The sequence below is a fragment of the Paenarthrobacter sp. DKR-5 genome (genome assembly GCF_018531425.1).
Lineage (GTDB): Bacteria > Actinomycetota > Actinomycetes > Actinomycetales > Micrococcaceae > DKR-5.
In genome coordinates this window covers 392,374-506,208 of sequence record NZ_JAHBOI010000002.1, presented here as the reverse complement: position 1 = coordinate 506,208, position 113,835 = coordinate 392,374, and the positions used below count along the sequence as shown (strand labels likewise).

Annotated in this window: 104 protein-coding genes, 5 tRNA genes, 1 pseudogene and 1 riboswitch (2 of these 111 cut by a window edge); of the genes and pseudogenes, 64 read left to right on the top strand and 46 right to left on the bottom strand. The window is 68.5% G+C overall.

Annotated elements, in window-relative coordinates; genetic code table 11:
- Together cydD and KIH31_RS05760 are read left to right on the top strand one after the other, a co-directional pair.
- A protein-coding gene (gene cydD / locus KIH31_RS05765) for a thiol reductant ABC exporter subunit CydD (RefSeq protein ID WP_214426110.1) crosses the window boundary here: on the top strand, positions 1-1,482 show its end. The gene continues 1,941 nt to the left of window position 1, outside the view; only the last 1,482 of its 3,423 coding nucleotides appear in the window; its start codon lies off the left edge, out of view; its stop codon occupies positions 1,480-1,482.
- Between the two features lie 9 nt (positions 1,483-1,491).
- Positions 1,492-2,484, top strand: coding sequence for a GNAT family N-acetyltransferase (locus KIH31_RS05760; RefSeq protein WP_214426109.1), 993 nt, complete (start codon positions 1,492-1,494; stop codon positions 2,482-2,484).
- 11 nt (positions 2,485-2,495) lie between these two features.
- Here KIH31_RS05760 and KIH31_RS05755 read toward each other — a convergent pair whose 3' ends face one another.
- On the bottom strand, positions 2,496-3,014 hold the full coding sequence (locus KIH31_RS05755; RefSeq protein ID WP_214426108.1) for a DinB family protein: 519 nt from the start codon (positions 3,012-3,014) through the stop codon (positions 2,496-2,498).
- A 20-nt stretch (positions 3,015-3,034) separates the two neighbouring features.
- Positions 3,035-5,503, bottom strand: a complete 2,469-nt coding sequence (locus KIH31_RS05750) for a DNA topoisomerase (ATP-hydrolyzing) subunit A (RefSeq protein WP_214426107.1) — start codon at positions 5,501-5,503, stop codon at positions 3,035-3,037.
- A 49-nt stretch (positions 5,504-5,552) separates the two neighbouring features.
- On the opposite strand from KIH31_RS05750, the gene KIH31_RS05745 reads away from it, so the two are divergent.
- From KIH31_RS05745 to KIH31_RS05730, 4 genes are all read left to right on the top strand, one after another.
- Entirely contained in the window at positions 5,553-8,285 is a 2,733-nt protein-coding gene (locus tag KIH31_RS05745) for a bifunctional GNAT family N-acetyltransferase/acetate--CoA ligase family protein (RefSeq protein ID WP_214426106.1), read from the top strand.
- Positions 8,286-8,339: 54 nt separating this feature from the next.
- Positions 8,340-9,050: a DUF5998 family protein gene (locus tag KIH31_RS05740; protein WP_250545496.1), complete on the top strand. Its 711-nt coding sequence runs from the start codon at positions 8,340-8,342 to the stop codon at positions 9,048-9,050.
- 75 nt (positions 9,051-9,125) lie between these two features.
- Entirely contained in the window at positions 9,126-10,256 is a 1,131-nt protein-coding gene (locus KIH31_RS05735) for an alkaline phosphatase family protein (protein WP_214426257.1), read from the top strand.
- Positions 10,249-10,962: a thymidine kinase gene (locus KIH31_RS05730; protein ID WP_214426105.1), complete on the top strand. Its 714-nt coding sequence runs from the start codon at positions 10,249-10,251 to the stop codon at positions 10,960-10,962. The genes KIH31_RS05735 and KIH31_RS05730 overlap by 8 nt, the downstream gene beginning before the upstream one ends.
- A 25-nt stretch (positions 10,963-10,987) precedes the next feature.
- Here KIH31_RS05730 and sepH read toward each other — a convergent pair whose 3' ends face one another.
- On the bottom strand, positions 10,988-12,172 hold the full coding sequence (sepH, locus tag KIH31_RS05725; protein WP_214426104.1) for a septation protein SepH: 1,185 nt from the start codon (positions 12,170-12,172) through the stop codon (positions 10,988-10,990).
- 276 nt (positions 12,173-12,448) lie between these two features.
- On the opposite strand from sepH, the gene KIH31_RS05720 reads away from it, so the two are divergent.
- Positions 12,449-12,748 carry a DUF4193 domain-containing protein gene (locus KIH31_RS05720; protein ID WP_214426256.1) on the top strand — a complete coding sequence of 100 codons (300 nt, stop codon included), beginning with the start codon at positions 12,449-12,451 and terminating at the stop codon, positions 12,746-12,748.
- 31 nt (positions 12,749-12,779) lie between these two features.
- Here KIH31_RS05720 and KIH31_RS05715 read toward each other — a convergent pair whose 3' ends face one another.
- Positions 12,780-13,256, bottom strand: a complete 477-nt coding sequence (locus KIH31_RS05715; protein WP_214426103.1) for a DUF3093 domain-containing protein — start codon at positions 13,254-13,256, stop codon at positions 12,780-12,782.
- Positions 13,257-13,321: 65 nt separating this feature from the next.
- On the opposite strand from KIH31_RS05715, the gene dut reads away from it, so the two are divergent.
- Genes dut through KIH31_RS05695 form a run of 4 tightly spaced genes read left to right on the top strand, consistent with a single transcriptional unit; the run spans position 13,322 to position 15,646 of the window.
- Positions 13,322-13,795 carry a dUTP diphosphatase gene (dut, locus tag KIH31_RS05710; protein WP_307857555.1) on the top strand — a complete coding sequence of 158 codons (474 nt, stop codon included), beginning with the start codon at positions 13,322-13,324 and terminating at the stop codon, positions 13,793-13,795.
- Positions 13,796-13,815: 20 nt separating this feature from the next.
- Positions 13,816-14,580: a DUF3710 domain-containing protein gene (locus KIH31_RS05705; RefSeq protein WP_214426102.1), complete on the top strand. Its 765-nt coding sequence runs from the start codon at positions 13,816-13,818 to the stop codon at positions 14,578-14,580.
- Positions 14,573-14,929, top strand: coding sequence for a hypothetical protein (locus KIH31_RS05700; RefSeq protein ID WP_250545495.1), 357 nt, complete (start codon positions 14,573-14,575; stop codon positions 14,927-14,929). Before KIH31_RS05705 ends, KIH31_RS05700 begins: the two co-directional genes overlap by 8 nt.
- Positions 14,930-15,646 (top strand): DUF3159 domain-containing protein, encoded by a 717-nt coding sequence (locus KIH31_RS05695; protein ID WP_214426101.1) that lies wholly within the window; start codon positions 14,930-14,932, stop codon positions 15,644-15,646. It abuts the gene before it with no gap.
- A 4-nt stretch (positions 15,647-15,650) separates the two neighbouring features.
- Here KIH31_RS05695 and KIH31_RS05690 read toward each other — a convergent pair whose 3' ends face one another.
- Both KIH31_RS05690 and KIH31_RS05685 read right to left on the bottom strand, forming a co-directional pair.
- Complete coding sequence (locus tag KIH31_RS05690) at positions 15,651-16,325, bottom strand: TrkA family potassium uptake protein (protein WP_214426100.1); 675 nt, start codon at positions 16,323-16,325, stop codon at positions 15,651-15,653.
- Positions 16,322-16,996 carry a TrkA family potassium uptake protein gene (locus KIH31_RS05685; protein ID WP_214426099.1) on the bottom strand — a complete coding sequence of 225 codons (675 nt, stop codon included), beginning with the start codon at positions 16,994-16,996 and terminating at the stop codon, positions 16,322-16,324. The genes KIH31_RS05690 and KIH31_RS05685 overlap by 4 nt, the downstream gene beginning before the upstream one ends.
- 115 nt (positions 16,997-17,111) lie before the next feature.
- Between KIH31_RS05685 and KIH31_RS05680 the strand changes: the two genes are divergently transcribed.
- The 10 genes from KIH31_RS05680 to KIH31_RS05635 all read left to right on the top strand — a co-directional run bounded on the left by KIH31_RS05680 (position 17,112) and on the right by KIH31_RS05635 (position 33,941).
- Complete coding sequence (locus KIH31_RS05680; protein WP_214426098.1) at positions 17,112-19,088, top strand: APC family permease; 1,977 nt, start codon at positions 17,112-17,114, stop codon at positions 19,086-19,088.
- Complete coding sequence (locus tag KIH31_RS05675; protein ID WP_214426097.1) at positions 19,085-20,428, top strand: class I SAM-dependent RNA methyltransferase; 1,344 nt, start codon at positions 19,085-19,087, stop codon at positions 20,426-20,428. The genes KIH31_RS05680 and KIH31_RS05675 overlap by 4 nt, the downstream gene beginning before the upstream one ends.
- 3 nt (positions 20,429-20,431) lie before the next feature.
- The gene (locus KIH31_RS05670; protein WP_307857554.1) at positions 20,432-23,020 is read left to right on the top strand and encodes a cation-translocating P-type ATPase; all 2,589 of its coding nucleotides are present in this window, start codon (positions 20,432-20,434) and stop codon (positions 23,018-23,020) included.
- A 104-nt stretch (positions 23,021-23,124) separates the two neighbouring features.
- Positions 23,125-25,938, top strand: coding sequence for an aconitate hydratase (locus tag KIH31_RS05665; RefSeq protein WP_214426096.1), 2,814 nt, complete (start codon positions 23,125-23,127; stop codon positions 25,936-25,938).
- Between the two features lie 190 nt (positions 25,939-26,128).
- A complete protein-coding gene (dxs, locus tag KIH31_RS05660; RefSeq protein ID WP_214426095.1) occupies positions 26,129-28,105 on the top strand; it encodes a 1-deoxy-D-xylulose-5-phosphate synthase in 1,977 nt (658 codons plus the stop codon).
- A gap of 55 nt (positions 28,106-28,160) precedes the next feature.
- Positions 28,161-29,138, top strand: a complete 978-nt coding sequence (locus KIH31_RS05655; RefSeq protein WP_214426094.1) for an aldo/keto reductase — start codon at positions 28,161-28,163, stop codon at positions 29,136-29,138.
- Positions 29,139-29,339: 201 nt separating this feature from the next.
- Positions 29,340-30,365 carry a nucleoside hydrolase gene (locus tag KIH31_RS05650; RefSeq protein ID WP_214426093.1) on the top strand — a complete coding sequence of 342 codons (1,026 nt, stop codon included), beginning with the start codon at positions 29,340-29,342 and terminating at the stop codon, positions 30,363-30,365.
- A gap of 131 nt (positions 30,366-30,496) precedes the next feature.
- Positions 30,497-31,339, top strand: a complete 843-nt coding sequence (locus tag KIH31_RS05645) for an ECF transporter S component (RefSeq protein WP_214426092.1) — start codon at positions 30,497-30,499, stop codon at positions 31,337-31,339.
- Positions 31,336-32,106 carry an energy-coupling factor transporter transmembrane component T gene (locus tag KIH31_RS05640; protein WP_214426091.1) on the top strand — a complete coding sequence of 257 codons (771 nt, stop codon included), beginning with the start codon at positions 31,336-31,338 and terminating at the stop codon, positions 32,104-32,106. The genes KIH31_RS05645 and KIH31_RS05640 overlap by 4 nt, the downstream gene beginning before the upstream one ends.
- Positions 32,103-33,941 (top strand): ABC transporter ATP-binding protein, encoded by a 1,839-nt coding sequence (locus KIH31_RS05635; protein ID WP_214426090.1) that lies wholly within the window; start codon positions 32,103-32,105, stop codon positions 33,939-33,941. Before KIH31_RS05640 ends, KIH31_RS05635 begins: the two co-directional genes overlap by 4 nt.
- A 175-nt stretch (positions 33,942-34,116) precedes the next feature.
- Here KIH31_RS05635 and KIH31_RS05630 read toward each other — a convergent pair whose 3' ends face one another.
- The 9 genes from KIH31_RS05630 to KIH31_RS05590 form a co-directional block, all read right to left on the bottom strand.
- Positions 34,117-36,240: a 3-hydroxyacyl-CoA dehydrogenase NAD-binding domain-containing protein gene (locus tag KIH31_RS05630; RefSeq protein WP_214426089.1), complete on the bottom strand. Its 2,124-nt coding sequence runs from the start codon at positions 36,238-36,240 to the stop codon at positions 34,117-34,119.
- The gene (locus KIH31_RS05625; RefSeq protein WP_214426088.1) at positions 36,237-37,484 is read right to left on the bottom strand and encodes an acetyl-CoA C-acyltransferase; all 1,248 of its coding nucleotides are present in this window, start codon (positions 37,482-37,484) and stop codon (positions 36,237-36,239) included. The genes KIH31_RS05630 and KIH31_RS05625 overlap by 4 nt, the downstream gene beginning before the upstream one ends.
- Before the next feature lie 109 nt (positions 37,485-37,593).
- A complete protein-coding gene (locus tag KIH31_RS05620; RefSeq protein WP_214426087.1) occupies positions 37,594-38,925 on the bottom strand; it encodes an HRDC domain-containing protein in 1,332 nt (443 codons plus the stop codon).
- 88 nt (positions 38,926-39,013) lie between these two features.
- Positions 39,014-39,637 carry a DUF3000 domain-containing protein gene (locus KIH31_RS05615; protein ID WP_214426086.1) on the bottom strand — a complete coding sequence of 208 codons (624 nt, stop codon included), beginning with the start codon at positions 39,635-39,637 and terminating at the stop codon, positions 39,014-39,016.
- 49 nt (positions 39,638-39,686) lie between these two features.
- A complete protein-coding gene (locus KIH31_RS05610) occupies positions 39,687-40,790 on the bottom strand; it encodes a low specificity L-threonine aldolase (RefSeq protein WP_214426085.1) in 1,104 nt (367 codons plus the stop codon).
- Between the two features lie 47 nt (positions 40,791-40,837).
- A complete protein-coding gene (locus KIH31_RS05605) occupies positions 40,838-41,545 on the bottom strand; it encodes an SDR family NAD(P)-dependent oxidoreductase (protein WP_214426084.1) in 708 nt (235 codons plus the stop codon).
- Positions 41,545-42,942, bottom strand: coding sequence for a DUF6421 family protein (locus KIH31_RS05600; protein ID WP_307857553.1), 1,398 nt, complete (start codon positions 42,940-42,942; stop codon positions 41,545-41,547). Before KIH31_RS05600 ends, KIH31_RS05605 begins: the two co-directional genes overlap by 1 nt.
- A 161-nt stretch (positions 42,943-43,103) precedes the next feature.
- Complete coding sequence (gene msrB, locus KIH31_RS05595) at positions 43,104-43,544, bottom strand: peptide-methionine (R)-S-oxide reductase MsrB (RefSeq protein ID WP_214426083.1); 441 nt, start codon at positions 43,542-43,544, stop codon at positions 43,104-43,106.
- 14 nt (positions 43,545-43,558) lie between these two features.
- A complete protein-coding gene (locus tag KIH31_RS05590; protein WP_214426082.1) occupies positions 43,559-44,050 on the bottom strand; it encodes a hypothetical protein in 492 nt (163 codons plus the stop codon).
- Positions 44,051-44,163: 113 nt separating this feature from the next.
- Between KIH31_RS05590 and KIH31_RS05585 the strand changes: the two genes are divergently transcribed.
- Positions 44,164-45,426, top strand: a complete 1,263-nt coding sequence (locus KIH31_RS05585; RefSeq protein ID WP_214426081.1) for a S9 family peptidase — start codon at positions 44,164-44,166, stop codon at positions 45,424-45,426.
- Here KIH31_RS05585 and ybaK read toward each other — a convergent pair.
- Genes ybaK through KIH31_RS05570 form a run of 3 tightly spaced genes read right to left on the bottom strand, consistent with a single transcriptional unit; the run spans position 45,423 to position 47,309 of the window.
- Positions 45,423-45,923 (bottom strand): Cys-tRNA(Pro) deacylase, encoded by a 501-nt coding sequence (gene ybaK, locus KIH31_RS05580; protein ID WP_214426080.1) that lies wholly within the window; start codon positions 45,921-45,923, stop codon positions 45,423-45,425. The two genes, KIH31_RS05585 and ybaK, sit on opposite strands and share 4 nt — an antisense overlap.
- A 7-nt stretch (positions 45,924-45,930) precedes the next feature.
- The gene (locus tag KIH31_RS05575; RefSeq protein WP_307857552.1) at positions 45,931-46,368 is read right to left on the bottom strand and encodes a SufE family protein; all 438 of its coding nucleotides are present in this window, start codon (positions 46,366-46,368) and stop codon (positions 45,931-45,933) included.
- Between the two features lie 23 nt (positions 46,369-46,391).
- The gene (locus KIH31_RS05570) at positions 46,392-47,309 is read right to left on the bottom strand and encodes a sulfurtransferase (RefSeq protein WP_214426078.1); all 918 of its coding nucleotides are present in this window, start codon (positions 47,307-47,309) and stop codon (positions 46,392-46,394) included.
- Between the two features lie 211 nt (positions 47,310-47,520).
- Here KIH31_RS05570 and zapE point away from each other — a divergent pair, with 211 nt between their 5' ends.
- Positions 47,521-48,558 carry a cell division protein ZapE gene (zapE, locus tag KIH31_RS05565; RefSeq protein WP_214426077.1) on the top strand — a complete coding sequence of 346 codons (1,038 nt, stop codon included), beginning with the start codon at positions 47,521-47,523 and terminating at the stop codon, positions 48,556-48,558.
- Between the two features lie 36 nt (positions 48,559-48,594).
- On the opposite strand, the gene KIH31_RS05560 is transcribed toward zapE, so the two are convergent.
- The 5 genes from KIH31_RS05560 to KIH31_RS05540 all read right to left on the bottom strand — a co-directional run bounded on the left by KIH31_RS05560 (position 48,595) and on the right by KIH31_RS05540 (position 49,805).
- A complete protein-coding gene (locus tag KIH31_RS05560; protein WP_214426076.1) occupies positions 48,595-48,894 on the bottom strand; it encodes a hypothetical protein in 300 nt (99 codons plus the stop codon).
- Between the two features lie 210 nt (positions 48,895-49,104).
- A complete protein-coding gene (locus KIH31_RS05555) occupies positions 49,105-49,368 on the bottom strand; it encodes an antitoxin (protein ID WP_374224849.1) in 264 nt (87 codons plus the stop codon).
- Positions 49,369-49,511: 143 nt separating this feature from the next.
- Positions 49,512-49,586, bottom strand: a tRNA-Val gene (locus tag KIH31_RS05550).
- A 32-nt stretch (positions 49,587-49,618) separates the two neighbouring features.
- Positions 49,619-49,689 (bottom strand) — tRNA-Cys (locus KIH31_RS05545).
- Between the two features lie 44 nt (positions 49,690-49,733).
- Positions 49,734-49,805 (bottom strand) — tRNA-Gly (locus KIH31_RS05540).
- Positions 49,806-50,080: 275 nt separating this feature from the next.
- Between KIH31_RS05540 and KIH31_RS05535 the strand changes: the two genes are divergently transcribed.
- From KIH31_RS05535 to KIH31_RS05460, 16 genes are all read left to right on the top strand, one after another.
- Positions 50,081-50,152: transfer RNA gene (locus KIH31_RS05535), tRNA-Val, on the top strand.
- Positions 50,153-50,236: 84 nt separating this feature from the next.
- Positions 50,237-51,142 (top strand): cytochrome, encoded by a 906-nt coding sequence (locus KIH31_RS05530; RefSeq protein WP_214426074.1) that lies wholly within the window; start codon positions 50,237-50,239, stop codon positions 51,140-51,142.
- Between the two features lie 63 nt (positions 51,143-51,205).
- Complete coding sequence (gene def / locus KIH31_RS05525) at positions 51,206-51,778, top strand: peptide deformylase (protein ID WP_214426073.1); 573 nt, start codon at positions 51,206-51,208, stop codon at positions 51,776-51,778.
- Positions 51,775-52,704: a methionyl-tRNA formyltransferase gene (gene fmt, locus KIH31_RS05520; protein ID WP_214426072.1), complete on the top strand. Its 930-nt coding sequence runs from the start codon at positions 51,775-51,777 to the stop codon at positions 52,702-52,704. Before def ends, fmt begins: the two co-directional genes overlap by 4 nt.
- Entirely contained in the window at positions 52,701-54,221 is a 1,521-nt protein-coding gene (locus tag KIH31_RS05515; protein ID WP_250545493.1) for an RsmB/NOP family class I SAM-dependent RNA methyltransferase, read from the top strand. The genes fmt and KIH31_RS05515 overlap by 4 nt, the downstream gene beginning before the upstream one ends.
- Positions 54,222-54,228: 7 nt before the next feature.
- A complete protein-coding gene (gene rpe, locus KIH31_RS05510; RefSeq protein ID WP_214426070.1) occupies positions 54,229-54,894 on the top strand; it encodes a ribulose-phosphate 3-epimerase in 666 nt (221 codons plus the stop codon).
- Positions 54,895-54,928: 34 nt separating this feature from the next.
- Positions 54,929-55,075, top strand: a riboswitch (FMN riboswitch).
- A gap of 129 nt (positions 55,076-55,204) precedes the next feature.
- Positions 55,205-56,257 (top strand): bifunctional diaminohydroxyphosphoribosylaminopyrimidine deaminase/5-amino-6-(5-phosphoribosylamino)uracil reductase RibD, encoded by a 1,053-nt coding sequence (ribD, locus tag KIH31_RS05505; protein ID WP_214426251.1) that lies wholly within the window; start codon positions 55,205-55,207, stop codon positions 56,255-56,257.
- On the top strand, positions 56,258-56,881 hold the full coding sequence (locus KIH31_RS05500; RefSeq protein ID WP_214426069.1) for a riboflavin synthase: 624 nt from the start codon (positions 56,258-56,260) through the stop codon (positions 56,879-56,881). It abuts the gene before it with no gap.
- Entirely contained in the window at positions 56,878-57,522 is a 645-nt protein-coding gene (ribB, locus tag KIH31_RS05495; protein WP_214426068.1) for a 3,4-dihydroxy-2-butanone-4-phosphate synthase, read from the top strand. The genes KIH31_RS05500 and ribB overlap by 4 nt, the downstream gene beginning before the upstream one ends.
- Positions 57,523-57,529: 7 nt before the next feature.
- Positions 57,530-58,204: a GTP cyclohydrolase II gene (locus KIH31_RS05490; protein WP_214426067.1), complete on the top strand. Its 675-nt coding sequence runs from the start codon at positions 57,530-57,532 to the stop codon at positions 58,202-58,204.
- A 36-nt stretch (positions 58,205-58,240) separates the two neighbouring features.
- Complete coding sequence (gene ribH, locus KIH31_RS05485) at positions 58,241-58,726, top strand: 6,7-dimethyl-8-ribityllumazine synthase (protein ID WP_214426066.1); 486 nt, start codon at positions 58,241-58,243, stop codon at positions 58,724-58,726.
- An 85-nt stretch (positions 58,727-58,811) separates the two neighbouring features.
- Entirely contained in the window at positions 58,812-59,075 is a 264-nt protein-coding gene (locus KIH31_RS05480; protein ID WP_214426065.1) for a phosphoribosyl-ATP diphosphatase, read from the top strand.
- A 91-nt stretch (positions 59,076-59,166) separates the two neighbouring features.
- Positions 59,167-60,012, top strand: coding sequence for an ATP phosphoribosyltransferase (gene hisG, locus KIH31_RS05475; RefSeq protein WP_214426064.1), 846 nt, complete (start codon positions 59,167-59,169; stop codon positions 60,010-60,012).
- 31 nt (positions 60,013-60,043) lie between these two features.
- Positions 60,044-60,814 carry an imidazole glycerol phosphate synthase subunit HisF gene (gene hisF / locus KIH31_RS05470; RefSeq protein ID WP_214426063.1) on the top strand — a complete coding sequence of 257 codons (771 nt, stop codon included), beginning with the start codon at positions 60,044-60,046 and terminating at the stop codon, positions 60,812-60,814.
- A gap of 66 nt (positions 60,815-60,880) precedes the next feature.
- Entirely contained in the window at positions 60,881-61,792 is a 912-nt protein-coding gene (locus tag KIH31_RS05465; protein ID WP_214426062.1) for an ABC transporter ATP-binding protein, read from the top strand.
- The gene (locus KIH31_RS05460; protein WP_214426061.1) at positions 61,785-63,377 is read left to right on the top strand and encodes an ABC transporter permease; all 1,593 of its coding nucleotides are present in this window, start codon (positions 61,785-61,787) and stop codon (positions 63,375-63,377) included. Before KIH31_RS05465 ends, KIH31_RS05460 begins: the two co-directional genes overlap by 8 nt.
- Positions 63,378-63,401: 24 nt before the next feature.
- Here KIH31_RS05460 and KIH31_RS05455 read toward each other — a convergent pair whose 3' ends face one another.
- From KIH31_RS05455 to KIH31_RS05445, 3 genes are all read right to left on the bottom strand, one after another.
- Positions 63,402-64,043 (bottom strand): NADPH-dependent F420 reductase, encoded by a 642-nt coding sequence (locus KIH31_RS05455; RefSeq protein ID WP_214426060.1) that lies wholly within the window; start codon positions 64,041-64,043, stop codon positions 63,402-63,404.
- Positions 64,044-64,204: 161 nt separating this feature from the next.
- Positions 64,205-65,638, bottom strand: coding sequence for an HNH endonuclease signature motif containing protein (locus KIH31_RS05450; protein WP_214426059.1), 1,434 nt, complete (start codon positions 65,636-65,638; stop codon positions 64,205-64,207).
- Between the two features lie 290 nt (positions 65,639-65,928).
- Positions 65,929-66,429, bottom strand: a complete 501-nt coding sequence (locus tag KIH31_RS05445) for a DinB family protein (protein ID WP_214426058.1) — start codon at positions 66,427-66,429, stop codon at positions 65,929-65,931.
- Positions 66,430-66,542: 113 nt separating this feature from the next.
- Here KIH31_RS05445 and KIH31_RS05440 point away from each other — a divergent pair, with 113 nt between their 5' ends.
- The 5 genes from KIH31_RS05440 to KIH31_RS05420 all read left to right on the top strand — a co-directional run bounded on the left by KIH31_RS05440 (position 66,543) and on the right by KIH31_RS05420 (position 72,369).
- Positions 66,543-67,454 (top strand): phosphotransferase, encoded by a 912-nt coding sequence (locus tag KIH31_RS05440; RefSeq protein WP_214426057.1) that lies wholly within the window; start codon positions 66,543-66,545, stop codon positions 67,452-67,454.
- Between the two features lie 147 nt (positions 67,455-67,601).
- The gene (locus KIH31_RS05435) at positions 67,602-68,858 is read left to right on the top strand and encodes an acyl-CoA dehydrogenase family protein (RefSeq protein WP_214426056.1); all 1,257 of its coding nucleotides are present in this window, start codon (positions 67,602-67,604) and stop codon (positions 68,856-68,858) included.
- Between the two features lie 70 nt (positions 68,859-68,928).
- Positions 68,929-70,131, top strand: a complete 1,203-nt coding sequence (locus KIH31_RS05430; protein WP_214426055.1) for an acetyl-CoA C-acyltransferase — start codon at positions 68,929-68,931, stop codon at positions 70,129-70,131.
- Entirely contained in the window at positions 70,128-71,687 is a 1,560-nt protein-coding gene (locus KIH31_RS05425; protein WP_214426054.1) for a long-chain fatty acid--CoA ligase, read from the top strand. Before KIH31_RS05430 ends, KIH31_RS05425 begins: the two co-directional genes overlap by 4 nt.
- Positions 71,677-72,369, top strand: coding sequence for a TetR/AcrR family transcriptional regulator (locus KIH31_RS05420; RefSeq protein WP_214426053.1), 693 nt, complete (start codon positions 71,677-71,679; stop codon positions 72,367-72,369). Before KIH31_RS05425 ends, KIH31_RS05420 begins: the two co-directional genes overlap by 11 nt.
- Here KIH31_RS05420 and KIH31_RS05415 read toward each other — a convergent pair.
- A complete protein-coding gene (locus KIH31_RS05415; RefSeq protein WP_214426052.1) occupies positions 72,344-72,988 on the bottom strand; it encodes a TIGR03085 family metal-binding protein in 645 nt (214 codons plus the stop codon). The genes KIH31_RS05420 and KIH31_RS05415 overlap by 26 nt on opposite strands.
- 100 nt (positions 72,989-73,088) lie before the next feature.
- Here KIH31_RS05415 and hisI point away from each other — a divergent pair, with 100 nt between their 5' ends.
- The 11 genes from hisI (at position 73,089) to pyk (ending at position 88,157) form a co-directional block, all read left to right on the top strand.
- Positions 73,089-73,547, top strand: a complete 459-nt coding sequence (hisI, locus tag KIH31_RS05410; protein WP_214426051.1) for a phosphoribosyl-AMP cyclohydrolase — start codon at positions 73,089-73,091, stop codon at positions 73,545-73,547.
- Positions 73,547-75,124, top strand: coding sequence for an anthranilate synthase component I (locus tag KIH31_RS05405; RefSeq protein WP_214426050.1), 1,578 nt, complete (start codon positions 73,547-73,549; stop codon positions 75,122-75,124). The genes hisI and KIH31_RS05405 overlap by 1 nt, the downstream gene beginning before the upstream one ends.
- Complete coding sequence (locus tag KIH31_RS05400; RefSeq protein ID WP_214426049.1) at positions 75,117-75,776, top strand: Trp biosynthesis-associated membrane protein; 660 nt, start codon at positions 75,117-75,119, stop codon at positions 75,774-75,776. Before KIH31_RS05405 ends, KIH31_RS05400 begins: the two co-directional genes overlap by 8 nt.
- Positions 75,777-75,817: 41 nt before the next feature.
- Positions 75,818-76,102 carry an HGxxPAAW family protein gene (locus KIH31_RS05395; protein ID WP_214426048.1) on the top strand — a complete coding sequence of 95 codons (285 nt, stop codon included), beginning with the start codon at positions 75,818-75,820 and terminating at the stop codon, positions 76,100-76,102.
- A 2-nt stretch (positions 76,103-76,104) separates the two neighbouring features.
- Positions 76,105-76,926 (top strand): indole-3-glycerol phosphate synthase TrpC, encoded by an 822-nt coding sequence (gene trpC, locus KIH31_RS05390; RefSeq protein ID WP_214426047.1) that lies wholly within the window; start codon positions 76,105-76,107, stop codon positions 76,924-76,926.
- A gap of 89 nt (positions 76,927-77,015) precedes the next feature.
- A complete protein-coding gene (gene trpB / locus KIH31_RS05385) occupies positions 77,016-78,350 on the top strand; it encodes a tryptophan synthase subunit beta (protein ID WP_214426046.1) in 1,335 nt (444 codons plus the stop codon).
- Complete coding sequence (gene trpA / locus KIH31_RS05380; RefSeq protein ID WP_307857551.1) at positions 78,347-79,171, top strand: tryptophan synthase subunit alpha; 825 nt, start codon at positions 78,347-78,349, stop codon at positions 79,169-79,171. The genes trpB and trpA overlap by 4 nt, the downstream gene beginning before the upstream one ends.
- Positions 79,168-80,205: a prolipoprotein diacylglyceryl transferase gene (gene lgt, locus KIH31_RS05375; RefSeq protein ID WP_214426044.1), complete on the top strand. Its 1,038-nt coding sequence runs from the start codon at positions 79,168-79,170 to the stop codon at positions 80,203-80,205. Before trpA ends, lgt begins: the two co-directional genes overlap by 4 nt.
- Positions 80,206-80,483: 278 nt before the next feature.
- Positions 80,484-85,079: a glutamate synthase large subunit gene (gltB, locus tag KIH31_RS05370; RefSeq protein ID WP_214426043.1), complete on the top strand. Its 4,596-nt coding sequence runs from the start codon at positions 80,484-80,486 to the stop codon at positions 85,077-85,079.
- Positions 85,072-86,529, top strand: a complete 1,458-nt coding sequence (locus tag KIH31_RS05365) for a glutamate synthase subunit beta (protein WP_214426042.1) — start codon at positions 85,072-85,074, stop codon at positions 86,527-86,529. The genes gltB and KIH31_RS05365 overlap by 8 nt, the downstream gene beginning before the upstream one ends.
- Positions 86,530-86,594: 65 nt before the next feature.
- The gene (pyk, locus tag KIH31_RS05360; protein ID WP_214426041.1) at positions 86,595-88,157 is read left to right on the top strand and encodes a pyruvate kinase; all 1,563 of its coding nucleotides are present in this window, start codon (positions 86,595-86,597) and stop codon (positions 88,155-88,157) included.
- Positions 88,158-88,244: 87 nt separating this feature from the next.
- On the opposite strand, the gene KIH31_RS05355 is transcribed toward pyk, so the two are convergent.
- Positions 88,245-88,850 (bottom strand): ANTAR domain-containing response regulator, encoded by a 606-nt coding sequence (locus tag KIH31_RS05355; RefSeq protein WP_214426040.1) that lies wholly within the window; start codon positions 88,848-88,850, stop codon positions 88,245-88,247.
- 164 nt (positions 88,851-89,014) lie between these two features.
- Here KIH31_RS05355 and KIH31_RS05350 point away from each other — a divergent pair.
- A tRNA-Leu gene (locus KIH31_RS05350) sits at positions 89,015-89,096 on the top strand.
- A gap of 87 nt (positions 89,097-89,183) precedes the next feature.
- Positions 89,184-89,978, top strand: a complete 795-nt coding sequence (locus KIH31_RS05345; protein ID WP_214426039.1) for a LysR substrate-binding domain-containing protein — start codon at positions 89,184-89,186, stop codon at positions 89,976-89,978.
- A 15-nt stretch (positions 89,979-89,993) separates the two neighbouring features.
- Here the strand turns inward: KIH31_RS05345 and KIH31_RS05340 are convergent, their stop codons facing one another.
- The 6 genes from KIH31_RS05340 to KIH31_RS05315 form a co-directional block, all read right to left on the bottom strand.
- Positions 89,994-90,821, bottom strand: a complete 828-nt coding sequence (locus KIH31_RS05340) for a hypothetical protein (RefSeq protein WP_214426038.1) — start codon at positions 90,819-90,821, stop codon at positions 89,994-89,996.
- Positions 90,822-91,453: 632 nt separating this feature from the next.
- Positions 91,454-92,329 (bottom strand): fumarylacetoacetate hydrolase family protein, encoded by an 876-nt coding sequence (locus KIH31_RS05335; RefSeq protein WP_214426037.1) that lies wholly within the window; start codon positions 92,327-92,329, stop codon positions 91,454-91,456.
- Between the two features lie 132 nt (positions 92,330-92,461).
- Complete coding sequence (locus tag KIH31_RS05330) at positions 92,462-93,529, bottom strand: Ldh family oxidoreductase (protein WP_214426036.1); 1,068 nt, start codon at positions 93,527-93,529, stop codon at positions 92,462-92,464.
- Positions 93,526-94,797 (bottom strand): MFS transporter, encoded by a 1,272-nt coding sequence (locus tag KIH31_RS05325; RefSeq protein WP_214426035.1) that lies wholly within the window; start codon positions 94,795-94,797, stop codon positions 93,526-93,528. The genes KIH31_RS05330 and KIH31_RS05325 overlap by 4 nt, the downstream gene beginning before the upstream one ends.
- Positions 94,798-95,013: 216 nt before the next feature.
- Positions 95,014-96,465: an NAD-dependent succinate-semialdehyde dehydrogenase gene (locus KIH31_RS05320; RefSeq protein ID WP_214426034.1), complete on the bottom strand. Its 1,452-nt coding sequence runs from the start codon at positions 96,463-96,465 to the stop codon at positions 95,014-95,016.
- Positions 96,466-96,519: 54 nt separating this feature from the next.
- Positions 96,520-97,770, bottom strand: a complete 1,251-nt coding sequence (locus tag KIH31_RS05315; RefSeq protein ID WP_214426033.1) for an iron-containing alcohol dehydrogenase — start codon at positions 97,768-97,770, stop codon at positions 96,520-96,522.
- 40 nt (positions 97,771-97,810) lie between these two features.
- Between KIH31_RS05315 and KIH31_RS05310 the strand changes: the two genes are divergently transcribed.
- Positions 97,811-98,695, top strand: a complete 885-nt coding sequence (locus tag KIH31_RS05310; RefSeq protein ID WP_307857550.1) for a GntR family transcriptional regulator — start codon at positions 97,811-97,813, stop codon at positions 98,693-98,695.
- Positions 98,692-99,627, top strand: coding sequence for a C-terminal binding protein (locus tag KIH31_RS05305; RefSeq protein ID WP_214426031.1), 936 nt, complete (start codon positions 98,692-98,694; stop codon positions 99,625-99,627). The genes KIH31_RS05310 and KIH31_RS05305 overlap by 4 nt, the downstream gene beginning before the upstream one ends.
- A gap of 89 nt (positions 99,628-99,716) precedes the next feature.
- Here KIH31_RS05305 and KIH31_RS05300 read toward each other — a convergent pair whose 3' ends face one another.
- From KIH31_RS05300 to KIH31_RS05285, 4 genes and pseudogenes are all read right to left on the bottom strand, one after another.
- Complete coding sequence (locus KIH31_RS05300; protein ID WP_214426030.1) at positions 99,717-99,956, bottom strand: hypothetical protein; 240 nt, start codon at positions 99,954-99,956, stop codon at positions 99,717-99,719.
- 224 nt (positions 99,957-100,180) lie between these two features.
- Positions 100,181-100,537, bottom strand: a complete 357-nt coding sequence (locus KIH31_RS18465) for a zinc ribbon domain-containing protein (protein WP_374224848.1) — start codon at positions 100,535-100,537, stop codon at positions 100,181-100,183.
- Positions 100,538-100,583: 46 nt separating this feature from the next.
- Positions 100,584-101,302, bottom strand: a pseudogene (locus KIH31_RS05290) (SDR family oxidoreductase).
- Between the two features lie 33 nt (positions 101,303-101,335).
- Positions 101,336-101,692 carry an SPW repeat protein gene (locus tag KIH31_RS05285; RefSeq protein ID WP_214426028.1) on the bottom strand — a complete coding sequence of 119 codons (357 nt, stop codon included), beginning with the start codon at positions 101,690-101,692 and terminating at the stop codon, positions 101,336-101,338.
- A gap of 339 nt (positions 101,693-102,031) precedes the next feature.
- Here KIH31_RS05285 and KIH31_RS05280 point away from each other — a divergent pair, with 339 nt between their 5' ends.
- Positions 102,032-102,649, top strand: coding sequence for a TetR/AcrR family transcriptional regulator (locus KIH31_RS05280; RefSeq protein WP_214426027.1), 618 nt, complete (start codon positions 102,032-102,034; stop codon positions 102,647-102,649).
- Positions 102,650-102,708: 59 nt separating this feature from the next.
- On the opposite strand, the gene KIH31_RS05275 is transcribed toward KIH31_RS05280, so the two are convergent.
- The 4 genes from KIH31_RS05275 to KIH31_RS05260 all read right to left on the bottom strand — a co-directional run bounded on the left by KIH31_RS05275 (position 102,709) and on the right by KIH31_RS05260 (position 104,717).
- The gene (locus KIH31_RS05275; RefSeq protein WP_214426026.1) at positions 102,709-103,002 is read right to left on the bottom strand and encodes a hypothetical protein; all 294 of its coding nucleotides are present in this window, start codon (positions 103,000-103,002) and stop codon (positions 102,709-102,711) included.
- Positions 103,003-103,119: 117 nt separating this feature from the next.
- A complete protein-coding gene (locus KIH31_RS05270) occupies positions 103,120-103,425 on the bottom strand; it encodes a DUF1508 domain-containing protein (protein ID WP_214426025.1) in 306 nt (101 codons plus the stop codon).
- A gap of 452 nt (positions 103,426-103,877) precedes the next feature.
- The gene (locus tag KIH31_RS05265) at positions 103,878-104,195 is read right to left on the bottom strand and encodes a hypothetical protein (RefSeq protein ID WP_214426024.1); all 318 of its coding nucleotides are present in this window, start codon (positions 104,193-104,195) and stop codon (positions 103,878-103,880) included.
- A gap of 54 nt (positions 104,196-104,249) precedes the next feature.
- The gene (locus KIH31_RS05260; protein WP_214426023.1) at positions 104,250-104,717 is read right to left on the bottom strand and encodes an Hsp20/alpha crystallin family protein; all 468 of its coding nucleotides are present in this window, start codon (positions 104,715-104,717) and stop codon (positions 104,250-104,252) included.
- A gap of 293 nt (positions 104,718-105,010) precedes the next feature.
- On the opposite strand from KIH31_RS05260, the gene KIH31_RS05255 reads away from it, so the two are divergent.
- Positions 105,011-105,880 (top strand): amidohydrolase family protein, encoded by an 870-nt coding sequence (locus KIH31_RS05255; RefSeq protein WP_214426022.1) that lies wholly within the window; start codon positions 105,011-105,013, stop codon positions 105,878-105,880.
- Between the two features lie 31 nt (positions 105,881-105,911).
- Entirely contained in the window at positions 105,912-106,673 is a 762-nt protein-coding gene (fabG, locus tag KIH31_RS05250; protein ID WP_214426021.1) for a 3-oxoacyl-ACP reductase FabG, read from the top strand.
- Between the two features lie 552 nt (positions 106,674-107,225).
- Here the strand turns inward: fabG and KIH31_RS05245 are convergent.
- Positions 107,226-108,872, bottom strand: a complete 1,647-nt coding sequence (locus KIH31_RS05245; protein ID WP_214426020.1) for a metallophosphoesterase family protein — start codon at positions 108,870-108,872, stop codon at positions 107,226-107,228.
- 132 nt (positions 108,873-109,004) lie between these two features.
- Positions 109,005-110,138, bottom strand: coding sequence for an alkaline phosphatase family protein (locus KIH31_RS05240; protein ID WP_214426019.1), 1,134 nt, complete (start codon positions 110,136-110,138; stop codon positions 109,005-109,007).
- A 261-nt stretch (positions 110,139-110,399) separates the two neighbouring features.
- Between KIH31_RS05240 and tatA the strand changes: the two genes are divergently transcribed.
- Complete coding sequence (gene tatA / locus KIH31_RS05235) at positions 110,400-110,669, top strand: Sec-independent protein translocase subunit TatA (protein WP_214426018.1); 270 nt, start codon at positions 110,400-110,402, stop codon at positions 110,667-110,669.
- 71 nt (positions 110,670-110,740) lie between these two features.
- Entirely contained in the window at positions 110,741-111,115 is a 375-nt protein-coding gene (locus KIH31_RS05230) for a twin-arginine translocase TatA/TatE family subunit (RefSeq protein WP_214426017.1), read from the top strand.
- A 202-nt stretch (positions 111,116-111,317) separates the two neighbouring features.
- On the opposite strand, the gene KIH31_RS05225 is transcribed toward KIH31_RS05230, so the two are convergent.
- Together KIH31_RS05225 and KIH31_RS05220 are read right to left on the bottom strand one after the other, a co-directional pair.
- A complete protein-coding gene (locus KIH31_RS05225) occupies positions 111,318-112,319 on the bottom strand; it encodes a putative zinc-binding metallopeptidase (protein WP_214426016.1) in 1,002 nt (333 codons plus the stop codon).
- 9 nt (positions 112,320-112,328) lie between these two features.
- Positions 112,329-113,835: the 3' portion of a bifunctional polysaccharide deacetylase/glycosyltransferase family 2 protein gene (locus KIH31_RS05220; protein WP_250545490.1), read on the bottom strand. The gene runs 545 nt beyond the window's last position; 1,507 of the gene's 2,052 nt are visible here — the last part of the coding sequence; its start codon lies off the right edge, out of view; its stop codon occupies positions 112,329-112,331.

Genomic DNA, 113,835 nt, shown 5'->3' with positions numbered 1-113,835 from the left:
AGGGCGGTGTTGCGCTACCTCGAACGGCTCTGGCTGCACGACGCGGTCTTCACGGCGATGGTGCAGCTGCGCGTGCGCGTCTGGGATTCCCTCGCCGCCAGGGGCCTCGCCGCCCGCCGGCTGCTACGCGGGGACAGGACGCTGGAACACCTGATCGGCGACGTCGACACTGTCCGCGACCTGGCGCCGAGGGTGCTGCTGCCCCCGCTCACGGCGGCGCTGACCGCGGCCGGGGCCCTGATCGCCACCGGACTGCTGCTGCCCGAGGCGCTCCCGGCCCAGCTGCTGCTGGCCGCCGTGGCCCTGGTGGCGGCTCCCGCGGCGGCGCTCGCCGCCGACCGGGCCGCCAGCCGCGCCGAGATCGAGCTGCGGTCCACCGTGCTGCGCTCCTTCGCCGGGGTGCTGGCTGCGCGGACTGACCTGCGGGCAAACGGCGTCGACGCGCCGGTGCGGCGCCGGATCGCCGCCACCGACCGGGCCGCCACCGGCGCGGTGCAGCGCGCGGCGGCGGCCCAGGGCCTCGCCCAGGCGCTGCTGCTGCTGGCCGGGGGCGCCGCAGCCCTGCTCACGCTGGCCGCGGCCGCCCCGCGGGTGGCTTCCGGCGGAGTCGGGGGCGAGGTGGCGGCCGCCTTGGTGCTGATGGACCTTGCGCTGACCGACGCGTTCGCCGCAGTGGTCCCGGCCGTCCAGCTATGGCCCTCGCTGCGCTCCGCCGCGGGACGCTTTGCCGGCGAGCTGGGCCCGGCCCCCGCCGCTCCCGGCGGAACGGCCGGACCCGCGCAGCCGCAAGCCGAGGAACGGGTGCCGGTGACCAGCCTGTCGCTGGAGTCGGTCGCCGCGCGGTGGCCGGACCAATCCGCACCGGTCTTCACCGGCGTCGACGCCGAAGTGGATGGCCCCGGCTGGCTGGCGCTCACCGGCCCGTCCGGTTCCGGCAAATCGACTTTGCTGGCCGTGCTCCTGGGCTTCCTGCCGGCGGAGGACGGCGTCTACCGGATCAACGGCATCCCGGTGGACGCCGAGGACGCTACGCGGCTGCGCGGCAGCATGGCCTGGTGCCCCCAGGAGGCGCACCTGTTCGACTCCTCCGTCCGCGCGAACCTGCTGCTGGCGCGGCCCGCCGGGTCCGCCCCGGAGGACGCCGAACTCGAAGAGGTCCTCGAGAAGGTCGGCCTCGGGCCGGTGCTGCGCTCGATGGAAGGCGGCCTGGACGGCCGCATCGGAGCCGGCGGAGCCTTCCTCTCCGGGGGCCAGCGCCAGCGGCTCGCCGTGGCCCGAACCCTTCTCGTGGGCGCCGACGTCGTGCTGCTCGACGAGCCGACCGCGCACCTGGACAGCGCCTCGGCGGCCTCGCTGATGGCGGACCTGCGCACCGCGCTGGCCGGGCGCATCGTGGTGCTCGTCAGCCACTCCGCGCCTGACATCGCGGCCGATGACGCCCGGGTCGAACTCGGCGTCCCGGCGGCCGTGCCCAGCGCTTAGTCTGGTGCCATGAAGCCCGATTCCTCCGCAGCCTTGCCCGACCCGGAAGCGACGGCCCTGCACTGGCGGCCGGCCGTGGCCGCCGACGTGGACGCCTGGACGGACCTGGTCCGGCGGATCGCCGCCGTAGAGCAGCCGGCCTGGCATGAGCAGCGCGCGGACATCGAACAGGTCTTCAGCTCCGCCAGGAACGATCCGCGGCTGAACACCGTGCTGGGCTTCGACGACGGCGGCACGCTGCGGGCCTTCGGCAGGGTGACGAAGAACCCCGACGGTCCGAAGGCGCTGGCATGGGGCGGCGTGGACCCGGCCTGGCAGCGCCGCGGGATCGGGTCCGCCGTGCTGGCCTGGCAGCAGCGCCGGGCCCGGGAGCGCTTTGCCGAGGACGCGACGCCTGAGCCGCTGCTGCGCGTCCACGGGGAGGAGCGCAACGCTGCCCAGCAGGCGCTGTTCGCCGCGGCGGGGTTCTCGGTCGTGCGGTACTTCAACGAAATGCGCCGGCCGCTGGACGGGCCGGTCCCCGACGTCCCGCTCGAGCCGGGCCTGGAGCTGGTGCCCTACTCACCCGAGCTCTCCGAGGCGGTCCGCGCGGCGCACAACGACGCCTTCCGGGACCACTGGGGGAGCGAACCGCGCGACGAAGAGGCGTGGGGGTTCATGGTCAACCACCCGCACGCCAAGCCCGAGTGGAGCGCCGTGGTGCTGGATGCCCGCAGCGGCGACGTGGCCGGCTACCAGCTGGCCAGTTATGACCCCGCGGCGGCCTCGCGGCACGGCCGCCGGGAGGGCTACACGGAACTGCTCGGCGTGCGCCGCGCCTGGCGCGGACGGCGGATCGCTCCGGCCCTGCTGGCGGACGCGATGCGCCGCTTCCTCGCTGACGGCATGGACTACGCGGCGCTGGACGTGGACACCGAAAACCCCTCCGGCGCCCTGGGCCTGTACCAGCGGCTCGGCTACGCCGCGGTGCACCGCAGCCTGGCCTGGGACAAGGCCCTCTAAGGCGCCGCCGGTTACCCGTCGACGTCGTGCAGGTGATGGACGACGTCGTGCAGGAAGTACTGCGAAAAGGTCTCCACGGTGAACACCGAGCCGTTGCTGCGCGTGCCGCGGCGCTGCCACTGCGCGGGGCGCACCGCCGCGAAGGACGCGGCGATTTCCGCGCCCGCGGCCGCCAGCTCCGCGCTGACCTTCTCGGGCTGCTGGTGGGCGTAGTCCTCCGCGAGGGCGGTGGCATCCTGGTCCCAGTCCGCGAACCCCGGGTCCTCCTGCTCCAGCATCAGGTGCAGCCGGTGATCGAACAGCGAGAACACATCGCGCACATGGGCGGCGTACTCCAGCGGGGACCAGGTGCTCTCGTCAGGGCGCTCCTCCGCATCCGGCCGGCGCAGCACGCTCTGCCAGCGAGGGACCAGCGTGGGCACGGTGGAGGCCACCGTGGCCGGGGTGACCCCCTGCGCGTCGAAACCGCATTCGGGGCAGGGACGGGTCAGGACCCAGGTCCAGTCCTTCCCGTCGGGGATGATCGCCATGACCGTAGTCTAGGGGTTCCTCAGCCCTGGCTGGGCCCGACGGCGTCCACGGCCTGGTTCAGCGGGATGCCGGAGCCGTCGCGCCGGCCGTGCTCGTTGGGCAGCGCCCGGGCCACGCCGGCTGCCGAGGCGGCCTTCGCGGGTCCATGCCCGGCCCAGGCGAGGGTCAGCAGGTCCTCACCCCGCAGGAAGCGGTGTGCGCGCACCCCTCCGGTCGCGCGTCCCTTTTGCGGGTACTCGGCGAACGGCGTCACCTTGGCGGTCCCCGCAGCGGTGCCCGGCAGCGCCTCCGAGGACCCGGCGATCGTGACGACCACGGCCTCCGGGTCCTGCGCGCCGACCGCGCCGAAGAAGATCACCGAGTCGTCCTCGGGAAGCTTGATTCCGGCCATCCCGCCCGCGGTGCGGCCCTGTGGCCTCACGGTCGACGCCGGGAAGCGCAGCAACTGGGCCTGCGCTGTGACGAAGACGAGGTCCGCGTCGTCGCCGGCCACTGAAATCCCGGCCACACTGTCCTTGTCCTTGAGGCTGATGATCTCCCAGTCCTCGCGGTTGAGCGGATAGTCGGGGCTCACGCGCTTGACCACGCCGCGCGCGGTGCCGACGGCGAGCACCGCATCCAGCGGTGCGAACCCGACGAGCGACTCACCCTTGGCAAGCGTGATGAACTCCTTCGCGGGAACGCCTCCGGCGAGGTTGGGCAGGCCCGAGGACGGCGGGAGCACCGGCATGTCCAGGACCTGGATCCGCAGCATCCGCCCGGCCGAGGTGACCGCGCCGATCTCCCCGCGCGCGGTCGTCGCGACGACGGACCGGAAGATGTCGTGCTTGATCCGCTGGCCGCCTTCGGCCAGCGGATCCCGGTTCGCGGTGCGCGCAATCTGGCCCGACGTGGTCAGCACCGCCCAGCACGGATCGTCCGGGATCTCCAGAGCCAGGGGAGCGGCCTTGGCCGCCTTGCCTGCCGGGGCGGCCACCGTGGGCGCGACCGCTTCGGATTCGAGCAGCACTGTCCGGCGCGGCGTGCCGTACTTCGTGGAAATCTCCTCCAGCTCGGCGGAGACCAGTTCGCGCAGCCGCTGGTCCGAGTTCAGGATCGCTTCGAGCTCGGCGATCTCGCGGCGCAGTTCCTCCTGCTCCTTCTCCAGCTCGATCCGCGAGTACTTGGTGAGCTGGCGCAGCCGGAGTTCGAGGATGTAGTTCGCCTGGATCTCGGTCAGGTCGTAAATGGCCATCAGCCGCTCGCGGGCCGCTGCTGCTTCGTCCGAGGACCGGATGATCTGGATGACCTCGTCGATGTCGACGATCGCGATGAGCAGGCCTTCCACCAGGTGCAGGCGGTCCTTCTTCCTGCCCAGCCGGAAGGCGGTGCGCCGGCGAACGACGGAGAGGCGGTGATCCACGTAGACGCGCAGCAGGTCGACCAGGCCCAGCGTCTGGGGCTGTCCGTCGACCAGGGTGACGTTGTTGATGCCGAAGGAGTCTTCCATTGGCGAGTGCTTGTAGAGCTGCTGCAGCACAGCCTTGGGGTTGAAACCGTTCTTGAGCTCGATCACCAGGCGCAGGCCGTGGTTGCGGTCGGTCAGATCGACGATGTCGCTGATGCCCTGGAGCTTCTTGGAGGTGACAGCGTCCTTGATCTTCTCGATCACCTTCTCCGGGCCGACCATGTACGGCAGCTCGGTGACGACCAGGCCGGTGCGCCGTGCCGAGAGCTGCTCGACTTCGACCTTGGCGCGCGTCTTGAAGGATCCCCGGCCGGTGGCGTAGGCGTCCCGGATGCCGGACAGGCCCACAATGCGGCCGCCGGTGGGCAGATCGGGGCCGGGCACGAACTTCATCAGCTCATCCAGCCCCGCGTCCGGGTTCGCGATCAGGTGCCGCGCCGCCGCGATCACCTCGACCAGGTTGTGGGGGGCCATGTTGGTCGCCATGCCGACGGCAATGCCGGTCGCCCCGTTGACCAGCAGGTTCGGGAACGCCGCCGGCAGCACCTCGGGCTGCTGGAGCTGGTTGTCATAGTTGGGCACGAAGTCCACGACGTCCTCGTCGAGGTGGTCCGTCAGGCTCAGCGCCGGGGCGGCCAGCCGCGCCTCCGTGTACCGCGGGGCCGCGGGACCGTCGTCGAGCGAGCCGAAGTTCCCGTGGCCGTCGATCAGCGGCAGGCGCAGCGCGAAGTCCTGCGCCATGCGGACCATAGCGTCGTAGATCGCCGCATCGCCGTGCGGGTGCAGCTTGCCCATCACCTCGCCGACCACGCGGGCGCTCTTCACGTGCCCGCGGTCCGGGCGCAGGCCCATGTCGCTCATCATGTACAGGATCCGGCGCTGCACCGGCTTCAGCCCGTCCCGGGCGTCGGGCAGGGCGCGCGAGTAGATCACCGAATACGCGTACTCCAGGAACGAGCCCTCCATCTCGGAGGTCACGTCGATGTCGACGATGTTTTCGGTGAAGTCCTCTGCGGGCGGGGTGTTCTGCCTCCGGGCCATGCGTCTACGGGGTCCTTACTTTTGTCATTCCTGTCGCTACGCTAAGCCTATGGTGGAACTGGCCCAACCAGCGGCATATCCCGACTATTGGGAGGCCGACGTCGTCCTGCGGGACGGCGCCACGGCCCACCTGCGCCCCATCACGCCGGCCGATGCGGACGCCTTGCAGGCCTTCCACATGGCGCAGTCGCAGAACTCCACCTACATGCGCTTCTTCACCTACAAGTCCAAGCTTTCCGGCAAGGAACTGCGGCGTTTCACCGAGGTGGACCACCGGGACCGGGCGGCGCTGGTGATGATCCTGGGCGGGGAGATCATCGGCGTCGGCCGTTACGACCGGCTCGCCGACCCGGCCGACGCCGAGGTGGCCTTCAACATCGCGGACAAGCACCAGGGCCGCGGCATCGGCTCGATCCTGCTCGAACACCTCGCCGCGGCGGCCCGTGAGAACGGGATCCGCCGGTTCGTGGCCGAGGTGCTGCCGGAGAACCGGAAGATGCTCACTGTCTTCTCGGAGGCCGGGTACGAGGTGCACCGGCATTTCGACGACGGCGTGGTCAGCCTGGAATTCAAGCTGGACCTGACCGACAAGTCCCGGCAGGTGATGGAAGCCCGCGAGCACCGGGCGGAGGCCCGCAGCCTCGCCGAGCTGCTCGCGCCGTCCTCGGTCGCGGTGATCGGCGCGAGCCGGCAGTGGGGGAGCATCGGCTACGACCTGCTGAACCACATCGTCGAAGGCGGCTACAAGGGACCGGTGCACGCGGTGAACCCCGAGGCGCTCGAGCTGGCCGGGATGCTCTCCTACGCGCGCATCGGCGACGTGCCCGGACCGGTGGACCTCGCCGTGGTGGCGGTGCCCTACGAGGAAGTGGACACGGTGGTGCGGGAGTGCGCCGCGGCCGGGGTGCGCGGGGTGCTGATCGCCAGCGCCGGCTACGCCGAGGCCGGAGCCGAAGGACTGGCGCGCCAGCGGGAGCTGGTCCGGCACGCCCGGGCGAACGGGATGCGCGTGATCGGCCCGGCGTCGCTGGGCGTGGTGAACACGGACCCGGAGGTATCGCTGAACGCTTCGCTGGCGCCTTCGCTGCCCGCCCGCGGGGTGCTCGGCCTGTTCTCACAATCCGCTGCCCTCGGCGCCGCCCTGTTCGCCGCTTGCACCCGGCGCCGGGTCGGAGTCTCCTCCTGCCTCTCGGCCGGCAACCGGGCGGACGTCTCCGGCAACGACGTGATGCAGTACTGGGAGGACGACCCGGCCACGGCCGCCGTCGGGCTCTACTTCGAGTCCATCGGCAACCCGCGCAAGTTCTCCCGGATCGCCCGCCGCCTCGCCCGCAGCAAGCCCGTGATCGTGGCCAAGTCCGACGTCATGGGACTGCAGCTGCCGCCCGGGCACGCCGTCCGCACCACCCAGGCGCCGGCCGGCGCGCTGGACGCCATGTTCCGCCAGGCGGGCGTGATCCGGGTGGAGACCAACGAACAGCTCATGGACATCGCGCAGATCGTGGTGAGCCAGCCGCTGCCGGCCGGCCCGCGGCTGGCAGTGTTCAGCAACTCGCTCGCGCTCGGCAAGGTCGTGGCCGACGGCGCCGCGGCCCACGGGCTCGAGGTCGCACAGATCGTCACCGACGTCGACCTCGACGCCGGGATGTCTGTCGCGCTGCCGTCCCTGAAGCGCCGGCTGCTCGGCGTGCTGGACCAGGAGGACGTGCACGCCGCGATGATCACCTACCTGCCGGCCCGCGGCCTCACCGTGGAACGGATTGCCGAGGTCCTGCAGGAGTGCGCGGAATTGTCCGGCAAGCCGGTCGTCGCCGCCTTCATCGGCATCCTGGACCCGGCGATCCACGTCGAGGGCCTGCTCAGCGCGGCGGCCCCGGCGCCCGCCGCCGCGCCCTGGCCCGAGGACGCCGGACCGCGCCAGCGCGGCGTGCCCTGCTACGCCAGCCCGGGCGCGGGCATTGCTGCCCTCGCCGCCGTCGTCGGCTACGCCCAGTGGAAGGCGCGCGACCACGGGCAGCCGGCCCTGCCGGAGGGGGTGGACGCCGACGCGGTCGCCGCCCGCGTGGAGGAGCTGCTCGCCGCGGTGCCGGGGGAGTCGCTGCACACGCTCGACGCCGCCGAGACTGCGTCCCTGCTGGGCCGGTACGGCATCACGGTGCTTCCGTCGGCCCGGTTCGGCACTCCCGACGAGGCGGTCAGCGCCGCGGACCGGCTCGGCTGGCCGGTGGCCCTGAAGACCGTGGACCCGGTGCTCCGGCACCGGCTCGACCTGGGCGGGGTGCGCCTGAACATCCGCGACGCCGAATCGCTGCGCCGCAACATCGTGCAGATGGCCGAGCTGCTGTCGCCTTACGGCTCCTTCGGAATGGAGGTGCAGTCGATGGCGCCGGTCGGCCAGGCCTGCACGCTGCGGGCGATCGAGGACCCGCTGCTGGGCCCGGTGGTGTCCTTCGGGCTGGCCGGGGACGCCGTGAACCTGCTCGACGACTGGGCGCACCGGGTCCCGCCGCTGACCAGCACCGACGTGGCCGAGTTCGTGCGCAGTCCGCGGGCCTCCCGCAAGCTCTTCGGCTACCAGGGCCTGCCGCCGGCCGACGTCGCCGGCCTGGAGGACCTGGTCGCCCGGCTCGCGCTGCTCAAGGACGAGCACCCTGAACTGGCGTACATCGAACTCAACCCGGTCGTCGTCGGCACCTCCGCGGTGACGATCCTCGCCGCGGACCTCAAGATCGGCAACCCGGCGCGGCGCACGGACAGCGCACGCCGGGCGATGCTCGGCTGAGGCCCGCCCTGGCCTGGTTCGCCATGCCGGGCCGGGATCTGAGAAAATGGCGCAATGACTTCTTTGCCTCCGTCCGCCCGCAACGACCGGCCCGCCGGGACCAGGAGCCCGGGGGACCGTCTGGGCGCGGCCCTGGAGCGCGCCGGTTTCTACCCGACCCTGGTGGCCGACGTCGTCGAGGATGCGCTGGACGGCCGCGAGGACCGCGCCCACCTGGTGCACCTGGAGACCCATTTCGACCGCGCCGAGGTCCGCCGCCATGTGACGGTGCTGGTCCTCACCGACGACATGCTGGTCGTCACGCACATCGACGACCAGCAGCTCGACGACGCGGGCGAGCAGATGGTGGCCCAGGTCTCCACCGAGTCCGTTCCGGTGAGCCAGATCGGCTCCGTCGTGCTCAGCTACGTGTACGCGCAGCCGCAGCACTACAAGGCGTCGGACCCGGTCCGCGAACTGACGCTGTCCATCGCCTGGTCCGGTGCGCAGCGGCTGGACATGGGCCCGGCCTCCTGCGGGGACCCCCAATGCGACGCCGACCACGGCTACACCGGCACCATCGCGCGGGAGGACATCGTGCTGCGGATCAGCGCCGAGGCGGACGGCCTGCAGGCGGTGCAGGATGCCAAGACCTTCGCCCGGACCCTCCGCGCGGCCAACACCAGCGGCTCGCTCAGCGCCGCGGACCGGCCGCTGCACGGCGAGGCCCGGCAGCGGCTGGCCACTCTCGGGGGCCGGCTCGCGCGCGGCCACCACCAGCGCTAGGCGGTGGCAGCGGCAGACCGGCTGGCGGGGCTTCCGCCGGCACCGGCGTACGGGCGCTCCACGCTGGCCGAGGTGATGACCAGCGCCGCCGGCGCGCTCGGCGCGCCCGGCTTTGGCAACGCCCTGGGCCTGCCGGAAGCGCCCCGCGTCTGCGTCGTGATGGTCGACGGCCTGGGCCGCAGCCTGCTGCGCCAGCGCAGCGGACACGCACCCTTCCTGCGGGCCGCCCTGGACGCCGGGCAGCCCTTCCCGTCCACCCTGGCCAGTGCCTTCCCGTCCACGACGGCGGCTTCGCTGGCCAGCCTGGGCACCGGCGTGGCTCCGGGTCAGCACGGCATGGTGGGCTACGACGTGCTGGATCCCGCGCAGGACAAGGTGGTGAACCTGCTGGGCAACTGGGACCAGCGCGTCGAACCGGAGCTCTGGCAGCCTTTCCCCACCGTGTTCGAACGCCTGCAGGACGAGCTGCCGGTTGCCACCGTGAGCCTGCCGAAATTCGAGGGCTCGCCGCTGACGGTGGCGGCGCTGCGCGGCGGCGGGTTCACCCCGGCGACGTCCCCGCACGCGCGCACGACGGCCGCCGCCGAGCTGATGGCACGGCATGAGCGGATGCTCATGTACTTCTACTGGGGTGAGCTCGACAAGGCCGGCCACCGGTTCGGGGCCGCCTCCCCGCGCTGGGAACACGAACTCGAAGAGCTCGACTCGGCGGTCAAGCGCCTCTCAGCGCAGCTGCCGGCGGGCACGCTGCTGCTGGTCACTGGCGACCACGGGATGGTGGACGTGCCCGAAAGCGCCCGGATCGATTTCTCCGCCGACCCGGCCCTGGTGGCCGGCGTGCGCCACACCGCGGGTGAACCCCGGATGCTGCACCTTTACTTCGAGCCCGACGCCGGCCCCGCCGCCCGGCAGGCGCTGGTGCAGGCGTGGCAGGACCGGCACGGGTCCCGCGCGTGGGTGCTCACGCGCGACGAGGCCGTCGGGGCCGGGCTCTTCGGACCCGTTCGGCCCGAGGTGCTGCCGCGCATCGGCGACGTCCTGGTGGCCGCCCGCGAACCCGTTGCCTTCTTCGACACCCGCCGGGTCCGCCCGGCCGCGCTCGGCGTCGTCGGCCAGCACGGTTCGCTCACCAAGGCCGAGCGGGAAGTGCCGCTGCTGCGCATCCCCGTGGCCGGTACCACCGGAAAGAAAGGCCGTCGTGGCTGAACTCGTGTTTTTCGCCGGCACCATGGACTGCGGCAAGTCCACCCTGGCGCTGCAGATGGACTACAACCACCGGGCGCGCGGGCGCGGCGGCATCCGGTTCAGCAGCAACGACCGGGCCGGGGATTCGATGATCTCCAGCCGGCTCGGCCTGAAGACGGAGGCCCACGAAGTGCTGCCCGACACCGACTTCTGGGACGAGGTGGTGCGCCGGCGCACCCGCGGCGAACGGCTGGATTACCTGATCTGCGACGAAGCGCAGTTCTACTCCGGGGCGCAGATCGAACAGCTGGCCCGTCTCGTGGACGAGATGGACGTCGATGTCTTCGCCTTCGGCATCACCGCCGACTTCAGGACCAGGCTCTTTCCGGGTTCCCAGCGGCTGATCGAGCTCGCGGACAAGGTCCAGGTGCTCCAGGTCGAGGCGCTGTGCTGGTGCGGCAGGCGTGCCACCCACAACGCCCGCACGGTCGACGGCGTCATGGTCATCGAAGGGGCGCAGGTGGTGCCGGGCGACGTCGACATGGGCCTGGACGAGGAGGGCGCCGACGGAAGCGGCACCCTGGGACCGGTCGTCGGTTACGAGACGCTCTGCCGCCGGCACTTCATGCGCCGGGTCACCGCGCACAGTGCCAGCTTGATGGCGGCCCAGGAACAGGTGCTGCCGTTCGAGCTCGACGCCTGCTCGGTGCCCGGCCACCGGCACTAGGCCGGGCTGCGGCCTGGCGGCGGAGTCAGTCGCTCTTGGTGCCGAAGACGATTTCGTCCCAGCTGGGGACGCTTGAGCGCTTGGGCCGGATCGAGCGGCGCTCCTGCGTGTCGTCCGACGGCTCCGCGGCGGGCTTCGGCTTGGCCGGTTCCGCCGGTCGCTGCGCCTCCGGGGGCCTGGACTGCGTCCGCGGGGCGGCGGAGATCGTGATTTCCCGGGTGTGGGTGCTGACGCCTTCGGGCAGCGACGCGACCGTGTCCTCGTTTTCCGGGGCGGGGGCAAGGCTGAGCGGGAAGGGCGACGACGGCGCATCGAAGGTTTCGATGCCTTCGGCGCGCGGGTGCGCGGCCGGGATTCCGTGCGTGAGCATGATCGCCAGGGCATCATCGGCGTCCTCGTCGAGGCCGAGCCGCTGCCCGCGGCGGGAACGCAGCATGTCGAGCAGCTCGTCGGACCCGTCCTGGCCCTGGCCGGCCGGCTCGCCGGCGGCGTCGTCCGTGCCGCCGTCAGCGGGGGCGTCGGCCTCGAAATCGAAAGGCCGGTCAGCTACCGCGGTGAGGCGCCGGGCCGGCAGCGGTCCGTCGAGGACCTCCAGTTCGCTTAGCTGCTGCGCCCAGCGGTTCGAGTTCTGGATGCTCTTCCGCGACGGGTTGTACACCCATTTCGCGGGCGGCTCCTCGCCGATGCTGACCGGGTGCTCGGCGTTGTTCTGGAAGCTCGCCACGACGGTCCAGGTGCCGTCCGGGCGGCGCCAGGCGTCCCATTCGACAGTGGAGGAGTCGATGCCCAGGGCGGTCAGCCGGTGGCCGACCATCTCGGCGAGGGTGGCAGGGTTGTCGCCGAAGGCGGAACGGTAGCCGTCGTGCGAGGACAGCGGTGCCGCTACTTCGACCTTGCGGGCCTGCTCGGCGATGTATTCGCGCTCGGCGAGCACCGGGCCTTCGTAGCGGCGGATGTGCTCGATGCCGAGCCCGGACGCTTCAGCGACCTCCTCGGCTGTCGCCCCGGCGCGGATCCGGGCCTGGATGTCGCGCGGGGACAGCTTCACGGCGGGGGAGGCAGGCTCGTTGCCGGCCGCCCGCTTCGGCGTCCTCGTCGAGGCCACGCGCAGCGCCTCGTCAATCCTCAGGCGGTAAATTTCGCCGCCGGTTCCACTGAGCAGCAGATGTGTGCCATCATCATGGACACCTACCAGCCGTAGATCCTGCATCAAAAACCCTCCACCTTTGCACTGACTACTGTCGAAACTCTGCCACCCCGCACCGGCGTTTTCCGCCAAGCGGGCAGGCGTGGCGCAACAATGGGCGCTAAAACAGTGCGATCTTTGCCCGGGCGGGCCGCCCCGTCAAGTTCCGGGCGTCCGGAGGTGGTATTTGCGGCGGTTATACGGAACAATCTCTGCGTCACGGGCACAAAAACGGAGCCGCTGACGTTGTACACCGGACGGCGACCCGAGGCCCGGTCCCAGAGGAGCGTGACTGACACGATGGCGACAGACTACGACGCACCGCGCAAAGCGGACGACGAACTCAGCGAAGACTCCATCGAGGAGTTGAAGACGCACCGTACCGACAAGCAGTCGGCGGTAGTGGACGAAGACGAGGCTGATGCCGCCGACGGCTTCGAACTGCCGGGCGCGGACCTGTCCGGCGAGGAACTGCTGGTGCGGGTGCTGCCCGCGCAGGCGGACGAATTCACCTGCGCCAGCTGCTTCCTCGTCCGGCACCGCTCGCAGATCGCCCGGGAAAAGAACGGGCTGCTGTACTGCAAGGACTGCGAGGGCTGACCCCGCCTTCCGGCTGACTCCGCCTTCCGGCTCAGGCAGCCGGGGTGAGGGCTGCGGTCAGCTGTTCCGGGCGCCTGCTCGACGCCAGCCAGTAGGGGGTGCGGTCCGCCGGGTCGGTGATCTCGATTTTCACCACGGGGCTGATCCAGCCCCGGATGCACAGGTATGCCAGGCCGTTCAGGCCCGTGCCGCGCTCCCGCACCGCGTCATCGCCGCGGAAGGCCTCGACGCGGCCCACGTACCGGCGCTCGATCCGTGCCCGGCCGACCCGGACCGCGTCCGCGGTCACCTCGATCCGCGGGGTGGACAGCATCAGCAACGTGGCCATGACGAGGAACATCACGACGGCGGCCAGGTAGCCGGCGGCCATGCTGATGGGGGCGAACATCAGGATTCCCGCGACGGATACGCCGACGACGACCAGCCAGATCCAGGGCGAGGGCCACAGCCGCTCGGAGTAGATCACGGAGGTCGAGGGCGCCGGCACCGGCGCGGGGGATTCAGACATGGCTTCAGCTTGTCATTTTTGCGGCGGCATTTCACGTTGGCCGAGGGACGCTAAAGTGTTCTCCTGTGACTGAGCAAACCACCGGCGCCGAAAAGTTCCAGCCGCTTGAGGTGCAGCTGAAGATGCTGGACGCCGAGCTGCCTCCGCCGTCGTACGCCCACCCCGGGGACGCGGGCGCCGACCTGCGCTCACGCATCGACGTGGAGCTGGCCCCGGGCGAGCGGGCGCTGGTGCCGACAGGTGTGGCCATCGCGCTGCCGGTCGGGTACGTCGCGCTGATCCATCCCCGCTCCGGGCTGGCCACCCGCCACGGGCTGAGCATCGTCAATGCCCCCGGCACCGTTGACGCCGGCTACCGCGGGGAGCTCGCGGTGACGCTCATCAACACCGACCGGGCCAAGCACATCAGCCTCAAACGCGGCGATAGAATTGCCCAAATGGTGATCCAGCGTGTCGAGCACGCCAACTTCGTGCCGGTGGCGGACCTGCCTGACTCGGTGCGCGGAGCCGGCGGTTTCGGATCCACCGGCGGTTTTTAGGACTAAGGAGAACGCCCACGATGGTTTTTGGACGCGCAAAGAAGGACGCCCGGCAGGACGACGCAGCCGTCGACGCTGCGGCTGAACCGGCCGCCGAGACTTCGGGCCACGCTGCCGCGCCCGCGGCCGCGGCGGACGGGGAGGCCTACGAGCGCTCCGTGCACGGCCCCCTCGACGTCGAGGAGATCGACTCCAAGGACGGCTACGTCGACCTCGGCTCGCTGCTGGTGACTCCGCACGAGGGGCTGCAGCTGCGCCTTGAGGTTGAGGAAGCCACCCAGCGGGTGGTGGCCGTCACCCTGGACCTGAACGGGTCGAGCCTTCAGCTGCAGGCTTTCGCCGCCCCGCGCTCCGAAGGGTTGTGGGACGAAATCCGCCAGCAGATCGGGCAGTCCGTGGCGTCCCAGGGCGGCACAGTCGAGGAAATCGACGGCACTTTCGGCCCCGAAGTGGTGGCCAAGCTTCCGGCGGAGGCAGCCGACGGCAGCCGCGGGTACCGGATTGCCCGGTTCCTGGGCGTGGACGGCCCGCGCTGGTTCCTGCGCGGCGTGCTCGGAGGCCCGGCCGCCCTGGAGCGGGACGCCGCCGAGGACCTGGAAACCCTCTTCCGCGCCGTCGTCGTCGTCCGCGGCGAGAGCCCCATGCCGCCGCGGGACCTGCTCCCGCTCACCCTGCCGCGGGACGCGGTCTCGGATGCCGCCGGCCATGTGGCGGCGGACCGCCCGGCCGAGAGGCGCCCCGGCGACAGCTTCCGGCGGGGACCGGAGATCACCCACCTTGGCTGACAGGCCGCTGACCTCCGGCACGGAAACGGGAGCCATCCGCGACCTGCCCTCCCGCGGCCGGGTGACCTGCAGGGGCTTCATCGAGTCGGTGACCATCGTTCCCGTCCAGGAGGCGCCGGCGTTCTCGGCCATTGTCACGGACGTCGACAAGTACGATCCGACGGCCGGCCCGGCGCCCGCCGGGGCCACGGGCCGGGACCGGGTGCGCCTGATCTGGCTCGGCCGCCGGAGGGTGCCCGGGATCGCCGCCGGCACGCAGCTGCGCTTCGAGGGCATGGTTGCCGAGCGGGACGGCATCGCGACCATCTTCAACCCGCGCTACGAGATCATCGCCCGACAGGAGCACTGAATGAGCCTGCCCGAGGACAACAGCGACAACACCAAGGCGCGGCCGACGCTGCCCGGGCTGGCCGGCGACATCGCCGCCCGTTCCGGCGTCGAGCGCAGGGCCGACGGCCAGATCGACGTGCTCAAGTCCGCCGGGGGAGTGCGCGGCCTCGCCGAGAGCCTGGTGCCCGGCCTGGTCTACCTGGTGGTGTTCACCGCCAGCGGCCAGAACCTGACCGTGGCGCTGGTCTCGGCGCTTGCCTCGGCCGCCCTGTTCACCGTGGCCCGGCTGGTCCAGCGCACCCCGCTCACGCAGGCGCTGGGCGGGTTCCTCGGCGTGGGCATCTCCGCGCTGTTCAGTTCCTTCACGGGCAAGGCCGAGGACTACTACCTGCCCGGGTTCTTCACGAACGCCGCCTACATCGCCGTGATGGTCATCTCCGTTGCCGTGCGCTGGCCGCTGGTGGGGCTGATCTTCGGCCTGGTGCGCAACGAGGGTATGCACTGGCGCCACGACGCGGCCCGGCTCAAGGCGTACAGCCTGGGCACCTGGGTGATGGTCGGTGTCCTGGCGCTGCGGCTGATCGTGCAGGTGCCCCTGTACCTGCTCGGCGGCCAGGCACTCGTGGCGCTGGGGGCCACCCGCCTGCTGATGGGCCTGCCGCTGTACGCGGCCGGGCTGTGGATCGCCTGGGTGATCACCCGCCCGGCCGCGCCGCCCGACTCCCGGTCTTCCTGACCGTCTAGGACTCCTCCGTCGCCGCAGGGGCGAGCAGTGCGCGCAGTTCGTCTTCGGCTGCGATCGTGGTGACGAAGAACAGCTCGTCGCCGCCTTCGAGCACGTCGTCCCGGCTCGGCGTGATGGGCGCTTCGTCCCGGAGGATGGCGACCAGGGTGGAATCCTGCGGCCAGTCCACCGCGCCCACGGTCCGGCCAATCATCGCCGAATCGGACGGGACGGTGAACTCCACCAGCGAGGAGACCCCTGTCTGAAGGGTCAGCAGGCGCACCAGGTCGCCGATTTCCACCGCTTCCTCCACGAGCGCGGTCATCAGCTGCGGCGTGTTCACTGCGACGTCAACGCCCCAGGAGTCGTCAAACATCCAGTCGTTCTTGGGGTTGTTCACGCGGCCGACGGTGCGGCCCACCCCGAACTCGGTCTTGGCCAGCAAGGACACCACCAGGTTGACCTTGTCATCCCCGGAGGCGGAGACGACGACGTCGGCCTCGTCGATCTTGGCTTCCTTCAGGGTGGAGATCTCGCAGGCATCGCCGATCAGCCAGCGCGCACCGCGCAGGCCGCTGCGGCCGATGACCTCCGGCTTGGGATCGATCATCAGGATCTGGTGCCCGTGCGAGAGCAGTTCGCGGGCAATGGAGGAGCCGACGCTGCCCGCTCCGACGATGACGACCTTCACTCGGACTCCTTCGCTGGGGGTTTGGCCAGGACGCTGTTCACATCGGTGCTGCCGGCCACCGGCAGCATCATGTGGACCGTGTCGCCCTGCTGGTAGCTGGTGTCGGCGGCAGGGAGCATGCCCTCGCCGAACCGCGTGAGGTAGGCGACCCGGGCACCGGTGGCCTTCTCGATCGCGGCGATGTTGTGCCCGATCCAGGCGTCATCCAGCGGCACCTCGGCGAGGATCAGCCGGCCGGACGCCTCGCGGTAGTCGCTGCTGATGCTCTGTTCCGGAAGGATCCGGCGCAGCACCTGGTCCGCGCTCCAGCGGACCGCCGCCACCGTGGGAATGCCGAGGCGCTGGTAGATTTCGGCCCGGCCGGGGTCGTAGATACGGGCCACCACATGCTGGACGTGGAAGGTTTCGCGGGCGACCCGCGTGGCCAGGATGTTCGAGTTGTCGCCGCTGGAGACGGCCGCGAAGGCGTACGCCTTCTCGATCTCGGCCCGCTTGAGCGTCTCGCGGTCGAAGCCGACGCCGGTGACCTTGCGCCCGGTGAAGCCGCTGCGCAGCCGGCGGAACGCGCGGTCGTCCTGATCGATGATTGCCACCGAGTGCCCGGAGTCCTCCAGCGTGTGCGCCAGGGTCACTCCCACGCGGCCACAACCCATGATCACAAAGTGTGCCACCGGCCCGTCCTTATCTTTGCCCGTTGTTTGATTCAGCAACAGACAATCTACCCGCACGGAGGCCCGCGATGGAGCCGCCATGACATTGCCGGGCTTTTCGGGCTAGCGTTTATCCGTGCTGACAATTCTCAACGCCATCAAGCGGGTCTTGGTGGGGCGGCCCTACCGCAACGACCGGCTGGCCCACACCTTGCTACCCAAGCGGATTGCGCTTCCGATCTTCGCCTCCGACGCGCTCTCGTCGGTCGCCTACGCACCGGACGAAATCCTGCTCACCCTGGCGTTGGCCGGCGTCTCGGCGGTGACAATCTCCCCGCTGGTCGGAATCGCCGTCATGCTCGTGCTGCTCACGGTGGTGGCCAGCTACCGCCAGAACGTGCACGCCTACCCCTCCGGCGGCGGCGACTACGAGATCGCCAACGTGAACCTGGGCAAGTACGCCGGGCTCACCGTGGCCTCGGCGCTGCTGGTGGACTACGTGCTCACCGTCGCGGTCTCCATGTCCTCGGCGGCCAACTACCTGGCCACCGCTGTGCCCGGACTGCACGGCAGCCAGGCGCTGATCGCCGTCGTCGGCGTGGTGGTCCTGGCCCTGGTGAACCTGCGCGGCATCAAGGAGGCGGGCAGCGTCTTCGCCGTCCCCACCTACATCTTCATGGCCTCCATCCTGGGCATGACGCTGGTGGGCATCTTCCAGGCCCTCACCGGAACGCTCGGGCGGGCGCCGTCGGCCGCTTTCGAAATCATCCCCGACTCCGGCTATGAGAACGGGCTTGTCGGCCTTGCCGGTGGCTTCCTGCTGCTGCGCGCGTTCTCCTCCGGTGCAGCGGCGCTGACCGGTGTCGAGGCGATCAGCAACGGCGTGCCGAACTTCAAGAAGCCCAAGAGCAAGAACGCGGCGACGACGCTGCTCCTGCTCGGCGGCGTCGCTGCTGCGATGCTGGCCGGCATCCTGTTCCTGGCCAGCGCAACGCACGTGCACATCGTCCAGGACCCGGCCACCGAGTTCCTGCTCAACGGCAAGCCCCTGCCGGCGGGGTACGTGCAGAACCCCACCATCAGCCAGCTCGCCTCGACCATCTTCGGCAGCGGTTCGATCCTGTTCTTCGTCGTGGTCGCGGCCACCGGCGTCATCCTGGTCTTCGCCAGCAACACCGCCTTCAACGGCTTCCCGGTGCTCGCCTCGATCCTGGCCCAGGACGGCTACCTGCCGCGCCAGCTGCGCACGCGCGGAGACCGGCTGGCGTACAGCAACGGCGTGATTGCCCTCGCCGCCGGCGCACTGATCCTCATCGTGGCGTTCGACGCCGATGTGACGAAGCTCATCCAGCTCTACATCGTCGGGGTGTTCGTTTCCTTCACGGCCAGCCAGCTGGGCATGATCCGGCACTGGGGCCGGGAGCTGAAACTGGTCAAGGACCGCGCGGTGCGCACCCGGATCCTGCGCTCGCGCACCATCAACACGATCGGTTTCTGCATGACGGGCCTGGTGCTCATGATCGTGCTGATCACGAAGTTCCAGCACGGGGCCTGGATCGCGCTGCTGGCGATGTTCATCCTGTTCCTGATCATGTGGAGCATCCGGGCGCACTACGACAACGTCGCCAAGGAACTCTCGGTCGACGAGGATGCCTCGCCGCGGGCCCTGCCGGCCCGCGTGCACGCCGTCCTGCTGGTGTCCCACGTGCGCAAGCCGGTGCTGCGCGCCCTCGCCTACGCGCGGGCCTCCAGGCCCTCCCGGCTGGACGCGATCACGGTGGACATCGACCCGGAGGAGACCGAGCGGACCGTCGAGGACTGGGAGAAGCTGGAAATCCCGGTGCCGCTGACGGTGCTCGCCAGCCCCTACCGCGAGACGCTGACGCCGATCCTGGACTACATCAAGCACATGCGCCGGGACTCCCCGCGGGACCTAATCGTCGTCTACATCCCCGAATATGTGGTCGGCAAGTGGTGGGAGCAGCTGGTGCACAACCAGACGGCACTGCGGATCAAGGCGCGCCTGCACTTCGAACCGGGCGTCATGGTCGCCAGCGTGCCCTGGCAGCTTAAGTCGTCCGAGGAAGCCAAGAAACTGCAGGAACTGCAGTGACGGCGGCTGCGGACGACGACGGCCTGCTCACCCTCCGGATCGGGCCCGTCGCCCACGGCGGCCACTGCGTCGCCCGGCACGAGGGCCGCGTGGTGTTCGTGCGCCACACGCTGCCCGGGGAACTGGTCAGGGGCCGGCTGACGCAGGCGGGCGCGACGGACAAGTTTTGGCGCGCGGACGCCGTCGAGGTCCTTGAGGCCTCGCCCGACCGCACCGCGCATTTCTGGCCCGAGGCCGACGCCGCGGCGGCCTACGCGCGCGGCAGCCTGCCGGTTGGCGGAGCCGAATTCGGGCACATCAGCCTGGCCGCACAGCGCCCGCTGAAGGCGGAAGTCATCGCCGAGCAGCTGCACCGGCTCGCGGGCGTGGACCGCGAGATCCTCGTCGAGGACGCGGAAGACACCGAGGACATCGGGGCCGACGCGGGCACACCGGGCCTTGGCTGGCGCACCCGTGTCGCGTTCGGCGTGACCGCGGACGGCCGCCTCGGGATGCACCCGCACCGCTCGGACCAGGTGCTGCCGGTCCGGCAGATGCCTCTCGCCGTCGCCGCCGTGAACGAGCTGCGGCTCTGGGAAGCGGACCTCTCCGGCGTCGAACGGGTCGACGTCGCAGCTCCGGCGAACGGCAGCCGGCCGCTGGTGCTGCTCGCCGCCGGGCAGGTCCCGGAGCGCCGGCTCGCGAAGATTGCAGCCGGTATCGACGAGGCAGCCTCGGTGGCCCGCCGGAACCCCGCCACGGGAGCGGTGGAACGGCTGCGGGGCCGCGCCTGGGTGTCGGAGACCGCCGCCGGCCGGGAGTACCGGGTGAGCGGCGAGGGCTTCTGGCAGATCCACCGCAACGCGCCGGCGGTGCTCACCGGCGCCGTGCTGGAGTACCTCTCCGGCCACCTGCACGAAGGCGCCCGGGTCGCGGACCTCTACGCCGGGGCAGGCCTTTTCACCGGCCCGCTCTCCGACGCTGTCGGGCCCTCCGGGTCGGTCCTGTCGGTGGAAGGCTCGCCGGGCACCAGCCGCGACGCGCGCAAGAACTTCCACACCAGCCGGCAGGTCGAGATTGTCCAGGGCCGGGTGGAACGGGTCCTGCACGGGCGGTCCAGCCGCTTCGACGCCGTGGTCCTGGACCCGCCCCGCGCCGGCGCCGGCAAGGCCGTGGTGCGGCAGCTGATTGAATCAGCGCCGCGCGCCATCGCCTACGTGTCGTGCGACCCTGCGTCCTTCGCCCGCGACGTCGGCTACTTCCAGGCGGGCGGGTGGAAGCTTGCCGGCCTGCGGGGGTTCGACCTGTACCCGCACACGCACCATGTCGAAACCGTGGCGCTGCTGACACCGGCCGGCTGAGCCGTGGACGACCAGCCCTCCGCCGCGCCCGCCGCGACGACCGAAGGCAGGCCTGCAGCGAAGCCTGGCTCGCCGCCGCGGGCGCTGGAACGGGCCCGTGTCCGCGCGGAACAGCGCAGCCGGGAACTCGCTGCTGCGCGCCGGGCGTTGCCGGCGCTGCCGGATGAGGAGCTCGCGGCCGCGGGCCTCAGCGCCGCCCAGGTCGCCGAACGCACCCGCAGCGGCCTGACGAACGAGGTCCGCCACGACACCAGCCGCAGCCTGGGCCAGATCCTGCGCGCCAACCTGTTCACCCTGTTCAACGGCGTCCTGGGCGCCTGCCTGGTGGTGGTGCTGCTGGTGGGTGATCCGCGCGATGCCCTGTTCGGCTTCATCGTCGCGGCCAACACCGCGATCGGCGTCGTGCAGGAATACCGGGCCAAGCGCACGCTGGACCGGCTGGCGGTGCTGAACGCGCCGCGCGCCCGGGTGCTGCGCGAAGGGCAGGTGCAGGAGATCGACGTCGCGGCCGTGGTGCATGATGACCTGCTGGTGCTGCGCACCGGGGACCAGGTGCCAGCCGACGCCCGGATCCTCGCCGTCGCAGGGCTGGAGGTGGACGAGGCCCTGCTCACCGGCGAATCGGACCCGGTCGACAAGCAGGCGGGTGACCCTGTGCTCTCCGGATCCTCCGTGGTGGCCGGCAGCGGGACCGCCCGCGTGAACAGGGTGGGGATCGAGTCCTTCGCGAGCCGGCTCACGGCCGAAGCCAAGCGCTTCTCGCTGGTGAACTCCGAGATCCGCAACGCCATCAACCGGATCATCCTCTGGATCACCTGGGCGCTCGTGCCGATCATCCTGCTCGTGGTCAACAGCCAGCTGCAGGCGCGCGGCGGCTGGTCCTCCGCGCTGGCATCCGGCGCCTGGAAGGAGGCGGTGGTCTCCGCCGTCGCCAGCATCGTGGCCATGATTCCGGAGGGTCTCGTCCTGCTGACCAGCATCTCCTTCGGACTGGCGGCAGTCACCCTGGCCCGGCGCAAGGTCCTCGTCCAAGAGCTCCCCGCGGTGGAGGGGCTGGCCCGGGTGGACATCGTCTGCCTGGACAAGACCGGCACCCTCACCGAGGGCGAGATCGTCTACCAGCAGGCCCGCTTGCTGCCGGACCATTCCGCACTGCCCAAGGGCTGGCAGCGGTCGCTGGCCTGGATGGGTGCGGACCCGAACGCCAATGCGACCGCCCGCTGCCTGCAGGAGGCTTTTGACGAACTCCCGCCGGACGCCGCCTCGGCAGCCGTGCAGTTCAGCTCCGCCCGCAAGTGGAGTGCCGTTGTGTTCGACGGCGGCGCAGCCCCCGGCACCTGGGTGCTCGGCGCTCCCGAGATGGTCCTGCGGGCCGGCGGCGGGCCCGGCGGCACGCACGAGGAGGCCCTCGCGCTCGCCGAAGAGCTGGCTGCTTCGGGTTTGCGGGCGCTGGTGCTCGCGCACTCCCGCGTGCCGCTGGATGCTGAAACGGCCCGGGCCGAACAGCTGCCCGCCGCGCTGCTGCCTGTCGCGGTGCTCACCTTCACCGAGAAGGTGCGTGCCGACGCCGCCCGGACCCTGGAGTACTTCCGCAGCCAGGGCGTGCAGCTGCGCATCCTCTCGGGGGACAACCCGCGGACGGTGGCTGCGGTTGCGCGGGAGGTCGGGTTCGACGCCGACGGGTTCGACGCCCGCCGGCTGCCCGAGGACCTGGACGGACTGGGGGAGGTGCTCGAGCGCGAGCACGTCTTCGGCCGGGTCACCCCGGAGCAGAAGAAATCGATCGTGCAGGCGCTGCAGGCGCGCGGACACGTGGTCGCCATGACCGGCGACGGGGTGAACGATGCTTTGGCCCTGAAGAACGCCGACATCGGCATCGCCATGGGCTCCGGCGCCCCGGCGACCAAGGCCGTGTCCCGACTGGTGCTGCTGGACGGCCAGTTCTCCCGGATGCCCGGCGTCGTCGCCGAGGGCCGCCGGGTGATCGCCAACGTCGAACGGGTCTCCAATCTCTTCCTGACCAAGACCAGTTACGCCGTGATCACTTCCCTGGTGATCGGAGTCCTCTTCTGGCCCTACCCGTTCCTGCCACGCCAGCTCTCGCTCGTCAGCTCGCTCACCATCGGCGTGCCGGCGTTCTTCCTGGCGCTGATGCCGAACAAGCGGCGTTACCAGCCGGGGTTCCTGCGGCGCTCACTGCTGTTCTCGGTGCCGGCCGGCCTGATTGTCAGTGCCTGCCTGCTGGCCGTCTACACCTTCTCCCGGCTGGCGCCGGACCCCTCCCAGCCCGGCGCGGACCAGGTCGCCGCCGGGCAGACGGCCACCACGATCACCGTGCTGCTGGTCGCGCTCTGGGTTCTCGGGGCGCTCTCACGGCCCTTCGACCGGCTGCGCGCGCTGCTCGTGGGCGCGATGGCCTCCATGCTGGCGCTCGTGCTGTTCCTTCCGTACGGGCAGGATTTCTTTGCCCTGCACCCGCCGACCGGCGCGCTTCTTGCCGTTACGATGGGGGTGATAGTCCTTGGTTGCGCGGCAGTTGAGGTGCTCTACCGGAGCCTGAAGAAGCGCGGGGCAGTGTCGGAACGCGAATGAAGCGGGCCGGCGTGGTTCCGGCGGCCTTTTTGAGTTAGGACAGCCTAACTAGCATGCGGCCTGTGGCGGAACAAAGATGAAAGTGTTGCGAGAGGAGTCCTGCGATGAGCACTGTGGACAGCTTCGGTTCCAAAGGCGTACTGAATGTAGCCGGGACCGACTATGAAATTTTCCGGCTGAACTCCGTTGAAGGCGCCGATAGCCTTCCGTTCAGCCTCAAGGTACTGATGGAGAACCTGCTCCGGACCGAGGACGGCGCCAACACCACGGCCGACCACATCCGCGCGCTGGCGCAGTGGAACCCGGAGGCCGAGCCGGACACCGAGATCCAGTTCACCCCGGCCCGCGTGATCATGCAGGACTTCACGGGTGTTCCCTGTGTCGTTGACCTGGCGACCATGCGCGAAGCAGTGAAGGAACTTGGCGGCGACCCGAAGCGGGTGAACCCGCTCGCCCCCGCCGAACTCGTCATCGACCACTCGGTCCAGATCGACGCCTTCGGCAACGCCGGTGCAATCGAGCGCAACATCGAGATCGAATACCAGCGCAACGGGGAGCGCTACCAGTTCCTGCGCTGGGGCCAGACCGCGTTCGACGACTTCAAGGTCGTCCCCCCGGGCACCGGCATCGTCCACCAGGTGAACATCGAATACCTCGCCCGCACCGTCATGACGCGTGAAGTCGACGGCACGCTGCGCGCCTACCCGGACACCTGCGTCGGCACCGACTCGCACACCACCATGGTCAACGGCCTCGGCGTGCTCGGCTGGGGCGTCGGCGGCATCGAGGCCGAGGCTGCCATGCTCGGCCAGCCCGTCTCCATGCTGATCCCGCGCGTCGTCGGCTTCAAGCTGACCGGCTCGATCCCGGCCGGCGCCACCGCGACCGACGTGGTCCTCACCATCACCGAAATGCTGCGCCAGCACGGCGTCGTCGGCAAGTTCGTCGAGTTCTACGGCGAGGGCGTGGCCGCTGTGCCGCTGGCCAACCGCGCCACCATCGGCAACATGAGCCCCGAATTCGGTTCCACCGCCGCAATGTTCCCGATCGACCAGGTCACCATCGACTACCTGCGCCTGACCGGCCGCTCCGACGACAGCGTCGCCCTCGTCGAGGCCTACGCCAAGGAACAGGGCCTCTGGCACGACCCGTCCAAGGAGATCAAGTTCTCCGAGTACGTCGAGCTGGACCTGTCCACGGTTGTGCCGTCGATTGCCGGCCCGAAGCGCCCGCAGGACCGCATCATCCTCTCCGAGTCCAAGGCCCAGTTCCGCCAGGACCTGCGCAACTACGTCAAGGTCGACCTGGCCGACGGCAGCCTTGACGAGGCCATCGACGAGAGCTTCCCGGCCTCGGACGCCCCGTCCTACACCTCCTCCGCGAGCCACCTGACCGAAGAGGCGCCGCACGCACACGGCCCCGCCTCCAACGGCCGGCCCTCGCGCAAGGTCGAGGTGGCCATGGCCGACGGACGCAAGTTCGAACTCGACCACGGCGCGGTGACCATCGCCTCGATCACCTCCTGCACCAACACCTCCAACCCGTCCGTGATGCTGGCCGCCGCCGTGCTGGCCCGCAACGCCGTCGAAAAGGGCCTGACCTCCAAGCCGTGGGTGAAGACCTCGGTCGCCCCGGGCTCGAAGGTCGTCACCGACTACTACGCCAAGTCCGGCCTGGAGCCGTACCTGGAGAAGCTCGGCTTTTACACGGTCGGCTACGGCTGCACCACCTGCATCGGTAACTCCGGCCCGCTCGAAGAAGAGATCTCCTCCGCGATCCAGGCCAACGACCTCTCCGTCTCAGCGGTGCTCTCGGGCAACCGCAACTTCGAAGGCCGCATCAACCCGGACGTGAAGATGAACTACCTGGCGTCCCCGCCGCTGGTCATCGCCTACGCCCTGGCCGGAAGCATGGACTTCGACTTCGACAACGACGCGCTCGGCCAGGACTCCGAGGGCAACGCCGTGTTCCTCAAGGACATCTGGCCCAACCCGACCGAGGTGCAGTCCGTGATGGACGCCTCGATCGACAAGGAGATGTTCACCGGTTCCTACGCCAGTGTCTTCGAGGGCGACGAGCGCTGGAAGTCGCTTCCGACGCCCGAAGGCGACACGTTCGTCTGGGCAGAGGACTCCACCTACGTGCGGAAGCCACCGTACTTCGAGGGCATGAAGGCGCAGCCGGACCCGGTTCAGGACATTTCCGGAGCCCGCGTGCTGCTGAAGCTGGGCGACTCGGTCACCACCGACCACATCTCCCCGGCCGGCTCCTTCAAGTCCGACACCCCCGCGGGCAAGTACCTGCTGGAGAACGGCGTGGAGCGCAAGGACTTCAACTCCTACGGCTCGCGCCGCGGCAACCACGAAGTGATGATCCGCGGCACCTTCGCGAACATCCGCATCAAGAACCAGCTGCTTGACGGCGTCGAGGGCGGTTTCACCCGCGACTTCACGCAGGACGGCGGCCCGCAGGCGGCTGTCTACGACGCGGCAATGAACTACCAGGCTGCCGGCACCCCGCTGGTCGTCCTGGCCGGCAAGGAGTACGGCTCCGGATCGTCCCGCGACTGGGCGGCGAAGGGCACGGCACTGCTGGGCGTGAAGGCCGTCATCGCGGAGAGCTACGAGCGCATCCACCGCTCCAACCTGATCGGCATGGGCGTTCTCCCGCTGCAGTTCCCGGCGGGCCAGAACGCGGCCAGCCTGGGCCTGACCGGCACCGAGACGTTCGCCGTCGAAGGCGTCACCGAGCTGAACAACGGCACCACGCCCAAGACGCTGAAGGTCACCGCGACCCCGGCCGACGGCGGCGAGCCGGTCAGCTTTGACGCCGTGCTGCGCATCGATACGCCAGGCGAAGCGGACTACTACCGCAACGGCGGCATCCTGCAGTACGTCCTGCGCCAGATCTCGGCGTAGATTCGCTGCAGCAGACGCTGCCAAAACGGACAAATGCCCCCGGATATCCGGGGGCATTTGCCCGTTCCAGGGGCCTTTCCGGTGCCGGCCGCAGGCACGGCGGAACCGGGCGCCCGCGGCGGAGCGTTAGAGTTAAGCGGTGCGAAGCACGGGCCGGACCGGCCGTGAAGTCAAGGATTAGGAGGAAGACGTGGGACTTTTGGAGACAATCCAGCATCCCCGGGACCTCAGCAAACTCAGCCCCCGGCAGTTGGAGGCTTTGGCGGCGGAGATCCGCCAGTTCCTCATCACGAACGTCGCGGCCACCGGCGGCCACCTCGGCCCCAACCTGGGCGTCGTCGAACTGACTCTTGGCATCCATAAGGTCTTCGATTCCCCGCGGGACAGCATCGTCTTCGACACCGGCCACCAGTCCTATGTGCACAAGCTCCTGACCGGCCGGCAGGATTTCTCGACCCTCCGGCAGCAGGGCGGCCTCTCCGGCTACCCCTCACGCGCCGAATCGGTGCACGACATCGTTGAAAGCTCGCACGCCTCATCCTCCCTCTCCTGGGCGGACGGGATCTCGCGGGCCCGGCAGCTCACCGGCGACGGCGACCGGTACGTCGTCGCCGTCGTGGGCGACGGCGCGCTCACCGGCGGGATGGCCTGGGAGGCGCTGAACAACATCGCTGCGGACAAGGACCGCCGCGTCGTCATCGTCGTGAACGACAACGGCCGCTCCTACGCGCCCACGGTCGGCGGCCTGGCGGACTACCTCGCCTCGCTGCGTCCCGCCATCGACAAGGTGCGCACGCACCGGGCCTACGAAGGCACGCTGACCTGGTGGAAGCACAAGCTGCAGAACGGCGGTCCCGCGGGCCAGTTCCTCTACAAGAGCCTGCATGCCATGAAGAAGGGCATCAAGGACTGGTGGGCGCCGCAGGGAATGTTCGAGGACCTGGGCCTGAAATACGTCGGCCCCGTCGACGGGCACGACCTGAAGGCGGTCGAGTCCGCGCTCGCCCGCGCGAAGGCGTACGGCGGCCCGGTGATCGTGCACGCCATGACCCAGAAGGGCCGCGGGTACGCGCCGGCGCGTGCCCACGACGCCGACCAGTTCCATGCCGTGGGGGTCATCGACCCGGAAACCGGCGAGGCGGTCGATCCCGGCGGAGTGCAGTCCTGGACCTCGGTCTTCGCCAGCGAAATCGCTGACATCGCCGACGAGCGTGAGGACATCGTCGGCATCACCGGCGCCATGCTGATCCCGGTGGGCCTGCACAAGTTTGCCGCCAAGCACCCGGACCGGGTGTTCGACGTCGGCATCGCCGAGCAGCACGCGCTCACCAGCGCCGCGGGCATGGCTTACGGCGGCCTGCACCCTGTGGTGGCCGTGTATGCGACCTTCCTGAACCGCGCCTTCGACCAGCTCCTGATGGATGTGGCGCTGCACAAGGCGGGCGTCACGGTGGTGCTGGACCGCGCCGGCGTAACCGGGCCCGACGGCGCCAGCCACCACGGCATGTGGGACCTGGCCCTGCTGCAGAGCGTGCCCGGCCTGCACCTGGCCGCCCCTCGCGATGCCACCCGGCTGCGCGAGGAACTGCGCGAAGCCGTGGCCGTCTCCGACGCGCCGACCGTCATCCGTTTCTCCAAGGGCAGCGTGGGAGCCGAAGTCGAGGCCCTGGAACGGCTCGCCGACGGCGTCGACGTGCTCGCCCGGCGCCCGAGCGGGTCCACCGCCAACGACGTGCTCATCGTGAGCGTCGGAGCCATGAGCGAACTGGCGCTGGATGTCTCCGACCGCCTGGGGGCCCAGGGCATCAGTTCCACGGTGGTTGACCCGCGCTGGGTGCTCCCGGTACCGAAATCGATCATCGACCTCGCCGCCGGCCACCGCATCGTCATCGTGATCGAGGACGGCGTCCGCGCAGGCGGCGTCGGCTCCCGCATCCGCCAGGAGATGCGCGCTGTGGGAGTGGACACCGCCCTGAACGAGGTCGGACTGCCGGTCGAATTCCTGGATCACGGCACCCGTTCGGAAGTGCTGGCCCGCGTGGGGCTGACCGCACGGCAGGTGGCGCAGGACGTGGTCGCCCAGGTCCTGGGGACGAAGGTGCCGCACGCGCGGCCGCTGAGCGGCGCAGAGGCCCCCACCCACACCGGGCAGCTGCCGGAACTCTGAGCGGCGCCGCCCGCCCCGGCCGCTGCGGCGTGCCGCGGTTGGATAGGGTGGGGCTATGACTGAATTTCGCCAACTCGGCACCTCCGGACTGACCGTTTCCGTCGTCGGCCTCGGGTGCAACAACCTAGGCCGCGCCGGGACGCCCACCGAATCGCTTGAGGGCAGCACCACGCTCGTGCAGGCTGCGCTCGACGCCGGGGTCACCCTGTTCGACGTTGCCGACACCTACGGCAAGACTCCGGGCCTGAGCGAGGAGTTCCTCGGCAAGGCCCTCGGCACGCGCCGCGACGACGTCGTGGTGGCCACCAAGTTCGGCATGGACATGAGCGGCGCCAACGGCGTCGACTGGGGAGCCCGCGGTTCCCGCCGCTACATCGTCAAGGCTGCCGAGGCCTCGCTGCGCCGGCTCGGCACCGATTGGATCGATCTCTACCAGTACCACACTCCGGACGGGATCACCCCCATCGAGGAGACCCTCGCCGCGCTGGACGACCTCGTCACCTCCGGCAAGGTCCGCTACATCGGGCACTCGAACCGGGCCGGCTGGCAGATCGCCGAGGCCGAATTCACCGCGCAGATGGGCGGCTACACGCCCTTCATCTCCGCGCAGAACCACTACAACCTGCTGGACCGCCGGGCCGAACTCGAGGTGGTCCCGGCGGTGGAGGCGTACGGTCTGGGTTTGCTCCCGTACTTCCCGCTCGCCAACGGGCTGCTGACCGGCAAGTACTCGGGCGGGAAAGCCCCGGAGGGCAGCCGCCTGACCCACTCCCGGCAGAACCTGCTGGAGAATGCGGACTGGGAGCAGCTGGGCAAGTTCGGGGACTTCGCCAAGGAGCGCGGCCTGACCGAACTGCAGGTCGCGTTCTCCTGGCTCGCCGCCCAGCCGTCGGTGGGCAGCGTGATCGCGGGCGCCACAAAGCCGGAACAGATCCGGGCGAACGTCGACGCCGTGTCCTGGCAGCCGGAGTACGAGGACCTGGCGGCCCTGGACGAGATCTTCCCGCGCACCCCGAAGGTCGCCCTCTTCTAACGAGCGCCCGGCAAACGCGGGCGGCCCGCCTCCCGGAAGGGGGGCGGGCCGCCGCATTGGTCGGCTTCTCGTAGAGTGTCTGGCCGGCGGCTCGACCGGCCGGCCCGAGCACCGCCCCAGCGCCGCGCTGGAGTAGGCCGGCGGCGGGTGCACGGGGCGCTACAGTGAAGGCTGACCCCTTGACCCTTTCCCGGAGGATCCGTGCCGAACATCCTGCTCGACGTCGACACAGGCATCGACGACGCGCTCGCGCTGGTGTACCTGCTGGCGAACCCCGAGGTGGAAATCGTCGGGATCACCTGCACTGCGGGCAACGTGGAAGCAGCCCAGGTGGCCCGCAACAACCTGGCGCTGCTCGAACTCTGCGGCAGGGCCGGCATCGAGGTGGCCGTCGGTGCCGAGGTGCCGCTGCAGATCCCGCTGCAGACCACCGAGGAGACGCACGGGCCGCAGGGGATCGGCTACGCCGAGCTGCCGCCCGCCCGGCAGCAGATCTCCGACCGCCACGGCGTCCGGGCGTGGGTGGAGGAGGTCCGCCGCCGGCCGGGGGAGATCACCGGCTTGATCACTGGCCCGCTGACGAACTTCGCGCTCGCCGTGAAGCTGGACCCTGAGCTGCCGCGGCTGCTCAAGGGCCTGGTCATCATGGGCGGGGCGTTCAACTATCCGGGCAACACGACGCCGACGGCGGAGTGGAACATCTCGGTGGACCCGCACGCCGCCAAGGTGGTCTTCGACGCATACCAGGGCCTGCCGGAGGACCTGCTGCCGGTGGTCTGCGCGCTGGAGACCACCGAGCGGATCGAGATGACCCCGGCCCACATCCGCCGGCTCGGTGAACTGGCCGGCGCCGGCCGTCCGGAGATCATCTCCCCGGAGGACCCGTCGGGTCTGCGCAGCACCTCGGACAACCCGCTGGTGGCCTGCCTGTCCGATGCAATCCGCTTCTACATGGAGTTCCACCGCGAGTACGACCAGGGTTTCCTCGCGCACATGCACGATCCGTTCGCCGCCACCGTGGCCGCGGGCGCGGCGTCGATCGGCACGCGGCTGGCCACGGTCGACGTCGAAACCTCCTCGCCGCTGACCATCGGCACCACCGTCGCCGACTTCACCGGCATGTGGAAGAAGCCCCCGAACGCGAAAATCGTCAGTGCCAACGACCCGTCCGCCTGCTTCGAGGAGATCCTCACCCGCGTCGGAAGCCTTGCCCGCTCTCTTCGGTAGAACGCCGTTGGCTTGGATAGAATAGGGCGTTGCCGGGCGAGTCCCGGCCAAGTGCCAAGGTGACATAGGCGCTTCCTGCAGACTGGTCCGGGCTGCCCGCCCGGAAGACGAACATTTTCCAAAGGATGGCCATGTCCCACCCCTTCGCCGCGACCGCCAAGACCGACCCCGCCGGCCGGCGCCGCTGGCTCAACTGGCTCGGTGCGGCGCTCATCGTCGGCACCTACGTGTACCTGATTGCCACCCAGCCGGCGGAGGTCGCCGGCGGGTTCGGCAACCCGGCCGGGCTGGTCACGCTGCTGGGGTTCCTTGGCGGCGCGGTGCTGCTGCTGGTGGCGACGCTGCCGGCCCTTCCGACCAGCACCGTCGTGCTGCTGCCGGTCGCACTGGCCCTGAACGTCGTCGTCGGCCAGATCGTGGGCACGGTGGGCCTGCCGCTCTACCTTGATTCCATCGGCACTGTCCTGGTCGCTGTCCTCGCCGGGCCCGCGGCGGGTGCTGCCACCGGGGCGCTGTCCAACATCGTCTGGGCCCTCTTCAACCCGACAGTGCTGCCGTTCGCCGCCGGCGCGGCCCTGATCGGATTCCTCGCCGGCTGGGCCGCGCGCCTCGGCGTCTTCCGCCGCTTCTATCTGGCCCCGATCGTCGGCGCAGTGGTCGGCGTGTTCTCCGGAACCATCGCCGCGCCGATTGCGACCTTTGTCTTCGGGGGAACCTCGGGCATCGGCACGGGTGCCATCGTGAGCGCCTTCCGCGCGATGGGCGACACCCTGCTCGCCGCCACCACCAAGCAGGGCCTGCTCTCCGACCCGCTGGACAAGGCGATCGTCTTCGCCATCGTCGTGTTCCTCGTCTACGCGCTGCCGCCGCGGATCCGCACCCGTTTCGACTTCGTGCGCCGTTACCGCGTCCTTGCCGGCCGCCGTTCGGAGGAAACCGCTCGCCCGGCGAAGACCGGGGCGACGCAGGGGTGATCGCCGGCGGCCGGGCGGACGCCGGCGGCCTCAACCCCCTCACCCTGCTGACCGGCGCCGTCGTTGTCGTCGCCCTGACCCTGCTCGTGGACGCCTGGCAGTTCTCGGCAGCCGTCCTGGCCGCGGTGTTGGTTCCCGCGCTGGTGCTGTCCGGCCGGCACCGGCGCATCCTCGCTGCGGCGGCCGCGATCCTGCTGCCCACGCTGCTGTCCATCGCGCTGATCAATGTGTTCTTCTACCCGGAGGGGCGCGAGGTCCTGCTGGCCGCCGGTCCGGTCCGGATCACCGCGGAGGGGACCTGGTTCGCCGTGGCGATGGCGTTCAGGCTGTGCGTCTTCGTGCTGGCGTTCCTGATCTTTTCCTTCACGGTCCGGGCCGAGCACCTGACGGCGGCACTGGTGGCGCGGCGGTGGAACCCGAAGGCGGTGTACGTGCTGTCGGCTGCGCTGCGGCTGGCGCCGGACATCGCGTCCAGGGCAGGGGACATCAGCGCGGCCCAGCAGGCGCGCGGGCTGGTGATCCGCGGCGGCGCGGTCTCCCGCGGCCGCGCCCTGCTCATGCTCCTGGTGCCGCTGGTGGTCGGGCTGCTCTCCGACGTCGACGAGCGTGCCCGGGCGCTCGAGGCCCGCGGACTCGGACTGCCGGGACCGCGCACCAGCCTCACCGAGGCGCCCGACTCCCCGGCACAGCGCCGGTTCCGCCGTTCCGCCTTGCTGCTGCTGCTCCTCTTCGCTGTGCTGTGGATCGGGTGGAGGTGGCTGCGGTGATTTCCCTCGACTGCGCCGGTTTCACCTATCACGGGGCCGTGCAACCGGCCCTTGGGCGGGTCCGGATCCAGGCGGCGGCCGGTTCGGCCACAGCCGTCGTTGGCGGCGCGGGGTCCGGTAAGACGACGGCGGCCCGGCTCCTGGCCGGCCATCTCACCGGTGCGGGCCGGCTTGTCGGCGCGCTCCGGCTCGACGGCGCGGAGCTGCGTTTCGACGGCGGCGCGGACGACCCCTCGCTGGACTTCGCCCGCTGGAGCGAGGTGGTCGGCTTCGTCGGCCAGCGCCCCCGCGCCCAGCTCTCCGGAGTCAAGGACACCGTCGCCGACGAGCTGGCCTACGCGCTGGAGAACCGCGGCGTGCCCCGGGAGCGGATGGTGGTGCAAGTCCGGCATACCGCGGAGCTGCTGGGCATCGCGGAGCTGCTGCCGAAGTCTCCGCTGCAGCTTTCCGGCGGCGAGCTGCAGAAGACCGTGATCGCCGCTAGCGTCATCGCCGGGCCCCGCGTCCTGGTGCTCGACGAGCCGATGTCCGGTCTCGATGCCGAGGCACGGAAGTCGCTGGCACAGTTGCTCGATGTACTGCTGGGCGAAGGGCTGGCGCTCGTCGTGGCGGAGCAGGGACTGCAGGGTTATGCGCCCCGTGCCGCGCAGGTGGCGGTGCTGGACGGCGGGAAGCTGGTGCTGGAAGGCAGCTGGCGGGAGGTGGCGGCTTCGGACCGGCTGGCGCGCCTGCCGGTGAACGGCAACCCGTACGCGGAGCTGGCGCGGCAGGCGGCCGGCCTGGGAGGTGTTGGCGCGGGAGGTGCCCGGGCAGCGGGGCCGGAGGCTGCGGCGCTGGAGGCTGCGGCGCTGCCGCTGACCGAGTCCGAAGCGCTCCGGTTCTTTGCCGGACTCCGCCCGGCAGCCGGCGTCCGGGTCCGCCCTGTCCGAGCGGCCGCCCCGGGGCTTGCCGGTTCCGTGCCCGCGCATGACGGTCCCGCCGCCACCCTGCGCGGGGTCACCTTCCGCTACCCGCCGCCCGCGTCGGCGTGGACCGGCCGGGTCCGGCGCCGGTCGGAGCCTGCCGCGGGCCGTCCCGCGCTGGACGGCGTCTGCCTCGACATCCCCCGCGGACGCCGGACGGCGGTGATCGGGGCCAACGGGGCGGGCAAGACGACGCTGCTGCGCCACCTCAACGGGCTCGCCGTGCCGCAGGAGGGTACTGTCGACGTCGGCGGCCTGCGCACGGCAGGGCACCCGGTTGGTGAGCTCGCGCGCTGCGTCGGCTACCTCTTCCAGGACGCGGACAGCCAGCTGTTCCAGCGCACCGTGCAGCGTGAGGTGGAATTCGGTCTGCGGAGCCAGGGCGCGTCCAAGGCCGAAGCAGCGGAGCGGGCCGCCGCGGCGCTGGAGCGCTGCGGGCTGGGCGCCGTGGCCGGTGAGCACCCCTTCGAACTGTCCTTTTCGGACCGGCGGCTCGTCGCGCTGGCCAGCATCCTCGCCGCCGGGCCCGACGTACTCGCCTTGGACGAGCCGACCGTTGCCCTGGACAAGGCGGGGCTCTCCCTGCTCGCCGGGCTGATGCGGGAGGAAGCGGCAGCGGGCCGGGCGGTAGTGATGGTCACGCATGACCTGGATTTTGCCGTAGCCCAGTGCGATGACCTGGTGCTGCTTCGCGACGGGCGGCTGGCGGACCGGGGACCGGTGCTGGACGTCGTTCAGCGGCTGTTCCCGGCCGGGGAGCAGCCGCCGGAGGGCCTGACGGCGCCGCTGCTCTGGAAGCTGGCGGAACAGCTGGACCTGCAGCCGGCAGCCCTCACCAGCGAAGCCTTCCTCGCCGCCCTGCGCAGCAGCTGACCCGGACGCGGAAGGGGATTGCGCTCGGGTCTCCGCCCGGGGAGGTGAGAATGCTGAAACAGCCCCCTTCGCGCCTGGAACGGCTGTTTTACCTCCGCCCGCGGAGAACGACGGCGGCGGACGACGGCGGCGGATTCCGCCGAAGCGACGCCGCCGCCGTCAACCAGCCTGTGGCTCAGAGCCCGTTCGGGTGGAACTTCCGTCCGAGGACCCGCTCGGAGGAGCCGGTGCGGTCCAGGTACGGAGTGATGCCGCCGAGGAACATGGGCCAGCCGGCGCCGGTGATCACGCACAGGTCGATGTCCTCCGGGGCGGCGACGACGCCCTCGTCGAGCATCCGGCCGATCTCGTCCGACAGCGCGTCCTGGGTCCGGCGCAGCACCTCCTCCGACGTCGACGGGCTGCTGCCGAAGCTCATCAGCGCCAAGGTGTCCTCGGTGACGACGTCGCGGCCCTCGGCGTCTTTCTCCCAGAGGCCCTTCCTGCCGGCGTCGATCAGCTTCTGCTGGTTGGCGGAGACGTGGAACCGGTCCCCGAACGCTGCGTGCAGGGACTCCTGCACGTGCTGGCCGACCGGCAGGCCGACGAGCGCGAGCAGCTTGAAGGGCGTCATCGGCAGTCCCATCGGCCGCAGCGCGTTGTCGGCGGTCGCCGCGTCCGTGCCCTCATCGAAGACGGCGGTGATCTCGCCGAACATGCGCCCGAGGATGCGGTTGACGACGAACGCCGCGGCGTCCTTGACCAGCACGGCCGTCTTGCGCAGGCCCTTGGCGAGGGCGAAGGCGGTCGCGAGGACGGCGTCGTCGGTCTTCGGCGCCCGCACGATCTCCAGCAGCGGCATGACCGCGACCGGGTTGAAGAAGTGGAAACCGACCAGGCGCTCCGGGTGCTGGAGGTCCTCCGCCATGGCGGTGACCGAGAGCGAGGACGTGTTGGTCGCCAGGATGCACTCCGGCGAAACGACGGCTTCGAGTTCGGCGAAGACCTGCTTCTTGACGGAGAGCTCCTCGAAGACCGCTTCGATGACGAAGTCGGCGTCCGCGAAGACCTCCTTGCTCACGGAACCGGTGACGAGGCTCTTGGTGCGGTTGGCCGCGTCGGGGGAGATGCGCTTCTTGGCCAGCAGCTTGTCCACCTCGGCGTGCACGTAGCCCACGCCCTTGTCCACGCGGGCCTGGTCGATGTCGGTCATCACCACGGGCACCTTGAGCTGGCGCGCGAAGAGCAGCGCCAGCTGGCTGGCCATCAGCCCCGCACCGACGACGCCGACCTTGGTTACCGGACGGGCGAGCGCGGCGTCGGGGGCTCCGGCGGGGCGCTTGGCGCGCTTCTGGACCAGATCCAGGAAGGCGTACACCGTGGAGTGGAACTCCGGCGTCTGCATCAGGTCCGCCAGCGCATCGCATTCGGCGTCGGCGGAGTCGGCCTGGGTCATCGTCTTACCGGCTTCGAGCAGGTCCAGGACCTTCGCCGGTGCAGGGGAGGCGTTGGCGGTCTTCGCTTCCACGAAGGCGCGCCCGGCGGCAACGGCGGCGTCCCATTCCTCCGACGCCTCGGCGGGGTCGACGGCGTGCGGGCGCTGCACAGTGGTCTCACCGGAGACGACGCGCGCGGCCCAAGCCAGCGACTGCTCAAGGAAATCGGCCGGTTCGAACACAGCGTCTGCGATGCCGAGCGCATACGCTTCCGCACCCTTGAGCGTGCGGTTGTTGCTTAGCGGGTTTTCGATCATGACCTTCACCGCGTTCGCGGGCCCGATCAGCCGGGGGAGCAGGTAGACGCCGCCCCAGCCCGGGACGAGCCCGAGGAAGGCCTCCGGCAGCCCGATGCCGGCGGCGCCGGAGGAGACCGTGCGGTAGGTGGACTGCAGGGCGATCTCCAGGCCGCCGCCGAGGGCGGTGCCATTGATGAACGCAAAGCTGGGCACCCCGAGGTTGGCGAGGGTGCCGTACACCTCGTGGCCCAGCTGGGCCATCCAGAGGCCGTGCTGGCGTTCCTTCAGGGTCTTGACCGCCGACAGGTCGGCGCCGGCCACGAGGTAGTAGGGCTTGCCGGTCACGCCGACGCCGACAATTTCGCCGGCTGCGGCGCGCTTCTTCAGTTCCTCGAGCCGCTGCCCGAGCTCGATCAGCGTGTTGGGGCCCAGCGTGGTGGGCTTGCGGGCGTCGAGGTCGTTGTCCAGCGTGATCAGGGCGAAGGTGCCGGCACCGCCGGGCAGCTCGATGTCCTGCACATAGGAGTGGGTGACCGTTTCGCCGGGGAACAGGTCGGCGAGAGGGGCGAAATCGTTGACACTCATGCTGCGTTTCCTTCGGTGTAGTGCGCGTTTTCCCAGATGACCGTGCCGCCCATGCCAAGGCCGATGCACATGGTGGTGATGCCGTAGCGGACCGACGGGTCCTGCTCGAACTGGCGGGCCAGCTGGGTCATCAGCCGGACGCCGGAGGACGCCAGCGGGTGGCCGACGGCGATTGCGCCGCCGTAGCGGTTGACGCGGGGGTCGTCGTCGGCGATGCCGAAGTGGTCCAGGAAGGAGAGCACCTGGACGGCGAAGGCCTCATTGATTTCGAACAAACCGATGTCCTCGATGCCGAGGCCGGCCAGCCGGAGGGCCTTCTCCGTGGAGGGGACGGGGCCGATGCCCATGACCTCGGGCTCGACGCCGGCGAAGGCGTAGGAGACCAGGCGCATCTTCACCGGCAGGCCGAGCTCGGCGGCGGCGTCGGCGGAAGCCAGCAGCGCCGCCGTCGCGCCGTCGTTCAGGCCCGCCGCGTTGCCCGCGGTGACCCGGCCGTGCGCGCGGAAGGGGGTGCGCAGTCCGGCGAGGTCCTCCAGCTGCGTGCCCGGCCGCGGCGGCTCATCGGTGGTATTCAGCGTCCAGCCCTGGCCGGGCTTCTTCGCAGCGACGGGCACCAGGTCAGGCTGGATGTGGCCGTCCTGGTAGGCCTGCTGCAGCTTCGCCTGGCTGGCGACGGCGTAGGCGTCGGCGCGCTCCTTGGTGATGGCCGGGAACCTGTCGTGCAGGTTTTCGGCCGTGTTGCCCATGTTCAGGGCCGCCGGGTCCACCAGCCGTTCGGTCTGGAAACGCGGATTCGGATCCACGCCCTGGCCCATCGGGTGGTTCCCCATGTGCTCGACGCCGCCGGCAATGACGACGTCGTAGGCGCCGAAGCCGATGCCGGACGCCGTGGTCGTCACGGCGGTCATCGCTCCGGCGCACATCCTGTCGATGGCGAATCCCGGAACGGTGCGGGGGAGGCCGGCCAGCAGGGCGGCGGTCCGGCCGATCGTCAGGCCCTGGTCCCCGGTCTGAGTGGTCGCGGCAATGGCGACGTCGTCCACGCGTTCGGCGGGCAGCGAGGGGTTGCGGCGCATCAGCTCCCGGATGCACTTGACCACCAGGTCGTCTGCGCGGGTCCCGGCATGGATGCCTTTTTCCCCGGCCTTGCCGAACGGGGTGCGGACGCCGTCCACGAACACCACGTCGCGCACGGCGGATCGGGCTGTCCTGGGTTGCTGTCCGGTATCGGTTGTCGCGTCCACCTGTTACTCCTCATCGAGATCGGCTTTCTCCGCGGGGGCTGCCCGCGGCACCGGATCACATGTTACTCGCGGGTAACTTAGTGGTGCAACACCCGTCCGGTCTGCGGGGTCACTCTGCGGAGGCCTGTTCCTTGCGCTCCTTGACCGGCAGCGGGTCAGGGTTCAGGAAGGCGTCCGTGAGCAGCGGGGCGCAGTGCTTGATCTGCCAGGGGCGCGCCCCAAGAGCGGCAAGCTCCCCGGCAACGGCTTCCTCGGTGATCCGGGCCGGCGGGCGCCAGCAGACCCGGCGCAGGAAGTCGGGGGTGAGCACGTTCTCCACCGGTATGCCGAGCGTCTCGGCGAGGGCGGCGATGCGGTTGCGGGCCGTGGCCAGCCGCGCGGCTGCCTCCGGGTCCCGGTCGGCCCAGACCCGCGGCGGCGGCGGGGCGTTGCTGGCCACGTGCAGCGGCGGCAGCTCCTCGAGCTGCCGCGCGCCGGCAATCGCCCGCACCCAGCGGGGCGCTTCGCGCTGTGCTGCACGGCCGTGGAAGCCCTTGGTGCTGAGCAGCTCGGGAACCGTCTGCGGCATGGACCTGGCCGCGGAGATGATGGCCGAGTCCGGGATGAGCCGGCCCGGCGCGACGTCGCGCTTCTGTGCCAGCTGGTCACGTTCGAGCCACAGCTCGCGCACCACTGCCAGTTGCCGGCGGTCGCGGAGCTGGTGCAGGCCGGAGGTGCGCCGCCAGGGGTCGGTGCGCGGCGGCTGCGGGCCGGCGGTGAGCAGTGCGGCGAACTCTTCGTGGGCGAATTCGAGCTTGTTCTGTTCCCGCAGCAGTTCCACCAGTTCCTCGCGCAGCTCCACCAGCACCTCGACGTCGAGGGCGGCATAGCGCAGCCACGGCTCCGGCAGCGGGCGCGTGGACCAGTCGGCGGCGGAGTGTTCTTTGGCGAGGCTGAAGCCGAGCAGCTGTTCGATCACGGCTGCCAGCCCGACCCGCGGGAGCCCGGCGAGGCGCGCGGCCAGTTCGGTGTCGAAGAGCTCGTCCGGCCACATGCCCAGCTCGGAGAGGCAGGGCAGGTCCTGGGTGGCGGCATGCAGGATCCACTCGACGCCGCTGAGGGCCTCGTTGATGATCTTCAGGTCGTTGAAAGGCTCCGGGTCGATCAGCCAGGTTCCGGCGCCCTCGCGGCGGATCTGCACCAGGAAGGCGCGCTGGCCGTAGCGGAACCCGGAGGCGCGCTCGGCGTCGACTGCGGCGGGACCGGTGCCGGCTGCCAGCGCGGCGGCGGCGCGGGCCAGGCCCTCGTCGGTGGCAATGACCGGAGGGATGCCTTCCCTGGGTTCGCTGAGCTCGACCACTGAGGGGATCTCGCCGTCGAAACCTTCAATCCCCAGTTCCTCGGCTGTCGGCGGGGCGGGGGCCTCGGCGGCCTGGGCATCGTGTGGGTTCTGCGTGGTCATGTCACTTTCAGTCTAATCGGGGCGCAGATTGTTTCCTAAGTCAACTGATGCGCCCGGCCAGCAGCGGCTCTGCCTGACATCTCCGGGCCTAACTTCTCCTGTGCGGCAGGGCGCGGACACCCTCGGGCAGCGGGGGGAGCCCGGCAAAGGTGCACACCATGTCCGACCACGCCTCCAGATGGGCCTGGACGTCGGCCTCGGCTGGTGTCCAGGACGCCCGCAGTTCGATGTCGATGGAATCCTGCCGTTCGGACAGGGTGCCGTAGCTCTCCGAGAGGATACGGGTCGCGGTCCCGCCGGCCGAGCGGTACGCGGCCCGGTGGCTGTCCAGGGCCTCGACGAGCCAGGTCCAGGCGACCGAACCGAGCATCGCATCGTTGCCCATGTCCGGCTCCAGCTGGGCCCGGATGTAGGTCACGATCCGGAAAGTGCCCTCCCAGACGTCGGAGCCTTCCGGGTCGTGGAGCAGGATGAAACGGCCGGTCGCCAGTTCCTGCGGGTCCGCCTGCGGCGCCGCCAGCATGGCCGGCCCGTGCACGGCACGGCGCGCGGGGTCCGGCCCGATGACCTCGGCCCCGAGGGCGACGGCGAACGGCGCGAGGCGGGAGGGCGCCGGGATTTCTTCCAGCCGCAGCTCACTCCGGCACCGGGCCCGCCGGAGGGCTCCCAGTGCGACCAGAAAGTCCGAAGGTACCTGTGCTAGCGCGGTCACGTACGAAGCGTAAGTCGTGCCTCAGACAGTGCGCGGCAGGCGCGCCGTCTCAGGCCCCGAGCTCGCGGGCGACGGCTGCGACGAACGCGTCGACGTCGTCCTCGGTGGTGTCGAACGAGCACATCCAGCGCACCTCACCGGTCGACGCGTCCCAGTCGTAGAACCGGAAGGCTTCGCGGATCCGGTCGGCGGTGCCCTGCGGCAGCACGGCGAAGACGGCGTTCGCTTCGGTGGGCTGCGTGGGCCGCACCCCGTCGATGGCTTCGACGCCGGCCCGGAGCCGGGCGGCCATCGCGTTCGAGTGCGAAGCGGAGCGCAGCCAGAGGTCATCCTCGAGCAGGGCGATGAACTGCGCGGAGATGAAGCGCATCTTGGAGGCCAGCTGCATGTTCATCTTGCGCAGGTACTTCAGACCGGAGTCCGCCTCGGGGTTCAGCACGACCACCGCTTCGCCGTAGAGCAGGCCGTTCTTGGTGCCGCCGAAGGAGAGCACGTCCACGCCCGCGTCCGTGGTGAACTCGCGCAGCGGGACGCCAAGGTAGGCGGCGGCGTTGGCCAGCCGGGCGCCGTCCATGTGCACCTTCATGCCCAGCGCGTGCGCATGCTCGGTGATGGCCCGGACCTCGGCCGGGGTGTAGGTGGTGCCCAGCTCGGTGGACTGGGCGATGGAGACGGCGAGCGGCTGGGCGCGGTGCTCGTCACCCCAGCCCCAGGCTTCCTTGTCGATGAGCTCGGGCGTGAGCTTGCCGTCGGCCGAGGCGACCTGGAGCAGCTTCATGCCGCCGATGCGCTCGGGCGCGCCGTTTTCGTCCATGTTGATGTGGGCGGTCTGCGTGCACACGACGGCGCCCCAGCGCGGCAGCAGGGACTGCAGGCCCAGCACGTTCGCCGCGGTTCCGTTGAAGACCGGGAAGGCCGTCGCGGCTGCGCCGAAGTGGCCGCGGATCACTTCCTGGAGCCGCTCGGTGTACACGTCCTCGCCGTAGGAAACCTGGTGGCCGTCGTTGGCCGCTGCGAGGGCGGCGAGGATCTCCGGGTGGACGCCCGAATAGTTGTCGGAGGCGAAGCCGCGCAGCTGCGGGTCGTGCAGGCGGACGGGGGAGGGCAGGGCAGTGCTGGTCACGTCGTGGGTCACTCTTCCAGTATGGTGCATCGCTTTAGTGGATATCGGGGATTGCGGGGAGCCCGGGGTACTGCGGGTCAGAGCACCCGGCGTGCGCCGTTGAGCCCGCCGGCGGGCTCCTCGAACAGGGCTGTGCACGCGTCGGCGACGGCGGTCACGTCGGTGAAGCCGGGGAAGCGGCGCTCCGGGTGGGCGCTGCGCATGGCGTCGTCGACGAGCGCCTTGACGGCGAACACGACGGCGGCGCTGTGCAGGTCGGTGCCCTGGGCGGCCGCGAAGCCGCTGGCCACAGCCCGCACCCACGTTTCCGCCGCGGCCTTGGCTGCGGCATAGTCCGCGCCGCCGGCGGTCGGGGACGTGACGGCGGTGGAGGAGACGATGGCCAGCCGGCCGGCGGCGGAGGCCAGCAGGTCGTCGTAGAACGCGCGGACCACGTTGCGCAGGGTGGTGACGATGTTGCGGGAAAGGAACTCCCAGTCGGCGTCGGTCTGGCCGGTGATGCCGTCCGCGCCGCGCCAGCCGCCGACCAGGTGCAGCACCCCGTCGACCTTCCCGAACCGCTCGTGCACGTCGGCGGCCAGCACCTGCACGGCGGGGGCGTCGGCGAGGTCGCACACCAGCGGTACGGCACCGCCGGCTGCGGCTGCGGCTTCCTCGATCCGCCCGCGGTCGCTGCCCACCATCAGCACCCGGGCGCCGGCGGCGCGCAGCGCACGGGCGGCGGCGATGCCGGCAGCACTGCTGCCGCCGGCGATCAGGACCGTCCGCGCCGAAAGGTCGGCCATCAGGCGGCGTCCGCGGCGGTTCCGGCGTCGGTTTCGCCGGTGATGCCGGCGGTCGACTCGATCACCGGGCGCATCTTCTTTTCGAGCGCCTCGTAGAACATCGACAGCGGGAATTCGTCGTCGAGCACCTGGTCGGTGAGGCCGCGCGGAGCTCCGCTGAGCGGCAGCGCCTCCGGGCCCTTTGCCCACACGGATGCCGGGTGCGGGGTGAGCGTGTCCGAGACGAGTTCGTAGGCGGCGAGCCAGTGGGCGATCTTGGGCCGGTCGATGGAGCGCCAGTAGAGGTCCTCGATCTTGCGGCCGAGGGCTATCACGACGTCGGGCACCGCGGCCCAGTCGATGCTGAGCTTGGTGTCGGTCCAGTGCAGCACGTGGTGCTGGTGGAGCCAGGCGAACAGCAACTGGCCGCCCAGGCCGTCGTAGTTGCGCACCCGGGATCCGGTCAGGGCGAAGCGGAAGATCCGGTCGAAGATCACCGCGTACTGCACGAGCCGCGCGTGCCGGCGGGCTTCGGGGGAGGCCTTCTCGTCCTTTTCGATCCGGACCGACTCGCGGAATGCGGTGAGGTCGCAGCGCAGTTCCTCGAGCGAGTACAGGAAGTACGGCATCCGCTGCTTGATCATGAACGGGTCGAAGGGAAGGTCGCCGCGCATGTGCGTCCGGTCGTGGATCAGGTCCCACATCACGAAGGTTTCCTCCGCGAGCTGCTGGTCCTCCAGCAGTTCCGCGGCGTCGGCCGGAAGCTCCAGCGACGTCACCTCGGCGGCCGCGCGGATCACGCGGCGGAAACGTGCAGCTTCGCGGTCCGCGAAGATCGCGCCCCAGGTGAACGTCGGGGTCTCGCGCACCGCAACGGTTTCCGGGAACAGGACCGCCGAATTCGTGTCGTAGCCCGGCGTGAAGTCGAGGAAGCGGATCGGCACGAAGAGCTTGTTCGAGTAATCCCCGGCTTCCAGGTCGGCCACGAAGTCCGGCCAGACCACCTCGACCAGTACCGCCTCGACGAGCCGGTTGCTGCTGCCGTTCTGGGTGTACATCGGGAACACCACGAGGTGCTGCAACCCGTCGGCCCGGTTCAACTGCGGCTGGAAGGCCTGCAGGGAGTCGAGGAAGTCCGGGACGCCGAATCCGCCTTCGGACCAGCTCCGGAAGTCAGTGACCAGGCGGGCCAGGTAGTCGGCGTCATGCGGGAAGGCGGGCGCCAGTTCCTCGACCGCGGAAATGATGGTCCGCACGCGCTCCGCAGCCGTCCCGTGCGCCGACGGGTCCGGAATGGACCCGTTCTGCTCCTGCAGCGGCTGCAGCGCGGCGGCAGCGGCCTTCAGTCGGAGCCACGCCGGATCCGCCGCGGTCACGCGGTGGTTGGCGGCCAGGAACACGGCGTTGGTTTCGAACACTGTCGGGCCTTTCTTCAGCGGAGCGCAAGGATCCCTTCCAGCGTAGCCAGACGCAAGGACACCTGTTCTATCAAGGGCCGAAGAATAAGAAAGACTTAGGCTCGGAACGCCAAGGAGCGCCTGCTCCGCGCGGAAGCAGGCGCCCCGGGTTGGCCTCGCGCTCAGCCTTCGACGGGACGCAGCCGCAGCGAGATCGAGTTGATGCAGTACCGCTGGTCCGTGGGAGTGTCGTATCCCTCGCCCTCGAAGACATGGCCCAGGTGCGAATCACAGCTGGCGCAGCGGACCTCGATGCGCTCCATGCCCAGGGTGCGGTCGTGCAGGTACTTGACCGTGCCCTCGGCCAGCGGGGCCCAGAAGGACGGCCAGCCGCAGTGCGAATCGAACTTCTCCTTGCTGGTGAACAGTTCTGCCCCGCAGGCGCGGCACGTGTAGACGCCGGCAGTGTGCGTGTCCCAGAACTCGCCGGTGTAGGGCCGCTCCGTACCCGCCTGCCGGAGCACCTGGTACTCCTCGGGGGTCAGTTCCTGGCGCCACTGCTCATCACTCTTCAGGGCAGCGTTCTTCACGGCAGGTGTCCGGGTCTCTCGTTCAATGCTCATGGTCCTCTTAACGCTCAGGAATCGCCGATGAATCCCGACCCCGAGTACAGGTGCAGTACCGGAAGGCCGAGTTTGTGCTGGGCCTTGTTGGCCCAGTCGGTGTGGAAGGTGTCCGAAATGGCGTGCGGCCGGGTGACGACGACGGCCTGGCTGGCCCCGGTCTGCCCGACCTTGGCCACGAGGGCGGCCACCGGGTCGCCCTCGACGACCTCGCCGGACACCGGTGCGCCGGCGGCGCGCAGTGCCGCCAGGGAGGCTTCCAGTGCGACACTGGCCTCAGCCCTCGCCTCGGTGGCATTCGGCCCCCGTTCGCCAAGTTCCCGGAAGGCCCGGGCGACGTCGAGCAGGGAAAGGTTCTCGAGGAAGTCCACGAGCAGGTTCCGCTCGGTGTCGGCGGGCACGAGGACGACGAGTCCGGCGTCGGTCCCCTCCCGCAGGCTGTTGATATTACGGACATCCGCGCCGGTCAGCGGCTCTTCGGTGAGAATCACGATGCTCTCGCTCATGCCCCTAGCGTAGCGCCGGGGGCCGGTGCTGTCAGACGGGGCGGCCGGACGGCACGCGACACCCTGCGGCCGGCCTGCTCGACCCGGCTCCGCACGCCGGTCAGAATGGAGCCATGGCAACCTCTGCGGCCCCTGCGACCGGTCCGACGCGCGTCCCCGCCCCGTCGTGGGTGAAATGGACCGGGGTCGGCATCGGCATCGGCGCGGCCGCCGGCTCGCTGGCCGCTGCCGTCACTTCCGGGGCGGCGACGTATTTCGCCCGCCGGGTGGTGACCCCGCTGCCGACGCGGGCGGAGGACCAGGAAATCCTCGCGGTGATCAGCGCGGGAGCCGAGCAGCAAGTCATCCTGCGGGCCAACGACGACACGGTGGTGCCGGGCCGGTACAGCCTGTTCTTTGACGGCGGCCGGGGCCACGCGGTGATCGGTGCCGTCCGTTCCTACGTGCCCCGCGAGGGAACCGTGCTGCGCGTGGTGGAGCGGGTTTACAGCGGGGACCTTTCCGCCGCCCGCCGCGGCTACTGGAGCGGTGCCGTCTACGCGGACCCGGCCGCCGTCGGCCTCGCGGAGGAAGAAGTCCAGCTCGCCCTGGAGAACGGATCCGCCCCGGCGTGGCTGGTGCGCGCCGAGAACGACGCGCAGAATGACGCGCAGACCTGGGCCATCATGGTGCACGGCCGCGGTGCTTCCCGGATGGAAGGGCTGCGGGCCGTGCGCCCGGCCCGCGACCTGGGTATGACCAGCCTGGTGATTTCCTACCGCAACGACGGCGAGGCACCGGCGGCCGAGGACGGCCGGTACGGACTGGGCATGACGGAGTGGCGCGACGTCGACGCGGCGATTGAGTACGCGCTGGCGAACGGGGCCGCCGACGTCGTCCTGTTCGGCTGGTCGATGGGCGGGGCGATCTGCCTGCAGACGGTCGACAGGTCCCGGCACCGTCAGCGCATCCGGGCGCTCGTGCTGGACGCCCCGGTGGTGGACTGGGTGGACGTGCTGGCGCACCAGGCGGAGCTGAACCGGATCCCGTCCGCGGCCGGCAGGCTGGGCCAGCTCCTGATCAGCCATCCGCTGGGCCGCCGGCTCACCGGGCTCGCCGCTCCGCTGGACCTGAAAAGCATGGACTGGGTGACCCGCGCGGAGGAACTGCGCACACCCACGCTGATCGTGCATAGCGTCGACGACGAGTTTGTGCCTTACGGTCCTTCGCAGGAGCTCGCGCTGCGGAACCCGCAGATCGTCACCTTCGTCCCGTTCCACGGCGCCCTGCACACCAAGGAGTGGAATGTTGATCCGCAGCGGTGGGAGACCGTGGTGACGTCCTGGCTCGCCCCGCGCCTGCGGGCCAGCCGTCCGGGCTCGCAGGCGACTGCCTAGCGCTGGCCCGGACTGCCGATCGGGGCGATGACGGCGCGGGTCAGGGTCTGCAGGTCCGCGGGCGAGAGCTCGATGTCGAGCCCGCGCCGGCCGCCGGAGACGAGGATCCGGTCGTGCTCGAGCGCGCTCGAGTCGATCACCGTGGGGGAGGGCTGCCGCTGGCCAAGCGGCGAAATGCCGCCCAGGACATAGCCGGTGCGGCGTTCGGCGTCCCGGGGGTCGGCCATGGCGGCTTTCTTCGCGCCGAAGGCCGCCGCGCACGCTTTCAGGTCCAGGTTCCCGCTGACCGGCACGACGGCGACCGCGAGCCTGCCCTCGACCTGGACCATCAGGGTCTTGAACACCCGGGCCGGGTCGACGCCGAGCGCTTCCGCCGCCTCCAGTCCGAACTGCGTCTGGGCCGGATCATGCTCGTACGCCCTGACCTCGAACGGCACGCCGGCCTTGGTGAGGGCCGCCGTCGCCGGGGTCCCTGCGGAGGCGTGCTTGTGGCTCATCGCAGCGTCAGCCGGCGGAGGCGGCGGCCAGCTGGCGCTTGATGCGGCCGAGCATCGCGGTCATGCCCCGCATCCGCAGGGGCGTGATGGCCCGGGTCAGGCCCAGCTGCTCCGGCATGTCGTCGGGCACCGCGAGGATCTCGGCGGGGCTCAGCCCGTCAAGGCCTTCGTGCAGCACGCCGGCGAAGCCCCGCGTCGTGGGGGCCTCCTGCGGCGCCTTGAAGTAGAGGCGGACGACGTCGCCGTCGACCTCCACGGTCAGGAACAGCGGCGACTGGCACTCCACGACCTGCTCGAGCAGTTCCGGGTGGTCGCTCAGGCGTTCGGGGAGCTCGGGCAGGGAGCGGGAGAACTCCAGCAGCAGCTGGAGCCGCTCCCGCTCCTCCAAGGCCTGGAAGTCATCGACAATTTCGGCCAGCGATGCCGGCAGTGCGGTGGTACTCACAGGCTCAAGTCTACGGCTGATGCCTAGCGGGCGGCCGGGACGGAGCCCCGCTCGCTGCCCTTCACGATCGGCACCCGTACGGCGTTGCCCCATTCGGTCCAGGATCCGTCGTAGTTGCGCACCGTGTCGAAACCGAGCAGGTACTTCAACGCGAACCAGGTGTGGCTGGAGCGTTCGCCGATCCGGCAGTAGGCGATGACGTCGTCGCCGGGCTTCAGCCCCGCCTCGCCCAGGTACAGGTTCTCGAGCTCCTGCCGGCTGCGGTAGGTGCTGTCCTCGGCCGCTGCCTTCGCCCACGGGATGGACGCCGCCGTCGGGATGTGGCCGCCGCGCAGTGCGCCCTCTTCGGGGTAGGCCGGCATGTGGGTGCGGGCGCCGGAGTATTCCTCGGGGGAGCGGACGTCGATCAGCGGCCGGCCCAGGTGGGCGAGCACATCTTCCTTGAAAGCCCGGATCGGGGCGTCGTTGCGCTCGACCACCGGGTAGTCCACGGCGGTGACGTCGGTTTCCTCGGTGGTCAGGCTCCGGCCCTCGGCGACCCACTTGTCGCGTCCGCCGTCGAGCAGGCGCACGTCCTCGTGGCCGAACAAGGTGAAGACCCACAGGGCATAGGCGGCCCACCAGTTGCTTTTGTCGCCGTAGATGACAACCGTGGTGTCCCGGCCGATGCCCTTCGAGCCCGCAAGCTTGGCGAAGGCTGCGCCGTCCACGTAGTCGCGGGTCACTTCGTCATTGAGGTCGGTGTGCCAGTCGATCTTCACCGCGCCCGGAATGTGTCCGGTTTCATACAGCAGGACGTCCTCGTCGGATTCGACGATCACGAGGGAACCGTCCTTGGTGGCGCCGGACTCGATGGCCTGAGCCAGCCAGCCGGTGGAGACCAGTCGTTCCGGGTGGGCGTAGGCGGCAAACTTTTCGTTCTGTTCTGCGGGGTAGGGCATGGAAGTACCTTTCGCGTTGTGCGTCGCTAGCCGTCCGGACGGTTGACGCACCGGCCGGCACCTCTCCTGCTCCACGATAGTCACTCCGGCAGGCACCATGCGCCGTGCGGTCACAAGCAGTCACACAGGAGCCGGTATTGTTGCATAGCGGCGGCCCCGAGGTGCCGCCTCAGCATTGCGCCCTGCGGCGCGGAGGAGGAACGGACCACCAGTGGTACACATCGAGCAGCTCGTCTCACGGACGCCCGCGGTATCCGTCGATGAACTCCTCCAGGGCTTCTACCCCTCGCCGCGCTTCGGCTCGGTGTCCTTCGGCAGCTACCGGCCGGACCCGTCCCAGCCGTCCCAGGCAGCAGCGGTGCGCGCCCTGGAGGACTTCGCCGGCTCTGTGAACGAGAAGGCGCCCAGCGGCCTGCGCAAGCTCTTCGGCGGCAAGAAGCCTGCCGGCCGGGCGGGCATCTATCTCGACGGCGGTTTCGGCGTCGGAAAGACGCACCTGCTCGCCTCGCTCTGGCACGCCGTCGAGGGCCCCAAAGCCTTCGGCACTTTCGTGGAGTACACCAACCTGGTCGGCGCGCTGTCCTTCCGCAAGACCGTCGAGGCGCTGAGCAGCTACAAGCTGGTCTGTATCGACGAGTTCGAGCTCGACGACCCGGGGGACACCGTGCTGATGTCCCGGCTGATGCGTGAGCTCGCCGACGCCGGCGTGAAGCTGGCCGCGACCTCGAACACGCTGCCCGGTTCGCTGGGGGAGGGCCGCTTCGCCGCGGTCGACTTCCAGCGCGAAATCCAGGTGCTGAGCGACCAGTTCGACGTCGTCCGGATCGACGGCGAGGACTACCGGCACCGCGGGCTTCCCGTGCCGCCGGAACCGGTGCCCGAAAAGCACCTGCGTGAGCGGATGCGGGCCGAATTCGACGGCCAGGTCGTCGCTGCGGACAACTTCGGGTCCCTGATCGGCCACCTCGCCGGCGTCCACCCAAGCCGGTACCGGCAGCTCATCGACGGCATTGACGCCGTCGTCTGGCACAACGTGCACACCATCACTGAACAGTCGGTGGCGCTGCGCTTCGTGGTGCTCGCCGACAGGCTGTACGACAAGGACGTGCCGATCCTGGCCAGCGGGGTTCCCTTTGACGAGCTGTTCACACCCGAAATGATGGGCGGCGGCTACATGAAGAAGTACTACCGGGCCGTTTCCAGGCTGACCGCCCTCGCCCGCGAAGGCCAGGAGCACGTCCCGGCCTGAGGGCCGCCGGTTCGGCGCGGTGTCCTGGTCCGCCGCTCAGGCCAGCAGCAGCAGTGTGGCGAGCGCGGGCAGGATCCAGATCAATGCCCGGCTGGCGGTGCCGTACCGGTTGTCGTACCGGCCGTGCCTGAACACCAGCGCCACCAGATAGGTCACGTTGAGCGCCACCGTGACGGCGCCCAACAGCAGAAGCCCGTAGGCCAGCAGCAGGCCGAGCCAGAATCTGCCCTCACCGTCCTGCGGAGGCGGCGACAGCCAGCCCCCCACGCGCAGCAGCAGCAGGCACAGCAACGCGACGGAATCCACCGTCAGCACAGCCGACCGCAGCGCCCTCATGACCACGCGTCCGTCTGCGCCCCCGGCTGTCGCTTTCCCGGCCGTCTTCGGCCCCAGGGGAAGAATACTGCCCGGACGTGGAAACGCGACGGGGAAGCTGTCAGGCGCGGCGCGGGCGGCGTCGGACGTACCTGCCCTTAAACGTCAAAGCGCTGGCACTGCCTCTCGGCAGGGCCAGCGCTCCTTTGACTGAATCCTGGGGACCGGACCTTATGGCCGGGGATCCTCCGGCGATGCGGGGGATGCCGGCCCCGGGGCCGGTTGAGCATCGGGAGCTGCGTCGTCGCGGCCGAGACCGCCTACGAGGTTCCCGGCACCGTTCTGGACGGCGTCGATTTGGTCGGCGTACTTGCCGCCGGTCTTCTCATCGACGAAATTTCCGGCCTTCTGGATGCCGTTCCTGATGGCGTCCTCGTTTCCGCTGATCAGATCCTGAGCTTTGCCCTTCAGATCGTCAAATACAGACACGGCCACCTCCCTTCTCTCCGCGGAGCCAGATCGCTCCGGCTGTTTCGATCGTAACGAGCGGCGCTGGGCGGTTCAAGGATTCCGCTGAGAGCGCACGCGGATTCGGGGACACGAAAAAGGCAGCCTCCGCAGAGACTGCCTTTTTGATGTGGTGGGCGATACTGGGATCGAACCAGTGACCTCTTCCGTGTCAGGGAAGCGCGCTACCGCTGCGCCAATCGCCCGGAGCAAATCCGGATTGAATCCAATGGATTCGAGGTGGGGACGGGATTCGAACCCGCGTATACGGCTTTGCAGGCCGCTGCCTCGCCTCTCGGCCACCCCACCGTGACCTAGCCTCAGGCTCCAGGCCTGCTAGTCATCGACTTGCGAGCGGACGACGGGATTCGAACCCGCGACCCTCACCTTGGCAAGGTGATGCTCTACCACTGAGCCACGTCCGCATTGCAGTTCACTCGGATTTTCTCTGGAAACGTGTGTTTCCTTCGAACTTTTCTTTCGTGTTCCTGCGAGTAAAAACTCTACAGAAGGTTTCCGTAAACACCAAATCGGGCCTTCCGAGCCCCCAAAATCCGCGGAATCTAGCGGTTTTTGGGAATCACACACTTGTCATTCAACCACGCGGGCAAGCCCCCGCCATGCGCAAAAGTGCGACGACGGCGCCGTCCGCCGCCCGATTCGCGAACCGGGTGATCGTCGGTTACGATTCATATGCAGCGGGCGATTGGCGCAGTGGTAGCGCGCTTCGTTCACACCGAAGAGGTCACTGGTTCGAACCCAGTATCGCCCACGAGCATGAAGGGTCCTTCTCCATCACGGAGAGGGGCCCTTTTCTTGTTCCGGGATCGTCGGTGGCAACTGGCAGACTTAAGACATGACTTCCCCCGCCCTCGCGCACGACACGGACCGCGGACGCATGTACTCGCGTTCCCTGAGCGAACAGCCGACAGTGCCCTCCATTACGACGGTGATTTCACAGGCGCCGTCCTCGCTCGACTGGTGGTTCAGCCAGATGGCTGCGAAAAGCATGGCGCGGGATCCCCGCCTCGCGGACGCCGTAAGCGATCCTTCCCGCATGGGGATCATCGTCAAGGAGGCTGCTCTCGCCGCTGAACGGCACCGCGACACCGCGGCGCAGCGCGGGGACCGGGTACACACCTACTGCGAGCAGGTCGCGCTGCGGGCGCTCGACCGGCCGAACACCCTCGGCCTGGCTAGGGAGGCACTCGCCGCGCACGGCGAGGAGGCTTTCGCCGCCCGGTTCGACGAGTGGTGGACCGCCTACGGCGTCCAGCCGATCGAGCCGGAGATCACCGTCTGGAACGCCGAAGTGGGCTACGCCGGCACGCTGGACCTTGTCGCGCGCATCGGCGGCAGGACCTGCCTGATCGACTACAAGACCAAGGGGACGGACCGCTACGGCGCCGTCAAGCCGCTGGACGCGAAGGTCGTCATGCAGCTGGTAGCCGGCATGAAGGCCCAGGAGAGCCTGGTCGACGCCGCGTCCGGCACCTGGGAGCCGTGGAAGCACGGGGAGGACCCGATCCTGCTCGGCGTGGCCGTCGGAGAGACGGAGGTGCGCCCGATGCGCGCCAACCCCGAGGTCCTCAAGCACCACTGGCACAAGTTCTACGCACTTCGCCGCGTCTGGGAGACCTCCGGAGTCTCCGCCGTAGCGGGTGCGGCTCTGCTGCCCATCGCACCGCCGCGGCCGGCAGCCGCTCCCGTCGCCCCGGCCCCCGAGCCCGTCGCGGTGTCCTCCGCCGGCCCGGACAAGTAGCCCGCGCGGACAACTAGACTGTTCGGAGTCCTTTGCACCGCCGACAGATAGGAAATCCCGTCCATGGCCATCCTGGGCATCAGGATCATCGGTGATCCCGTGCTGCGCACACGGTCCGAACCCGTCACGGAATTCGGGCCCGAGCTGGCCAAGCTGGTCGCCGACATGGAAGAGACGATGCTCGACGTCGACGGCGCCGGACTGGCGGCCCCGCAGGTCGGGGTGAACCTGCGCGTCTTCACCTTCTACGTCGACGGGAAGGTGGGCCACGTGGTCAACCCGGTGCTGGAAACCGGCGACGAGCCGCAGGAAGGCTCGGAAGGCTGCCTCTCCGTGCCCGGACTGGGGTTCCCGACGCCGCGAAGCAAATGGGCGAGAGTCAGCGGCCAGGACAAGGACGGCAACCCCGTCGTGATCGAAGGAGAAGGCCTGCTGGCCCGGGCGCTCCAGCACGAGACCGACCACCTCGACGGCACCCTCTACATCAACCGCCTCGTCGGCGACGAGCGCGCCGCCGCCATGAAGGCCATCCGCAACGCCAAATACGGCCAGGTGGCCGAGCGCACCACCAGCGAACGGGCCCGGACCGTCGGCTCGAGCTTCGGCACCGGTTCCAGCTTCGGCGGAACGGCATGAGGGTCCTCTTCGCGGGCACGCCGGCCGTGGCAGTGCCCTCACTGGACGCGCTCGTGGACGCCGGGTTCGACGTCGTCGGCGTACTCACCCGCCCGGACGCGCCCCTCGGACGGAAGAGAGTCCTCACGCCTTCCCCGGTCGCGGTGCGCGCGGGGGAGCTGGGGCTGCCCGTCATCCGGGCCGCGCGGATTGATGAGGACGCCGTCGCCGCCATCGCGGACCTGCGGCCGGACGTCGCGGCGATCGTAGCCTACGGCGGCCTCGTGCCGCCGCGCGCACTGACGATTCCCGCCGCGGGCTGGGTCAACCTGCACTTCTCGCTGCTGCCGGCCTGGCGCGGCGCGGCTCCGGTGCAGCACGCCGTCATCGCCGGTGACGACGTTACGGGCGCCTCCACCTTCCAGCTTGAGGCAGGCCTGGACACCGGCCCGGTCTTCGGCCGCATGACGGAAACCGTACGGCCGGAGGACACCAGCGGGGACCTGCTGGAACGGCTCTCCCGCTCCGGGGCGGTGCTGCTGGTCCAGACGCTGCGATCGATCGGGAGCGCAACCGCTGCCGCGGAGCCGCAGCGCGGTGACGTGACACTCGCCCCCAAGCTCAGCCTCGAGGACGGCCGGCTGGACTGGAAACAACCGGCCATCGCCATCAACCGGCGGGCCAGGGGCGTCACTCCGGAGCCGGGCGCATGGACCACACTGGACGGCCAGCGCGTGAAGCTGTCGCCGCCCGCGCTGCGTCCCGACCGGCGGGACCTGGCGGCCGGCCGTGTGGAAGTGTCCGGCAAAACTGTGCTGGTAGGCACCGGCTCCTACGCACTCGAGCTGCGGACGGTCCAGCCGGCCGGCAGGAAACCAATGCCGGCAGCGGACTGGGCGCGCGGACTCGCGCCAGCTGAATGGACGAAGGGCGTGGTGTTCGAATGAGTGAGCAGAACCAAGGCGGCAGCCGGCACCAGGGCCGCCCCGGTGCGCGGCGGAACGCCCAGGGCCGGGAACGCAACCGCGGCGGCGGCGACCGCCAGTTCAGCCGGCAGGCACCGGCGCAACGGACCCGCAGGGCGGATCCTGCCCGTCTCGTCGCCTTCGAAGTGCTGCGCGCGGTGTCCGCCGAGGACGCCTACGCGAACTTGGTCCTGCCCGCGCGCATCCGCCACCACCGTCTGGACAAGCGCGACGCCGGGTTCGCCACTGAGCTGGCCTACGGAGCGCTGCGCGGCCAAGGCACCTACGATGCCATCCTGGCCCGCTGCGTGGACCGGCCGCTGGAGAAGCTGGACCCTGCCGTGCTGGACGCCCTCCGCATCGGCGCGCATCAGCTGCTGGCCATGCGCGTGCCCGCGCACGCCGCCCTGGATGAGACCGTGGGCCTGGCGCGCGCGGTGATCGGGGCCGGGCCGGGGTCGCTCATCAACGCTGTCCTGCGCAAGGTCTCGTCGAAGGACCTGGACACCTGGCTCGCCGAGCTGACAGAAGGGGAGACTGACGCGACGCGCAAGGACGCGCTGCGCTACTCCCACCCCGAATGGATCGTCCGGGCGCTGCGCCAGTCGCTGGTCGGCCACGGGCGCTCCGCCGGCGAGATCGAGGACCTGCTGGAGGCGGACAACGCCGCACCGGTCGTCAACCTCGTCGCGCTGCCCGGCCTCGGCAGCCTCAATGAGGCACTGCAGGCGGGCGCGCGGCCCGGCCCGCTGGCCGAAGACTCTGCCCTGTTCAGCGGCGGCGACGTCGGCCGCCTCGAATCCGTGCGCAAGGGCACCACGCGGGTCCAGGATGTCGGGTCCCAGCTGGTTGCCCGCGCCGTCGCCGCTGCGCCCGTGGCCTCCGACCACCCGGCCGGGGAGCGGTGGCTTGATCTCTGCGCCGGCCCCGGCGGCAAGGCAGCGTTGCTCGGTGCCCTCGCCGCCGGCAGCGGCGCCACCCTGCTGGCCAACGAGCCGGCAGAGCACCGGGCCAAGCTGGTCCGCTCCGCGCTGGCCGCCGTGCCCGAGCAAACATGGCAGGTGCGCGTCGGCGACGGTCGCGACGTCGGCAAGGAGCAGCCGGAAAGCTTCGACCGGGTCCTCGTGGACGTGCCCTGCACCGGCCTCGGAGCCCTGCGCCGCCGGCCGGAGTCCCGCTGGCGCCGGCAGCCGGCAGACCTCGCGGCCCTCGGCCCGCTGCAGCGGGAGCTGCTCGCCTCGGCGCTTGACGCGGTCAAGCCCGGCGGCGTCGTCGGGTATGTGACGTGTTCCCCGCACCCGGCCGAAACCGACGCCGTCGTGCAGGACATCCTGCGCAAGCGGCCCGACGTCGAACTGCTGGACGCCGGCGCCGCGCTCGACGAGGTCAGCCTCTCCGGCGGACTCAATGCCGGCCACGAGCGAACCGCCCAGCTGTGGCCGCACGTGCACCAGACCGACGCCATGTTCCTTGCCCTGCTCCGCAAGAAAGAAAAGTGACGCCCCCGTGACACAGTGCTGCATCAACCCGAGCATCCTCTCCGCGGATTTCGTGAACCTTGAAGCCGAACTTGGCCGGATCGCCAACGCCGACGCCGTGCATGTGGACGTCATGGACAACCACTTTGTGCCGAACCTGACGATCGGCCTGCCCGTGGTGCAGCGGCTCCAGCAGGTCAGCCCGGTGCCGCTGGACGCGCATCTGATGATCGCGGAGCCGGACCGCTGGGCGCCCTCGTTTGCGGACGCCGGCCTGGCTTCCGTCACCTTCCACGTCGAGGCAGCGGCCGCGCCGATCAAGCTCGCCCGCGAGCTGAGGGCCCGCGGCTCCAAGGCCGGCATGGCCCTGCGTCCGGCCACGCCGGTCGAGCCGTACCTGGACATGCTCACGGAACTGGACATGCTCCTGATCATGACGGTGGAGCCGGGGTTCGGCGGCCAGTCCTTCCTGGACGTGACCCTGCCAAAGATCCGCCGCGCCCGCCGCGCCGTCGAGGACGCCGGGGTCAAGGTGGCAATCCAGGTGGACGGTGGCATCAGCGAGGACACGATTGCCCGCGCTGCCGAAGCCGGCGCAAATGTCTTCGTGGCGGGGTCAGCGGTCTACGGCGCTGAGGACCCGCAGGCGGCGATTGAGTCGCTGCGGGCCGCGGCGACGGCCGCCTTCGCCTGACGTGGCGTGCCGCCGTGGCATAATCGAAGTTGTACAACGTGCTCCGGGGTCGGTGTAAGTCCGAACCGGCGGTGACAGTCCGCGACCCGTCCGCAGGTACTCCGCAAGGGGTGGCTTCGGACGGTTGAGCCGGTGAAATTCCGGCACCGACAGTTAAAGTCTGGATGGGAGAAGCACGTACGGTCCGGCCCTGCGCCGCGCACCGCCTAAGGCGGCCGCGCGCAACGGACGGCCGTTGACGACCCCCGGAGCCGACAGGGCTCGAGGAGGGGTAGCAACAGTGGAATTCAGCGTCGCCGAGCAGGACGCGATGGCCGCCGCCCTGACGGCCGCCTACACCGGTGTCCGCGGGGCCAACCCGCTGGTCGGATCGGTCATCCTTGACGCCGCGGGATCTGTCCTGGCATCCGGCCACCACCGGGGAGCCGGCACCCCGCATGCCGAGGTCGACGCCATTGCGCGGGCCCTCGCCGCCGGAGCCGAGCTGGCCGGCACCACGATCATCGTCACCCTTGAGCCGTGCAACCACGTCGGACGGACAGGACCCTGCACGCAGGCCATCATTGACGCCGGCATTTCGCGGGTGGTGTACGCGGTGGACGACCCGCACGACCGCGCCTCCGGCGGCGCCGCCACGCTGCGCGCCGCGGGCATCGAGGTGCGTTCGGGCCTGATGGCGGAGGAAGCGCGGAAGCTGAACAACCGCTGGTTCGATGCCGTCAGCCGGCGCCGTCCCTTCGTTACCCTGCACCTGGCGCAGACCTTGGACAGCAGGATCGCGGCCGAGGATGGAACCAGTCAGTGGATTTCCTGCCCGGAGTCCCTCGCTGACAACCACGCGCTGCGCGGCCGCATCGACGCCATCCTGGTCGGCAGCCGCACGGTGGAGATCGACAACCCCCGGCTGACCGCGCGCAACCTGGACGGCACCGACGCCGCGCACCAGCCCCTGCGCGCGGTCATGGGCCTGAGTGATGTCCCGGCCGGAGCCGCCGTGCGCGGGGACGGGAACTTCATGCATCTGCGCACCCGCGAGCCGGGGGAAGCCCTCGCAACGCTTTTCGACGCCGGCGTGCGCCACCTCATGGTCGAGGGCGGTTCCAAGGTCGCCGGTGCTTTCCTGCAGCAGGGCCTCGTGGATGAACTGATCGTCTACCTTGCTCCCACCCTGCTCGGCTCGGGAACGCCGGCGCTGAGCGAACTGGGCGTCGGGACGCTCTCGGACGCGCAGCGCTGGGAGTGGGACGACGCCGGCGGCGGCGCCGCCATCCGCCTCGGCCGGGACCTCCGGCTCCATCTTGAACCCGCGGCCCTTGAACCCGCGACACTGCCCGCATCCGACTCGGCCACAGGAGGCCACTGAATGTTCACCGGAATCATTGCCGAACAAGGCGAAGTCGTCTCGATTGAGCGCGACGGCGCCGGCAGCGCCACGCTGGTCCTGACTGCCCCGGAGAGCAGCCGGGACCTCGGCCTGGGCGGTTCGCTTGCCGTCAACGGTGTCTGCCTGACCGCCACCAGCATCGAGGACGGCCGCGTCACGGTGGACGTGATGGGCGAGACCCTCGAGCGCACGACCATCGGCGAGCTGGGCCCGGGCGCGTCAGTGAACCTTGAACGCTGTGTGCCCGCCGGCGGCCGGCTGGACGGACACGTCGTCCAGGGCCATGTCGACGGCGTCGGCGCGCTGGCCGAGCGCGAGGACCAGGGAGCCTGGCACCGGCTTCGGTTCTCGGTGCCCCCGCGGCTGGCCCGCTACATTGCCGAGAAGGGATCGATCGCCGTTGACGGCGTCTCCCTGACCGTCACGGCGGTCAGCCCCGCGGCGGAAGCCGAGCCGTGGTTCGAGGTCGGGCTGATCCCCACTACGCTGGCCGACACCGGGCTCGGCACCAAGAACACGGGGGACCGGGTGAACCTCGAGGTGGATGTGCTCGCCAAATACACCGAGCGCCTGCTCGCCTTCGCACCGGAGGCCCGGGCATGAGCGACCTGGACCCGGTGGAGGACGCCGTTGCCGCGATCGCCCAGGGGCGGCCGGTCCTGGTGGTCGACAACGAGAACCGCGAAAACGAAGGCGACATCATCTTTGCCGCGGAGCATGCCACGGCGGCACTGATGGGCTGGACCATCCGGTACAGCTCAGGGGTGATCTGCGTGCCGCTGACCGGGGACCGGGCCGACCGTCTCGGCCTGCCGCCCATGGTCCTGGTGAACGAAGATGCCAAGGGCACCGCCTACACCGTTTCCTGCGACGCGGCGGCCGGCATCAGCACCGGCATCAGCGCGAGCGACCGGGCGCTGACCGCCCGGGTGCTGGCCGGTGCCGGCACCGCGCCGTCGGATCTGACCCGTCCGGGGCATATTTTCCCGCTGCGCGCGGTTGAAGGCGGTGTGCGGACCCGTCCTGGCCATACCGAAGCAGCAGTGGAGCTGTGCCGGCTGGCGGATTGCGCGCCGGTGGGTGTCATTGCCGAGGTCGTTCACGACGACGGTGAGATGATGCGACTGCCCGCGCTTCGCGCCTTCGCGGCCGAACACGGATGCCCCCTGATTTCCATCGAGGACCTGGCGGCCTATGTCGCCGCTGCCGACGCTGCCGCGGCTGCCTCTACACGTCTGGCTTAGGAGAAGAATGACTACGCACCAGAGACACTCCCTCGACGAGGTGCAGCCGCACCCGGTCAGCGCGGGACCCGTCGTGCAACTGCCGACCGCTTTCGGCGATTTCATCGGCCAGGCCTGGGTCGACGAGGAGACCGGCGTCGAGCACATGAGCGTCAGCTCGCCTGCCCCGCCGGCGCCCGGCGTCGCGCCGCTTGTCCGGCTGCACTCCGAATGCCTCACCGGGGATGTTTTCGGCTCCTACCGGTGCGACTGCGGCGAGCAACTGGCCTATGCCCTGAACTTGATCAAGCTGCACGGCGGCACGCTGCTGTACCTGCGCGGGCACGAGGGCCGTGGCATCGGCCTGGCCAACAAGCTTCGCGCCTATGCCTTGCAGGAAGCCGGCGCGGACACTGTCGAGGCGAACGAGCAGCTGGGCCTGCCCGTGGACAGCCGCTCCTACGACGCGGCGGCACAGATCCTGGTCGAAATGGGCCTGACCGAGATCCGCCTGCTGAGCAACAACCCCGACAAGCGGGACCGCCTGGGCCAGGGCGGTGTCCGGGTCGTGGAGATGGTTCCCACCGAGGTTCCCTCCCGCGAGCAGAACGTCCGCTACCTGCTGACCAAGCGGGACCGGATGAACCATCTGCTCACCCTCGACGGCATTGTCCCGCTCGACCCGGCCCCCACCCTTGACTGAGTCCACCCCCGCTTTTACAACCCGAAGGAGTACCAGATGAGTGGCCACGGCGCACCCGTCATTGACCTGAGCACCGACCAGGCGCAGGCCGGAAAGCTCAAGCTGGCGATCATTGCCGCCAGCTGGCACACCGAGATCATGGACGGTCTGCTCGGGGGCGCGCTGCGGGCGGCCGCCGAGGCTGGCATCGAAGACCCGACAGTGGTCCGCGTTCCCGGCAGCTTCGAACTGCCCGTCGCCGCCGCCCGCCTGGCGCCCGGCTTCGACGCCGTCGTCGCCCTCGGCGTCGTCATCCGCGGCGGAACCCCGCACTTCGACTACGTGTGCGAAGCCGCGACGATGGGCTTGACCGAGGTCAGCGTCCGTACCGGGGTCCCGGTGGGCTTCGGCGTGCTCACCTGCGACAACGAGCAACAGGGCCTCGACCGTGCGGGCCTCGAGGGATCGAAGGAAGACAAGGGCCACGAGGCCGTCACCGCGGCGCTGGCCACCGCCCTCGTGCTCAGCCGCTCTGCGGTCTGAACCGGCTGTGACTTTGCCCATGCCGCGTCCGGCTGCCGGAGGTCCAAATGAGGTCATCACCGTGAAACCCAGTACCCTTGAAGCTGTGAAGACCTTCGAGACCCTTTTCGACGAACTGAGCGAGAAAGCCGCCACCCGGCCGGCAGGCTCCCGCACCGTAGCCGAATTGGAGTCCGGGGTGCACGGCATCGGCAAGAAGGTTGTCGAAGAGGCCGCTGAGGTCTGGATGGCCGCGGAATATGAATCCGACGAAGCCGCCGCCGAAGAAATCTCCCAGCTTCTGTACCACCTGCAGGTGCTGATGCTCGCCAAAGGGCTGACGCTTCAGGACGTCTACAAGCATTTGTAGCCGCGCGCGCCGTCCCGCCACGGCAGGACGGGCGCCGCGTGGCGCGCAACCGGCTCCGAAGACCGACACACCCCAGAAGCGAAAGACCCTCATGCTGCGAGTAGCCGTCCCCAACAAGGGATCCCTGTCCGAAGCCGCCTCCTCCATGCTCTCGGAGGCCGGCTACCGCCAACGCCGCGACAGCCGCGAGCTGGTCATGGTGGACCCGGACAACGACATTGAATTCTTCTTCCTCCGCCCCCGCGACATCGCCGTGTACGTGGGCTCCGGCACGCTGGACGTGGGCATCACCGGCCGCGACCTGCTGCTCGACGCCGACGTGGACGCCGTCGAACTGCTGCCGCTGGGCTTTGCGGCCTCCACTTTCCGCTTCGCCGGACCGGTGGGAAACTTCGCCGACGAGCAGCAGCTCGAGGGCAAGCGGATCGCCACCAGCTATGACGGCCTGCTGCGCAACTACCTGGCCGGCCTGGGCATCAGCGCGAAGGTCGTCCGGCTCGACGGGGCCGTCGAGTCATCGGTCCGGCTCGGTGTCGCCGACGCGATTGCCGACGTCGTCGAGACCGGCAACACCCTCAAGGCCGCCGGCATGGAAATCTTCGGGCAGCCGATCCTGCGCTCGGAGGCTGTGCTGATCGGCCGCGCCAATGTCGAGGCGCCGGCAGGGCTTGAGGTGCTGATCCGGCGCCTGCAGGGCGTGCTGGTGGCGCGGCAGTACGTGATGATGGACTACGACGTGCGCAAGGACCTGGTCGAGCAGGCCAGCGCCCTGACGCCGGGGCTGGAATCTCCCACGATCTCCCCGCTGCGTGATTCCGGCTGGGTGGCTGTGCGCTCCATGGTGCCCAAGCGCGACACCAACCGGATCATGGACGAGCTCTACGACCTCGGGGCGCGCGCGATCCTGGTCAGCAGCATCCACGCCTGCCGGATCTGACCGGCGCCGGATTGTTGGGAGAGGACAAACCATGACAGTCGCGATCCGTGTCATTCCCTGCCTCGATGTCGACGCCGGCCGCGTCGTCAAGGGCGTCAACTTCGCCGACCTGCGGGACGCGGGGGATCCGGTGGAACTGGCTCACCGTTACGACAACGCCGGTGCGGATGAACTGACGTTCCTGGATGTCACGGCGTCCTCCAGCGACCGGGACACGATGTTCGACGTCGTGGCCCGCACCGCGGAGGAAGTGTTCATCCCGCTCACCGTCGGCGGCGGTGTCCGCAGTGTCGCCGACGTCGACAAGCTGCTGCGCTACGGCGCGGACAAGGCGTCCATCAACACCGCGGCTGTCGTCCGGCCCGAGGTGATCGACGAAATCACCTCGCACTTCGGCTCGCAGGTGCTGGTGCTCTCGGTGGATGCCCGCCGGGTGCAGGGCGGTCGAACGCCCTCCGGCTTCGAAGTCACGACGCACGGCGGCCGCACCGGCACCGGGATCGACGCCGTCGCCTGGGCGCGTGAAGCCGCGGACCGCGGCGTGGGGGAGATCCTGCTGAACTCCATCGACGCCGACGGCACCCGGGAGGGCTTCGACCTGGAGCTGATCCGTGCAGTCCGCGCCGCGGTGAAGATCCCCATCATTGCCTCCGGCGGTGCCGGCGAGCCGGCGCACTTCCCGCCCGCGGTGGCCGCCGGCGCGGACGCCGTCCTCGCCGCGTCGGTCTTCCACTTCGGACCCGTGGACGCCATCGCGGACGTCAAGAAGGCCATCCGGGAGGCGGGCTACCCCGTCCGCTAACCGAAGCGGCAAATTCGGGTACTAGTACCGCGTCCCGCCGGGCACGCCGGGCGTATCTTGATGCTCATGGCGGGCGTTGTGGAGATGCGCGGGGTCAGCAAAAGATTCGGGACCGTGACCGCGCTGGACGGACTCGACCTGACGGTGGAGCAGGGCGAGGTGCACGGCTTCCTCGGTCCGAACGGGGCCGGCAAGTCCACCACCCTGCGGCTGCTGCTGGGGCTGCTGCGTGCCGACGGCGGCTCCGCCCGGCTGCTCGGCATGGATCCGTGGCGCGACGTCGCCGCGGTGCACCGCCGGCTGGCGTATGTCCCCGGCGACGTGGCGTTGTGGCCCAACCTGACCGGCGGAGAAGTGATCGACCTGCTGGGCCGGCTGCAGGGCGGCCAGGACCCGGCGCGCCGGGCGCGCTATCTGGCTTTGTTCGACCTGGATCCCACGAAGAAGGCGCGCACCTACTCCAAGGGCAACCGGCAGAAGGTGGCGCTGGTCGCCGCGCTGGCCACCGACGCGGAACTGTTCCTGCTCGACGAGCCGACCAGCGGGCTGGACCCGCTGATGGAGGATGCCTTCCGCGGCTGCGTCAGGGAACTGCGTGACCAGGGCCGGACGGTGCTGTTGAGCAGCCATATTCTCAGCGAGGCCGAGGCGCTCTCCGACCGGGTGAGCATCATCCGCGCCGGCCGCGTGGTGGAAACCGGGAGGCTCGAGGACCTGCGGCACCTGACGCGTACGTCCGTCACGGCCGACGTCGGAACTGTGCCGACAGGCCTTGACCTGTTGCCGGGCGTGCACGACGTCGTCGTGGTGAACCACCGCGTCAGCGCGCAGGTGGAGTCCTCCGGGCTGGCGCCGTTCATGAAGGCACTCACCGCTGCCGGCCTGAGCTCCCTGACCAGCCAGCCCCCGACTCTGGAGGATCTGTTCCTGCGGCACTACGGTGCCGGGCGTCCCGGGCAGGAGCGCGCCAATGCGTGAGACCTTCGCCGGCGCCGGAACCTTGGTCCGGCTTGGCCTGCGGCGCGAACGCTGGCTGCTGCCGCTGTGGATCCTCGGTTTCGCGCTCACCACCTACACCACGGCCTCCGCCGGTGCGGATCTCTACCCGGACACGGCCAGCCGCGTCGAGGCCGCCAATGCAGTCAACGCCACCGCTTCGCTGGTGGCTCTCTTCGGGCGCATCTATGACCCGACGTCGCTCGGTGCCTTGTCGCTGATCAAGTACACGGCCTTCATGGCCGCCGTGCTGGCGGTCCTGATGGTGTTCGTCACGGTGCGACTCACCCGCTCCGAGGAGGAGAGCGGCCGGCTTGAGCTGCTGGCCGGCGGCAGGTTGGGCCGGCAGGCGCCTCTCGCTGCCGCACTCGCCATTAGCTTCAGTGCCAGCGTCACACTGGGCCTGGTCACGGCTGCCACGTTGGCGGCCGGGGGACTGCCCGCCGAGGGGTCACTCGCATTCGGGCTTGGCTGGGCTGCCACCGGAATGGCCTTCAGTGCCGTCGCCGGCGTTGCCGCCCAGCTGACCACCAGCGCCCGTGCCGCCATCGGCATGGCGTCCGCCGTCGTGGCCGTCACCTATGCTCTGCGCGCGGTCGGGGACCTGGCCGAACCCGGGCCCTCCGCGTTGTCCTGGCTGTCGCCGATCGGCTGGAACCAGCAAATCAGGGCGTTCGAAGGCGACCGCTGGTGGGTGCTGCTGCTGCCGCTGGCACTGTGCGTGGTCCTGGTACCGGCCGCCTTCCTGCTCAGGGCGCACCGGGACCTGGGCGCCGGCCTGCGCGCCGAACGGCCCGGGCCGGCGGTGGGCGCCCTCTCCGGCGTCCGGGACCTCGCCGTCCGGCTGCAGGACCGGACACTCGCGGCCTGGGCGGTGGCTTTCGTCATCTTCGGGGTGGTCATCGGATCCCTCGCCAGCAACGCCGCCGGGCTGCTCTCGTCCGCCAACGCCCAGGATCTCCTGCGCAAACTCGGCGGCGCCCAGGCGCTGAACGATGCGTTCCTCGCCGCCGAGATCGGCATCATGGGCGTCCTCGCCGCTGCCTACGGACTCGCAGCGGCAGGGCATCTGCGCAGCGAGGAAGCCTCCGGCCACACCGAACTCCTGCTGAGCACCGCGACGACCCGGACCAGGTGGGGCGGCAGCCACTTTGCCGCCGCCCTCGCCGGGGTCACGGTGCTGTTACTGCTCGCCGGGCTTTCCATCGGCATCGGCGCCGCCGCGACCCTGCACGATGCGGGCCAGATCTGGAGGGTGACGCTCGCCGCCGTGGCGCAGGCGCCGGCCGCATGGGTGGTCACCAGCCTCGTGCTCGCGGTGTTCGGCTGGGCGCCGCGCCTCGCGTCGTCGGTGTGGGGCTTGCTCGCGGTGTTCATTGCGCTCGGGGAATTCGGCGTGCTGTGGAACGCTCCGCAGTGGCTCATGGACCTCTCGCCGTTCCAGCATTCGCCCGCCCTCCCGGTGGACGCCGGCGGCGTCGGTCCGTTGCTCGGGCTCACCTTCGTCGCCGCTGTGCTCGCGGCTGTCGGCTTTGCGGGCTGGCGACGGCGGGACCTCGCGGCGTAGGTCGGGGGACTTACCTCACGGGACTTACTTTGTGACCAGGAGGCCTGTGTCCCAGTTGAAGTCGGAGAACTCCGGGTTGGCCTGCATCGTCATAAGCACGAACTGGAAGCCCTCCAGTTCGCGGGAACGCTTGAGCGGTCCGACGACCAGGGGCCGCATGCCGCCTGCGGCGACGAAGCTGGCAACCTCCGCCGCGGCGTCGGAGTCGTCACCCGCGATGAAGACATCCAGCGGCTGACCCGCGGACTGGCCGGCCACCAAGGTTCCGGCGAAGGTGGTGTTGAAGGCCTTGACGACGTTTGCGCCCTCGGGGGCAAGCTTGGCGAGTTCTTCGGCCGCCGAGTTGCCGGGCTCGACCACCAGCGAATCGAAGGTCTCGAAGTTCACCGGGTTGGTGATATCCACGAGGATCTTCCCGGCGAGGGCGTCACCGTAGGCGGTGATGACGGACTTCGCGGCATCGAAGGGCACCGCCAGGACAACAATCTTGCCCTTGGGCGCTTGGGCAGTGGTACCGGATGTGACACCTGCGCCCAGTTCGGCGGCGAGGGCCTGTGCCTTTGCGGCGTCCTGTCCCAGGATTTCGACGCCCAAGTTGCCGTCCAAGGCGCGGGTGGCGATGCCACGGGCCATGTTGCCGTTGCCAATGATGGTGATGTCAGTCATGCGGTTCTTCCTTCGGAAAATGCGGCTAAAGAAATTGTTCATTGGAGATCTGTTCTGCTGGAGTATCAATACTTGAAGCTACAACTGAAGTTAGACCCATTTAGTTGAAGCGTCAAGTTTTTGTCATGTCGCGTTCGATGCCCCGGTTTCAGATCCGGAAGTCAGATCCGGAAGTAGGTGTTGCGTCTGGGGGTTTGGGCGGGGTCGAGTTCCGGTGGTGGTGTCCACCAGGGGATGCCGTCGCGGAGGCTGATGTGCCAGCGTTCCTTGTGGAGCAGGTGGTGGTGGTAGGCGCAGGCCAGGGCCGCGTTGTGGATTCCGGTGGGGCCGCCGCGGGACCACCACTGGACGTGGTGGGCTTCGCACCAGGGGGCGGGGACGGTGCAGCCGGGGGCGGTGCACCCGCCGTCCCGGGCAACCAGGGCTTTGCGCTGGTGCGGCGGGAACGCCCTCGCGGAGCGTCCGACGTCCAGGACCTGGCCCTGGCCGCCGAGCACGATGGGCAGCACCTCGGCGTCGCACGCGAGCCGGCGGATGCTGCGGGCGGTGACGGGCCCGGTGAACACGAACCTCCCCGCACCCCCGCCGCCTGTCCCGCCCCCTTTTCCGCCGTCTGTTGTGTTGGTGGTGAGGTCGTGGAGCAGGTCCTGGTAGCCGATGGTGACCATCACCTGCGGGCGCAGGCCCCCGGTGGCGGGCAGACCCCCGGCGGCCAGCGCCGCCTGGCAGCCGGCGATGAGCCCGTCGAGGAGCTGCTGGGCCCGGGACCGGCGGTCAAACACCCCCGGCACACCCGCACCCGCAGGGTCGTCGTTTCCGCCGCTGCCGCCGTCGTTGCTTTCGCTGGTGGTGGTTCTGGGGTTGGTGGCGGTGTGGATGACGGTGGTGATCTGTTCGTACTGCTCGTCGGTGGCGAAGATCTCCAGGTGGTGCAGGCCGCGGTGCCGGCGGCGCAGGAACAACCCCTGCCGGTGCCGCAGCTCCTCCTCCGAGGGCTCCGGCCCGTCCTGGTCAATCGCCGCCACCCACCGCTGCGCCATGCGGACCAGGAAATCCTGGTCGTTGAGGGCGGCGGTGGCGGTCAGGTCCTGTTCCATCCGTGCGGCGGTCTCGGGCGGGCAGAGCCCGCGGATGTGGTCCAGGGCGTGGGCGATGGTTCCGGCGGCCTTGCCGGAGACGGTGCCGGCGGCCACTTCCGCACCGAGGTGTTCGTGCACGGGCGGGACCGGTGCCCCGGTCAGGCCCGCGCGGGGCAGCAGGACCGCGGCCTGGGCCAGCCGGCGGCGGGCTTCCGCCGCGGAGATCCGCAGCCGGGCGCGCAGGAACTCCGCGGCTGAACGGTACTCCTCGAACACGGTCGCCTCCGGGGCCGTCTCTGGAGTAGCTTCCGCGGGCTGTACCAGCGCTCCTGCGGCGCGGGACTGGCGGTGGGCCCGTTCCACGGCCCGGGCGGCGGCCAACTGGAGGTACTCGACCGTGCGGGAGAGTTCCTCGACCGCCGCAGCGAAATCCACCGCGTCGCCGGCGCCCAGCAGTTCCGCGGACGCGGACGCGTCCCCTGCAGCGGCCCGCAGCCAGCCCGCGGCCGCAGCCACCTCCGCGCAAACACCTGCCCCCGGACCGCCAGCCACGCCTACGCCCTGACGCGGACCGGCGTCACCGGCCGGCCCCGGAACGGAACCGGGAACCGGGGTGGCAGGCGGCGGAACGGTAAGGACCTCCATGGCCTCACTCTTCCACCTGCCACCGACAATTCCGGTGGGGCAATCCGCCGGCCCGGCGACAGAACTGGCCCGAGGCGGAACCGGCCCGCGGCGGAACAGCCAGGCGGCGGGAGAGCCCCGGCGGAACTGGCCCGCAGCGGACAATCCGCCGTTCCCGGGGGTCAGTCCTCCCTGTGGTCTCCGGTCCGTCCGTCGATCAGTTCGCGGATGATGTCGACGTGGCCGGCGTGGCGGGCGGTTTCCTCGACCATGTGGATCAGCACCCATCGCAGGGAGACTGTCTCGCCGGACCACGCCGTTCCGGTGTCGTCCAAACCACGTCCGGCAATGACCTCGTCGGAGCTTGTCCGTGCGCGCCGGTAGAACGCGAGAATGTCGGCCATGGTCTCATCGGGCTGGACCCGAAGGTCGGCCTCCTCGTCCTCGTCGTCGAAGGGCAGTTGCTCCGTCGGGTGCCCGAAGGTCGTACAGAACCAGCCGTACTCGACCGCCGCAAGGTGCTTCACCAAGCCGAGCAGACTGGTTCCGGAGGGCACCATCGGCCGGCGGGCGGCCGCGTCGTCAAGCCCTTCGAGCTTCCAGATCACCGCCTCGCGGTGTCGGTCGAGGCTGGCCTGCAGGCTCGCCTTCTCGTCGCCGGTAAGCGGGACACGCTGGCCCATGGCTGATCTCCTTTGGTCGGGCGGCTGGCCGGAGGAGCGGGATCACCGGCATCAGGCGATCGTAATACCCGCAATGGTGCCCGTAGGGTCAAGACATGGGAACGGAACAGACAATGCGTCTAGTCGCCGAGTGGGCGGCGGCACGCCTCGGCGCAGGTCGCCTCGAAGCGGTGGCGCCAGCGGCCGGGGGAGAGATGTCCTCGCTCTTCCGGTACGACCGGCAGGTCGGAGCGGCAGCCGTCAAGGTGCGGGGAGATTCCGTCCGACGCGTCGACCATTGCCTCCAGGCTCAACGCGTTGCGGCGGCAGCCGGTTTCCCTTGCGCCCGCCCCCTGACCGGGGCGGAACGCCTGGATGGGGGTCTGGTGGTCTCCGCGGAAGAATGGCGCCCGGGCGGCGAGATCCTCAGGGGCGACCACGCCGAGCCCGCGCGCCGCTCGGGCCAGCTCCTCGGCGACCTGCTGGCAGTGCTGGAGGCTCAGGCCGTTGAAGGTTTCGACCCGCCTCCGCCATGGATGCACTGGAATCCGTCCGGCGGTAGCCTGTGGGCGCCCAATCCGTCCATCGACGGGATGGACCAGGCGCGCGTCCCGGAGACGACTCACATCCTCGCCCGCCGGGTATCCGCGCGTCTGGCGCAGTGCTCGCTGCCCAAAGTCCTCGGCCATGGCGACTGGGAGGCGCAGAACATTCGGTGGCAGGACGGCCGTGCCCTGGCTGTGCACGACTGGGACAGCCTTGTCGCGCTTCCCGAGGCGGCGATCGTCGGGGCTGCCTCCGGGGCCTTCGCCAGCGCCGAGACCCCTACGTTGGCGCCAATTCCCGGTTCGGCGGCCTTCATTCGTTCCTATGAGCAGGCGCGGGGCCGGACGTTCACGGACGAGGAGAGCGAGGTGGCATGCGCTGCGAGTCTGTGGCCGGCCCTGCACAACGCCCGTGGCGAATACCTTGTCCAGTCACGCCCCGTTGCCGCGTCGGCCGTGATGGACCAGGCGGAGGAGCGTCTGCGGCTCGCCGGCGCCTGAGCCACCACCACGGCACCGCCCGTGACGGACCGCCGTCCCGGTGAAACTCCGTATCTTGACACGGAACTGAGTTTCACGAGAGGGTTGACCTGATGTGGCCGGCGCCACACTTCAGTCCGGTGCCGGCGTGAGCTAAGGAATGCGCGCATGACAGAGACGTCCCTGCCCTCGGAGACCCTGCCCGGGCTCCTCCCCGAGGCATTTCCCGCCGGCACGGTGGAGCCGGAGTACGAACTTACGCAGGCGCTCGATGCGGACCCGTGCGCCGTCTTCGAGACGTTGAACGCAGAGGATCGCGCCTATTGGGACCGCGCCCGTACTTTCGTCCAGGACGAAGTCCTTCCGGTCATCGACGGATACTGGGACAAGGCGGACTACCCGCTGCACCTGCTTCGCCGTCTCGGTGAGCTGGACCTGCTGCGCGACGGCGTCGACGTCGACGGCTTCGCCCCGATGAGCACGATGGCCGCGGGCCTGGTGAACATGGAGATCAGCCGCGGGGACGGCTCGGTTGGAACCATGATCGCCGTCCAGGGAGGCCTGGCGCTGCGCTCGATCGCCGAATGCGGCTCCGACGAGCAGAAGCAGCGGTGGCTGGGCCCGGTGGCACGCGGCGAGGAATTCGCTGCCTTTGCCCTCACCGAACCCACCCACGGCTCGGACTCGGTCGCGCTCGAAACCACGGCAACGGCAGTGGACGGCGGCTTCCTGCTCAACGGCGAGAAGAAGTGGATCGGCAACGGGTCGATCGGCGGTCTGAGCATTGTCTGGGCCCGCGGGGAGGACGGCCAGGTGCACGGGTTCCTGGTGCCCCAGGATTCATCCGGGTACACAGCCGCGACGATCGAGGGCAAGCTCGCTCTGCGCGCAATCTGGCAGGCGCACATCCGGCTGGAGGACGTCTTCGTCCCGCACGAGCGTGTGCTTCCCGGGGCGCGGAGCTTCAAGGATACGGCGCGCGTCCTGCTCGCCACCCGTCTCAGCGTCGCCTGGGCTGCGGTCGGCCACGCCACGGCCTGCTACGAGACGGCCGTGCAGTATGCCGGACAGCGCCGGCAGTTCGGCCGCCCGCTCGCGGCGTCCCAGATCGTCCAGGAACGGCTGGCGCGAATGCAGAGCGAACTGGCAACGATGCAGCTGATGGCCGTCCAGATGACGCGCCTGGACGAAGCCGGAGCCCTGACTCCCGCGCAGGCGTCCCTGGCCAAGTACACCTGCACCCGGACAGCGCGGGCGGTTGCAGCCAACGCCCGCGACCTGCTCGGCGGCAACGGCATCCTTTTTGCCAACCGGGTGGCCCGGCACTTCGCCGACATCGAGGCCCTGCACACCTATGAGGGCACCGAGACCATGCAGGCGCTGATCATCGGCCGCTCCATCACCGGCGTCTCGGCGTTCGCCTGAGACCCAAGCCGGACCCGTTTCACGCTTCTCCTACCGCACGCAACACCAGCAACCCCGAAAGGGCATTTCCATGAGCCAAGACGCCAACACCCCCGTCATCCTCGGCGGTGCCCGCACCCCGTTCGGCCGCTTCCGAGGCGCCCTGTCCGCCTTCTCGGCCCCGGAGCTGGGTGCCCACGCGATCAAGGCCGCTTTGGAACGCACCGGTCTCGCGGCGGACAAGGTCGACGCCGTCATCGTCGGCCAGGTGGTCCAGGCCGGCTCCGGACAGGGACCGGCCCGCCAGGCGAGCCTGGCTGCCGGCATCGGCTGGGATGTTCCCACGGTGACGATCAACAAGCTCTGCCTCTCGGGACTCACTGCCGTCATTGATGCTGCGCGCATGATCCGGGCCGGGGAAGCGGACTTCATCGTCGCGGGTGGCCAGGAGTCGATGACGAATGCCCCGCACCTGGTCCCGGGCCTCCGGGCCGGCGTCGCGATCGGTGACGCCCCGATGCTCGACTCCCTGAACAAGGACGGCCTCCAGGATCCAATCAGCGGTGAACTGATGGGCTCCGCCACGGATGCGGGGAACGCGCGCCGCGGGATCGGCCGCACCGAGCAGGACGCCGTCGCCGCGCGCTCGCACCAGCGGGCCGAAGCCGCCCAGGCAGCAGGGCTCTTTGACAACGAGATTGCCCCGATCGAGGTACCGCAGCGCAAGGGCCCGGCGGTCAGCCTCGGCGCGGATGAGGGCATCCGGCCCGGCACCACGGCGGAATCGCTCTCGCAGCTCCGCCCGGCATTCTCCAAAGAGCAGACAGCAACCATCACGGCCGGCTCCTCCTCGCCGCTTTCCGACGGCGCCGCCGTCGTCGTGGTTGCCAGCAAGGCCGCCGCCGAAGCGGCCGGTTTGTCCTGGATTGCGGAAATCGGCGCCCACGGCCAGACCGCGGGGCCGGACGGATCGCTGCATTCCCAGCCGTCCCGGGCCATCGAGAAGGCGCTTGCCCGTGAGGGCCTCTCCGTGGCGGACCTGGACCTGATTGAGGTCAACGAAGCTTTCGCCTCCGTGCTCATCCAGTCCGCCAAGGACCTGGGTGTGGACGCCGAGGCAGCCAATGCCGAGGGCGGCGCGATCGCGCTCGGCCACCCTGTCGGCGCGTCCGGCGCGCGCCTGGTGCTGCATCAGGCGCTGGCGCTTCAGCGCCGCGGGGGAGGGACCGGCGTCGTGGCCCTGTGCGGGGGCGGCGGGCAGGGCGATGCCCTGATCCTGAAGGGCCGTCCATGACCCCGCACGAACCCCAGCAGGCCTTCGGCACCATCTCGGTTGCTGCCATCCTGGCGGAATCCGCGCGCCGCACCCCGGACGCGACCGCCCTGATCGTCGAGCAGGAGCACGTCAGCTACGGGGACCTGTGGGACCAGACCCGGGCCTACGCCGGTGCGCTGCGCGCCCGCGGCCTTGGCCCGTCCGACCCGGTCGCCGTGCTCATCCCCAATGTGGCGGACTTTGCCCGCGTCTACTTTGCGGTGCTGGCCGTCGGCGGCATTGTCGTTCCGGTCCATGCCCTGCTCAAGGCCCGGGAGATCGAGTACGTCCTGCAGGACAGCGGAGCCAAGCTGCTCATCTGCGCCGACGGGCTGCTCGGCGAGGGCGCCAAGGGGGCCGCCGCGGCAGGGGTCGAGGTCCTGACGGTGATGGCAGCGGCAGGCAGTGACTTCCCCCGGCTGGAGGAGGAAGCGGCGGCCGCCGTGCCCGTGGACACCTACCTGCCCCGGCGTCCCGAGGACACGGCAACCATCCTCTACACCTCCGGGACCACGGGCAGGCCCAAGGGTGCGCTGGGCACGCACTTCGCTCTGGTGGAGCAGACCAACGTCCTGCTGACCAGCACGTTCGACATCCGGCGTGGTGATGTTCTCTTTGGCGGGCTCCCGCTGTTCCACACCTTCGGGCAGACGGTGGTGTTGAACACCGGACTGCGGGCCGGTGCCACCATTGTCATGCTGCCCCGCTTCACCGGGGCGCGGGCGCTGGAACTGATGGTCCGGCACCGGGTGAGCGTCTTCGCGGGCGTCCCCACGATGTACGTGGCCCTGCTCGAGACGGCCAAAACCGCTGCCGAGCTGCCCGAGAGCCTGCGCTACGGCATCTCGGGAGGGGCGTCACTGCCGCTGGCGGTGCTCCACAAGTTCCAGGAAGTCTTCGGCGTGGACATCCACGAGGGGTACGGGCTCACCGAGACCTCGCCCGTCGCGGCCTTCAACCAGGTCGGTGTGCCGCCGCGCCCGGGGACGATCGGCCAGCCGATCTGGGGAGTCGACGTCGAGATTGCCCGGGCGGAGGTGCCGGACCGAATCGAGCTGCTGCCGCGCGGCGAACTGGGGGAGCTGGTCATCCGGGGACACCTCCTGATGAAGGGCTACATCAACCGCCCGGAGGCCACCGCGGAAGCGATCGTCGACGGCTGGTTCCGCACCGGGGACCTGGGAACCAAGGACGAGGACGGCTACCTGCGCGTCGTCGACCGCAAAAAGGACATGATCATCCGCAACGGCTACAACGTCTACCCGCGCGAAGTCGAGGAAATCCTGCTGACCCACCCCGGGGTGGTCAGCGCCGCCGTGTACGGCGTCCCGCACGACGTGCACGGCCAGGAAGTGGCAGCCGCGGTCGTGCTCAGCGACGGTTCCACGACGTCGGCCAAGGAGCTGGTGGATTTTGCGGCCTCCCAGCTGGCCGCATACAAATACCCGCGCCTGGTCCGGGTGCTCCCTGAGCTGCCGCTGGGACCGAGCGGAAAGATCCTCAAGCGGGATCTCATGGAGCACCATGCAGGCTGAGGCGCAGGAGACGGACACGATCGTCTCGCGCTCGATCGAGCTGATGGCCGACCGCGGCTACGAGGCGACCACTGTCGAAACTCTGGCCGACGGCGCCGGGATCAGCCGGAGCACCTTCTTCCGCAAGTTCGGGTCGAAGGACGACCTGGTGTTCGCCGACCACGCCGTGATCCTGGAACGTGCGCGCGGTTTCCTCGCCAACTCCACCGGGGACCCGCTGGCCGTGCTCGCGGACGCCACCTTGCTGATCTTCGGGCACTTCGTCCGGAACCCGCGCACCTCGATTGCCAGGCAGCGGCTGCTCCAGCAGGTGCCGTCACTGCGGGACCGCGAGCTGGTCACTTCGCACCGCTACGAGCGCCTGTTCACCGAGTACCTGCAGGCGGCCCTGCCGGACACGGACCGGCGGGAACTGGGCGCGGTTGCACTCTCGGCCGGAACCGTCGCCATCCACAACGCATTCCTGCGCCGGTGGCTGCGCGCCCCGGACCGGGACCTGTCCGCCGGCCTTGCCCAGGAGCTGCGGAAGCTCTCGGACACCTTCCGGCCGGCGCTCCTGCCCGGCGACGCCGGCCGGGCGCGAACCGGCGTCGTGGTGGCGGTGTTCGGCGAGGATGCCAGCGAAGAACAGATCCTGGAAACGGTGCGCAGCGGAGTTAGAGACCGACTTCGGCGGTCTTGAGCAGGGCGACGGCGTCCGGCTGGCCTTCAAAGGTCACGAGCGCGTGGCTGGTGCGGCCGTGGGCATGCATCAGCAGTTCTCCCGGCTCACCGACGATGGCAACCGAGACGGGCGCGCGCTTGGCCACGTGCCGCGGGCCCGAGGGCCGGACCAGCACGATGCCCAGGTCCACACTGCGGTAGAGGATGGCCGCACGCTTGACCAGCTCGTCCCAGAGCGCATCCGAGTAATCCTCGTCGAGGGCGCGCGGGGCCCAGCGGTCCGTCGCGCGGCGCACGTCCTCGGCGTGCACGAAGAACTCGGTTAGGTTGGCGCTCTCGTCGACGGCGGGAATCTTCAACGGGGACAACGCGGGAGGACCGGCGCGGAACTTGCCCAGCAGCCGCGCATAGGCCTCAGGGGTCGCTGATTCCTGGGCGAGCCGGGCGGTGGCCTTGTCCGAGACTTTGTTGAACGGCTTCAGCAGCAGGCCCAGGCCGACGCCGGCATTGTGCTCCCGCAGGTAAAGGTGCGCTGCGAGCTCCTTGGTGTTCCACCCGGCGCACAGCGTCTCGGAGTCGGGGCCGGCAGCCAGCAGCGTTTCGGCCAGGAATTCGCGGGACGGTTCAACGAAATGCATCACTTGGAAAACTAGCACGGCGGAGCCTTCCGGTGGCAGTGTGAACGGGCGCGTCGGCCTGCGCGCCGCCTGCTCTGCTGCCCGCACTAGAATTGAGGGGATGTCTACCCAATCCTTTGCACCTGTGCCCGGCACAAACGCGCCCGAAATTCTCCCCGCCGACGTCGCGTCGCGCCTGAAGCGGGACAGCGCCGGCCTGGTGGCGGCCGTCATCCAGCAGTACGACACCTCCGAGGTGCTGATGCTCGGCTGGATGGACGACGAAGCGCTCCGGCGCACCCTCAGTTCGGGCCGCGTGACTTTCTATTCGCGGTCCAGGCAGGAGTACTGGCGCAAGGGTGATACCTCCGGCCACCTGCAGTGGGTGAAGTCGGTGGCGCTGGACTGTGACGGCGACGCCCTGCTGATCAAGGTGGACCAGGTCGGCGCCGCCTGCCACACCGGGACCCGCACGTGCTTCGACGGCCGCGACCTTGGCGCCGTCGTCGGCAACCGTGACGAGGAGCCGGCCGCGTCCGCCCCGGTCCCGACGACCGCGTCCACGAAGGAAGGGAACTGATGCAGGACCTCGGAGTGATCAGCCCCACACTGGAGGAGTTCCGCGAGCTCGCCGGCACCCGCCGCGTCATCCCCGTCCGGCTGAAGGTCCTCGCCGACGCGGAGACGCCGATCGGCATCTACCGCAAGCTCGCGAACGGCCAGCCCGGCACGTTCCTGATGGAGTCCGCCGCCGTGGGTGGTGTCTGGTCCCGCTACTCCTTCATCGGCGCCCGGTCCCGCGCCACCCTGACCACCAAGGACGGCGAGGCGCACTGGCTCGGCTCGCCCCCGGTGGGTGTGCCGCTGGACGGCAACCCTGTCGATGCGGTGCGCCGGACCATCGGCACCCTGCGCACCGAGCGCTTCGAGGGCCTGCCGCCCTTCACCTCCGGGCTCGTTGGATTCGTCGGCTGGGAAGCCGTCCGGCACTGGGAGAAGCTCGTGACCCCGCCGGAAGCGGACCTGCCGCTGCCGGAGCTGGCGCTGAACCTGGTCACCGACATGGCCGTGCATGACAACACGGACGGCACTGTGCTGTTGATCGCGAACGCCATCAACTACGACGACAAGGCCGAACGGGTCGACGAAGCGTGGCATGACGCCGTCGGGCGGGTCCGGGACATGCTGGCCAGGCTCACTGCCCCGATGCAGCAGCCCGTTTCCATCCTGAAGAACGACGACGGCGCGGATTTCGCATCGCTGGTCCGGCACCGCTGGGACGAACCCGAGTACCTGAAGGCGATCGACCGCGGGAAGGAAGCCATCGTCGACGGCGAGGTCTTCCAAGTGGTCATTTCCCGCCGGTTCGAGCTGGGGACGCAGTCCTCGCCGCTGGACGTGTACCGGGTGCTGCGCAACCTGAACCCGAGCCCCTATATGTACCTTTTCAGCCTCGAGGACGCAGACGGCCGCGAATACTCGATCGTGGGCTCCTCGCCCGAGTCGCTGGTCACTGTCACGGGCGACGAGGTGATCACCCACCCGATCGCCGGGTCCCGGCCGCGGGGCAGGACTGTCGAACTGGACAAGGCCCTCGCCGAGGAGCTCCTGGCGGATGAGAAGGAACGCGCCGAACACCTCATGCTGGTGGACCTCGCGCGCAACGACATTTCCAAGGTGTGCCTGCCCGGCACGGTGGACGTCACGCAGTTCATGGAGGTGGAGCGGTTCAGCCACATCATGCACCTGGTCTCGACCGTCGTCGGCACCCTGTCGCCGCAGTCCACCGCCTACGACGTGCTGGCGGCGACCTTCCCCGCCGGCACCCTCTCGGGCGCACCGAAGCCGCGCGCCCTGCGGCTGCTCGATGAGCTCGAGCCGCACCGGCGCGGCGTCTACGGCGGCGTCGTCGGCTACCTGGACTTTGCCGGGGACATGGACATGGCGATCGCCATCCGCTCTGCCCTGCTTCGCGACGGTACGGCCTACGTCCAGGCCGGGGGAGGGATCGTGGCCGACTCCGTGCCGGAAACCGAGGCCCAGGAGACGGTGAACAAGGCCGCGGCACCGCTGCGCGCGGTCCATCTGGCCGCTTCACTCGCGCCCATCACCGCCGAGAGCCTTGGCCAGGCCGAGGAGGTCCGCGTCCATGACTGATCCGGCAGCTCAAGCACCGGCGGCGGAGAACACCGTCGTGTCCCGTTCGACGTCGCTGCCGGTCTGGCAGCGCAAGTCCTTGATCGTGCTGGCAACCCTGGTCCTCGCGGCTGTCGTCTTCGGGACCACCACCCAAACGTGGATCACCGTCAAGCTCGCGCCGACGGGGGTGCAGACCGCGGACCTGCATGTGCAGGGCAGCAAGGCGGCAACAGCGGTCACGGCCCTCGCGCTGGTGTCCCTGGCCGGCGCCCTGGCCGCGTCCATCGCCGGAAGGGTCGCCCGCGTCATCGCCGCGGTCATCGTCTTCCTTGGCGCGGCCGGCATTATCGTCGCGGCAGCCGCCGTCCTCGCGGATCCGCGCGCGGCCGCCGCGGGAGCCATATCCTCTGCCACCGGCGTGACCGGCGCCTCGGCCGCGGCCACCCTGACGGCGTTCCCGGCGGTGGCGCTGGCCGCCGCCGTGCTCCTGGCGCTGGCCGGCCTGCTGATCATCGTCGCGGGGCGGCGCTGGAGTTCGCGCACCAAGTATGACGCCGCCGCGGCCCGCGCCCAGGCAAACGGCGAGGCGACGGCCGCCGCGGACGACGATGTCGTGGACGAAATCGACGGCTGGGACGAGCTGTCGCGTGGAAATGATCCAACGAAATAGTGGCAGAATGAAGGCAGTATCAATCGTGAGGGAGATTCACCATGAGCAATGACACCACGACCGGGACCACGCAGGAGTCCCACCTTGCGGCAGGGGTTACGCAAGAGGCAGCAGACCTCGGCCACGGCAACAGCCCGGCCGCCTGGACCTGCGTTGTCGTGATGCTTGTGGGCGCCCTCGTTTCCTCCTTCGCTTTCGCTTGGGCCAACGCCACCCTGTTCTGGGGCGGCGTCATCGTGATGGCCATCGGGCTGCTGCTCGGCTGGGGCATGAAGCGTGCCGGCTACGGCGTCGGCGGGTCGAAACTGAAGAACAACGGACACTAAAGGTGACCGTTCTCGACGACATCATCGTTGGGGTCACCGAAGACCTTGAAGCCCGCAAGCGGGCCACCTCCCTGGACGAACTCCGCGAAAGGATTGCCGGGCAGGTTCCTGCCCGCGATGCCTACGCCGCCCTTGGCGGACTGGACGAGCCGCGCACCACGCTCAAAGTGATCGCTGAGGTCAAGCGCCGCAGCCCCTCGAAGGGTGACCTCGCGGCCATCGCCGACCCGGCGGAACTGGCAGCCCAGTACGCCGACGGCGGGGCCGCGGTGATCTCGGTCCTGACCGAGCAGCGCCGCTTCGGCGGCACGCTCGCGGACCTCGACGCCGTACGGGCCCGGGTCCAGGTGCCGGTGTTGCGCAAGGATTTCACCGTGGATCCCTACCAGATCTTCGAGGCCCGCGCCCACGGCGCCGACCTGGTGCTGCTGATCGTGGCCGCTCTTTCGGACGCACAGCTGGCTGAGTACAGCGCGCTCACCGCGGAGCTGGGCATGAACGCGCTGGTGGAGACCCACACGACCGGGGAGATCGAGCGCGCCGTCGCCGCCGGGGCGAAGATCATCGGCGTGAACGTGCGCAACCTCAAGACGCTCGACGTCGACCGTTCGATCTTCGGCGAACTCGCGGGATCAATTCCGGCCGGCCCGGTGGTGGTGGCTGAGTCAGGTGTCCGCGGCCCCGCCGACGTCGAGTACTACGCCGCCAGCGGCGCGAACGCGATCCTGGTCGGCGAAGCGCTGGTCAGCGATGCTTCCCCGCGCGAGCGGATCGCGGAATTCACCGCGGCCGGCGCCGGCGCCATCGCGGCCCGCACGCACTAGACGCACCGGCTCCGGCGAATGCCGGCGCACGGCTTTATCCGAGGCCGGGCGGGTTCCCGCCCGGCACAATACGAAGGACGGTGGGACTGATGGTGGATTCACCCTCGGTAACCTCGGGAACGAATGACGAAACAGCGGGCCCTGCCGAGGCATTCCTGGAGGGCAAGGAAAGCCTGCGGCATGCCTCCGGCCCTTACTTCGGCCCGTACGGTGGCCGTTGGATGCCCGAATCGCTGATCGCTGCGCTGGACGAACTCGAGGACACCTTCGAGAAGGCCAAGGCGGATCCGGAGTTCATCGCCCAAATCGCTGACCTTAACAAGAACTACTCGGGCCGCCCGTCGCTGCTCACCGAAGCCAAGCGCTTCTCGCAGCACGCCGGGGGAGTGCGGATCTTCCTCAAGCGCGAGGACCTGAACCACACCGGCTCGCACAAGATCAACAACGTGCTCGGGCAGGCGCTGCTGGCGAAGCGGATGGGTAAGACCCGCGTGATCGCCGAGACCGGCGCCGGCCAGCACGGAGTAGCGAGCGCGACGGCGGCTGCCCTGCTGGGCCTGGAATGCGTGGTCTACATGGGCGCGGAGGACACCCGCCGGCAGGCGCTGAACGTGGCGCGCATGAAGCTCCTCGGCGCTGAAGTGGTCCCCGTCACCAACGGTTCGCAGACCCTCAAGGACGCCATCAATGACGCGTTGCGCGACTGGGTGGCGAACGTGGACACCACACACTACCTGCTCGGAACTGCCGCCGGGGCCCACCCCTTCCCGGCGATGGTCCGCTACTTCCACGAGGTCATCGGTGAAGAAGCCCGCGCCCAGGTGCTGGAACAGACCGGCAAGCTGCCGGACGCCGTTTGCGCCTGCATCGGCGGCGGCTCCAACGCGATCGGCATCTTCCACGGCTTCCTCGACGACCCCTCGGTGAAGCTCTACGGCTTCGAAGCAGGCGGCGAGGGCGTCGAGTCCGGCCGCCACGCGGCCACCATCACCCTCGGCCGCCCCGGCGTGTTGCACGGAGCCCGCAGCTACCTGATGCAGGACGAAGACGGCCAGACGGTGGAGTCCCACTCCATCTCCGCCGGCCTGGACTACCCCGGTGTCGGGCCCGAACACGCATACCTCGCCGACATCGGCCGGGTCAGCTACGAGCCGATCACGGACGCCGAGGCCATGGACGCCTTCCGGCTGCTCTGCCGGACCGAGGGCATCATCCCGGCCATCGAGTCCTCGCACGCACTGGCCGGCGCCATCAAGGTGGGTCAGCGCATGGCCGCCGAACGCGGGGACGTCTCGGACGCCGTCGTGATTGTGAACCTCTCCGGCCGCGGCGACAAGGACGTGGCGACCGCCGCGGAATGGTTCGACCTGCTGGACGACAACAGCGCCGAAGCAGAAATCGGCAAGGAAGGCGAACAGCTGTGACCGGAACCGAGCAGAGCACTGGCTCCAAGGCGGCCGCCGCCATCGACCGCGCGCGAGCCCAGGGCCGTGCTGCCCTGATCGGCTACCTGCCGGCTGGCTACCCCTCCGTGCAGGCGACGATTGACGCCGGCATCGCGATGGCCCGCAACGGCGCCGACCTCATCGAGATCGGCATCCCGTACTCCGACCCTGTCATGGACGGCTCGGTCATCCAGGCCGCCACGACACAGGCCATCGCGGACGGCTTCCGCGTCGCCAGCGTGTTCGACGTCGTCGCCGGCATCACCGCCGCCACCGACGCCGCCGTGCTCGTCATGACCTACTGGAACCCTGTCGTGCGGCTCGGCGTGGACGACTTCGCGCGCCGGCTGGCCGAGGCCGGGGGAGCCGGGCTGATCACGCCGGACCTGATCCCGGACGAAGCCGCCGACTGGATGGAAGCCTCGGACAAGTACGGTCTGGACAGGGTCTTCCTCGTGGCGCCCTCCTCCACTCCGCAGCGCCTGGCCAGCACCGTCGCCGCGAGCCGCGGCTTCGTCTACGCCGTGTCCATCATGGGCGTGACCGGCGCCCGGACGGCGGTCAGCAACGTGGCCGAGAAGCTCGTCGCGGACACCCGCGCCGCGGGCGCTGAGCGTGTCTGCGTGGGCCTGGGCGTTTCGAACGCGGACCACGTGCGGGAAATCGCCGCCTACGCGGACGGCGTGATTGTCGGCACGGCCCTGGTCGCCGCGATCCGCGACGGCGGGGTGCCTGCCGTGGCAGCACTGACCAAGGAACTGTCCTCCGGGCTTGCCCCGGCCGCCAAGGGCGGCGCATGAACTTCGGCCGCTTCGCCGCAGCCGTTCCGCTGAGCATTCCGAGCCCCGGCTGGTCCGGGTTCGACCTCGGACCGGTCAGGATCCACGCGTACGCGCTGTGCATCCTGCTCGGCATTGTGGCTGCCATCGCGCTCACCCAGGTGCGCTGGAAGCGCCGCGGAGGCCCCGAAGGCTCAATTTGGGACATCGCCATCTGGGCCATCCCGTTCGGCATCATCGGCGGCCGGCTCTACCACGTCGTGTCCTCCCCGGATGCCTACTTCGGCCCTGGTTTCGACGGCACCGGTGACCTGTCCCTGATCCCGCAGATCTGGCGCGGCGGCCTGGGCATCTGGGGCGCCGTCCTGCTCGGCGCCGTCGGGGCGTGGATCGGCTGCCGGCGGGCCGGCGTCAAGCTCAGCGCGTTCATGGACGCGGCGGCTCCCGGCCTGCTGCTGGCGCAGGCGATCGGCCGGTGGGGCAACTACTTCAACCAGGAACTCTTCGGCGGCCCCACCACGCTGCCATGGGGCCTGCGGATCGATCCTTCGAACCCGAACTTTCCGCCCGGGTTTCCGGCCGACACGCTGTTCCACCCGACGTTCCTGTACGAGTCGCTGTGGAGCCTGGCCGGCGTCGGCATCCTGCTGCTGCTGGACCGCCGTTTCACCTTCACCCGCGGCCGCCTGTTCTGGCTCTACGCGATGTACTACACGCTCGGACGGGTGTGGATTGAGGCCCTGCGCATCGACGACGCCGAGCAGGTCAGCCTTTTCGGGCTCACCACGAGGCTGAACGTCTGGACCAGCATCCTGGTCTTCGTTGCCTCCGCCGCGGTGTTCATCGTGCTCAGCGTCAGGGCCGGGAGCGGCCGCGCGGAGGACGGGGGCGCGGGCCCGGACGAGGGCCGTAGCGTCTACCTCGACGAGGCGGACGATCCTTCGAAAGTCCGGGGGTCGGACCCTGCTGTCTCGGATGCTGGCGTGCGTGGTACCCTCCTTGATAACCAAAAGGGCAGCCTCAAAACTGCCGAACCGGACACGGAAGCCACGTAGCGCACCGGACCGGACACTCGGGCTCGACAAGCGGGTTACCTCCCGCCTCGTGCCGCGCCACGATGACGTGGCGAACGCCGGATAAGGGAGCGGAACGAAAGCGGTTCCGCGGCCCCTCGGCGATGGCATCGGGGGGACGGTTACGATCCTTGAACCGCGCCCGGCTGCCATAGAATTTCCGTCAGTGACACATCGCGACGGCAGCTTCGCCTGCCGGGACGACGTGGGGCCAGCGTTGTCCCCTCCGTAAGCTCCAACTGGAGGAAGGACCCATCTCCATGACTCTCAGCTCTGCCGGCACCGATCCGACGCGCGGAGTCCCGTCGCCGTTCCAGCGGTTCGCGGCTCTTCCTTCGGCGCAGGGTCTCTACAACCCGGAAGAGGAAAGCGACGCCTGCGGCCTGGCCATCGTTGCGACCCTCCGCGGTGAGCCCGGCCACGACATCGTCGACGCCGCCCTCACCGCGCTGCGCAACCTTGAGCACCGCGGCGCCGTCGGCGCCGACGAAGGCACCGGTGACGGCGCCGGGCTGCTGACCCAGGTCCCCGACGAGTTCTTCCGTGCGGTCACCGACTTTCCGCTCCCCGCTGCCGGCAAGTACGCCGTGGGCACCGCCTTCCTGCCCGCCGAGGCCGGCGAGGCAGAGGTGGCCAAGGCCGGCCTCGAGTCGCTCGCCGCGGACGAGGGCCTGACCGTCCTCGGCTGGCGCGAAGTGCCCGTCGTGGCGGATCTGGTCGGTTCGATGGCCCGGGCCTGCATGCCGCACTTCGTGCAGCTGTTCCTGGCCGAGGACGGACAGCGGGCTTCCGGCACGCTGGACGCCAAGGCGTTCCGGGTGCGCAAGCGCGCGCAGAACAAGTTCGGCGTGTACTTCCCCTCGCTGTCCTCCAAGACCATGGTCTACAAGGGCATGCTCACGACGGCGCAGCTGGAGCCGTTCTACCCGGATCTGTCCGACAGCCGGTTCAAGACCAAGCTGGGCATCGTCCACTCGCGCTTCTCCACCAACACGTTCCCCTCCTGGCCGCTGGCCCAGCCGTTCCGCACCATTGCCCACAACGGCGAGATCAACACGGTCAAGGGCAACCGGAACTGGATGCGCGCCCGGCAGTCGCAGCTCTCGCACCCGCTGCTCGGGGATTCGCCGGAGGAACTGTTCCCGATCTGCACACCGGGAGCCTCGGACTCGGCGTCCTTCGACGAGGTCGCCGAGCTGCTCATGCTCGCCGGCCGGCCGATCACCCACGCGATCATGATGATGATCCCGGAGGCGTGGGAGAACCACGCCACGATGGACCCCGCCCGCCGGGCCTTCTACGAATACCACTCGCTGCTCATGGAACCGTGGGACGGCCCCGCAGCCGTCTCCTTCACCGACGGCACACTGGTCGGCGCCACGCTGGACCGCAACGGCCTGCGCCCCGGACGCTACTGGATCACCGAGGACGGCCTGGTCATCTTCGCCTCCGAGGTCGGCGTCATCGACGTCGAGCCCGCCAAGGTGGTCAAGAAGGGCCGCGTCTCGCCGGGCAAGATGTTCCTGGTGGACACCGCCGAAGGCCGGATCATCGGCGATGAGGAAATCAAGGCCGAGATGGCCGCCGCCAACCCGTGGGGCGAATGGGTCAAGGACAACCTGATCGAGCTCGAAAGCCTGCCCGAGCGCGAGCACGTCGTGCACACGCGCGCCTCCGTCAACCACCGGCAGCGCACCTTCGGCTACACGCAGGAGGAACTGCGCATCCTGATCGGCCCGATGGCCCGCACCGGCGCCGAGCCGCTGGGCGCGATGGGCTCGGACACGCCGATCGCCGTGCTCTCCAAGCGGCCCCGGCTGCTTTTCGACTACTTCGTGCAGTCCTTCGCGCAGGTCACCAACCCGCCGCTGGACTCCATCCGGGAGGAGCTCGTCACCTCGCTGCGCTGCTCCATCGGCCCGAACGGCAACCTGCTGGACACCGGCCTGGTCCGCAAGCCGCAGGTTTCGCTGCCCTTCCCGGTGATCAACAACGACCAGTTGGCCAAGATCGCCAACATCGAAACCCCGGACGGGGAGCGCAAGGCCATCAAGGTCCGCGGCCTGTACCGGCCCGACGGGGGCGAGTCGTCGCTGCGCGCCCGTCTGGCCGAGATCAGCGAGCAGGTCTCCGGCGCGATCAACCGCGGCGTCGAGTACGTGGTGCTCTCGGACCGTGACTCCAACGCCCAGTGGGCCCCGATCCCGTCGCTGCTGCTGGTCAGTGCGGTGCACCACCACCTGCTCCGCAGCGCCAACCGCACCAAGATCGCCCTCGTCGTCGAAGCCGGCGACGTGCGCGAAGTGCACCACGTCGCGCTGCTGATCGGCTACGGCGCCTCCGCTGTGAACCCGTACCTGGCGATGGAATCCGTCGAGGAACTCATCCGCAACGGCGACCTGCCCGGCGTCAGCCCCGAAGACGGCGTGTACAACCTGATCAAGGGCCTGGGCAAGGGTGTCCTGAAGATCATGTCCAAGATGGGCATCTCCACCGTCGCGTCCTACTGCGGCGCCCAGACCTTCGAGGCCCTGGGCCTGTCCCAGGACCTGGTGGATGAATTCTTCTCCGGCACCCACTCCCAGCTCGGCGGCGTCGGCCTCGATGTCCTCGCGGCCGAAGTCGCTGCCCGGCACGCCATGGCCTACCCGGAGGACGGCATCGAGTCTGCCCACCGGCCGCTGCTCAACGGCGGCGAGTACCAGTGGCGCCGCGAAGGCGAGCCGCACCTGTTCAACCCGGAGACGGTGTTCCGGCTGCAGCACTCCACCCGTGAGCGCCGCTACGACATCTTCAAGGCGTACACCAACGGCGTGGACGACCAGTCGCGGAACCTGATGACGCTGCGCGGGCTGCTGAAGTTCAAGAACGGCGCCCGCCCGGCCATTTCCATCGACGAGGTGGAGCCGGTCTCGAGCATCGTCAAGCGCTTCAGCACCGGCGCGATGAGCTACGGCTCCATCTCCAAGGAAGCGCACGAGACGCTCGCCATCGCCATGAACCAACTCGGCGGCAAGTCCAACACGGGTGAAGGCGGCGAGGACGTCGATCGGCTCCTGGACCCCAGGCGCCGCTCCGCGGTGAAGCAGGTTGCCTCCGGGCGCTTCGGTGTCACCAGCCTCTACCTGACCAACGCGGACGACATCCAGATCAAGATGGCCCAGGGCGCCAAGCCCGGCGAGGGCGGCCAGCTAATGAGCCAGAAGGTCTACCCGTGGGTGGCCCGGACCCGGCACTCCACCCCCGGCGTCGGGCTGATCTCACCGCCCCCGCACCACGACATCTACTCGATCGAGGACCTCGCGCAGCTGATCTACGACTGCAAGCGCGCCAACCCCTCAGCCCGGGTGCATGTCAAGCTCGTCTCCGAGGTCGGCATCGGCACGGTGGCGGCCGGCGTGACAAAGGCCAAGGCCGACGTCGTGCTGGTTTCCGGGCACGACGGCGGCACCGGCGCGAGCCCGCTGAACTCGCTCAAGCACGCCGGCGTCCCCTGGGAACTCGGCCTCGCCGAGACGCAGCAGACGCTCATGCTCAACGGGCTGCGCGACCGTGTGGTCGTGCAGGTGGACGGCCAGCTCAAGACCGGACGCGACGTCGTCATCGCCGCCCTGCTGGGCGCCGAGGAGTTCGGTTTCGCGACCGCGCCGCTGGTGGTCTCCGGCTGCATCATGATGCGCGTCTGCCACCTCGACACCTGCCCCGTGGGCGTGGCCACGCAGAACCCCGAGCTGCGCTCCCGGTTCTCCGGCAAGCCCGAGTTCGTGGTCAACTTCTTCGAGTTCCTGGCCGAGGAAGTCCGCGAGATCCTGGCCGAGCTCGGCTTCCGCAGCATCGAGGAGGCCATCGGCCACGCCGAGATGCTCGACAGCCGCGAAGCGATCAGCCACTGGAAGGCCGAAGGGCTGGACCTGGACCCGATCCTGCACGGCCTGGACTTCGACGCCGACGCTCCGCTGCGCAACCTGGTGCCGCAGGACCACGGGCTGGACAAGCACTTCGACCAGCAGCTGATCACGCTCAGCGCCGAGGCGCTCAGCGACCGCGAGCCGGTGCGCATCTCCGTCAACGTGGTCAACACCGACCGTTCCGTCGGCACCATGCTCGGCCACGAGGTGACCAAGCGCTTCGGGGTGGAAACCCTCGCGGCGGACACCATCGACATCACGCTCACCGGCCAGGCCGGCCAGTCGCTCGGGGCCTTCCTGCCCGCGGGCATCACGCTGCGCCTGTTCGGGGACTCCAACGACTACGTCGGCAAGGGCCTCTCCGGCGGCCGGATCATCGTGCGCCCGGACCGGACCAACGTGTTCCCGGCCGAGCGCAACGTGATCGCGGGCAACGTGATCGGCTACGGCGCCACCAGCGGCGAGCTGTTCCTGCGCGGACAGGTGGGGGAGCGGTTCCTGGTCCGCAACTCCGGCGCCACCGCCGTCGTCGAGGGCATCGGTGACCACGGCTGCGAGTACATGACCGGCGGCCAGACCCTGATCATCGGCCGCACCGGCCGGAACTTCGGCGCCGGCATGTCCGGCGGCACGGCCTACGTGCTGGACCTGGACCCGGCCCGGGTGAACAAGCAGAGCCTGGATTCGGGCGAACTCCAGCTCCTGGAGCTCGACGCCGAGGACCGCGACATCGTGCACGCGCTGCTCACCCGACACCGGGAGGAAACGGACTCCGCCGTCGCCGCCCGCCTGCTCAACGATTTCGAAGACGCCGTGGCGCGCATCACCAAGGTGCTGCCGCGCGACTACGCCGCCGTGCTGCAGACCCGGCTGGCGGCCATCGAAGAGGGGCTCGACCCCGACGGCGAAGAAGTGTGGTCTCGGATTTTGGAGGTTACCGGTGGCTGATCCACGCGGATTCCTGAAGGTACGTCAGCGCGAGACCCAGCCCCGCCGGCCCGTGCCGGTGCGCATCATGGACTGGAAAGAGGTCTACGAGGCGCAGGAGGAGGGCACGCTCAAGGCGCAGGCCGGGCGTTGCATGGACTGCGGCATCCCGTTCTGCCACCAGGGCTGCCCGCTGGGCAACCTGATCCCGGAGTGGAACGACCTGGTCTGGCGCGGCAAGATGGACGAAGCCAGCGAGCGGCTGCACGCCACGAACAACTTCCCGGAGTTCACCGGCAAGCTGTGCCCGGCCCCCTGCGAGGCGTCCTGCGTGCTGGGCATCAACCAGCCTGCCGTCACGATCAAGCAGGTCGAGGTCTCGATCGCCGAGACCGCCTTCGGCAACGGCTGGATCGAGCCGCTGCCGCCGGCGCGCCTGACCGGCAAAACCGTCGCCGTCGTCGGCTCCGGCCCCGCCGGGCTCGCTGTCGCCCAGCAGCTGACCCGCGTGGGCCACACCGTCGCGGTGTACGAGCGGGATGACCGCATCGGCGGCCTGCTGCGCTACGGCATCCCCGACTTCAAGATGGAGAAGGAAGTCCTGGACCGCCGCCTGGAGCAGATGAAGGCCGAGGGCACCCGCTTTCGTGCCGGCGTCGAGATCGGCAGGGATGTCAGCTGGGAGCAGCTGCGCCGACGCTACGATGCCGTCGTCATCTCCACCGGAGCCACCCTGCCGCGGGACCTGCCGATCCCGGGCCGGGAGCTCGAGGGCGTGCACTTCGCCATGGACTACCTCGTGCAGGCCAACCGCGTGGTGGCCGGCGAGCAGGTGGAGAACCAGATCCACGCTGAGGGCAAGCATGTGGTGATCCTCGGCGGCGGCGACACCGGCGCGGACTGCCTGGGCACTGCGCACCGCCAGCGCGCAGCCTCGGTGACCACTCTCGCCATCGGCAAGCAGCCGCCGGCGGAGCGTGCCGCGCACCAGCCGTGGCCGACGTTCCCGACGCTGTTCGAGGTGGCCAGTGCGCACGAAGAGGGCGGGGAGCGCACCTATCTTGCCTCGACCGTCGAGTTCGTGGGGGAGAACGGCGTACTGAAGGCGATCAAGGTCGCCGAAACCGAGTTTGTCGACGGCAAGCGCCTGCCGAAGGCCGGCACCGAACGGGAGATCCCCGCGGACCTGGTCTTCCTGTCACTGGGCTTCACCGGCCCCGAGCCGGCCGGCATCACCGACCAGGTGCGCGCCGAGTTCGACAACCGCGGCAATGTCGCCCGCGACGGCTACTACATGACGAACACCGAGGGGGTGTTCGTGGCCGGGGACGCCGGGCGCGGGCAGTCGTTGATCGTCTGGGCCATCGCGGAGGGCCGCGCCTGCGCGGCCGCCGTGGACAAGCACCTCATGGGGCACACCATCCTTCCCGCTCCGGTGGCGCCCACCGACCGCGCCATCGCCGTGCTCTGACCCGGGCACCGGGAATTCACCGGCCGGACAACTTCAATAAAGCCCACTACAACTAGGCTAGGTATATGAGACGCGCAAAAATCGTTGCTACTTTCGGGCCGGCAATCGCCAGCTACGAAAACACACTGGCTGTCCTGAAGGCGGGTGTCGACGTCGCCCGTATGAACATGAGCCACGGCGACTACAGTGTGCACGACAACACCTATGAGAATGTCCGCAAGGCTGCGGACGAGCTTGGCAAGGCCGTTGGCATCATGGCCGACCTGCAGGGCCCGAAGATCCGGCTCGGCCGCTTCGTCGACGGACCCCACGACCTGGCCGAGGGTGACATCTTCACCATCACCACCGAGGACGTCCCGGGCACCAAGGACATCTGCTCCACCACGCTCAAGAGCCTGACCGACGACGTCAACGTCGGCGACACCCTGCTCATCGACGACGGCAAGGTCGCCCTGCGCGCCACCGCCGTCGACGCCGTCAAGGTCACCGCCGTCGTCACCGTTCCGGGCACCGTGTCCAACAACAAGGGCATCAACCTCCCCGGCGTGGCCGTCAACGTGCCCGCGCTGAGCGAGAAGGACCAGGACGACCTGCGCTGGGCCCTGCGCCGCGGCGTGGACATGGTGGCCCTGTCCTTCGTGCGGGACGCGTCGGACATCAACCGCGTGCACCAGATCATGGACGAGGAGGGCCGGCGCGTTCCGGTCATCGCCAAGATCGAGAAGCCGCAGGCTGTCGCGCAGCTGCACGAGATCATCGACGCGTTCGACGCCATCATGGTGGCCCGCGGCGACCTCGGCGTGGAGCTGCCGCTGGAAGAGGTTCCGATCGTGCAGAAGCGGGCCGTCGAGCTCGCCCGCCGCTGGGCCAAGCCGGTCATCGTCGCCACCCAGGTCCTCGAGTCCATGATCGACAACCCGCGTCCGACCCGCGCCGAGGCGTCCGACTGCGCCAACGCTGTGCTCGACGGCGCGGATGCCGTTATGCTCTCCGGTGAGACGAGCGTGGGCAAGTTCCCGATCGACACCGTGAAGACCATGGCACGGATCATCGAATCCACCGAGGAGCACGGCCTGGAGCGCGTGCCCCCGCTGGGCACCAAGCCCAAGACCCGCGGCGGCGCCATCACCCGCGCGGCCGTGGAGATCGCGGACCAGCTGGACGTGAAGTACATTGCGACGTTCACGCAGTCCGGTGACTCGGCACGCCGCCTGTCCCGCCTGCGGCCGCTGAAGCCGGTGTTCGCCTTCACCCCGATCGAGCAGGTCCGCAACCAGCTGGCGCTCACCTGGGGCATCCAGCCGATCCTGGTGGACATGGTGGACCACACCGACGCCATGACCGCCCAGGTGGACCGCGAGCTTCTTGAGCGCGGCCTCGTGCAGAACGACGACCTCGTCGTCATCGCTGCCGGTTCGCCTCCCGGACAGGTCGGCTCGACCAACTCCTTGAAGGTCCACAAGGTCGGGGACCTGTCCGATACCGCGCACAGTGGCAAGGTCAACAAGGAGAAGCTCGGCCCGTGGCCGGAAAAGAAGAAGAAGACCCGCTCGGTGGGTGACACCCCGTCGGTGGCCGAAAGCGCCAGCGCCGGTGAGGTTGCCTCGGGCGAGGCGCCGGTTTCCTAGGCTCTTCCAGACCAAGGGAGCGGCCCCGCAGTTTTCGACTGCGGGGCCGCTCCCTTGGTCTGATGCCGGTTGGCTGGCTGGCAGGCCCTAGTTGACCTGGTTGATGATGGTCTCGGCGACTTCGCGCATGCTCAGGCGGCGGTCCATCGAGGTCTTCTGGATCCAGCGGAACGCCTCGGGTTCGGTCAGACCCATCTTGGTGGTCAGCAGGCTCTTCGCACGCTCCACGAGCTTACGGGTGGCGAACTGTTCCTGCAGGTCCGAGACCTCGTTCTCGAGGGCCTTAATCTCCTCGTGGCGGGACAGCGCGATCTCCAGGGCGGGCACCAGGTCCGCCGGGGTGAAGGGCTTGACCACGTAGGCCATGGCGCCGGCGTCGCGGGCGCGCTCGACCAGTTCCTTCTGGCTGAACGCCGTCAGCAGCACCACCGGGGCGATGCGTGCCTTGACGATCTTCTCCGCGGCGGAGATGCCGTCCATGACCGGCATCTTGACGTCCATGAGCACCAGGTCAGGCTTGAGCTCCTCGGCCAGCTGGACGGCCTTTTCGCCGTTGTCAGCCTCGGCGACGACGTCGTAGCCCTCTTCCTTCAGGATCTCGATGATGTCGAGGCGGATCAGCGTCTCGTCCTCAGCGACAATCACGCGGCGAGCAGGGGTGTTCTCTGCGATCGGCTCCGTTTTCTCTGACACGGTTGCTCCTTGACGACGATCCGAAGCACAAGCTCCGGAGGGGATGTACAGCCGCGAACGCGGGTTCACAGAAACAGCCTATCGGCATGTAGAGTGGTTTCGCGCAACGGTCCGGATTCCTGCGGTGTGATCATCATCGCAAGCGGGACCGGTTGAGCACGCTGGCCCGAGTGGCGGAATTGGCAGACGCGCCGCACTCAAAATGCGGTATCGAAAGGTGTGTGGGTTCGAGTCCCACCTCGGGCACAATGCATGCGCAGGTCAAGGACCTGTTTCCTCGTTAGGTGTTGACAAAACCGCGGAATGTGTTGACAGCGGCGTAACGTTTTCTGTGTGGCCAGCATTCGCAAACGCACCAAAAAGGACGGTTCATCGTCCTACATGGTGCTGTGGCGGGACCCGAAGAGCCGCGAGCAACAAGGCCTCACAGTCGCTAGCCTCACCGAGGAACTGCATTTTGGCAGGGCCGCGAAACGCTTGTGCGTTGCGCAACCGACCCTGAGTCGCCAAATCCAGACGCTGGTGGCCCAAATTGGTGTACGGCTCCTGACAAGAGGACCGCGTGGGGGCGCCCTGACCGACGCGGGGCGCGAACTCCATGAGGAGGGCGACCGGCTGCTCGAACAAAGCATGCGGACCGTCGACCGGGCGCGCCGAGCTGGGCGGGGTGAACTAGGCCACGTCTCTGTCGGTTTTATTGGCTCCGCTGTGGGCTTGGCGGTAGGCACGGTCGCGAGGATGCGCGTTAGGTACCCTGAGGTTTCCTTTTCCCTTGCTGAAAGACCTTTTCGCGATCCTCTGGCAGGACCGGACGCAGGGGAGGACGACCTCGTCTTGGTGCGCAATATGATCGCGAACGATGTGTTTGAACTGGTTGACCTAGCCAATGATGAATCGTGTCTAGTCGTCCCCACCGACCATCGGCTAGCCGCCCAGACCGGAGTTACACGGGCTGAATTGGAGCGCCTTGGTGACGAAGTCTTCCTTTCGACCAGCAGATGGATGGGCCTTTGGGGTTTCCAGCCGCGTCGGATGGATGAAGTCGCCAGCACCCAGGCAACACTGCGCCTTATTGCGTCCGGTGTCGGCATTTCACTCATGCCATCCGGTTACGAGTCGCAGGCCTGACCTAGCTGTACTGAGTCAGGACGTTGGTTGCATCGTGAATAGGTGAGGACCTCTTAGGTTGGTGGTTACCACACAGCCAACGATTAAGAGGTCCTCATGTCCCACGGTAATGCCCGCCTTACTCCGAACGGTAGGCGGATCATCCCCGGCGCGCAGATCCCCGGACCCGTCCTGCGGCGGGGTCGCATCCGTCTGAACCCAGGTATCGCCGGACACCGCGCTGGACCAGCTCGGATCGACAGTCACCGGATAGCTTGTCGACGGATCGGACAGGAACGAGGCGGGCGGGGTGAGCACCAGCACCGGGGTGTTTCCGGTCTTCTCAATGCGTGCGTCCACCGGCGCCTGATGGGAGTTCAGGCCTGAATGCTCGTCTTTGTGCGTATCCCACATCATCGGGCGGGGAGCGAAGAACACGATCCTGCCGCGCATGTCCGTGACATTGATGGCCCCGGTCTTGGCGACCTGCACCTGCGGGCCGGGGCTGAGGGTCAGCGGGAACCGGAGCTCGAGCCTGGACTGCGGCGGCCGCGCGAGTGTCACCGTGTGTGAGAAGCCGTACCGGGTGGCCTCGACTGTGATGTCGGCGGGCTTGCTGCCCTGCAGGGACGCGGACGCGGCGGGCGCCGCGTAGACAGCCTTCCTGCCACGCAGTTCCGGCTTCGGCAGCGTCCCTTCCCAGCCCAGCGACAAACGCGCTGACCGGCCCGCGGAGTCCTTTCCCTTCGGCTGCGCCAGATCCGATACCCCTTTCGCGAGGGCCTTGCCGTCGGAGAGCAACAGGTCAGGGCCGCCGGCCGTCGGAGCGACCCCGCCGTTCGTGAACGTCAGGTCCGGGTTCACGTCCTCCCACGTGCCGCCGGGCGTGCGGGTGAACTTCGGTCAGCTGTAGCAATCCAGGGTCCAGATCGAATCCGGGTTGGCGAGAACACGTGTCGACTCGGTCCGCTGCGACAGGTCCTCCACCGGCTTGCCCGTGGACCGAGCCGTCAACGCCGCCGACATTGAGAACTCCGGCATCCTCAACAGAGTTGAAACACATCACCCGTGCAGCCGGGACGCCTCCGAGCCCCTACCGCGGGACAGACATCTGGGCTCAGAAAAACAGCAACCCCGGGGCTCCTGACCATGAACAATGTCAGGTTGGGGTGTGCCCTAATCGGGCGCCGGAAAGTAGGCGCCTGAATAGTTGCGGGCCTCAATGTCGCTGACCGGTTGAATCGTGGCAGCCGAGGCGCAATGGGGCTGATGAACCAGGGCCAAAGATCCGTCGGGTAGAGAAGTCAGAAGGAGGTGGATCGGGACGGTAAGGGACCCAGTACTCGCGTTGCGAGGTGGGCCCCTTACCGTAATTTGGTGTGGATTTAGCGGCGACTTCCTCTGTATCGAGTGTTTGCTGGTCGCCAGCTGCTCAGTGGAGCGCGGTTAGGTGCATGGGCCACCTGCTTTCCTCCACGGGGATTTGTCTATTTGGTTCAGACGAGCGTGTTTTCGAGGGTGCCGATCTGTTCAATCTCGATGCGGATTTCGTCACCCGCGCTTAGCCATTTCTGCTTGTTCTCGGGGTATCCAAGGATGACGCCGTCTGGTGTTCCGGTGAAGATGATATCGCCCGGCTCCAATGTCATGTACCGGGAGATGTAGCTGATCAGGTAGGCGCAGCTGAAGATCATATCTTTGGTATTGGCCTTCTGTCGGACCGCACCGTTTACTTCGCACTGGATTGCCAGATTCGTTGGGTCGATCTCGTCCTGTGTGACGAGATACGGGCCCAGCGGGGCGAAGCCGTCCGATGACTTGCCGAGCATCCACTGTCCGGTGCGGAATTGCAGGTCCCTTGCCGAGAGGTCGTTTCCCACCGTGTACCCGAAGACGTGGTCCAGGGCGTCTTCTTCGGATACGTTGCGCGCCTGCTTTCCTATGACTGCAACCAGTTCAGCCTCGTAGTCGAACTGTGTGGCGTCTGCAGGGAGGCTCACAGGTTCTTTATGGCCGGCGAGAGCGTTGTTGTATTTGTTGAAAAGGATCGGCGATTGGGGGATTTCCATCTTTGATTCTTCTGCATGGTTAATGTAGTTCAGCCCCACGCAGATGATTTTTTCAGGGTGAAGGACGGCCGGGGCAAATCGCGTTGCTTCTTCGCTGGTGTAGAGCTCATCGAGTTCGCGGGCGTTTTCGAAGAGGACATTGATCTTTTCAAGCCCTGGTTCTCCCTGTGCGATGAGTTCTTGCATGTCGCCGGCTGCCGTTTCGTTCAGTTTTTCGGCGGCTTTGTGCAGGTTGAAGATTCCGCGGCTCGTTTTGAGCCCGAGGGTGACCCGGTTGTCCTCGTAGAAGTGGAGCAGGTGCATGACTGTCCTTTCGGTCTGAGAGTGAGACGGCGTGCTTGGGAGATTTGGCCGTCGGCGGGAGGTCGTTCGGTTGGTGCCGTCAAGCCCGCTCCCCACGTTGCGCCGGGAGGCACGGCTTGACGGCTGCACCGGTTAGAGGCTTCGGATGAGTTCTTCGCTGACGTCGGCTTTCTTTGCCAGTGTCAGCAGCCCGGCGGCCACCGAGGGGGGCAGGCTGATCCCGTTGGCCATGTTGGTGTCCTTGGCCTTGAGTTCGATCTCGCCGGGCATGTAGATCGCGTCGTTACCCGGGGCCAGGGGCGAGCTCTTGATTTGGTCGATGTAGCGGTCGACCGAGGTTTTGAAGATCTGCGGGTCAAGGAAAGCGGAGATCTTGATGGCCATGAAGAAGTGGCTGATGCGGTTGGGGCTTTCCAGTTCCTGGTACATGGAGTGGATGTCAGTGCCGAACTCTCCGCCGCTGAGCAGCGCGGAGAGGACTTCAACGATAACCGCCAGACCGTAGCCTTTCGGTCCGCCGACGGGGAACAGGGATCCGCCGTTGATTACCTCGTCGGGAACGGTCGTGGGCTTTCCGTCGCTGTCCAGGCCCCATCCTTCGGGGATGGGCTCGCCCTTGCTTTTTGCGTTGAGGATCTTGCCCAATGGAACCACGCTGGTGGCCATGTCGACCACGATGGGGCGGTGGGTCTGGGCCGGTACGACGACGGAGAGCGGGTTGTTGCCGATTCGCGCTTCTGCTCCGCCTGGCGGTGGCATGAGCGGTTCGACGTTGCTTACGGCGACTCCGATCAGGTCCTGTTCGGCGAGTTGTGCGGCCCAATAGGCGGCCGCTCCGAAGTGGTTGCTGTTGCGGACGCTCACTGCGGCTATCGGGGTGTCCTTCGTCTTGGCGAGCAGGACGTCCACCGCCCGCTGCGATACGACCTGTCCGAATCCGTTGTCGCCGTCGAGGACTGCTGTCGCGGCCGTTTCGTTGAAGACCTTTACTTCGGGCGTCGCGTTCATGACACGGTTGTTGAGGCGTTGCAGGTAGGTTTCCATTCGCAGGACGCCGTGGCTGCTCACTCCGCGCAGGTCTGCGTCGACGAGCGAATTGGCGACGATATGCGCGTCCCGGTCGGTCAGTCCGTTGTTGCGGAGGATGCCGGCGCAGAGATCAAGAAGTGCGCGGGCTTGAATGTTGTGCGGGTCGTTCACTGGAGCGCTCCTTCAGGGGCCGGAGTGGTTGAGGGTTCGGGGCGGAATTCGTCGCGTTCCTTGAGGAAGACCAGGTAGACCAACGCAGCGGCTCCTCCGATGATGCCGGCGATGACGAGGGCGTAAACGAAGCTGCCGGTGACGGTGGCAATGAATCCCGTCAGGATGGGAGCGATCCAGCCGGCGATGTTTCCGATGAAGTTTTGCATGCCGGCGAGAGTTCCCGACGCGCCGCGGGGAGCGATTTCGGACACGACGGCCCACGATGCACCGTTGGCGAACATCATGCCGCCCAGCGAAGCTGCGATCAGCAGCACAGCCGAGAGCTGATCGGCTACGAAGGCTGCGGGGATGATGGCGAGGGAGAGGATCATGCCGATGGCCATCACGCGTCGGCGGGCGCGGACGGCGGGGGTGCCGTTCTTGATCATGCGGTCTGAGAGGTATCCGCCAAGCAGGGCGCCTACAGAGGCTGCCACCCAGGGAAGGATGGCGTAGAAGCCTGCGGTGATGAGGGTCATCTTCCGTTCGGTGACCAGGTAGACAGGGAGCCAGGTCAGCATGAGATAGAGAAGGTAATCCTGGGCGAAGAGACCGTAGAGGATGGCCCAGACGTTTTTGGAGCGAAGCATCTGGCCCCAGCGGATCTTGACCGCCGGCCCGGTGAGCGGTTCGGGCTCGCCTGAGGTGATGTGCGTCAGTTCCGCGGCGTTGACTTTCTTGTTGTCCTTGGGCTTGTTGGTGAAGTGGAAGAGCCACAGGGCTGCCCAGATCAGGCCGATCACGCCGGTAAGGAGGAACGCCGTCTGCCATCCGAAGCTTGTCACGACCCAGGCGACGGCGGGAGTGGTGAGGCCGGCTCCGACAGCGATGCCCATGGTGAAGAGCCCGTTGGCGATACCCCGTTCACGGGAGGGGAGCCAGTCGGAAATGACACGTACGTTGGTGGGGAAGGCAGGCGACTCGCCGATGCCCATGAGCGCCCGGACCCCAATGAGAAGGCCGAAGGAGCGAACCATGCCTGTGAGCATTGAGCACACCGACCACCAGATGATCGCCACGGCGTAGATGGCGCGCGGACCGATCTTGTCCACGAGAACACCGATAGGGATCTGCATCAGGGCGTAGGTCCAGAAAAATGCGGAGCCCAGTACACCGAATTCGATCTTGTTCAGACCCAGGTCTTTCATCATGGAGGGTCCGGCGACCCCTAGAACCGAGCGGTCCAGATAGTTGATGGAGGTCGCCAGGAATATCAGGACAACCACAATCCATCTCTTGTTTGTGCGTATCACAACTACCATCTCCTTTGATTTAGTCGTCTAACGGGTGGTGCTACTGCAGTCCTTCACGCGTCCTGACAAGGTTGCTGGAGCGTAAGGGGCTGCTCTTACGGTTGCCCAGAGCAGGGCCGGGCGCTTGTGCGGCTGGTTCGCGAGGGGCGGGTGATGGGGATTCGGCCGCCGGCAGGGTGTCGGGGGCTGTCACCATTTGGTGGCGATGTATTTGGTTTCCATGAATTCGAGCATCCCGTCCTGGGATCCTTCACGGCCAAGACCGCTCTGTTTCACTCCTCCGAACGGTGCCGAGGGGTCCGACAGCAGTCCTTGATTGATGGCGATCATGCCGGACTCAATACGGTCGGCCACAGCAAGGCCGCGCCGCAGGTCCCGCGTGTAGATGTAGGCGGAAAGACCAAGGGCGGTGGAGTTGGCGGCGTCAATGGCTTCGGTCTCGGAGTCAAAGGGGATGATGCTGGCCACAGGCCCGAAGATCTCTTCCCTGACGATCCGGGAATTAGACGGTACGTTGGCCAGCACGGTGGGCGGATAGAAATATCCCTCCCCTTCCGGACGGATGGCCCCGAGCAGGATCTGCGCCCCGTCGTCGACGGCCGCGGCCACGAGGTTGTCAACTTTGTTTACGGCCGCTTCATTGATCAGGGGGCCGCAGCCGGTTGAAGGGTCCGTCCCGGCTCCGATCACCAAGGCGCCCATCTTTGCGGCAAGACGGTGCCCGAGTTCGTCGGCTACTGAGCGGTGCGCATAAATGCGGTTCGCTGCAGTGCAGGCCTGCCCCCCGTTACGCATCTTCGCGATCATGAGGCCCTCGACCGCTTCATCAAGGTCGGCGTCTTCAAATACCAGGAACGGTGCGTTGCCGCCCAGCTCCATGGAGGTCTTCAGCACGTTGTCGGCGGACTCGTGCAGCAAAATGCGCCCGACTTCGGTGGAGCCGGTGAAGGACAGGGCGCGCACCCGGTCCTCGTGCAGCATTGCCGATACGACCGGGCCGGACTGCTCCGTTGTCAGGACGTTCACGACACCGTCGGGAACCCCGGCGTCGCGACAGCATTCGGCGATCAGATACGCGGTGAGTGGGGTCTCCGTGGCGGGCTTAAGAACGACCGTGCAGCCCGCGGCGAGAGCCGGTGCGATCTTTCGGGTTGCCATGGCCGCCGGGAAATTCCACGGAGTGACGAGTACGGCCACTCCAATCGGCTCGTACTGGGCCAGAATCCGGTTCGAGCCTGTCGGGGACATGCTGATCTGGCCCTTGGCGCGTACCGCTTCCTCGGAATACCAGCGGAAGAATTCCGCGGCGTAAGACGTCTCGCTACGGGCGTCGGCGAGAGTCTTTCCGTTTTCCTTTGAAATCAGTTCGGCGATTTCATCTGCCCGCCGGCTCATCTGTTCGAAGCAGCGGCGCAATACTTCGGCTCGGTCCCTGGGTGCGGTTGCCTTCCATGCGGGAAGCGCTGCCGCTGCCGCATCGACGGCCTGGATACCTTGCTGCACGTCGGCGTTGGCTACGGTTGCGATGGCTTCGCCGGTAGAGGGGTTGAAGACAGGGATGGCCGGCAGAGCGCCGGAGGCCGACTGGCCGCCGATCCACAGGCCAACGTTCTCGAGGGAGGCTGCAATGGCAGTTGTCATGGATGTTCTCGTTCTTTCCGTGAGTGAGTCTTTCGGTCTGTTTGGGGGCTGTATTCAGGCCGCTGACTCAAGCAAGCTGTGTTCGCCGCGGTAGGCCGCCGCAGCGATGATCTCGAGTGTCTCGACGTCCAGGGGGCGAGGGTTGTTCTCGATCAGGCGGGTCGCCTTCATAGCCTGGGCTGCCAGCCAGCGTTCCTTGCCGGACGGCATCCCCAACGCTGCGAGAGTCGGGGGAATCCCGATGTCAGTCAGGAGCGCCGCGACGTGAGCGATAACAAGGTGAGAAAGCGACTCATCGTCCCCGTGTCCGTCACCGATGTCGAAGGCGCGCGCGAGGGCCGCGAACTCCGGTACCCGGGCGGGGCGGTTGAACTCCATGACGTATGGAAGGAGTACCCCGACTCCTACTCCGTGTGGGGTATGGGTCGCGGCTCCAACGGGGTATTGCAGCGCGTGTGCCGCTGCCGTGCCGCCGGTGCCGAGCGCGAGCCCTCCTGCCGTTGCGGCGAAAACCATGTCATCGCGCGCTGAGGTGAGGAGTTCGGCGTCTGCGTGGCCTTTTACGGCGGTTTTGAGGCTTCTGCCGATCGCAGCGGCCGCGGCGAGTGCGTACTGGTCACTGAGCAGCGATTTTCCGACGAACACCCGTTCTGCGGCCAGGCCGGGTGTTGCGGGTCGCTGGATGGCGGTGAAGGACTCGATGGCGTGGGACAGCGCGTCCGTTCCGACGGCGGCCGTCAGACCTGGCGGGGCACCATCAGTCAGTTCAGGGTCGCAGACTGCGGTCACCGGAACGATGTAGGGACTGGAGATGCCGATTTTCATTTCCCTGTCGGGGTCGCTGACCACGGCGACGGGTGTTGCTTCCGAGCCTGTTCCGGCCGTGGTGGGGACCGCGATGACCGGGACTGTCGGCCCCGGGACAGCGAACTCCCCGTAGTAGTCCTGCGGTTTGCCGCCGTGGGCGAGCAGGATGGCGATGACCTTTGCGAAGTCCATGCAGGTCCCGCCTCCGATGCCGATAACGACGTCGACCCGCTCGTCCGCGAGCTTCTCCCTGGCATTTAGGATGTCGGCCACGGGCAGTTCGGGCCGAACATCGGCCACGATCGTCAGTGCGATGCCCGCGTCTTGCAGCTGTTGCATCATTGCCGTAAAGGCGGGCTCCTTTGCCATACGCGCATCGGTGATGACGAGCGCGCGGCGCGCTCCCGCCGGCAGGTGACGGGCGAGGGCATGGCGCTGGCCGCGCCCCATCAGAATCGTTGCGGGTTGGCGGAGCAACCCCAAAGTTGGCTGGTGCATATATTCCTCTTCGAATTGCCTGTCTCGGGCGCAGCGGCCCATGCACCCTGGACACCACATTGCTTCTCGTCAGGGCAGTGCCGGTTGTGTGTGGAAGCTCTTGAAAAATCAGATCCGATACGATCCAATGTGTAGATACTTGAGGAAAGGTTCGGCCATGTCAAGAGATAAACGTGATCTAGATCATGCAGGTGTCGAACCGGACCAACCGTCTTTGGGAGGAGGCAGCCGGCGGTTGGGACGATTGGGGGACGGGGTATACGACACGTTGCTGAACGAGCTGCTCTCCGGGTCGATCGAGCCGGGCTCGCGGATTATGATCGACCGGCTTTCGCGCACCCTGGGGGTGTCCCAGACCCCGATCAGGGAAGCGTTGCTGCGGTTGGAAGCCCAAGGGCTGGTCACCAAGACACACCTAGTGGGATACCGCGCCGCCGAGCGGATGAGCCGCCGCCAGTTCGAAGATCTGTATGAGATGCGCCTCTTGCTTGAACCGTTCGCGGCGACCCGCTGTGCTCAACTGGCCTCCGATGCTCAACTCAAGGCGCTCGAAAACATGACCGGTGAAATGACGCGCCACTCTGGCCGTGGGTCCTACGCTTCGTTCGCGCAGCAGGACGCAGAGTTTCACGAATTCATTGCCTCGTGCGGCGGGAACGCCCTCGTACATGAAAGCCTCTCAGCGCTCCACGGCCACCTTCACCTCTTCCGCCTGCAGTTCAACACCCAGGGAACCGCCCAAGCACTGAGGGAACACGAGCAGATTCTCGCGGCGATCAAGAACCGAGCCCCCGAGACTGCGGCGGCACTGATGAAGAAGCACATCGAGAATTCGCGGCACCGGCTGCTCGACGCATACGAGAAGCGGAAATCCCCCGAAACACCGCAACCTGACGAACGAGACAGAAAAATGGAGAAATCATGAAAGTCCTGCTCACCGACCAGGTGTTTCCAAGTGTCGAGACCGAACGTGCACTGTTGAGCGAAGCAGGACATGAGCTGGTCATCGCCTCCACACCGGAAGACCTCAGGCACCACCTCGCTGATGCGGACGCCGTCCTGACGACCTATCAGCCCTTGCCCGAGGAGGTGCTGTCCACCATGAAGAACGCCAAAATCATTGCTCGATACGGCATCGGCGTCGACAACATCGACCTGGCGTCCGCTGCCTCGCGGGGAATCATGGTCACCAATGTTCCCGACTACTGTGTGGAGGAAGTAGCTGAGCATGCCATTGCGATGGCACTTTCCCTCCACCGCCGGCTCCACGACGCCGATGCTTCAACCCGTGCGGGGGAGTGGGGAGTCGCTTCCGTCCGCCCCATCCACCGGCTCTCGACGCTTACCGCCGGATTCCTCGGTTTTGGCAGGATCGGACGCAGAGTTGCGTCCACCATGGCCACCTTCGGCTGCCGCATCGTTGCCCACGACCCTTATGCGACCGACCTGCCCTCCACCGTCAACGGTGTTGAAATGGACGAACTCCTCGGGCAGTCCGACCTACTGTTCCTCCATGCCCCGCTCACAGCGGAAACACGCGGAATCATCAACGCCGACACTATCGCCCGTCTGCCTGAGCGAGCCATTGTCGTGAACGTGGCCCGCGGACCCCTCGTCGTGCTCGAAGATCTGATCGCAGCCCTTCGCGCAGACCGCCTGGGAGGCGCCGGACTGGATACCTTCCCCACCGAGCCCGTTGACCCCGGCCTCCTGATAGACGTGCCCAACCTGCTGGTAAGCCCACACACCGCTTACTACTCAGAAGAAGCCATCACAGAATCACAACGGAAAGCAACGAACCAAGTCATCAAGGTCCTCTCCGGCGAGAAAGCCGACTACCCCCTCACCGCCGGATAAGGCGACGGACCTCGAAAAGCCAAGTGGGGGACCGTCAAATTGGGGTGTTACCTAATCTGACCCGAATGTGTGGTGTGACCGTTTGGGGGTCAGTACCAGTTGTTGGAGGTCTCGTGGTCCCAGACTCCGCAGGGAGATCCGTAGCGGCCCTCGATATAACCCAGTCCCCAGTCGATCTGGGTGCGGTAGTTCGTCAGCCAGTCCGAGCCGGTGGAGGAATATTTGTCTGGCGGCGGGGCCTCGGCCACGCCGTGGGCCCCGCTGGAGGGGCTGGTGGTGTGGGTCATCCAGCGCGATTCCTGGCTCCAGAGCTTGAGCAGGCAGGACATCTGGTCTCCGCCCCAGCCGTGGCGCTGAGCCGGGCCGAGGCGTACGCCTGCGCGCCACCCGGATTGTTCACCGCACCGTCGGAATGCTGGGCAGCAGCACGTTGATCGGGATGAGGCCCGCCGCCGCGGCCCGCCGCCGCGGCCCGCCGCCGCGGCCCGCCGCTCGCCGGCGTGCCCGGCTCGGGGTCCGTCTATCTGGTGGTGCAGCGGTGGTTGGGGGTAATTTACCAGTGCCGGTGGTGTTCGCCGTGGTGCCACCCCATTGGGTCCGGCAGCCGTCCACGCCATCCGGTGCGTCCGTAGCCGTGTCCCCATCCCCGGTCGAAGTTCGCCTCCGGGCCCAGGCGTGACCGGCAGTGTTTGCAGACTGTTGCACCTGGTTTGATGCTCTCTTTGCAGTAGGGGCACAGTCCCTGGTGTTCGGATGCGGCGGCGCCGAGATAGGAACCGCAGTGTTTGCAGATCACCGCCCCCGCTTTGATCGTTTCCCTGCAGTAAGGACACTCGGCAGTTCCCCCGGCAGCTTCTCCAGGGGTCCCTGCCTGGTTCTCGTCCGGCGCTGGTGCTGGTTGCTCGCTCATTGATTGTCTTCCCGTGTTTCGTGCCCTCTGGCAGCCCTAGGGGTTCTCAGGTGACGGTGCCGGCGGTTTCGCCGCCGGTGACGTAGCCGGCTTCGTCGGAGGCGAGGTAGACGAGGAGGGCGGCGATTTCCTCGGGCTTGCCGATGCGGTGCAGGGGGACGTGGCCGGTGTCGAAGCTCATGCCGTGGGTCATGGGGGTGTCGATGACGCCGGGGTGGACGGAGTTGACCCGGATTCCGGCGGCCCCAAGGTCCAGTGCTGCGGACTTGGTGAGCCCGCGGACCCGAATTTTGATGCGGTGTAGCCGGGGAGCTGTTCGTATCCGCGCAGCCCTGCGATGGAGGAAAGGTTGATGATGGATGCCCGGCTGTTGGCGGCCAGGGCGTGGACTGATGCTTTGATGCCGTTGAAGACGCCGGTGAGGTTGATGTCGATGATGCGCGCCCATTGTTCATGGGTGTAGCTGTCGATGCGCCCGAAGTCGACGATCCCGGCGTTGTTCACCCGGACGTTGAGGATACCGAATGCGGTCAGGGCGTCGGTGACGGCGTTGGCCCAGTCAGCGGGTCGCGGGCTGCCCCGCTGATCAACGCCACCTTCCCGTCGAGTCGTCCCATCGTCCTGTTCCTTCCTGCTCCGCTGCAGCGGCCCCCCCGTCGGTAGTCTTCCCGTTCTTACGGGCGTCGATGCCGGGAGGGAGCTGCGAAGGGTATGAGTTCCACGGCGGTTGCCCGGGCCTGTTTCGGGCCGGGCAACCGCCCTCATACTCCCCACGCCGTGCGTTACTCTCGGGTTTTTTTAGTGGGAGGGCATGATGCGGTGGTGTTCGTCCATGCTGGGCCTGATCGCGGTCGCTGTGACGATCGCGGCGATTGCTCCGGCTATCCAGGAGGTCCATGCGGGTCCGGGGTAGCTGGCGTAGGAGCCGGCCCAGGGTGCGAGGAACAGCAGGGCGCCGGCGACCGCCTGGGCCCATTCCACGGTGGGGGTTCCGGGCATGGCGAGGTTCACTAGGCCGCCGATGATCAGCAGTGCCCCGAAAACGAGCATGAGGGCCATGGAGAGGCCGGCATGTGTCGTCCAGAGTACGGCGAGCACCGTATAGAGTCCGGCAGCGGCTGCGATCCAGTCCTGCCATCGAGTCCATTTCTTCATTTCAGACCATCCTCCTAGGGTGGGGCGCCCTGGTCTTCGGCGGGAATTGTCACCGGGGCGGGGCCGTTTCGGGCCTGGTGCGGCGGCGCTCACTGTGACTATGGGGACCCGGGCCGGTTTCCCCTTTACCCCTTTTCCCGGACCCGGGCACATCTTCAGTGGATACCTCCTTGCGTGTGGCAAACAGGGGAGAAGGTCACCCGCCGCGGGCCCGCGTTTGGGGGCCATACGGCTCTGTGCCGTCCTGCGGCGCCCGGGAAGCATGGCCTCGGGGCTCCGGGGCGCGGTGTCTGCAGCCGGATGGTCGCGCCCTCAAGGACCGGGAAAGGCGGTGTTGTCATGGAAGAACCAGGCAGGACCAGGTTCGGGGGTTCAGGGGCAGGCCGGCACGGGGGTGCCCGGCAGAGGATCCTGGAGGCGGCGCGGACCGTGTTCGCGGCCAACGGGCTCGAAACAGCGGATTACCGCCAAATAGCGCGGGCTGCCGGTGTGGGTGAGTCCGTGGTCGGGCAGTTTTTTCCGCGGAGGGCGGACCTCCTGGCGGCGTGCGTGGAGCTGCCGATCAATCCGGAACAGGAACTGGCGGACGTCGCTGTGACGGAACCGGGTCTTCGCGCGGAAGCCGTCGTACGCACGCTGCTGCGGGTATGGGATTCACCGGCGCAACCTGGGCTGGTCGCCCTTGCCGGCAAAGCCATCGGGCCGGGCGCGGGGCTGATGAGGGAAATCTTGCGACGGCGCATCCTGGGGCCGGTGATGCAGGACGTCGAGGGCGACCCGGACACGGTCCGGCTCCGCGGGTCGCTCGTGGCCAGCGAGCTGAGCGGGCTGATTATCGTCCGGTACCTCATCAGGCTGGACCCGCTGGCCGCCGCCGGCCACGACGAAATCGTCCGGATGATCGCTCCGGCCGTGCAGCATTACCTTACGGGGGACCTGCCCCGAGGCTTCCCTTGAAGATCCCGTGCCCGGAACAGTTCCCACGTAATCGGAGGAAGGCCGGACTTAACCTTCCTTTAGGCGGCCGCCGGTTCGAGAAGCCGTAGCTCGCAGGGCGCGTTGAAAGGGTCGCTGCCGGCGGGGAGGCGGCCGGTACGGGAGCTCGTGGTCAGTTCGTCCAGGGGTTCCGCCTGCACGACCGCGTAGCGCAGGTCCACGACGAGGATTACGTGCGGGACCATGGCGTTTGTCCGGCGGGCGATGGCATACAGGGCACGTACATTTCTGCTGGTGACGATTCCGCGCACTTCGATGAGCGCGGAACGCAGGTCCATGTCGAGACGCACGACGACTTTAAGTTTGTGAGGCATAGTGTTCTCTCCGCGTACGTGGGGTTGGTGGCGGGTGGTTTCAGAATGTCGGTGGCGGGCATGGCGCGCCTGGGCCTGTCAAGGCCGGGGAAGATTACGAGGCAGGAGGGGGACGGGTCAGCTGCCCCGCACCAGGCGGAGGGTGCCCGGGTGCGGGTGCGGGTGCGGGTTGCGGGTCAGGCGGTCCGGGCCCGCCTTCGTGCGGGCGGTGTCATCGGCTTCGGCCGGGTTGAGCATACGCAGGTCGGTGAGGTCGGTGATGTGTGCCATGGCTGCGTTCTCCCGCACGGCTGTGATGGCAGTGACTGCGTGCACTTTCTGCTCGTAGCCGCCGGAGATGGCCAGGACGTTGCCGTCGTCGCTGGCGAGCCGGAAACGGAACTGTGAGTCGCGGTCCGTGAAGATTTCGAATGTGCCGGCCATGCATATCCCCTGGTCCTGCTCGTCTGTCGGAGGGCGCCCAGCACACCGATAGCGGCTTGATGAAATAATTAATTCATCAAGCCATTCCATGGTCGCCTGTGGCCGGGCCGGGGTCAACGTGTTTGCGGGATTATTTTGCTGGTCTGCGCCCCGAGGCGCGTTTGAGGAGGAAGGATGCCGCAGCCGCCAAGGGCACGAGAACCCCGGCGCCGGGGAGCAGGAACAACAGGCACCCCAGGGTGAGGCTGATCAGGGATGCCGGTCCGCCCAGCGACGAGGGGCAGGCCGGTGCCGGCCAGCACCCGGAACACGGCAGCGGCCACACACCCGGCGGCGGCTGCCGTGATGGAAGCCCCGACCGGGTCCCGTCACCGGCTCCCGCCACCGGCTCCGCCCAGCGGCCTGGCCGCGACGGGCAGCCCGGTCAGTGCTCTCCTCGGCAGGCAGTGTCATCAGGGTTTTTCGTGACCCGGGTGTGCCCGGGGTCGGTGCCTGGTGTCGTCCGTGGCCCGGTCAGCCTGGCCGGGTCGTACGGCGTCGAAGAAATGCTGGCCGCCCGCGGCAGCTGAGGCGCTGTGGGCCTGGTTGAGGATGAACCGGATGTCGTCTTCGTCCAGTTGGATTTCGCCGTGGGGGTCCACCTGTCCGGCCACTCCCGTTGCCGCCGCGACGGCCGTGGTGATGCGGCGCGGGAGGATCATGATCCCGGGGTGCCCGAGGAGCCAGCGGCGGGTGCCAGGGCCCAGCTGGTCCCAGTGCTGCCTGATCATCGGGTGCGCCCGGCGCCGGCGTGCCGGCTGTTGGCGCGCATGCCTGCAGAGTCCCTAGCTGCGGGTGATCTGCAGTTTCTTTTTTGCAGGTGCATCGGCGCCGTCCGGGAGGGGGGTCCTGACTTCAAGGACGCCGTCCTTGTAGGAGGCTTTGATGTCCTCGTCCTTAACGCCCTCGGGGATCGGGATGTCGCGGGAGAAGGAACCGTACCGGAATTCGGAGCGGTACCGGTCCTTATCCTTCTGCTCAGTTTTTTCCTGCCGCTGGGCGCTGATGTGCAGGACGCCGTCGGACACGGACACATCGATGTCCTTATCGGGATCCACCCCGGGCATGTCGGCGCGGACCACCAACGTCTTGTCATCCACGAACTCCTCGACCCGAATCGATCCCGCTTCACTCACGGGGCCGAACATGCGTTCCATGGAATCGAGCAGCTCGAACGGTCCGCGGCGGAGCATCTCGAACGGCGCGGTCCAGCGTGAGGTTTCCAGCGGGGACCACTTCAACAGATCAGCCATGACAAATCCACCTAACATCCGGAAACTACGAGGGGCCCGTTGCGGGCTTGACGTGCCCTGCGGACGGAACTGTCGCCCCGCCACGTTCCCGACGACGTCGTCTTCGTCCCCAGCATTCCACGCAACCCCTCAGGAAAGCGGCTCGAAATCCCACTCAAGCGCGTCATCCAGGGCGCCGTGCTGGGCGATGCCCTGGACCCAGGCGTGCTGGTGAGGCCCGATGATGTCGGCGAGACAGTACGGCTCATCAAGGAAGCATTCGCCGCATGACTACCACCAGGAACGCAAATCCCATGAATATTCCCGACCTCGTCGCCATCGACATGCACGTCCATATCGAAGCCGACGGCCACGGCCACACCGACATGCCTGAGGACTTCCGCGAAGCCGCCCGCAAGCATTTCGGCACCTCACACGAACCGCTGAACGTTGACAGCGTGGCCGCGCACTACCGCGAACGCAACATGGCCGCCGTCGTCTTCACCGTTGACCACGAATCACAGACCGGGCACCCACCCATCTCCAACCGGGAGATTGCCACCCAGGCTGCCGCGCACCCGGACGTCCTCATTCCCTTCGCCAGTATCAACCCCGCCCGCGGGGAAGACGGCGTCCGGGAAGCGAAAATCCTCGTTGAGGAATTCGGAGTCAAAGGCTTCAAATTCCACCCCAACCTGCAAGGATTCTTCCCGAACGATCAAGTGGCCTACCCCCTCTACGAGGCCATGCAGGAACTGGGGGTTCCCGCGCTGTTCCACACGGGACAGAGCGGAATCGGGTCCGGAATGCCAGGCTCGGGCGGAATCCGGTTGAAATACTCCAACCCGATTGTGCTCGATGACGTGGCCGTGGATTTCCCGGACCTGAAGATCATCATGGCCCACCCGTCGTTTCCCTGGCAGGACGAGGCACTGGCCGTCGCGGCGCGGCACACCAACGTCTACGTCGACCTCTCCGGCTGGTCCCCGAAATACTTCCCGCCGCAGCTGGTGCAGTACGCCAACTCACTCCTGCGGACCAAAGTCCTGTTCGGCTCCGACTACCCGATGATCCCACCGGGCCGCTGGATCGCCGATTTTGAAAAACTGGCCATCAAGCCCGAAGTCAGGCCGCTGATCATGCGCGAGAACGCCATCCGGCTGCTTGGCCTCGACGGAGCCTGAGCCTGCCCCAACTACCGACGAGGAAACAGCAATGTCACAACGCGTACTTATCACCGCCGGAGCCAACGGGATCGGCCTGGCCACCGCCAAGGCCTTCACTGCCGTCGGCGCCCAGGTCCACATCGCCGACATCGACGCCTCCGCCGTCAAGGCCGTCACCGGCGAATTCGAGAACATCACCGGATCCGTCACAGACGTCAGCAATCCTGACGCCGTCGCCTCCCTGTTCGCTGATGTCGGGAAAAAACTCGGCGGGCTGGACGTGCTGGTCAACAACGCCGGCGTCGCCGGCCCCACGGCCCCGGTAGAGGAATACGACGCCGCCGCGTTCGCCGCCGTCGTCGGCGTGAACCTTCAGGGGACATTCAATGTGACCCAGCAGGCCATCCCGCTGCTAAAGAAATCCGATGCCGCGTCCATCATCACCATGTCCTCCCTGGCCGGACGCTTCGGGTACCCCAACCGGGTTGCCTACTCCACCACGAAGTGGGGCCTGGTCGGCTTCGCCAAAACCCTCGCCATGGAGCTTGGCCCGTTCGGCATCACCTCGAACACCATCCGCCCGGGTGCCGTGGACGGCCCCCGCATCATGAGCGTCTTCGAAGGCCGCGCTTCCGTCTCCGGCCGCAGCGTCCAGGAAGAAATCAACTCCGCGATGGCCAACCAGTCCGTGAAGAAGTTCATCAACCCGGACGACATCGCCGCCCTGATCCTGTTCCTCGCAGGCCCGCACGCCCGCACCATCTCCGGCCAGATGTTCCCCATCGATGCCGACTCCAAGGCCGCCGTCTAAGCGCTGCCCTGACCACCGCACACCCCCCAGCCACAAATATGAACGCCCCTCCAAGCTGTCCCGCCGGGCGGCCAGCGCTGGTAGCGCACTAGGATGTGCTCACGTTGCGCATTGTCGTTTTCGGCCGTCAAGTCGCGCCGGACTGTAAGCACCATCCCGGCTGCCGTGCCTGCGAAAAGGCGGGTTTCTCTGCAGGCGGCTCCTTTTGCGCACTCTCTGCTTGTTTTCGACACCGGTAGTGGACCTGCTTGTGGCTCGAACCTGCCTCTGAACTACCCCTTCTGAGCGCGTGGACAATGTCCACACTTTTCGTCGCGGACTGCCTCGTAATGCCTTTGGACTGCTCCGGATTCCGCATGTTTGCGCGGCTCTCCAGTGTTTTCAAGGCCGGGAATGCAGTTCGAGTCCCACCTCGGGCACAATACATTCGCAGGAGGCGACGACTGGGCGGTCCAGCTGCAGCTTTTGTAGCTGGACCGCCCATTTCCTGGAATCAAGCACCGATACTTGCAGCCAGATCAACGCCGCTTCAGGTTCTGGTCGGGCGCGAAGTCAGCCTTTGCGGCCGTGGTTGTTCCGGGCTCCCATTCCTTCGGCAGCGTCAGTGCGCGGCCGCTGCAGTGTGAAGGATTCGAAGGCGGCGAGCTGGCCCTCGGGACCGAGGACGTTGTAGTACGTCACCTGCAGCTTCGTTGTCCCGCCGGGCTCGCTCCCTGGGTCGACCGTAAAAGCTGCGAATCCGTAGGAGTTCGCCGCGTCCCGTTTCGCCGACCACGGTGCGTCCTCCTGGATGTAGACCGCTGGCCGCTTGTTGGTTGCGGGGTTGACCGGACCGACGGCCGTGATGACCCGGCACGACGGCGGGTTGTAGAACAGTTCGTTGGAGGGCACGGAGGTGCCGCCCCCGCCGAGCACCATGTGTACGGTTCCCTTGGTCGTGTCGATGACGTCGGAGCGGGTGTCGGCCGGAACGGGCGTCAGCGTAGCGTTGGACTGCTGGCCGCGGATGGGGTGGGAGCGTTCGTAGTGGTGTTCGTGGCCGCAGACGACCAGATCGACGCCGTACTTGTCGAACAGCGGCACCCACTCCTGCCGGACGCCCAGGTCTGCGCCGTTGAAGGACCCTGCGGTGCTGATGACGACCTGGTGCATGCAGACCACCACCCAGTCGACGTTCTTGTCGGAGCGTGCTGCGGCCAGTTCCTTCTCCAGCCACGCCTTCTGCGCGCCTTGGGAGTAGCCGCGCACGTAGCTGTTGCCGCCGTCCTGCAGGCAGACGTCGTCGTTGGCCAGGCTGATCACACGCACGGACCCTGCGGTGAAGGAGTACCAGAGGCCGCGGGTGACATCGGTCTGTCCCGGCTGTTCGGGAACGGAGAAGTGGGTCTGGTAGGCAGCGTATCCGATCGGTCCGTTGCCGAGCTCGTTCTCGTGGTTTCCCGCGGCGGGCATCCAGGGTCGGTGGCGTGCGCTCCGGGTGTTGTTCTCCCAGAAATCGCTCCAGGTGCGCACCCGGTTCTCGGACAGGTTCGCGTAGCACAGGTCGCCGTTGAACAGGTGGAAAAGGGGCTGGATGCGTTCGACGCCGGCGGGCATGTCGCCTGCGGCGGGTGAGCCAAGGTTGTCGTTGACCCACGGCGGGTTAGCGATCGTCACGCCCGCCGGCGGGGCGTACTTTTTGCCCAGTGTCGGGGTGCCTTGGTCGCCGAAGCTGGTGAAGGTGAACGCCTCCCGGCCGCGGGGACCGGTACGGAAGGAGCCGAATTCCGGGTGGGCGCCGTCGTGGACGGCGGCGTAGAGGTAGTCATGGGAGGCAGCCAGCCCCGTGAGCTTCGCGTGGTATGCGTACACGATCTGGCCGGATTTGGCGTCCGTGTAGCTGGTTTCCACGGCGTTGTGGCTTCTGCGGTAGCTTCCGTCCCTCTCGCCGAGCAATGCCCGAGCGTTCCGCACCGGCTGGAGGGCGTGCCATGACACCACGACTTCACTGGAAGCGTCGGTGCCGAACTGCAGGTGCAATCCGTTCACGACCGGTGTGGTCACAGGGTCGCCTACCGCGTCCGGCAGTTCCGAGGATTTGTCCGCGGCCGAGGCCGGCGCTGCTCCCGCAAGGGCGGCGGCGGCACCGGCGGCGCCTGCTGCTGTGAAGAAACCGCGGCGCGAAAGGCCCTGCCGGAATATCTGTTTGTCATCATTCATGCCAGCACCATGCCTCCGGCAACAGGCGGCCGGATGACGGCCAGGCATGTCTGCGGCTTCCGGCAGGTGAACACATGGTGACGCGAGCGACAGCGGCCGAGCCAACAAGGCCGTGTCAACAAGTGGGTCGGTTCAGGGCTTCGTGGTTGTGAGGGGAACATCGTCCGGCGGCGGGAGCACACCTCCTCCGCGCAGCACCACCGGGGGCACCGGTTGTGATGCCGTGGCGGCCGGCGGGGGCAGCGGGTTGGGTCTGCGGGGTGGTTGTGGAGGGTCCGGGAGGGTGATCGGCGCGCCGAGGGCGGGAGGCGCCGGGTTATGGCGGGCCGGATCGATCAGGTCCGCCAGCCCCGGGTTGTTGTCGACGCGGTCCACGCCCAGTTTGGGCAGTCCGAGCAGCTGCATCACGGTTTTGGGGATGCCGGCGTGGTTGGACCAGCGGCTGTCGATGCCGGGCTTGACGGCGCCGCCGAACATGATCAGCGGCACCCTCGGGCCGTAGGCGAGCTGGACGCCGTCGGGGGTGTGTTCGACGTTCGGGGTGGCAACGTGGTCATCCCAGCCGCCCCAGTCGTCCCAGGTGAGCAGGAATACCGTCTCGTCCCAGCCCCCGGCCGTGACGACGGCGTCGACGCTTTCCCGGATCTTGTTCATCCCGATGGTGACGTCGGCGGCGGGGTGTTCATCCTCGGGGGCATCGTGCCAGAGATAAGTCAGCGGCGGCAGTTTCCCGGCGGCGGCGTCCGCGGTGAACTGTGCGTTGGGGATCAGGTTCGGGGAGCCGTGGAGTTGCTTGTAGAACCCGGCCGGGTAGTTGTTGGTGCCGGTGTAGCAGGCCCACCCGATTCCGTTGTCGGCTGCCAGGCCCGGAACTGAGGGCATGTCCCACAATGGCGGCGGCTGGGTCCTGGAGGGGTTGCGCAGGGTGGGGGATTGGCCGCCGAGGATCAGCAGGTGGTTGGGGGTGGAGTTGGTGCCGAAGCCGCTGCAGTGGTTTTCCAGGAACGCCCCGGTCAGCGCCAGGTAGGCGTAGAACGGGAGCACTGCCGCGGTGTCGAACTGGGTGCGGGTCGCCGTGTGCTCTCCGGTGAGCCAGCGGTAGTAGGCGTGCCGGTCGTGGGGCTGGTCCGCGGCGGGCGGGTTGGCCTGGACGGGCCAGTCAGTTGCGACGTTGGCCCCGTACGGTGCCAGGCCCCGAAAGTAGTTGTCCGTGGTGTGGTTTTCCTGGACCATGACCACGACCTGCTTGACCCTGCTGTTTGGCATGACGTCCCTCGTTTCCTCCCGGATGGGCCGGGCGTGACTCGGTCATCCACGACACTATCCCCGCCACCGGAACCACGTAACACCCCGGCGGTTTTTGGCGCGTTCCCAGCCCCGGTTTGGGAGTTGTTGGCCGGTTCGTTGATTTCCGTTCAGTCCGCATGGCGAGAATCGGTCAGCGGACCGATCGCGCACGACCGTGTGGCCGGCCCGTGTCCCATCACGCCCGGGCAGGTTTGCGGGCTCCACCGAAAGGAGGCCCCCGTGGGCCGTCTCTTTGAATCCCCTTGGCCGATCATCGTCATCGTCGTCGTGGCACTGTTGCTTTTCGGAGCACCGAAACTGCCTGGCATTGCGCGCAGCCTTGGCCAGTCCATGCGGATTTTCAAATCCGAGGTCAAGCAGATGCGGCACGAGCCGGACCGGCCAGCTGCCTCTCACCAGGCGGAAAGCGCGGACGTTTCTGAGCCGGCAGCGGAAGGCAGCCCCGCCCCTGCGCCTGCACAGGCGGCGCGGCCGGAGCCTACTCGTTAAGGTTTTCGGGGCGCGTCCCAAGGTTGGGGACGTACATTGCTCAGGAACTGGTAGGAAAGGGAGGTGCGGCGGTGTTCGGAATCGATGCCGAGAAGTTCTTCGTGCTGTTGATTATCGGAGCCCTCGTGATCGGCCCGACGAAGCTGCCCGAGTACGCGGCGAAGCTCGGGCAGTTGGTGCGCGAAGTGCGCCGGATGGCCAACGGTGCCCAGCAGCAACTCAAGGAGGAGCTCGGCCCCGACTTCGAGGACGTTGACTGGCGCAGGCTCGACCCCCGCCAATACGACCCGCGCCGCATCATCCGCGATGCCCTCACGGACCAGGAACCTTCCGCGGGCGGCGGATCGACGCCCGACCCAGAGGCGGCGGCCAGCCTTGAACCGGGGACTCCTGCGGCGCGGCTCGCTCCCGGCACTGCCGCCCCCTACGACACGGAAGCCACGTAGGTACCGACGTCACCGTGCCCCTCCGAGCGCGACGAATCTCTCCGGTCCTACGCGCGGACCCGGGCGGCCGGGACGCAAGCCGAGTCCGGGATGCTGCGGGTTGTCCAGGCCCTCAACCCAACCCGGAGTCGAACGCCGGTTTGCGGTCAGCGTTCGAGTAAACTAGACCCTCGCGGGCAGAGTGGTTCCGCGGAATCTCTTATTAGCCGCCGGCCGTCGCCGATTCGGTGCGCAGTCCGTGGACGAACTCAAGCTTGTCGATCACGACGGGGGAGAGGATGAAGGGGTAGAGGTCCTCTTTGCCCATGCTGCGGTTCACCTGGTTCAGGGCGATCGCTAACGGCAGCCATTCGTTCTCCACGACCTCTCGGAAGGAGCGGCGTCCCGGGGCGGATGCGATAAGCCCGAATTCCCGGGCGGTGTCGAGGGTGTCGCAAATGTGGAGGTAGTGGGCGAACGACTCTGCAAAGTCCTCGTAGGGATGCATGGTGGCGTACTTCGAGATGAAGCGTTCGTTCCAGTCCGCCGGAGCGCCTTCGCTGTAGTGGCGGTCTATCTCCGCCTGGTAATCCTTGGTGTCGTCGCCGAAGAGCCGGCGTGCCTCGCGCGTGCGTGAGTCATCGCTGAAAACGAGCACCGTCTCGAAATAGTGGCCTACTTCGTGCCGGAAGTGGCCGAGCATCGTGCGGTAGGGCTCGTCGAGCTGGGCGCGCATCCTTTCCCGGTAGGCGTCGTCGCTTTCGGCCAGATTGATGGTGATGAGGCCGTTCGCGTGTCCGATCAGCACCTTCTCCTTGACGCTGGACAACAGGTCGAAGGCAAGGCCCCCGTCGGGGTCTTCGGCACGCGTGACGATGGGCAAGCCCAGTTCGTCGAGCTCGGCGACCAGGTGGCGCTTGGCCTGCTCCGCGGCATGGAACTGCGAAAGGCCTTTGGCGTCGTTGTCGTTCGGTCGGGTTCGCGTGAGGTCACAGCTGAAACACTGGCCGCCACTTTCCGCCGCAAGCCAGTTGCAGCCGGAAAGCGACGCATTGGCGCACCGGTGCCAACTGGTTCCGGACGCGTCGGTGTGCCGTCCCTGGCTGTCGGTCGCCACGATGGCGCGCGAGGGACGCAGGTAGGCAAGGCCGGTCCCGCAGTGCAAACAGGTTGAATTGTCGAAATACACGGCAGAGCCGCAGACACTGCAGGATTGTTTTTTCACCTCCTGATCCTACGCGCGGACCCGGGCGGCCGGGACGCGCAGGCTGCCGTACCTTTCCATTCGGTGCCATCGCAGGTGAACACCGGCCAGGGCAGTGACCACCGACTGGATGACGACCAGATACATGAGCTGCCGGTAGACAAACTGCTGAAGCGGAAGCGTCCACAGCGGGCGAAGCCGTTCACTGTCCAGGCGGAACGCGTAGGCAGCCATGAGGAACTGAAGGAGAAGGAAAACGAGCCAGAGTACCCCGATCCGGACTGGATCAAGGAAGATCAAGCCGTAGATGGCGAAGACGTCCACCACCGGTGCGAACAGTGGCAGCAACACCTGCAGTACGAGCAGGTAGCCGAGGCCGCGCCGCCCCAGCTTGCCGGCGGCCCCGCCTTGAAGCACCGCGCCGCGGTGCTTCCACATGGCCTGCAGCGTGCCATAGCACCAACGGTAGCGCTGCTTCCAGAGCGCCCCGAGGCTCTCGGGCGCCTCCGTCCAGGCCCTCGCGTTGTCCTGGTACACAACGCGCCAGCCGTCGCGGCACAGCGACATGGTCAAGTCCGTGTCCTCGGCAAGGGTGTCATCGCTGACGCCGCCGACACGGAGGAGGGCATCCCGGCGGAAGGCGCCAATGGCCCCGGGAACGGTCGGCATGCACTCCGCGACGTCGAACAGCCTGCGGTCCAAGTTGAAGCCGACGACGTACTCGATGTGCTGCCAGGCTCCGAGGATCCCTCCGCGGTTCGCGATTTTCGCGTTCCCCGAAATCGCGCCCACCACTGGGTCGGCGAAGGGCTGGATGAGGGCATGAACCGTCTCCGGTTCGAAGACTGTGTCACCGTCGACCATCACCACGATCTCGTGGCTGGCGGCAACAAGCCCGGCGTTCAAGGCGGACGGCTTGCCGCCGTTCTCCTTTCGGATGAGTATGACGCCGGGTAAGCCAAGCGCTTCCACGATGTCCGCGGTACCGTCGGTCGACCCGTCGTCGACCACGATGATCTCCACAGGGTGGGTCGAAGCGGCGATGGAGCGAACAGCGGCTTCGATGCCGGCGGACTCGTTGTAAGCGGGGACGATGACGCTGACCGGCTCGGTAATCTCCTGGCGGACCGGCACATCCACCCGGCGTCGGCGGCGGCCGGCCGCCTGCGAGCGGCGTGACGCTCTCCTGTGGCGCGCCGCGAACCCCACCACGAGCAAGGCCCGGATGACTGTCACGGCCCCCGCCGCGACGAGCGCCCACGAGATGGCGGTGATGACGAAGTCGCTGAGCCGGATTCCCCACACGAACGCGGTTCCGCTGAGCTGCTCTCCAGCTGATGCGTCCCGCATGCTCTTGATTCCGACCGCGTCGCCCACCGTGGTGACCTTGAACCCTTGGTGAGCGAACTTCGTGAGGGCGGAGTCGAGCGCGGCGACCGTCTGGTGGCGGTCCCCGCCGCCGTCGTGCATCAGGAGGACCTGGCCGTGGGGGCCGGACGGGGTGAGGTTCCGCTCGATCGCGGCGACGCCGGGCGCC

Excerpts from the sequence above, each read along its gene's own strand:
- KIH31_RS05705 (WP_214426102.1), top strand. The coding sequence starts at position 13,816 with ATGGTTTTTGGACGCGCAAAGAAGGACGCCCGGCAGGACGACGCAGCC.
- ribD (WP_214426251.1), top strand. The coding sequence starts at position 55,205 with ATGGCCGCCGCCCTGACGGCCGCCTACACCGGTGTCCGCGGGGCCAAC.
- KIH31_RS05745 (WP_214426106.1), top strand. The coding sequence starts at position 5,553 with ATGGTGGAACTGGCCCAACCAGCGGCATATCCCGACTATTGGGAGGCC.
- fabG (WP_214426021.1), top strand. The coding sequence starts at position 105,912 with ATGTCACAACGCGTACTTATCACCGCCGGAGCCAACGGGATCGGCCTG.
- KIH31_RS05590 (WP_214426082.1), bottom strand. The coding sequence starts at position 44,050 with ATGAGCGAGAGCATCGTGATTCTCACCGAAGAGCCGCTGACCGGCGCG.
- KIH31_RS05740 (WP_250545496.1), top strand. The coding sequence starts at position 8,340 with ATGACTTCTTTGCCTCCGTCCGCCCGCAACGACCGGCCCGCCGGGACC.
- fmt (WP_214426072.1), top strand. The coding sequence starts at position 51,775 with ATGAGGGTCCTCTTCGCGGGCACGCCGGCCGTGGCAGTGCCCTCACTG.
- KIH31_RS05245 (WP_214426020.1), bottom strand. The coding sequence starts at position 108,872 with ATGAATGATGACAAACAGATATTCCGGCAGGGCCTTTCGCGCCGCGGT.
- def (WP_214426073.1), top strand. The coding sequence starts at position 51,206 with ATGGCCATCCTGGGCATCAGGATCATCGGTGATCCCGTGCTGCGCACA.
- KIH31_RS05695 (WP_214426101.1), top strand. The coding sequence starts at position 14,930 with ATGAGCCTGCCCGAGGACAACAGCGACAACACCAAGGCGCGGCCGACG.
- KIH31_RS05460 (WP_214426061.1), top strand. The coding sequence starts at position 61,785 with ATGCGTGAGACCTTCGCCGGCGCCGGAACCTTGGTCCGGCTTGGCCTG.
- KIH31_RS05240 (WP_214426019.1), bottom strand. The coding sequence starts at position 110,138 with ATGCCAAACAGCAGGGTCAAGCAGGTCGTGGTCATGGTCCAGGAAAAC.
- KIH31_RS05735 (WP_214426257.1), top strand. The coding sequence starts at position 9,126 with ATGACCAGCGCCGCCGGCGCGCTCGGCGCGCCCGGCTTTGGCAACGCC.
- KIH31_RS05465 (WP_214426062.1), top strand. The coding sequence starts at position 60,881 with ATGGCGGGCGTTGTGGAGATGCGCGGGGTCAGCAAAAGATTCGGGACC.
- msrB (WP_214426083.1), bottom strand. The coding sequence starts at position 43,544 with ATGAGCATTGAACGAGAGACCCGGACACCTGCCGTGAAGAACGCTGCC.
- KIH31_RS05315 (WP_214426033.1), bottom strand. The coding sequence starts at position 97,770 with ATGCACCAGCCAACTTTGGGGTTGCTCCGCCAACCCGCAACGATTCTG.
- pyk (WP_214426041.1), top strand. The coding sequence starts at position 86,595 with ATGAGACGCGCAAAAATCGTTGCTACTTTCGGGCCGGCAATCGCCAGC.
- sepH (WP_214426104.1), bottom strand. The coding sequence starts at position 12,172 with ATGCAGGATCTACGGCTGGTAGGTGTCCATGATGATGGCACACATCTG.
- KIH31_RS05560 (WP_214426076.1), bottom strand. The coding sequence starts at position 48,894 with ATGAGGGCGCTGCGGTCGGCTGTGCTGACGGTGGATTCCGTCGCGTTG.
- KIH31_RS05605 (WP_214426084.1), bottom strand. The coding sequence starts at position 41,545 with ATGGCCGACCTTTCGGCGCGGACGGTCCTGATCGCCGGCGGCAGCAGT.
- KIH31_RS05715 (WP_214426103.1), bottom strand. The coding sequence starts at position 13,256 with ATGTCTGAATCCCCCGCGCCGGTGCCGGCGCCCTCGACCTCCGTGATC.
- KIH31_RS05645 (WP_214426092.1), top strand. The coding sequence starts at position 30,497 with ATGTCCCACCCCTTCGCCGCGACCGCCAAGACCGACCCCGCCGGCCGG.
- KIH31_RS05750 (WP_214426107.1), bottom strand. The coding sequence starts at position 5,503 with ATGGCCCGGAGGCAGAACACCCCGCCCGCAGAGGACTTCACCGAAAAC.
- KIH31_RS05420 (WP_214426053.1), top strand. The coding sequence starts at position 71,677 with ATGCAGGCTGAGGCGCAGGAGACGGACACGATCGTCTCGCGCTCGATC.
- KIH31_RS05435 (WP_214426056.1), top strand. The coding sequence starts at position 67,602 with ATGACAGAGACGTCCCTGCCCTCGGAGACCCTGCCCGGGCTCCTCCCC.
- KIH31_RS05300 (WP_214426030.1), bottom strand. The coding sequence starts at position 99,956 with ATGTCCTGCCTGCTCAAGCTCTGGAGCCAGGAATCGCGCTGGATGACC.
- KIH31_RS05275 (WP_214426026.1), bottom strand. The coding sequence starts at position 103,002 with ATGCCTCACAAACTTAAAGTCGTCGTGCGTCTCGACATGGACCTGCGT.
- KIH31_RS05655 (WP_214426094.1), top strand. The coding sequence starts at position 28,161 with ATGACTGAATTTCGCCAACTCGGCACCTCCGGACTGACCGTTTCCGTC.
- KIH31_RS05620 (WP_214426087.1), bottom strand. The coding sequence starts at position 38,925 with ATGACCACGCAGAACCCACACGATGCCCAGGCCGCCGAGGCCCCCGCC.
- gltB (WP_214426043.1), top strand. The coding sequence starts at position 80,484 with ATGACTCTCAGCTCTGCCGGCACCGATCCGACGCGCGGAGTCCCGTCG.
- KIH31_RS05280 (WP_214426027.1), top strand. The coding sequence starts at position 102,032 with ATGGAAGAACCAGGCAGGACCAGGTTCGGGGGTTCAGGGGCAGGCCGG.
- KIH31_RS05335 (WP_214426037.1), bottom strand. The coding sequence starts at position 92,329 with ATGCACCTGCTCCACTTCTACGAGGACAACCGGGTCACCCTCGGGCTC.
- KIH31_RS05530 (WP_214426074.1), top strand. The coding sequence starts at position 50,237 with ATGACTTCCCCCGCCCTCGCGCACGACACGGACCGCGGACGCATGTAC.
- KIH31_RS18465 (WP_374224848.1), bottom strand. The coding sequence starts at position 100,537 with ATGAGCGAGCAACCAGCACCAGCGCCGGACGAGAACCAGGCAGGGACC.
- KIH31_RS05440 (WP_214426057.1), top strand. The coding sequence starts at position 66,543 with ATGCGTCTAGTCGCCGAGTGGGCGGCGGCACGCCTCGGCGCAGGTCGC.
- KIH31_RS05585 (WP_214426081.1), top strand. The coding sequence starts at position 44,164 with ATGGCAACCTCTGCGGCCCCTGCGACCGGTCCGACGCGCGTCCCCGCC.
- KIH31_RS05570 (WP_214426078.1), bottom strand. The coding sequence starts at position 47,309 with ATGCCCTACCCCGCAGAACAGAACGAAAAGTTTGCCGCCTACGCCCAC.
- KIH31_RS05405 (WP_214426050.1), top strand. The coding sequence starts at position 73,547 with ATGCAGGACCTCGGAGTGATCAGCCCCACACTGGAGGAGTTCCGCGAG.
- ribB (WP_214426068.1), top strand. The coding sequence starts at position 56,878 with ATGAGCGACCTGGACCCGGTGGAGGACGCCGTTGCCGCGATCGCCCAG.
- hisI (WP_214426051.1), top strand. The coding sequence starts at position 73,089 with ATGTCTACCCAATCCTTTGCACCTGTGCCCGGCACAAACGCGCCCGAA.
- KIH31_RS05665 (WP_214426096.1), top strand. The coding sequence starts at position 23,125 with ATGAGCACTGTGGACAGCTTCGGTTCCAAAGGCGTACTGAATGTAGCC.
- KIH31_RS05755 (WP_214426108.1), bottom strand. The coding sequence starts at position 3,014 with ATGGCGATCATCCCCGACGGGAAGGACTGGACCTGGGTCCTGACCCGT.
- hisG (WP_214426064.1), top strand. The coding sequence starts at position 59,167 with ATGCTGCGAGTAGCCGTCCCCAACAAGGGATCCCTGTCCGAAGCCGCC.
- KIH31_RS05430 (WP_214426055.1), top strand. The coding sequence starts at position 68,929 with ATGAGCCAAGACGCCAACACCCCCGTCATCCTCGGCGGTGCCCGCACC.
- KIH31_RS05320 (WP_214426034.1), bottom strand. The coding sequence starts at position 96,465 with ATGACAACTGCCATTGCAGCCTCCCTCGAGAACGTTGGCCTGTGGATC.
- ribH (WP_214426066.1), top strand. The coding sequence starts at position 58,241 with ATGAGTGGCCACGGCGCACCCGTCATTGACCTGAGCACCGACCAGGCG.
- KIH31_RS05310 (WP_307857550.1), top strand. The coding sequence starts at position 97,811 with ATGCACCCTGGACACCACATTGCTTCTCGTCAGGGCAGTGCCGGTTGT.
- KIH31_RS05760 (WP_214426109.1), top strand. The coding sequence starts at position 1,492 with ATGAAGCCCGATTCCTCCGCAGCCTTGCCCGACCCGGAAGCGACGGCC.
- KIH31_RS05305 (WP_214426031.1), top strand. The coding sequence starts at position 98,692 with ATGAAAGTCCTGCTCACCGACCAGGTGTTTCCAAGTGTCGAGACCGAA.
- KIH31_RS05455 (WP_214426060.1), bottom strand. The coding sequence starts at position 64,043 with ATGACTGACATCACCATCATTGGCAACGGCAACATGGCCCGTGGCATC.
- KIH31_RS05270 (WP_214426025.1), bottom strand. The coding sequence starts at position 103,425 with ATGGCCGGCACATTCGAAATCTTCACGGACCGCGACTCACAGTTCCGT.
- KIH31_RS05285 (WP_214426028.1), bottom strand. The coding sequence starts at position 101,692 with ATGAAGAAATGGACTCGATGGCAGGACTGGATCGCAGCCGCTGCCGGA.
- KIH31_RS05425 (WP_214426054.1), top strand. The coding sequence starts at position 70,128 with ATGACCCCGCACGAACCCCAGCAGGCCTTCGGCACCATCTCGGTTGCT.
- ybaK (WP_214426080.1), bottom strand. The coding sequence starts at position 45,923 with ATGAGCCACAAGCACGCCTCCGCAGGGACCCCGGCGACGGCGGCCCTC.
- KIH31_RS05610 (WP_214426085.1), bottom strand. The coding sequence starts at position 40,790 with ATGCACCATACTGGAAGAGTGACCCACGACGTGACCAGCACTGCCCTG.
- KIH31_RS05395 (WP_214426048.1), top strand. The coding sequence starts at position 75,818 with ATGAGCAATGACACCACGACCGGGACCACGCAGGAGTCCCACCTTGCG.
- trpB (WP_214426046.1), top strand. The coding sequence starts at position 77,016 with ATGGTGGATTCACCCTCGGTAACCTCGGGAACGAATGACGAAACAGCG.
- lgt (WP_214426044.1), top strand. The coding sequence starts at position 79,168 with ATGAACTTCGGCCGCTTCGCCGCAGCCGTTCCGCTGAGCATTCCGAGC.
- KIH31_RS05260 (WP_214426023.1), bottom strand. The coding sequence starts at position 104,717 with ATGGCTGATCTGTTGAAGTGGTCCCCGCTGGAAACCTCACGCTGGACC.
- KIH31_RS05515 (WP_250545493.1), top strand. The coding sequence starts at position 52,701 with ATGAGTGAGCAGAACCAAGGCGGCAGCCGGCACCAGGGCCGCCCCGGT.
- KIH31_RS05500 (WP_214426069.1), top strand. The coding sequence starts at position 56,258 with ATGTTCACCGGAATCATTGCCGAACAAGGCGAAGTCGTCTCGATTGAG.
- KIH31_RS05400 (WP_214426049.1), top strand. The coding sequence starts at position 75,117 with ATGACTGATCCGGCAGCTCAAGCACCGGCGGCGGAGAACACCGTCGTG.
- KIH31_RS05445 (WP_214426058.1), bottom strand. The coding sequence starts at position 66,429 with ATGGGCCAGCGTGTCCCGCTTACCGGCGACGAGAAGGCGAGCCTGCAG.
- KIH31_RS05255 (WP_214426022.1), top strand. The coding sequence starts at position 105,011 with ATGAATATTCCCGACCTCGTCGCCATCGACATGCACGTCCATATCGAA.
- KIH31_RS05720 (WP_214426256.1), top strand. The coding sequence starts at position 12,449 with ATGGCGACAGACTACGACGCACCGCGCAAAGCGGACGACGAACTCAGC.
- KIH31_RS05415 (WP_214426052.1), bottom strand. The coding sequence starts at position 72,988 with ATGCATTTCGTTGAACCGTCCCGCGAATTCCTGGCCGAAACGCTGCTG.
- KIH31_RS05490 (WP_214426067.1), top strand. The coding sequence starts at position 57,530 with ATGACTACGCACCAGAGACACTCCCTCGACGAGGTGCAGCCGCACCCG.
- KIH31_RS05630 (WP_214426089.1), bottom strand. The coding sequence starts at position 36,240 with ATGAGTGTCAACGATTTCGCCCCTCTCGCCGACCTGTTCCCCGGCGAA.
- KIH31_RS05265 (WP_214426024.1), bottom strand. The coding sequence starts at position 104,195 with ATGATCAGGCAGCACTGGGACCAGCTGGGCCCTGGCACCCGCCGCTGG.
- hisF (WP_214426063.1), top strand. The coding sequence starts at position 60,044 with ATGACAGTCGCGATCCGTGTCATTCCCTGCCTCGATGTCGACGCCGGC.